The sequence below is a fragment of the Leptolyngbya sp. CCY15150 genome (assembly GCF_016888135.1).
Classification (GTDB): Bacteria; Cyanobacteriota; Cyanobacteriia; order RECH01; family RECH01; genus RECH01.
The window spans coordinates 1-115343 of record NZ_JACSWB010000141.1 but is presented as its reverse complement, the minus strand read 5'-3'; the positions used below and the strand labels follow the sequence as shown (position 1 = coordinate 115343).

102 protein-coding genes, 2 tRNA genes and 1 pseudogene (1 of these 105 running past the window's edge) are annotated in these 115343 nt (G+C 53.3%); 56 read left to right on the top strand and 49 right to left on the bottom strand.

The window, feature by feature from the left end:
- The 3 genes from JUJ53_RS04905 to JUJ53_RS04895 form a co-directional block, all read left to right on the top strand.
- A protein-coding gene (locus JUJ53_RS04905) for a nucleoside transporter C-terminal domain-containing protein (protein WP_204150864.1) crosses the window boundary here: on the top strand, positions 1-1086 show its 3' portion. Its footprint begins 354 nt before the window's first position; 1086 of the gene's 1440 nt are visible here — the last part of the coding sequence; its start codon lies beyond the left edge, outside the window; it ends in the stop codon at positions 1084-1086.
- 36 nt (positions 1087-1122) lie between these two features.
- The gene (locus JUJ53_RS04900) at positions 1123-1869 is read left to right on the top strand and encodes a hypothetical protein (protein WP_204150863.1); all 747 of its coding nucleotides are present in this window, start codon (positions 1123-1125) and stop codon (positions 1867-1869) included.
- Between the two features lie 314 nt (positions 1870-2183).
- Positions 2184-3371 (top strand): DUF3747 domain-containing protein, encoded by a 1188-nt coding sequence (locus JUJ53_RS04895; RefSeq protein ID WP_204150862.1) that lies wholly within the window; start codon positions 2184-2186, stop codon positions 3369-3371.
- Positions 3372-3799: 428 nt separating this feature from the next.
- Here JUJ53_RS04895 and JUJ53_RS04890 read toward each other — a convergent pair whose 3' ends face one another.
- Entirely contained in the window at positions 3800-4672 is an 873-nt protein-coding gene (locus tag JUJ53_RS04890) for a phosphatidate cytidylyltransferase (RefSeq protein ID WP_204150861.1), read from the bottom strand.
- A 411-nt stretch (positions 4673-5083) separates the two neighbouring features.
- Here JUJ53_RS04890 and JUJ53_RS04885 point away from each other — a divergent pair, with 411 nt between their 5' ends.
- Both JUJ53_RS04885 and JUJ53_RS04880 read left to right on the top strand, forming a co-directional pair.
- Positions 5084-5779 (top strand): response regulator transcription factor NblR, encoded by a 696-nt coding sequence (locus JUJ53_RS04885; RefSeq protein ID WP_204150860.1) that lies wholly within the window; start codon positions 5084-5086, stop codon positions 5777-5779.
- Positions 5780-6028: 249 nt separating this feature from the next.
- Positions 6029-6589 carry a DUF192 domain-containing protein gene (locus JUJ53_RS04880; RefSeq protein WP_239124779.1) on the top strand — a complete coding sequence of 187 codons (561 nt, stop codon included), beginning with the start codon at positions 6029-6031 and terminating at the stop codon, positions 6587-6589.
- Positions 6590-6595: 6 nt separating this feature from the next.
- On the opposite strand, the gene JUJ53_RS04875 is transcribed toward JUJ53_RS04880, so the two are convergent.
- Positions 6596-7171 (bottom strand): thioredoxin family protein, encoded by a 576-nt coding sequence (locus JUJ53_RS04875; RefSeq protein ID WP_204150859.1) that lies wholly within the window; start codon positions 7169-7171, stop codon positions 6596-6598.
- A gap of 127 nt (positions 7172-7298) precedes the next feature.
- Here JUJ53_RS04875 and JUJ53_RS04870 point away from each other — a divergent pair, with 127 nt between their 5' ends.
- Positions 7299-7721 (top strand): DUF1824 family protein, encoded by a 423-nt coding sequence (locus JUJ53_RS04870; protein ID WP_204150858.1) that lies wholly within the window; start codon positions 7299-7301, stop codon positions 7719-7721.
- A gap of 55 nt (positions 7722-7776) precedes the next feature.
- Here the strand turns inward: JUJ53_RS04870 and JUJ53_RS04865 are convergent, their stop codons facing one another.
- The 3 genes from JUJ53_RS04865 to JUJ53_RS04855 form a co-directional block, all read right to left on the bottom strand.
- Entirely contained in the window at positions 7777-8073 is a 297-nt protein-coding gene (locus tag JUJ53_RS04865) for a DUF3143 domain-containing protein (RefSeq protein WP_204150857.1), read from the bottom strand.
- 82 nt (positions 8074-8155) lie between these two features.
- Positions 8156-8779 carry a J domain-containing protein gene (locus JUJ53_RS04860; RefSeq protein ID WP_204150856.1) on the bottom strand — a complete coding sequence of 208 codons (624 nt, stop codon included), beginning with the start codon at positions 8777-8779 and terminating at the stop codon, positions 8156-8158.
- 150 nt (positions 8780-8929) lie between these two features.
- Complete coding sequence (locus JUJ53_RS04855) at positions 8930-9772, bottom strand: hypothetical protein (protein WP_204150855.1); 843 nt, start codon at positions 9770-9772, stop codon at positions 8930-8932.
- 309 nt (positions 9773-10081) lie between these two features.
- On the opposite strand from JUJ53_RS04855, the gene JUJ53_RS04850 reads away from it, so the two are divergent.
- The gene (locus tag JUJ53_RS04850) at positions 10082-11197 is read left to right on the top strand and encodes an FAD-dependent oxidoreductase (RefSeq protein ID WP_204150854.1); all 1116 of its coding nucleotides are present in this window, start codon (positions 10082-10084) and stop codon (positions 11195-11197) included.
- 156 nt (positions 11198-11353) lie between these two features.
- Here the strand turns inward: JUJ53_RS04850 and JUJ53_RS04845 are convergent, their stop codons facing one another.
- Entirely contained in the window at positions 11354-11542 is a 189-nt protein-coding gene (locus JUJ53_RS04845; protein WP_204150853.1) for a hypothetical protein, read from the bottom strand.
- 389 nt (positions 11543-11931) lie between these two features.
- Here JUJ53_RS04845 and JUJ53_RS04840 point away from each other — a divergent pair, with 389 nt between their 5' ends.
- On the top strand, positions 11932-12708 hold the full coding sequence (locus JUJ53_RS04840) for an MBL fold metallo-hydrolase (RefSeq protein WP_204150852.1): 777 nt from the start codon (positions 11932-11934) through the stop codon (positions 12706-12708).
- Here JUJ53_RS04840 and JUJ53_RS04835 read toward each other — a convergent pair.
- From JUJ53_RS04835 to JUJ53_RS04825, 3 genes are read right to left on the bottom strand one after another with little or no spacing between them, the layout of a single operon-like run.
- Entirely contained in the window at positions 12705-12875 is a 171-nt protein-coding gene (locus tag JUJ53_RS04835) for a type II toxin-antitoxin system HicB family antitoxin (protein WP_204150851.1), read from the bottom strand. The two genes, JUJ53_RS04840 and JUJ53_RS04835, sit on opposite strands and share 4 nt — an antisense overlap.
- 28 nt (positions 12876-12903) lie before the next feature.
- Positions 12904-14481 (bottom strand): tetratricopeptide repeat protein, encoded by a 1578-nt coding sequence (locus tag JUJ53_RS04830; RefSeq protein ID WP_204150850.1) that lies wholly within the window; start codon positions 14479-14481, stop codon positions 12904-12906.
- A complete protein-coding gene (locus JUJ53_RS04825) occupies positions 14478-15833 on the bottom strand; it encodes a P-loop NTPase fold protein (RefSeq protein ID WP_204150849.1) in 1356 nt (451 codons plus the stop codon). The genes JUJ53_RS04830 and JUJ53_RS04825 overlap by 4 nt, the downstream gene beginning before the upstream one ends.
- A gap of 249 nt (positions 15834-16082) precedes the next feature.
- On the opposite strand from JUJ53_RS04825, the gene csaB reads away from it, so the two are divergent.
- On the top strand, positions 16083-17120 hold the full coding sequence (csaB, locus tag JUJ53_RS04820; RefSeq protein WP_204150877.1) for a polysaccharide pyruvyl transferase CsaB: 1038 nt from the start codon (positions 16083-16085) through the stop codon (positions 17118-17120).
- Here the strand turns inward: csaB and JUJ53_RS04815 are convergent.
- Positions 17117-17905, bottom strand: coding sequence for an SAM-dependent chlorinase/fluorinase (locus JUJ53_RS04815; protein ID WP_204150848.1), 789 nt, complete (start codon positions 17903-17905; stop codon positions 17117-17119). The genes csaB and JUJ53_RS04815 overlap by 4 nt on opposite strands.
- Positions 17906-17950: 45 nt before the next feature.
- Here JUJ53_RS04815 and JUJ53_RS04810 point away from each other — a divergent pair, with 45 nt between their 5' ends.
- A complete protein-coding gene (locus JUJ53_RS04810) occupies positions 17951-19792 on the top strand; it encodes an ABC transporter ATP-binding protein (RefSeq protein ID WP_204150847.1) in 1842 nt (613 codons plus the stop codon).
- A gap of 95 nt (positions 19793-19887) precedes the next feature.
- On the opposite strand, the gene JUJ53_RS04805 is transcribed toward JUJ53_RS04810, so the two are convergent.
- Complete coding sequence (locus JUJ53_RS04805; protein WP_204150846.1) at positions 19888-20412, bottom strand: tetratricopeptide repeat protein; 525 nt, start codon at positions 20410-20412, stop codon at positions 19888-19890.
- 79 nt (positions 20413-20491) lie between these two features.
- Positions 20492-20962, bottom strand: a complete 471-nt coding sequence (locus tag JUJ53_RS04800; protein ID WP_204150845.1) for a DUF2141 domain-containing protein — start codon at positions 20960-20962, stop codon at positions 20492-20494.
- Positions 20963-21168: 206 nt separating this feature from the next.
- Between JUJ53_RS04800 and JUJ53_RS04795 the strand changes: the two genes are divergently transcribed.
- Positions 21169-21645: a phycobilisome protein gene (locus tag JUJ53_RS04795; RefSeq protein ID WP_204150844.1), complete on the top strand. Its 477-nt coding sequence runs from the start codon at positions 21169-21171 to the stop codon at positions 21643-21645.
- Between the two features lie 72 nt (positions 21646-21717).
- On the opposite strand, the gene JUJ53_RS04790 is transcribed toward JUJ53_RS04795, so the two are convergent.
- The gene (locus tag JUJ53_RS04790; RefSeq protein WP_204150843.1) at positions 21718-21867 is read right to left on the bottom strand and encodes a hypothetical protein; all 150 of its coding nucleotides are present in this window, start codon (positions 21865-21867) and stop codon (positions 21718-21720) included.
- A 532-nt stretch (positions 21868-22399) separates the two neighbouring features.
- Between JUJ53_RS04790 and JUJ53_RS04785 the strand changes: the two genes are divergently transcribed.
- From JUJ53_RS04785 to JUJ53_RS04765, 5 genes are all read left to right on the top strand, one after another.
- Positions 22400-23080 carry a V4R domain-containing protein gene (locus tag JUJ53_RS04785; protein WP_204150842.1) on the top strand — a complete coding sequence of 227 codons (681 nt, stop codon included), beginning with the start codon at positions 22400-22402 and terminating at the stop codon, positions 23078-23080.
- Positions 23081-23085: 5 nt separating this feature from the next.
- Positions 23086-23430: a hypothetical protein gene (locus JUJ53_RS04780; protein WP_204150841.1), complete on the top strand. Its 345-nt coding sequence runs from the start codon at positions 23086-23088 to the stop codon at positions 23428-23430.
- A gap of 69 nt (positions 23431-23499) precedes the next feature.
- Positions 23500-23973, top strand: coding sequence for a hypothetical protein (locus JUJ53_RS04775; RefSeq protein ID WP_204150840.1), 474 nt, complete (start codon positions 23500-23502; stop codon positions 23971-23973).
- Positions 23974-24087: 114 nt separating this feature from the next.
- A complete protein-coding gene (locus tag JUJ53_RS04770) occupies positions 24088-24744 on the top strand; it encodes a V4R domain-containing protein (RefSeq protein ID WP_204150839.1) in 657 nt (218 codons plus the stop codon).
- 32 nt (positions 24745-24776) lie between these two features.
- Positions 24777-26750: a serine/threonine-protein kinase gene (locus JUJ53_RS04765; RefSeq protein WP_204150838.1), complete on the top strand. Its 1974-nt coding sequence runs from the start codon at positions 24777-24779 to the stop codon at positions 26748-26750.
- A gap of 187 nt (positions 26751-26937) precedes the next feature.
- On the opposite strand, the gene JUJ53_RS25010 is transcribed toward JUJ53_RS04765, so the two are convergent.
- Complete coding sequence (locus JUJ53_RS25010) at positions 26938-27066, bottom strand: hypothetical protein (RefSeq protein WP_275415723.1); 129 nt, start codon at positions 27064-27066, stop codon at positions 26938-26940.
- 326 nt (positions 27067-27392) lie between these two features.
- Between JUJ53_RS25010 and JUJ53_RS04760 the strand changes: the two genes are divergently transcribed.
- From JUJ53_RS04760 to JUJ53_RS04750, 3 genes are all read left to right on the top strand, one after another.
- Positions 27393-28064, top strand: coding sequence for a transporter substrate-binding domain-containing protein (locus JUJ53_RS04760; protein ID WP_239124778.1), 672 nt, complete (start codon positions 27393-27395; stop codon positions 28062-28064).
- A gap of 265 nt (positions 28065-28329) precedes the next feature.
- Positions 28330-29067, top strand: a complete 738-nt coding sequence (locus JUJ53_RS04755) for an amino acid ABC transporter permease (protein WP_343327888.1) — start codon at positions 28330-28332, stop codon at positions 29065-29067.
- A complete protein-coding gene (locus JUJ53_RS04750; RefSeq protein WP_204150836.1) occupies positions 29060-29782 on the top strand; it encodes an amino acid ABC transporter ATP-binding protein in 723 nt (240 codons plus the stop codon). Before JUJ53_RS04755 ends, JUJ53_RS04750 begins: the two co-directional genes overlap by 8 nt.
- A gap of 580 nt (positions 29783-30362) precedes the next feature.
- Here JUJ53_RS04750 and JUJ53_RS04745 read toward each other — a convergent pair.
- Positions 30363-30710, bottom strand: a complete 348-nt coding sequence (locus JUJ53_RS04745; protein ID WP_204150835.1) for a hypothetical protein — start codon at positions 30708-30710, stop codon at positions 30363-30365.
- Between the two features lie 849 nt (positions 30711-31559).
- On the opposite strand from JUJ53_RS04745, the gene JUJ53_RS04740 reads away from it, so the two are divergent.
- From JUJ53_RS04740 to JUJ53_RS04700, 9 genes are all read left to right on the top strand, one after another.
- Entirely contained in the window at positions 31560-33032 is a 1473-nt protein-coding gene (locus tag JUJ53_RS04740) for a collagen-like protein (RefSeq protein ID WP_204150834.1), read from the top strand.
- 366 nt (positions 33033-33398) lie between these two features.
- Complete coding sequence (locus JUJ53_RS04735) at positions 33399-34151, top strand: hypothetical protein (protein ID WP_204150833.1); 753 nt, start codon at positions 33399-33401, stop codon at positions 34149-34151.
- A gap of 64 nt (positions 34152-34215) precedes the next feature.
- Positions 34216-34947 (top strand): hypothetical protein, encoded by a 732-nt coding sequence (locus JUJ53_RS04730; protein WP_204150832.1) that lies wholly within the window; start codon positions 34216-34218, stop codon positions 34945-34947.
- Positions 34947-35315 carry a hypothetical protein gene (locus tag JUJ53_RS04725; protein ID WP_204150831.1) on the top strand — a complete coding sequence of 123 codons (369 nt, stop codon included), beginning with the start codon at positions 34947-34949 and terminating at the stop codon, positions 35313-35315. The genes JUJ53_RS04730 and JUJ53_RS04725 overlap by 1 nt, the downstream gene beginning before the upstream one ends.
- Positions 35315-35818, top strand: a complete 504-nt coding sequence (locus tag JUJ53_RS04720; RefSeq protein ID WP_204150830.1) for a hypothetical protein — start codon at positions 35315-35317, stop codon at positions 35816-35818. The genes JUJ53_RS04725 and JUJ53_RS04720 overlap by 1 nt, the downstream gene beginning before the upstream one ends.
- The gene (locus tag JUJ53_RS04715; RefSeq protein WP_204150829.1) at positions 35815-36366 is read left to right on the top strand and encodes a hypothetical protein; all 552 of its coding nucleotides are present in this window, start codon (positions 35815-35817) and stop codon (positions 36364-36366) included. The genes JUJ53_RS04720 and JUJ53_RS04715 overlap by 4 nt, the downstream gene beginning before the upstream one ends.
- Positions 36363-37178 (top strand): collagen-like protein, encoded by an 816-nt coding sequence (locus JUJ53_RS04710; RefSeq protein WP_204150828.1) that lies wholly within the window; start codon positions 36363-36365, stop codon positions 37176-37178. The genes JUJ53_RS04715 and JUJ53_RS04710 overlap by 4 nt, the downstream gene beginning before the upstream one ends.
- On the top strand, positions 37179-37547 hold the full coding sequence (locus JUJ53_RS04705) for a hypothetical protein (RefSeq protein WP_204150827.1): 369 nt from the start codon (positions 37179-37181) through the stop codon (positions 37545-37547).
- Between the two features lie 2 nt (positions 37548-37549).
- Positions 37550-37846 carry a hypothetical protein gene (locus JUJ53_RS04700; RefSeq protein WP_204150826.1) on the top strand — a complete coding sequence of 99 codons (297 nt, stop codon included), beginning with the start codon at positions 37550-37552 and terminating at the stop codon, positions 37844-37846.
- Between the two features lie 764 nt (positions 37847-38610).
- Here JUJ53_RS04700 and JUJ53_RS04695 read toward each other — a convergent pair.
- From JUJ53_RS04695 to JUJ53_RS04680, 4 genes are all read right to left on the bottom strand, one after another.
- A complete protein-coding gene (locus JUJ53_RS04695) occupies positions 38611-38853 on the bottom strand; it encodes a hypothetical protein (protein WP_204150825.1) in 243 nt (80 codons plus the stop codon).
- Positions 38854-39051: 198 nt separating this feature from the next.
- Entirely contained in the window at positions 39052-39336 is a 285-nt protein-coding gene (locus tag JUJ53_RS04690) for a hypothetical protein (RefSeq protein ID WP_204150824.1), read from the bottom strand.
- 261 nt (positions 39337-39597) lie between these two features.
- Positions 39598-39900 (bottom strand): hypothetical protein, encoded by a 303-nt coding sequence (locus tag JUJ53_RS04685; protein WP_204150823.1) that lies wholly within the window; start codon positions 39898-39900, stop codon positions 39598-39600.
- Between the two features lie 169 nt (positions 39901-40069).
- Positions 40070-40297 (bottom strand): helix-turn-helix transcriptional regulator, encoded by a 228-nt coding sequence (locus tag JUJ53_RS04680; protein WP_204150822.1) that lies wholly within the window; start codon positions 40295-40297, stop codon positions 40070-40072.
- A 185-nt stretch (positions 40298-40482) separates the two neighbouring features.
- Between JUJ53_RS04680 and JUJ53_RS04675 the strand changes: the two genes are divergently transcribed.
- Both JUJ53_RS04675 and JUJ53_RS04670 read left to right on the top strand, forming a co-directional pair.
- On the top strand, positions 40483-42711 hold the full coding sequence (locus JUJ53_RS04675; RefSeq protein WP_204150821.1) for a bifunctional DNA primase/helicase: 2229 nt from the start codon (positions 40483-40485) through the stop codon (positions 42709-42711).
- A 235-nt stretch (positions 42712-42946) separates the two neighbouring features.
- Positions 42947-43591, top strand: coding sequence for a tyrosine-type recombinase/integrase (locus tag JUJ53_RS04670; protein ID WP_204150820.1), 645 nt, complete (start codon positions 42947-42949; stop codon positions 43589-43591).
- A 43-nt stretch (positions 43592-43634) separates the two neighbouring features.
- Here the strand turns inward: JUJ53_RS04670 and JUJ53_RS04665 are convergent.
- Positions 43635-43707 (bottom strand) — tRNA-Phe (locus JUJ53_RS04665).
- Positions 43708-43905: 198 nt separating this feature from the next.
- Complete coding sequence (locus tag JUJ53_RS04660; protein WP_239124777.1) at positions 43906-44355, bottom strand: PPC domain-containing protein; 450 nt, start codon at positions 44353-44355, stop codon at positions 43906-43908.
- A 506-nt stretch (positions 44356-44861) separates the two neighbouring features.
- Between JUJ53_RS04660 and JUJ53_RS04655 the strand changes: the two genes are divergently transcribed.
- Positions 44862-46673, top strand: a complete 1812-nt coding sequence (locus JUJ53_RS04655) for an iron uptake porin (RefSeq protein ID WP_204150819.1) — start codon at positions 44862-44864, stop codon at positions 46671-46673.
- A 105-nt stretch (positions 46674-46778) separates the two neighbouring features.
- Positions 46779-48266: an Asp-tRNA(Asn)/Glu-tRNA(Gln) amidotransferase subunit GatB gene (gene gatB, locus JUJ53_RS04650; protein WP_204150818.1), complete on the top strand. Its 1488-nt coding sequence runs from the start codon at positions 46779-46781 to the stop codon at positions 48264-48266.
- Between the two features lie 143 nt (positions 48267-48409).
- Here gatB and JUJ53_RS04645 read toward each other — a convergent pair whose 3' ends face one another.
- From JUJ53_RS04645 to JUJ53_RS04635, 3 genes are all read right to left on the bottom strand, one after another.
- The gene (locus JUJ53_RS04645; protein WP_239124776.1) at positions 48410-50005 is read right to left on the bottom strand and encodes an HlyD family efflux transporter periplasmic adaptor subunit; all 1596 of its coding nucleotides are present in this window, start codon (positions 50003-50005) and stop codon (positions 48410-48412) included.
- 85 nt (positions 50006-50090) lie between these two features.
- Complete coding sequence (locus tag JUJ53_RS04640) at positions 50091-53126, bottom strand: type I secretion system permease/ATPase (RefSeq protein ID WP_204150817.1); 3036 nt, start codon at positions 53124-53126, stop codon at positions 50091-50093.
- Positions 53123-53878 carry a peptidylprolyl isomerase gene (locus JUJ53_RS04635; protein WP_204150816.1) on the bottom strand — a complete coding sequence of 252 codons (756 nt, stop codon included), beginning with the start codon at positions 53876-53878 and terminating at the stop codon, positions 53123-53125. Before JUJ53_RS04635 ends, JUJ53_RS04640 begins: the two co-directional genes overlap by 4 nt.
- Before the next feature lie 576 nt (positions 53879-54454).
- Here JUJ53_RS04635 and JUJ53_RS04630 point away from each other — a divergent pair.
- Together JUJ53_RS04630 and JUJ53_RS04625 are read left to right on the top strand one after the other, a co-directional pair.
- Positions 54455-55909 carry an ATP-binding protein gene (locus JUJ53_RS04630; RefSeq protein ID WP_204150815.1) on the top strand — a complete coding sequence of 485 codons (1455 nt, stop codon included), beginning with the start codon at positions 54455-54457 and terminating at the stop codon, positions 55907-55909.
- Complete coding sequence (locus JUJ53_RS04625) at positions 55906-56583, top strand: response regulator transcription factor (protein WP_204150814.1); 678 nt, start codon at positions 55906-55908, stop codon at positions 56581-56583. Before JUJ53_RS04630 ends, JUJ53_RS04625 begins: the two co-directional genes overlap by 4 nt.
- Positions 56584-56744: 161 nt before the next feature.
- Here JUJ53_RS04625 and JUJ53_RS04620 read toward each other — a convergent pair whose 3' ends face one another.
- From JUJ53_RS04620 to acsF, 3 genes are all read right to left on the bottom strand, one after another.
- Complete coding sequence (locus tag JUJ53_RS04620) at positions 56745-57860, bottom strand: polysaccharide pyruvyl transferase family protein (protein WP_204150813.1); 1116 nt, start codon at positions 57858-57860, stop codon at positions 56745-56747.
- An 83-nt stretch (positions 57861-57943) separates the two neighbouring features.
- Complete coding sequence (locus JUJ53_RS04615) at positions 57944-58672, bottom strand: hypothetical protein (protein WP_239124775.1); 729 nt, start codon at positions 58670-58672, stop codon at positions 57944-57946.
- 132 nt (positions 58673-58804) lie between these two features.
- The gene (acsF, locus tag JUJ53_RS04610) at positions 58805-59881 is read right to left on the bottom strand and encodes a magnesium-protoporphyrin IX monomethyl ester (oxidative) cyclase (RefSeq protein WP_204150812.1); all 1077 of its coding nucleotides are present in this window, start codon (positions 59879-59881) and stop codon (positions 58805-58807) included.
- 250 nt (positions 59882-60131) lie between these two features.
- Between acsF and sixA the strand changes: the two genes are divergently transcribed.
- Together sixA and xth are read left to right on the top strand one after the other, a co-directional pair.
- Positions 60132-60620 (top strand): phosphohistidine phosphatase SixA, encoded by a 489-nt coding sequence (sixA, locus tag JUJ53_RS04605; protein WP_204150811.1) that lies wholly within the window; start codon positions 60132-60134, stop codon positions 60618-60620.
- Positions 60621-60659: 39 nt separating this feature from the next.
- The gene (gene xth, locus JUJ53_RS04600; protein WP_204150810.1) at positions 60660-61448 is read left to right on the top strand and encodes an exodeoxyribonuclease III; all 789 of its coding nucleotides are present in this window, start codon (positions 60660-60662) and stop codon (positions 61446-61448) included.
- Between the two features lie 244 nt (positions 61449-61692).
- On the opposite strand, the gene JUJ53_RS04595 is transcribed toward xth, so the two are convergent.
- Positions 61693-62505, bottom strand: a complete 813-nt coding sequence (locus tag JUJ53_RS04595) for a sulfite exporter TauE/SafE family protein (protein ID WP_204150809.1) — start codon at positions 62503-62505, stop codon at positions 61693-61695.
- On the bottom strand, positions 62502-63458 hold the full coding sequence (locus JUJ53_RS04590; protein WP_204150808.1) for an acetamidase/formamidase family protein: 957 nt from the start codon (positions 63456-63458) through the stop codon (positions 62502-62504). Before JUJ53_RS04590 ends, JUJ53_RS04595 begins: the two co-directional genes overlap by 4 nt.
- Before the next feature lie 459 nt (positions 63459-63917).
- Here JUJ53_RS04590 and JUJ53_RS04585 point away from each other — a divergent pair, with 459 nt between their 5' ends.
- Positions 63918-66131 (top strand): CHASE2 domain-containing protein, encoded by a 2214-nt coding sequence (locus tag JUJ53_RS04585; protein WP_204150807.1) that lies wholly within the window; start codon positions 63918-63920, stop codon positions 66129-66131.
- Between the two features lie 72 nt (positions 66132-66203).
- Here the strand turns inward: JUJ53_RS04585 and JUJ53_RS04580 are convergent, their stop codons facing one another.
- The gene (locus tag JUJ53_RS04580; protein ID WP_204150806.1) at positions 66204-68885 is read right to left on the bottom strand and encodes a tetratricopeptide repeat protein; all 2682 of its coding nucleotides are present in this window, start codon (positions 68883-68885) and stop codon (positions 66204-66206) included.
- A gap of 298 nt (positions 68886-69183) precedes the next feature.
- Positions 69184-70233, bottom strand: a complete 1050-nt coding sequence (locus JUJ53_RS04575) for a mannose-1-phosphate guanylyltransferase (RefSeq protein ID WP_204150805.1) — start codon at positions 70231-70233, stop codon at positions 69184-69186.
- Positions 70234-70638: 405 nt separating this feature from the next.
- On the opposite strand from JUJ53_RS04575, the gene JUJ53_RS04570 reads away from it, so the two are divergent.
- Together JUJ53_RS04570 and JUJ53_RS04565 are read left to right on the top strand one after the other, a co-directional pair.
- Complete coding sequence (locus JUJ53_RS04570) at positions 70639-72066, top strand: LCP family protein (RefSeq protein ID WP_343327887.1); 1428 nt, start codon at positions 70639-70641, stop codon at positions 72064-72066.
- A 462-nt stretch (positions 72067-72528) separates the two neighbouring features.
- The gene (locus tag JUJ53_RS04565; RefSeq protein ID WP_204150804.1) at positions 72529-73335 is read left to right on the top strand and encodes a TPM domain-containing protein; all 807 of its coding nucleotides are present in this window, start codon (positions 72529-72531) and stop codon (positions 73333-73335) included.
- Here the strand turns inward: JUJ53_RS04565 and JUJ53_RS04560 are convergent.
- Complete coding sequence (locus JUJ53_RS04560; RefSeq protein WP_204150803.1) at positions 73332-74870, bottom strand: hypothetical protein; 1539 nt, start codon at positions 74868-74870, stop codon at positions 73332-73334. The two genes, JUJ53_RS04565 and JUJ53_RS04560, sit on opposite strands and share 4 nt — an antisense overlap.
- Entirely contained in the window at positions 74867-79195 is a 4329-nt protein-coding gene (locus tag JUJ53_RS04555; RefSeq protein ID WP_204150802.1) for a hypothetical protein, read from the bottom strand. Before JUJ53_RS04555 ends, JUJ53_RS04560 begins: the two co-directional genes overlap by 4 nt.
- A 623-nt stretch (positions 79196-79818) precedes the next feature.
- On the opposite strand from JUJ53_RS04555, the gene JUJ53_RS04550 reads away from it, so the two are divergent.
- Positions 79819-80316, top strand: coding sequence for a peroxiredoxin (locus JUJ53_RS04550; RefSeq protein WP_239124782.1), 498 nt, complete (start codon positions 79819-79821; stop codon positions 80314-80316).
- A gap of 354 nt (positions 80317-80670) precedes the next feature.
- Here JUJ53_RS04550 and JUJ53_RS04545 read toward each other — a convergent pair whose 3' ends face one another.
- Positions 80671-80865 (bottom strand): DUF2949 domain-containing protein, encoded by a 195-nt coding sequence (locus tag JUJ53_RS04545; RefSeq protein WP_204150800.1) that lies wholly within the window; start codon positions 80863-80865, stop codon positions 80671-80673.
- Positions 80866-81426: 561 nt separating this feature from the next.
- Between JUJ53_RS04545 and JUJ53_RS04540 the strand changes: the two genes are divergently transcribed.
- From JUJ53_RS04540 to JUJ53_RS04530, 3 genes are all read left to right on the top strand, one after another.
- Entirely contained in the window at positions 81427-82518 is a 1092-nt protein-coding gene (locus JUJ53_RS04540) for a Gfo/Idh/MocA family oxidoreductase (protein ID WP_204150798.1), read from the top strand.
- A gap of 33 nt (positions 82519-82551) precedes the next feature.
- On the top strand, positions 82552-84123 hold the full coding sequence (larC, locus tag JUJ53_RS04535; protein WP_204150796.1) for a nickel pincer cofactor biosynthesis protein LarC: 1572 nt from the start codon (positions 82552-82554) through the stop codon (positions 84121-84123).
- A 398-nt stretch (positions 84124-84521) separates the two neighbouring features.
- A complete protein-coding gene (locus JUJ53_RS04530) occupies positions 84522-84713 on the top strand; it encodes a hypothetical protein (RefSeq protein ID WP_204150795.1) in 192 nt (63 codons plus the stop codon).
- 24 nt (positions 84714-84737) lie between these two features.
- On the opposite strand, the gene JUJ53_RS04525 is transcribed toward JUJ53_RS04530, so the two are convergent.
- Positions 84738-85511: an amino acid ABC transporter ATP-binding protein gene (locus JUJ53_RS04525; protein WP_343327886.1), complete on the bottom strand. Its 774-nt coding sequence runs from the start codon at positions 85509-85511 to the stop codon at positions 84738-84740.
- 323 nt (positions 85512-85834) lie between these two features.
- Between JUJ53_RS04525 and JUJ53_RS04520 the strand changes: the two genes are divergently transcribed.
- Positions 85835-86665, top strand: coding sequence for a basic amino acid ABC transporter substrate-binding protein (locus tag JUJ53_RS04520; protein WP_204150794.1), 831 nt, complete (start codon positions 85835-85837; stop codon positions 86663-86665).
- A gap of 185 nt (positions 86666-86850) precedes the next feature.
- Positions 86851-87555 (top strand): annotated as a pseudogene (locus JUJ53_RS04515) (amino acid ABC transporter permease); the annotation flags it as partial.
- Here JUJ53_RS04515 and JUJ53_RS04510 read toward each other — a convergent pair.
- Together JUJ53_RS04510 and JUJ53_RS04505 are read right to left on the bottom strand one after the other, a co-directional pair.
- Positions 87552-89390, bottom strand: coding sequence for an AAA family ATPase (locus tag JUJ53_RS04510; RefSeq protein WP_204150792.1), 1839 nt, complete (start codon positions 89388-89390; stop codon positions 87552-87554). The pseudogene JUJ53_RS04515 and the gene JUJ53_RS04510 sit on opposite strands and share 4 nt — an antisense overlap.
- 149 nt (positions 89391-89539) lie before the next feature.
- Positions 89540-90109, bottom strand: coding sequence for a pyridoxamine 5'-phosphate oxidase family protein (locus JUJ53_RS04505; RefSeq protein WP_204150791.1), 570 nt, complete (start codon positions 90107-90109; stop codon positions 89540-89542).
- A 453-nt stretch (positions 90110-90562) separates the two neighbouring features.
- On the opposite strand from JUJ53_RS04505, the gene JUJ53_RS25435 reads away from it, so the two are divergent.
- On the top strand, positions 90563-93259 hold the full coding sequence (locus tag JUJ53_RS25435) for a M48 family metalloprotease (RefSeq protein WP_204150790.1): 2697 nt from the start codon (positions 90563-90565) through the stop codon (positions 93257-93259).
- 72 nt (positions 93260-93331) lie between these two features.
- Here JUJ53_RS25435 and JUJ53_RS04495 read toward each other — a convergent pair whose 3' ends face one another.
- A complete protein-coding gene (locus JUJ53_RS04495; RefSeq protein WP_204150789.1) occupies positions 93332-93676 on the bottom strand; it encodes an NAD(P)H-quinone oxidoreductase subunit M in 345 nt (114 codons plus the stop codon).
- A gap of 138 nt (positions 93677-93814) precedes the next feature.
- Here JUJ53_RS04495 and JUJ53_RS04490 point away from each other — a divergent pair, with 138 nt between their 5' ends.
- Positions 93815-93982 (top strand): hypothetical protein, encoded by a 168-nt coding sequence (locus JUJ53_RS04490; protein WP_204150788.1) that lies wholly within the window; start codon positions 93815-93817, stop codon positions 93980-93982.
- Here JUJ53_RS04490 and JUJ53_RS04485 read toward each other — a convergent pair.
- The 3 genes from JUJ53_RS04485 to lipB all read right to left on the bottom strand — a co-directional run bounded on the left by JUJ53_RS04485 (position 93968) and on the right by lipB (position 97542).
- Positions 93968-95506, bottom strand: a complete 1539-nt coding sequence (locus JUJ53_RS04485) for a DUF3747 domain-containing protein (protein WP_204150787.1) — start codon at positions 95504-95506, stop codon at positions 93968-93970. The genes JUJ53_RS04490 and JUJ53_RS04485 overlap by 15 nt on opposite strands.
- 407 nt (positions 95507-95913) lie before the next feature.
- The gene (locus JUJ53_RS04480) at positions 95914-96270 is read right to left on the bottom strand and encodes a hypothetical protein (RefSeq protein ID WP_204150786.1); all 357 of its coding nucleotides are present in this window, start codon (positions 96268-96270) and stop codon (positions 95914-95916) included.
- 579 nt (positions 96271-96849) lie between these two features.
- Positions 96850-97542 (bottom strand): lipoyl(octanoyl) transferase LipB, encoded by a 693-nt coding sequence (gene lipB / locus JUJ53_RS04475; RefSeq protein ID WP_204150784.1) that lies wholly within the window; start codon positions 97540-97542, stop codon positions 96850-96852.
- 190 nt (positions 97543-97732) lie between these two features.
- Between lipB and raiA the strand changes: the two genes are divergently transcribed.
- Both raiA and JUJ53_RS04465 read left to right on the top strand, forming a co-directional pair.
- Positions 97733-98353, top strand: coding sequence for a ribosome-associated translation inhibitor RaiA (raiA, locus tag JUJ53_RS04470; RefSeq protein ID WP_204150783.1), 621 nt, complete (start codon positions 97733-97735; stop codon positions 98351-98353).
- Positions 98354-98478: 125 nt separating this feature from the next.
- Positions 98479-99150, top strand: coding sequence for a GvpL/GvpF family gas vesicle protein (locus tag JUJ53_RS04465; RefSeq protein WP_204150782.1), 672 nt, complete (start codon positions 98479-98481; stop codon positions 99148-99150).
- Between the two features lie 85 nt (positions 99151-99235).
- Here JUJ53_RS04465 and rnhA read toward each other — a convergent pair whose 3' ends face one another.
- On the bottom strand, positions 99236-100174 hold the full coding sequence (gene rnhA / locus JUJ53_RS04460; RefSeq protein WP_204150781.1) for a ribonuclease HI: 939 nt from the start codon (positions 100172-100174) through the stop codon (positions 99236-99238).
- A gap of 104 nt (positions 100175-100278) precedes the next feature.
- Between rnhA and JUJ53_RS04455 the strand changes: the two genes are divergently transcribed.
- Positions 100279-100352: transfer RNA gene (locus tag JUJ53_RS04455), tRNA-Val, on the top strand.
- Between the two features lie 510 nt (positions 100353-100862).
- Entirely contained in the window at positions 100863-102140 is a 1278-nt protein-coding gene (locus JUJ53_RS04450) for an OFA family MFS transporter (RefSeq protein WP_204150780.1), read from the top strand.
- 79 nt (positions 102141-102219) lie between these two features.
- Here JUJ53_RS04450 and JUJ53_RS04445 read toward each other — a convergent pair whose 3' ends face one another.
- The 3 genes from JUJ53_RS04445 to JUJ53_RS04435 form a co-directional block, all read right to left on the bottom strand.
- A complete protein-coding gene (locus JUJ53_RS04445; protein WP_204150779.1) occupies positions 102220-103914 on the bottom strand; it encodes a GH3 auxin-responsive promoter family protein in 1695 nt (564 codons plus the stop codon).
- A gap of 248 nt (positions 103915-104162) precedes the next feature.
- Positions 104163-105488 (bottom strand): cysteate synthase, encoded by a 1326-nt coding sequence (locus JUJ53_RS04440; RefSeq protein WP_204150778.1) that lies wholly within the window; start codon positions 105486-105488, stop codon positions 104163-104165.
- A gap of 259 nt (positions 105489-105747) precedes the next feature.
- Entirely contained in the window at positions 105748-105993 is a 246-nt protein-coding gene (locus JUJ53_RS04435) for a hypothetical protein (RefSeq protein WP_204150777.1), read from the bottom strand.
- A 60-nt stretch (positions 105994-106053) separates the two neighbouring features.
- Here JUJ53_RS04435 and JUJ53_RS04430 point away from each other — a divergent pair, with 60 nt between their 5' ends.
- On the top strand, positions 106054-106635 hold the full coding sequence (locus JUJ53_RS04430) for a DNA-3-methyladenine glycosylase I (RefSeq protein WP_204150776.1): 582 nt from the start codon (positions 106054-106056) through the stop codon (positions 106633-106635).
- Positions 106636-106656: 21 nt separating this feature from the next.
- Here the strand turns inward: JUJ53_RS04430 and JUJ53_RS04425 are convergent, their stop codons facing one another.
- The 3 genes from JUJ53_RS04425 to JUJ53_RS04415 form a co-directional block, all read right to left on the bottom strand.
- Complete coding sequence (locus tag JUJ53_RS04425) at positions 106657-107718, bottom strand: DMT family transporter (protein ID WP_204150775.1); 1062 nt, start codon at positions 107716-107718, stop codon at positions 106657-106659.
- Between the two features lie 421 nt (positions 107719-108139).
- Complete coding sequence (locus tag JUJ53_RS04420; protein ID WP_204150774.1) at positions 108140-108826, bottom strand: aspartate/glutamate racemase family protein; 687 nt, start codon at positions 108824-108826, stop codon at positions 108140-108142.
- Positions 108827-109031: 205 nt separating this feature from the next.
- Complete coding sequence (locus JUJ53_RS04415; RefSeq protein ID WP_204150773.1) at positions 109032-109733, bottom strand: GntR family transcriptional regulator; 702 nt, start codon at positions 109731-109733, stop codon at positions 109032-109034.
- A 366-nt stretch (positions 109734-110099) separates the two neighbouring features.
- Between JUJ53_RS04415 and JUJ53_RS04410 the strand changes: the two genes are divergently transcribed.
- The 4 genes from JUJ53_RS04410 to JUJ53_RS04395 all read left to right on the top strand — a co-directional run bounded on the left by JUJ53_RS04410 (position 110100) and on the right by JUJ53_RS04395 (position 114419).
- Positions 110100-111245: an ABC transporter ATP-binding protein gene (locus JUJ53_RS04410; protein ID WP_204150772.1), complete on the top strand. Its 1146-nt coding sequence runs from the start codon at positions 110100-110102 to the stop codon at positions 111243-111245.
- A gap of 71 nt (positions 111246-111316) precedes the next feature.
- Positions 111317-112411, top strand: coding sequence for an ABC transporter substrate-binding protein (locus tag JUJ53_RS04405; protein WP_204150771.1), 1095 nt, complete (start codon positions 111317-111319; stop codon positions 112409-112411).
- Positions 112412-112529: 118 nt separating this feature from the next.
- The gene (locus tag JUJ53_RS04400) at positions 112530-113378 is read left to right on the top strand and encodes an ABC transporter permease (protein WP_204150770.1); all 849 of its coding nucleotides are present in this window, start codon (positions 112530-112532) and stop codon (positions 113376-113378) included.
- 186 nt (positions 113379-113564) lie between these two features.
- Positions 113565-114419, top strand: a complete 855-nt coding sequence (locus JUJ53_RS04395) for an ABC transporter permease (RefSeq protein WP_204150769.1) — start codon at positions 113565-113567, stop codon at positions 114417-114419.
- 175 nt (positions 114420-114594) lie between these two features.
- Here JUJ53_RS04395 and JUJ53_RS04390 read toward each other — a convergent pair whose 3' ends face one another.
- Positions 114595-115095: a dual specificity protein phosphatase family protein gene (locus JUJ53_RS04390; protein WP_204150768.1), complete on the bottom strand. Its 501-nt coding sequence runs from the start codon at positions 115093-115095 to the stop codon at positions 114595-114597.
- Positions 115096-115343 lie beyond the last annotated feature (248 nt).

Sequence of the window (115343 nt, the reverse complement as noted above, 5' to 3'; positions counted from 1 at the left end):
CTTAGCCCAGATACCTTAAACCCAGGCTTCTCCTATGTGCTAGCCTTTCGAGCATTACCCCAGGTGATCTTTTTTGCGGCGCTGGTTGCTCTGCTCTATCGGCTCAATATCATTCAGCCCGTGGTGCGGGTGTTTGCCTGGGTGTTCAAACGCACCATGAACATTAGTGGCGCGGAGGCTTTAGCGGGAGCAGCCAATATTTTTGTCGGCATCGAATCAGCGATCGCCGTCAAGCCCTTCTTGCCGAAAATGACCCGCAGTGAACTCTGCGCCATTCTCACCAGTTGTTTTGGATCCATTGCTTCATCGGTCTTAGGACTCTATGCCGGATTTTTGCGGGGCAGCTTTCCCGACATTGCTGGGCATTTGGTCTCAGCCTCAATTTTGACCATTCCCGCCTGCTTTGTGATTTCCAAGCTGCTGGTGCCCGAAATAGGCGAACCCGAGACCATGGGGCATGTGCCTGATGATGTGACAGAAGGGAACCCGGAGAACCGGCCGTCCCCGGTGGATAGCTTGATCATTGGAGCCCTAGATGGGGTGAAGATGGCCGTGGGGATTGCAGCGGTTTTGATTGCTATTCTTGGCGTCATCGCGCTGTTTAACGCTCCCTTCAACCAAATCGCCGTGTGGATCGATGGCGCAGACGTTAACCCCCTGCTGTCCGAATTCCTGCAGCAGCCGTTGCGCAACCTGATGGCGATGCTCTTCCTGCCTCTCACCTTCTTAACGGGAGTGGCGCTAGATTGGCAAAACCTTTGGCTGGCATCCACTCTCATTGGGCAACGGCTCTTTGAAACCAACATTCCCCCCTACCTAGCCCTCAATGGATTATCCCAATCGGGAGCCATTAGCGATCGCTCCCTGTTAATTGTGAGCTACGTGCTCTGCGGGTTTGCCCACTTTGCGTCCTACGGCATCTTTGTGGGAGGTCTGTCGGCGCTGGTGCCAGAGCGGCGCTCCGAAATCTCTGCCCTAGGCTTCAAGGCTCTCTGGGGCGCGACTCTCGCCACCTTAATGACCGGCTGTGTTGCAGGGGTGTTCTTCGGTCTACTGGGCGAACCCACCAGTATCATTGGTCGCTAATCATCTCGTTCTGTCCTACTGCGTCATCTCTACCCTATGAAACGTACCCAATGGTTCATTGGTTTAATTGGTCTTACGGCTGCTGTGATGATTCTGCTGCAGGGACAGCCGTGGTATCTGCCCGTCTATGCCCAAGATCCAGCGCCTGCTACACCGGAGGCCGTCTCAGAAGAGGCACCGGCGGCTGAGGAAGTCCCAGAAGCGGCTGGCGAAGCTCCGGCACCGGTGGCTGAGGAGGGAGCGGCTGACGAATCTCCAGAAGCAGCGACTCCGGCAACAGCGGCTGAGGAACCTCCGGCTAGTCCTGAAGCCACCACCTCGCCAGCTCCTAGCTTGGCGTTAGCAGAAGAGGGTTATCAAGATCCAGGCCAGCGCTTTCAGGTGGGTCTCTTGGCAGACTATACCCAAACCATGCTGGCGGGGGTGCCCATTTTTGAATCCCCCGATCGCACCCTGGCCTACACGGTCGCCCTGCGTCCCCGTGCCGCTGATGTGAACTTGAATGCAGGAGCCCTATCTCAGGTGGCGATCGATACCTTCCGTACTGGGGAAGGGTTGCAGGTCGGTGCTTTTGAGCCAGTCACCGATGGAGCCCGCCTGCCCTGGACTGGAACGCTCACCATGGGCCGCAATACTCAGCCCATGCAGGGGGTGATGCTGGCGCGGCAGGTGCCAGGGCGGGTGTTGTTGCTGTTGATTGCGGCTACAGCGGAAGCGGCAGACCAGGTAGAGGCCGTTTATGCCACCCTTGAACCCACGCTGACAGCCCCAGACCCTGCCTGAGGAAGACCTGTAGGTCTACCCCACAGGTTCCATACCACAGGACAGATGGCCAACTGGCCCCCGATCGCCCCTTGGAGGAGATGATGCTCTCCCTGAGGGGCGATCGCTTGTTAGCCCTTTATCTGTAAGGGTTTGAGTGCTATGGGTCTAGAGCAATAACAGTTCTGACCAAGATGGCGATCTGGCCCAGTTGAAAAAGCCGACCGATCGCCCCCCCCAACCCCTAGGCAGCTAGATGATGATGAATTCATCGCAAGAGACACCAACGTTCTTGCCCATCCAAAGAATCTCGTCTATCTGTTAAGGAGTCATCTATGAAATCGTTCCTCCACCGCATCGCTGCCCTGACCGCTGCTGCTACTACCATCTCCGTGAGCGCGTTCTCAGCTATCCCAGCGATCGCCTCCAGCCCCTTCGGTCAGCAAGACGTTGATCAAAACAAATTTGTCGCCGTGGCATCCCCCATTGGCGGCGGCAGTTCTCACCAGCTTTTGATCCTCGAACAAGTCTCCAATTCCCGAAGCTGCTGGAATGAAGTGGGTAATGCTCCCGTTGAAATCGATCCCCTCTTGCTGAGCTTTGATTTCACCGGCATCTGCGGTCGCAGCACGGATAGTAATGGCTACTCCATTCGCATGAATGGTGAAGACCTAGGAACCCAGTACAGCCTACGGGTCACCCGCAAGGATGGCGAAATGGTTTTGGTAGGCGTTCCCTTCCGAGGTCAGGGTGAAACCCTGGAAATTGGTCGCTCCAACGGTGTCACCAATAACTTCGCCAAACTGAGCCTTGATGATGGCTGGCGGTTCACCAAGCGCACCTATGACGGACGCACCCTGGGTCATGTGTACCTCACCTATGATGATGGTGGCGCTGCGCCCGATCCCAATCCCGGTGGCGACTCTAGCTTCCGCGACATTGCCAACGATATCTATGCTCAGGAAATCAATACCGCTGTGTCCATGGGCTTCATTGCCGGATTCATGGAAGACAACACCTTCCGCCCCCAAGCCCAACTGACGCGGGAACAACTGGTCTCCATGGTGCTAGAGTCGCTGCAAACCTTGCCCGACGTGGAAATGGAACTGCCTACGGCTACCTCCCGTAACCCCTTCCCCGATGTGGCATCCTCTCGCTGGAGCGCAGCGAAGATCCAGTTTGCCCAACAAAGCGGCATCGTCACCGGCTATCAAGATGGCAACTTCCGCCCGACCCAAGCCGTGACCCGCGCAGAACTGATGGCGGTGCTCCGGCGCGCTGCAGAATATGCTCAGACCCTCCAAGGTCAGCCTACGACGTTGCCAGGTAATCAAGCGTCGTTCAACTTCACTGACATTAATGGCCATTGGGCCAACCCCCTGATTAGCCAAATGTCTACCTACTGCGGCGTTGCCTCGCCCTTGAACGAGCGGGGAAGCAACTTTGCACCGGATAGCGCTGCTCAACGGAACTATGCTGCTGCTGCTACTCTCCGGATGTTGGAGTGTTCGACTGAGCAATAGAGAAGTGGAGGGCGATCGCTCTCCCTAGATAGGATGGATGCTCTGTTAGTCCAGTTCTGTTAAGCCTGTTTCGCAGACGATTAGATTCTATGGATTTGGGGTTGGATGACTGGGTCGTCCAACCCCTTCTTCATGGTGGATAAGGGTTCTGTCTATAGAGTTTTCTACTCATAGAGTTTTCTACTCATAACGTCATCGAACTCAGGTTTGTATCAAGGATCGCTAAATGTTGCAGATCATCACGGATTATCAAGAAAGACGTTGTTATGAATAGTTCTTTATCGTGGATTGACTATGGTGTAGGTATCTTAGTTCAATACCGTCAGTCACCCTTTTATCAAGACTGGCTTATCAAAACGCCTGCCCAGGATGCGATCGCATCCTGGGTTTTTAAATGGCATAGGTTTAGACAAGCGAACGTCTTAGCCCTAGCGTGTATAGCCCAAGAGAGGTAGTAGCAGGGTGACAAAATGGTAGACCAAGGGGGCGGTGAACACATAGCTGTCGGTGCGATCCAAAATGCCGCCATGACCGGGAATGAGCTGCCCGGAGTCTTTGACCCCGGCATCGCGTTTCATCATGGATTCTGTCAGGTCGCCCATTAGGCTGGCTACGCCAATCAGAAGTCCTAGGGCAATTCCCGTGAGCCAAAACGCTGGAAACTCTAGGAGCCTTGCCCCAGCGATCGCCACGAGCATACTGCCGGTGATGCCAAACACAGCCCCCTCGACGGTCTTCTTGGGGCTGAGGTCGGAGAGCCGAGTTTTGCCATAGAGTTTGCCAAACACATAGGCCCCAATATCCGCTGCCCAGATGCAGGCAAAGGTAATCAGCGTCAGGGTTAGCCCTAGGGGGAGATCTTCCAGGGCCCAGCCGTTTTGCGGCCAATCTCCCCAGAGTGGCAAGCTGGCCGCGTTGCTTTCCAGCGATCGCAGTCGTACCCAATAACTGGGGAGATAGCCGCCATAAAATAAGCCCATGACCGACGTGGCAATGTCAGCGATCGTGGCAAATTTGGGTTGGAAGAGGAGATAAAAGCAAATCACGGTGCCTGCGACGGGCATGACAGCATCGGCTAGCTCTGAGGAAAAAGTAGCGACGACTAGCATGGTGAGGCTAGCAATCAATGTCGTTTTGGCAGCAGGCGCGATGCTTTTAGCCCGAGCGAGCTGGAAGTATTCTTGTAGACCGAGGTAAACAATGATGCCAAACCCAGCCGTGAAATACCATCCACCCAAAAAGATCATCCCAAGAGCCAGGATAATCGCAACAATTGCACTGAGGAGGCGGGCTATCGACATAGATATTACACAACGCGGCTCTGAAGGATGAGTGAACTAGGGTATACCAAAAGAGCCTTGGGCTGAAAGTTTTCGAGATCTGTGGGTGGCCAACCAAACCGACCTTGCGGGTGACAGAACGATATGGGCCCAGGCCATAGCTGGTGAAGCAAGAACTAAGCATTAAGGGTTCGCAGCACTCTCAGCTTCATCACCACGGTCGATCGATCCAAGAATCAGCTATCCTGATGGCACTGACCATCCTGATTGCACCAACCATCGTTAGAATGATGGCGGGTTATCAGTGTGGTGATCCATCGCAATGATAAAGTAAGACTCGCTGGAGACCTTCAGTTTCAGCAGCTTTTGTCTTTTTAGCGTAACGTAACCCTCTTAATAGTGGAGCTGCTCTACCGCGTGAGCGACATCGGGATGAACTTAACGATCGCTGATCAACCCCCTCGAATCCTACTGGTTGAGACAGATGATGTTCTGGCTCAGCAGATTGGCCTCGACCTCCAAGAAGCTGGCTATGAACCGGCGATCGCCCGTAATGCGATGGTCGGTCTTCAGCAGGTCAAAGAGTTTCAGCCAGCTTTGATTGTGGTGGATCGAATGCTCTCCAATGAATCGGGCATAGAACTTTGTGAGCAATTGCGGGCTTCCGGTAGCCGCATTCCCATTGTCTTGATGATGGTGCGCGAGTCGGTGGAAGATCGGGTGGCTTGCCTGGCTGCTGGAGCCGATGACTATTTCCTCAAACCCTACCGCGTGGATGATTTTCTGCGGCTCATCCGGTTCTACCTTCAGCCGGACACGCCCAATGCAGAGCAGCTACGCTTTGGGGATTTGATTTTGGATCTATCCACCCGTCAAGCTATTCGGGGCGATCGCACCATTGACTTGACGATGAAGGAATTTGAGCTGCTCAAGTTTCTCATGGAACATCCAAGGGATGTACTGACGCGGGAGCAAATCCTTGAAAATGTTTGGGGGTATGACTTCGTGGGTGAATCGAATGTCATTGAGGTGTATGTGCGCTACCTGCGCCTCAAGATTGAACATGATGGCGATAAGCGGCTGATTCAAACCGTGCGCGGGGTTGGGTATGTGCTGCGTGAAACCTAAGGTTCGCGTTAGCCGTCTGCTGAACTACACCTGTTCCCTCATGGTTGACCAAGGGTTGAGCATGGATGAAATAATGGGTCGCGTCTATCCCGGTGGATAGCGATCGAAATCCCGACACAAACAACTTGTCCAATTAGTGCGGGTGGAGTGTAGATCCAAGCGAATAGGGGAATGGAGCCAGTTTGGGCCACCGCGATCGCTTGAGATCTCAACCACTGCCTAGCGTTGATGTACTTAAAACTGCAAGCTATGGTTTACTCTGCTTCTGCGATCGCCCTCATGATCAGCCTCAGTATCATGAGCATGGGCTGTGCGGCTCCCTCGACGGCTGAGTCCACTCCTGCAAGCAAACCGCCCGTGACCGTTTCTTCTCCCGATACAGCACCGCCCTCTGAGACATCCCAGAGTCCTGAGCTTAACGACCAGGCCCAATCCTTGCCGATTACCGCCACGGCCCTGATTGCTGGGGAGGTGATTGAGCTGGAAGTGGCCCAAACTCCAGACCAGCAAGCCCTAGGTTTGATGTATCGCACCAGCCTGCCCGACGACCGGGGGATGCTGTTTCCCTTCGATCGCCCTCGGTTTACGCGGTTTTGGATGCGGAATGTTGAGATTTCCCTGGATATGATTTTCCTGGCTGGGGATGAGGTGGTGGCGATCGCCCAGGATGTGCCGCCCTGTCGAGAGGCCGTCTGCCCCACCTACGGCCCCGATACCCAAGTCACCCAGGTGATTGAGCTGCGCGGCGGCCGGGCGGAAGAGCTGGGTCTAGACGTGGGCGATCGCATCTCCATTACGCCCGTACCCTAAAACTATCTACGTGGGCGATACGACCTGACTGCCGTGGCTGCGGGGATCATCGTTGCTGGATGGTGCCACGGTGCGAGTTTCCACATCCGAAACACGACCCCGGCCTTGCAGGTAGGGCAAGGGGCCGCCTTCGATTAGCGCATCGAGATTCGCAGCCATCACCGGCCGCGGCTGTTCACCAATGGTGCTGGCGATCGCTTCCCCCTGAGGGTCGAGAAAGACAAAATGGGGAATGCCGTCCACTTGATAGTGCAGCATTTCCGGCAGCCATTTGGTATTGTCTACGTTCAGCATGACAAAGTTGAGGCGATCGCTGTAGGTCTGCTTGAGCGTTCCCATGTCGCCGGCCATGGCTTGGCACGAGGTACACCAGTTCGCGTAAAACTCCACCAGCGTTGGCTTGCCGTTGGTCAACGCCAGGTCTAGGGGAACCGATGCTTCGGCAAGGGCAGCCAGGGAGGTTCCCGTAGACTTGGTTTGAATACCTAAAAAGACCGAGACCGACAGCGCTACGGCGACGAGCACAACCACTAAGTTGCGCAGGCGGGTCATGGAGGTGGAGCTAGAATCCGAGTTGGTCATAGATTTTTATCGCTAATACGTTGAGCAGGGATGCTCTTGTTTTATTGTGAAGACAAGGCCGGGCTGAATCAAGGCAGCCGCACCCGGCACCATGCAAGCTGCTTGACCCAAGAGGAGAGCGATCGCTATGATCCAAACCAATTCTGAGAACCTATCCCTAGAGCAGGCTCAAGCCATGCTCCAGCAGTTTGACTACGATCGCTCTGACCCCGTCGCCAGCACGCCCCAACAGGTGCAGGCAGCCCTCAAGCAGGTGGCGCAGCACAGCGACTATCAAATCTTAGGTATCTGTGCCGACCATCTAGATCAGGGTAGGACAGCCCTCGTCGCCTACGCAACGGCCCTAGGCTATCCCGTTCAGCCCGATGGCTTAACGGCCATCGACGGCCCTGTCTACATCAAGTTCAATCCCAAAACTGGTCTGCTCTACAGCGATCGCTATGTTGGCGATCACCGGGGTGTACTCGTGTCCTGCCAATCTGCCTATGCGGAAGGACTGAACGAGATGTATGGGCATTTGCCGTTAGACCTATTTTCCGCGACGGCGTAGTCATCCCTAGAGATCCTGTCTTGGAAACTGTCCTTGGAGACTATCCTAGGACTGTCTAGGCATCTTGCTTGGATGTAGTCAGCGGATCGGAAAAGATCACCTCCTCCAAGTCTTGCCGGGTTAGGGAATATTTGAAGGAGCGCTGAATATCTTCTCCATCCTCGCTGGCGTTTAGATAGCGAACCACCAGGGAATCGACCTCCATGGTGATCTCGGCCTGCCAATCGGGCGTATGCAACGACCAGCAATGTAGGTTGGTGACATCTTGCTGACAGCCTTTGGAGGCAAGCCACTGCTCAATATCGGGTAATGGATGGTTATATAACGGTGTGTCTGTAGACGGTAATGTCATGGCATGACCTATCGCTAGGGTAAACGGCAAATCAGAGCTATCCCCGGCGCGGAGGGGAAGTGTATACAATTGTATCGAACTGTCACTCTCCCAACCCCGATCGCTCAGGCTGCAACCCTGCTGGCTGGGGCGACAGGTCAAATGCTGGGGGAGCTGTAGAGAGCGGATCGGTAGACGACGGTAGATTGGTAGACAGTGATGGAGCTGGGACGGTGAGGGTGGGTTGGGTCTGCACCACAGGCACCGGAGTTTGGAGGGTGACTTCTCCCCGAGTCAGGCCCACAGCGATCGCCAGCAGCACACAGCCAATAAAGGTCACCGTCAAAATCAACAGGGCAAACAGCTCCCCGGCAGAGAGGGGGCGATCGATGGGATCGAGGTAGGCAGACGACTTGCGGAAGGCGGCCGTTTCGGAGAGAGACGGCTGGGGACGCATCACGGATACCCGAGAATAGCCCATCTTCATGTCGTAGGTGAGGCGGCGATCGGGACTGCTTAGGGTGGCGTAGGCTTCGTTGAGGTCTTGAAACTTGGCCGTTGCGATCGCTGCCGGTAGGGTTGTTGTGTCTGGATGATAGAGCTTACTGAGATCTCGGTAGGCTTGGCGAATGGCTTGGGGGGAGGCCGACGGATCGGTGCCCAACAGTTGGTAGTAGTTGAGCGCAGTGGCGGGGGTAGATTGTTGGGCAGAATGACCAGTCGTCACAACCGTGTCTCTCTCACAGGATGATCTATGAAAACGTAACGGCTAAGTAACGGCTTAAACCCCTCAGCGTTAGCCGGCCTACTGAGCTATTCTAGCGATCGCTTAGCCGTCAAGAAACCCCCTAGGGTTGGTTTTGGGATCCGTCAGGGCTCAGGCGGTGCCAAAACAGTCGGCTCGGGTTAGGCGAATTTGGGCCAGGGTAAAGACGACGGGAATGATGCGTCCGTAGTTAGTGGCGATCGCCCGCCAGCCTAGATCGGCGAAGAACCAAGCCCACATGGCGGGGCCAAGCACGGCTAAGACGCTGCGCACCGCTGTGTAGCGAGCCGTGTTGAGGACAATGCCTCGGGTGGCGGTTTGCATGGCGGCGCGGGCCTGAATTTGGGTGGCGATCGCCACCCCACCTTTGGCGATCGCCTGCTGAGCAACTTGATAGGTGGCCATGTGGATGGCAATTTGGCGGGCTAGCTGCTGCAAGACCAGCGGACGCACTACGGCGCTGAGGGCAAGGGCACTGCTTCCCTTCAGCAGCACGCCCATGGGATTCTGCTGCAGGTTGGCAGGCAGGGGCTGAGCAAATTGTAGTTGGGAGAGCGATCGCTGCATCCGCTGATTGAGCTGGCGGCGTTCGTCAGCGTTCATGCTTTTGCAGGCCCGCTGCAGTAAATGGAGAAAAATTTCGGATTCTAGGTCGAGGGTGGAGAAATCTTGAGAGTAGGGAATTTTCAGGTATCGACAGACTTGGATGAGCACTTGCCGGTAGCTGACTTGGGCAGACTGACCACGAATCACCGTCACACCATCCGCTGCTAGGAAGCGAAAGCGTTCTTCTACGCTATCTAGCCAGGTCAAGCGATCTTGACTTTGCACATCGATGGGATCGGGCGCACAGAGATAGTCCAGCGGGTTAAGCTGACGGTGGAAAAGAACGTTGGTTAACCCCGAGAGTTCTTCATCCGTTGCTAATTCTAGAGCGGTTCTCAATTCATCCACGCAAGCATCCTCCAACCAGCAGTAAACCTACACCAACAAGCGGTCTTCCCGGTCTGCCTGGCCCATCCACGTCATGTGAGTCAGGATTACCAAGGACGAGGCGATCGCCCTAGGATTGTTTTCAGTCTACCAAGGTCGGCTCAAGTTCTGCCGATCTCCCAGGGGTCAAATGGGTCAAATCTAGTCATGTCTAAACGAAGGCTGGGTAACCTGTCCTGATCTGCTTGGGTGCCATGCCCGGCAGACAGCAGACGCACCGGTAAAAGACGCGGTAATCTAAACGTCAGTGCATTAAGCGATAGTGAGCGTATGGCAACGATTGGAGTGGTAGGCGCAGGAATAGCGGGTTTGGTATGTGCGCAGGCACTCCAGCAGTACGGGCATCAGGTTGTGGTTTATGAAAAGTCTCGCGGTGTGGGAGGACGCATGGCCACAAGGCGTCTGGCTAGCACCTGTGCTGACCACGGCGTTCGCTACCTGGAGCCAGAGGGGGAAGCCCTACGCTACCTCTTGGGAGTGCTCCATGATCACCATGTGGTGCGAGCTTGGCGGGGGGCGATCGCTCAAATGTTGTCGGATGGAAGCTGCCATTTTCTGGCTCCTAGCCGTCGTTATATCGCCCGAGAGGGTGTGAATGCGGTTGCCAAATGGCTGGCCGTGGGGCTAGATATTCGCCGCCAACATCGGGTGACCGCGATCGCCCCGGTGGCCAAGCAGGGCTGGCAGATCACGTTTGAAGACGAGCAACCTGACACTTGGGCCGATGCGCTAGTGCTAGCCATTCCCGCGCCTCAGGCGGTTGACTTGCTGACGCCGTTGACGCCCTTGGGGCTGCCTCTGCCCGTGTTGGATGCCGTGCGAGCGGTGGAGTTTTCCCCCTGCATCAGTGCGATCGCCACCTACAGCCATGAGCAGGGAGAATTTTTAGACTATTCCCAGGCTTGGCACGGCATTCAGTTTGATACCCACCCCGATCTAGCCTGGATTTCCTTTGAAACCAGTAAACGTCCAAGCCTGATACCGGATAAGGCTACCCCGCCGGTGTTTGTCTTTCAAAGCACAGCCGCCTTTGCCGACCAGTACCAAAACGCTCAGGATCTGCAGCCAGCAGGTATGATCCTCGTACAGCAGGCAGCTCAAGCGCTGTACGATTGGCTCGATCAGCCTGTGGATCTCTACGTCCATCGCTGGCGCTATGCCTTTGCTCAGCGACCCTACCCAGGCCCCTACATTGCCACCCAAACCCCGCTGCCGCTCCTCTGTAGTGGCGATTGGTGTGGAGGACAGCAGGTGGGAGGAGCGATCGCCTCGGGCCTGCAGGCGGCAACCTATTTCCAGCAAAAACTGGGAGATACGCCAGCGGCGCTCTCCTTTCATGAGTTGGTACAGGCACTGTGCGATCGCTCCTCAGCGGAATCCGCTTAGATAGGGTTCCAGAATGCGATGCAGCAGGCACGGCCCCTAAAAGCACAAATAGGGTGGGCATTGCCCACCCTACAAGACAGATCAGGTTGCCTGGAACGACTCACCCGATCGGTGTATAGACTTCATGAATCCGGAAGGGATCACGGCTCAGATCGTCTAGTTATTAGACGAACCTTCCGTTTCTTCCGACTCATCCGAGTTGCTCTCGTCATCTCCACCAGACGAACTGTTGTTGCCGTAGCGTCTATTGCGGCTAAAGCGACCGGATGAACGTTTGCGGAACTTACGGGCGTAGGCTTGGTTTCTAAGTGCTTTTTCTTTTTTCGGATTGCGGCGTTTGGCCATTCTAAACCTCGTGAAACAAGTGATCAGGGCGAGAGGAAGTCGCAACTTTTCTCGAAAACCGGGCAGGACGTGACCCCCACGGTTGGCAAATTGTGAGTCTTAGCCATCTTGGGCTAGCTGAAGTCTGAACCTTGCCTGGTGGACAATAGACCATGCCATGAGCACGACCGCACTCAACCGATCCATCACCACAAGACGTCACAAACTGAGGATCATACCATACATGCTGGGGCTAGTTGCGCTCCAGAAACGATGGATTTGGGGGTGTTCTCGGGCGATCGCCAAACAGCTAGCGTCTAGTCCCCCGGTCTACCAGTTTAGATCGCCTCGACCAACACAGCACGTAACAAGTGTTTACAATTAAGGAGTAGACCTATTGGCGAGTTCCCATGCATGTAACCTGGCTAGACAGCAACAGTTGGCTGATTGAACTTGGCGGCAAGCGCATTTTGCTAGACCCCTGGTTGGTGGGCGACTTGGTGTTTGGTGGCGCGACCTGGTTATTTCGCGGGACGCACCCCCAGCCGGTGCCGGTGCCAGAGGATGTCGATGTAATTTTGCTCTCCCAAGGGCTGGAAGACCATGCCCACCCTGCCACCCTAGCTCACCTCAATCACGATTGGCTGGTTGTGGGATCGCCGAATGCGGCTTCGGTGGTTCAGAAAATGGGCTACAGCCAAGTGGTGGCCTTGCCCCACGGCGAGACCTATTGTTTAGACGATCGCTTGGAGATTCGAGCGGTACCCGGATCGCCGATTGGCCCGACCCTGGTGGAAAATGGCTACATTCTGAAGGATCTACAAACGGGGCGATCGCTCTACTATGAGCCCCATGGATTCCACTCGGAGACGCTGAAAGACTTTGCGCCCGTAGATGTGGCGATTACGCCCATGATGAATTTGGAACTGCCGCTACTGGGGCCAATCATCAAGGGACGGGAGAGCGCTTTGCGGGCCGCGGAATGGCTGACGCCGCAAGTCATGCTGCCCACGGCGGCGGCGGGGCAGGTGCAGTATGAGGGCTTGCTGGTGTCGTTTTTGCGGGCGGTGGGCAATACGGATGAGGTGCGATCTGGGCTCCGCGATCGCCATCTGACCACCCAGGTGATCGAACCCCAACCGGGCGATCGCCTAGAACTTCAGCTCCAAACCCAGCCCACGGTTTAGCTCATGGGAGGGTGGCGATCGACCGATAAACAACCTTCGATCGCCTCATAGAGATTCTGCAAAAGCTCCTCAAATGTTTCTCCCTGAGTTGCACAACCCGGAATCGCTGGAACCTCTGCCCAAAATCCCCCTTCTTCTGCCGCGTGAACAACTACTTTGATTTTCATTAATCCTTGCGCCAATAGTGGGTGCTATTCATAGTTGACCTAAAACAATTTGGTTGTGTTCTGCAATGGCGGCTTTGCAATGTTCAACCATGTGGTTAAGCTTTAACGCTTCATAGATAACTAATGCCTGTTGATAGCTCTGCAATGCCTCATCATGCTGATCGAGCTGAACTAGCGCATTGCCCATGTTCAACAGTGAGGCTCCTTCACCGTGGCGATCGCCAATTTCGCGTGTAATTTCTAAGGACTGCTGATAAAAGTCGATCGCCTGCTGGTATTGCCCTAAGGACTGGTAGGCATTCCCCAGATTGCCTAACGAGTTAGCTTCACCGTTACGATCGCCAATTTCATGTGAGATCGCATAGTGTTGCTGATGGAAGTCGATCGCCTGCTGGTATTGCCCTAAGGACTGGTAGGCATTCCCCAGATTGCCTAACGAGTTAGCTTCACCGTGGCGATCGCCAATTTCATGTGAGATCGCATAGTGTTGCTGATGGAAGTCGATCGCCTGCTGGTATTGTCCTAAGGAATCGTAGGCAATCCCCAGATTGCCTAACGAACTAGCTTCACCGTGGCGATCGCCAATCTCGCGTTCAATCGCTAAGGACTGCTGCTGGAAGTTGATTGCCTGCTGGTATTGTCCTAAGGAATCGTAGGCAATCCCCAGATTGCACAACGAGGCAGCTTCGCCGTGGCGATCGCCAATCTCGCGTGCAAGTTCTAAGGACTGCTGATAGAAGGTGATTGCATCAATGAATCTGGATTGAGACTGCAAGAAACTTCCTAGACGGTTGAGGGCAGCCGCTTGAGCCGATTTGCGGTCGAACTGCTGATAGTGGTGAATTGCCGTTTGAAAGGCGGCGATCGCAGCGGTTTGCTCTTGCTCTAGGTTAGTGGCCGTTCCGCTTTCAACTCGATGGGCATAGACCCGCCCAAGTTGGTCGTACAGCGTTGCTAAATTGGGAGACGTTGGCGCGGTGGCTTCTAGCTGTTGAATTTCTGCTTGCAGTTCGTTGAGCGGCGGCAAAAAGTCGTTTGACTGGGGGGTGATCGAGCTAGTGGGTAGGGATGGCTGGGCAACGGTAGAGATGGCGGGTTCTGTTTCTGTAACAAATCGCAGAACAGCTTTGCGCCAGCTCCAAAAGTCGGGGGCGCGACGGCTCATGTCTTTGAGAATGCGATAGGTCACCCACAATACAATCGGATAGCGAAATTCCCGCAGGCCCTCGCGGGTCCACTGCAAGTAGCCAAAAAACTTATCGAGTTCGCTTTGTTTGTCCTCTGGCTTCAGCGTGATCCGCAGCAGTACTTCTGCTCCTGTAATCGTAAAAACGGCTTCCCCGCCCTGCTGAAGATAATCATGCTCATCTTTAAGCTTTGCCAGCGCTGCCCGCACGCTCGGCTCTTGCCCCAGCCTCACCCGATACGGTTGAATCTGGGCTTGCCGTGCTTCTGTTTCATACTGTTCGATGATTCGCTGCCGCAGTAACCAGTCATCACAGGCCACAATAATCGGAGCCAGCCGCCCCTGGCTGTTTTCAATCAGCGAAATCAGTGCTTCATAGGTTGCGGCATTCTGCTCCTGCGCATTAGCCGTGATGGTCATACCAGCACCCCTTCCTGCACTAGCAAATCAAACACGATCGGGTTGAGGTCGTACCATAAGGTCGCGTTGCGATATTCCAGCACATACAGTCCGTGCAACAAATCGAGAAACCGCTGGTTTTCTGCGTCCTGTGGCTTGAACTGTTCATAAATCAATTTCAGCAAATCAAAATCAACCTGTCCCAGGGGTTCTGCATAACCAATCTGCAAATCGGTCAACACAGTATCTAGCACCTGCTGGTCAATGATCACGGGCGGTTTGTCGAAGCGCGATCGCCGAATGCGTCCGCGAAGTTCCTGCATACACAGATCACAGCAGAGATCGACAATCCGAATCAGTTCGCGCAGCACACCGCCACTCTTCAAAATCATTTGCTGCTTCACATCCGGATCGATCAGTTCCGCAGGTAGGCGCTTGTCGAGCACTTCGGTAAACAGGGCAACACAGGCTGCGTCCGGGGTGCAATCCAAGTCTCTCACCACCGCTTTGCTAAAAAACTTCGCCACCCGCATGGTGTGAATCTGCTTCACATAGGCTTCGATACCTCGCTTCAGAGACACCTCTCGCAGTGTTGCGATCGGAATGGTGTAGAGAATTTGAAACCCTGGATCAAGTAAGGGCTGAATATTTTTGCTGAAGATGGATTCGGTGACGCTCAGATCAAGTTTATCTAAGTCATCAATGATCACTAAAACGCGCTTCTTGGTCGCATTGCTGATGTAGGTTTGAATCGCGTTAATTTGAGTGATCAAATCAGAAATCTTGCGGGCAAACTCGGTTGAGATCTCATCTCTCACCACCGAATTGACTTTCAGCGTTGATCGGATCGCCGCCAAAAACTCAGTAATCAGCGGAATGCCGCCTTTGACGCTGGCCTCTCCCCGGGCTTCAATCTCCGCCTCGACGGCTTGAGATTCTGTTTTTGTATGTTTGCCGAGCCAACCATACAGGTTCTTCTTGATGCCCGGTTTCAGCTTGACCTCGGCTTTTTCAGCCGCTTCCAGCATCTGAACCGCCATCGAAAACAGAATATTGACATGATCCACCGCCGATCGCTCGATCGTATCGGCAATCGAAAACATCACGACAAAGTAGCGCCCCGTATCGGTCAGGCGAAATCCCAGTTCCGCTAGCAGCGTTGATTTACCGCAGCCGCGATGTCCGGTAAAAATCAGCTTTTCATCAAGACCTGGAGCATCTTCGATCGCCTGCTCTAACTCGTCAATCAGCTTTGTTTGATAGTCCACACCTAGCCGCTTCAGCTTTTCTTGGGTTACCAACGGCTCAAGCTGAAGATCCTGACTGGCGGCGCGATATCGCTCAAGCTGCTGTTGAAGCTGTTCTAACGTCATAACGAGAACGCGGTGCTGCAAACCGCTGTAGGGCTGAGGATCGTGATGGTGTTAAATTCGTGTTCTCAAGTATAACAGTCGCTCCATGCTAGCCAATAGCACCCCTGCTGCAACGCTTGAATAAAACGTAAATAGAGGGCGATCGCCTAGACCTTCAGCTCCAACCCCAGCCCCCGCTCTAAGCGCAGGTCTGTGCCGTATGATGCTCTAGAGGTACGAGATCAGCGATCGCAGAGGCGGGGGCAATCCATGCGGGCAGTGCTATGTGGATATTATGGTCAGGGCAATGGGGGCGATGAGGCGCTGTTGGCGACGCTGCTGCAAATGCTGCCGTCCCACGTTCAGCCGCTGGTGCTATCGGGACAGCCTGAGGAGACCCAGAAGTGCTATGGCGTAGAAGCCTGCCCCCGGAAGTCTGCGCCAGCGGTGTGGTCGGCTCTGCGACGGTCGGATGTGTTCATCTGGGGTGGCGGCAGTCTGATGCAGGATGCCACCAGTGCGTTGAATCCCATTTACTACGGCGGCATCATGGGCATGGCCCAGCAGATGGGTTTGAAAACCGTGGCCTGGGCCCAGGGCGTGGGGCCCCTGAAGCGATCGCTCACCCAGGCGATCGCCCGTCGGTCGTTTCAGGGCTGTACGGCGGTCAGTGTGCGCGATCGCGCCTCGGCAGCGCTGCTAGAAGAATGGCGAGTACCCTGCACCCTCGCGCCGGATCCCGTTTGGGCCCTGGCCTCGAAACCGGTATCGGGCTTTTGGGATCTGCCGGCTCCGCGCATTGCCGTGGCCCTGCGCTCCCACCCCCAGCTCACGGATGCCCGACTTGCGGCCCTGACGCGGGCTCTGGTGATGCTGCAGCAGTCTACCCAAGCCCATGTGATGCTGATTCCCTTTCAACCGGTCAATGATCTAGCGATCGCCCAATCGATTCATAGGGCACTACCGGAAACCAGCACCATCCTCACCCTCAGCGATCCCCAGCAGTTGAAATGGGTATTTCAGGGGGTGGAGATGACCATCGCCATGCGCTACCACGCGTTGATTATGGCGGCGGCGGCGGAATGTCGCTGTTTTGCCCTCAGCTATGATCCCAAGGTGCAGCAGTTGATGGCGGAGGTGGCGATGCCGGGCTGGGATTTGGAACAAATTCCTGATGATGCGGGGGCGATCGCTCAAACCTGGATTGAACAGTATGCCAACGGCGATGCGCTGTCGGTGACCCAGGTGCAGGCGATGGTGGATCGGGCCTTGCTGCATCGGGATTTACTGCAGGCGGTGTTGAGCTAGGGGAGGTCGAGCCGTAGGGGACTGCCCCAGGTGAAGCCTAGGAGCTGTTGAGCATTGCCTTGATTGACGGCAAGCTCTACCCAGCCGTGACTGCCCACCAGCAGCAGCGGTTCTCCCATTGGCACATCGGTGTAGGTGTGAGCTCCAGGAATGTGGCGATCGCCCCAGATGCTGTGCCACTCACATCCGGCCACGGCGGCGGCGGGGATGGTGGTGATGCCGTTGCCAAAGTGGTCGATGGCCTGAATGCAGCCGGTGATGGTGTTGCCCGATCGCTGCCAGGTGGTTAAGGGCAAATCGACGAGGGAGTCGGGGGCGATCGCCTCGCCTACGGCCTGCAGCGGGACTCCCTGGGCCAGATGGGCCGCCACCGGGGCAAAGATATCGCGGCCGTGGAAGGTGGCGCTGGGGTTGGCATTACGCCAATACTGGGGTCGGTTGAGCACCACGGCTGCCTGGGGTCGCTTAGTCTGCAGTACGCCGCTGATCAGACCATTATCCGGGGCGACGAGGATGCCGTCATCCAGTTCCACAGCGATCGCCCGCCGCTGACTACCCACCCCCGGATCCACCACGGCCACATGCACGGTTCCCGGAGGAAAATAGGCGTAGGCGGTCATGAGTTGAAACCGGGCGGCGGCCACATTCTGGGGTGGGATCTGGTGGGTGAGGTCGATCACCGTGGCGGTGGGGGCAATCTGGGCAATCACGCCCTTCATCATCGCTCCATAGCTATCCGCTAGTCCAAAATCGGTCAGTAGGGTAATCACCCTAGGTGTGGTCATTCTGAAGCCCTCCTCACGTGCCCCCCAACCCGCTAGGCTGGAAAGATGAGACAGTTACAGCGTCGTTTATATCAACTCTGGCAGCCGTTCCGCCAGTCGTTTTCTACCTTTCACTATTGTGGGCGGGCGATCGCTCTCGTTTGGCAAACCCATCGCGGCCTCACCCTCATCTTTGCTATTTTGACCATCATCGCCGGCCTGCTGCCGGGGGCGATCGCCTATGTCGGCAAGCTGATTGTAGATGCGGTGGTGCAGGCGGCCCAAACGGGCGATGCAATCGGCAGCGATCGCTGGGTAGCGTTGCAATATTTGGGGGTGGAGGCGGTGCTGGTAGCGGTGCTGAGCGGCTGCCGTCAGGGGATCGCCCTCTGTCAATCGCTGCTGCGGGTACAGCTTGCCCAAACGGTGAATGTGCTAATTCTCCAAAAAGCTCTCACCCTCAGCCTCACCCAGTTTGAAGACTCGGAATTCTACGACAAAATGACCCGGGCCCGGCGAGAGGCGTCCAGTCGTCCCTTAAATATGGTGATGCGCGTCTTCGGCATCTTCCGCGACAGCCTGTCGATTCTCACCTTTTCGGGGCTGCTGCTGCAATTTTCCCTGGGAGCAGTCCTGGTGCTGATGCTAGCCTCGGTGCCGGCCTTCATGGCCGAAACCTATTTTGCAGACCAAACCTTTCGAGTCTTTCGCCGCCGTGCTCCAGAAACCCGCGAACAAACCTATCTAGAAACCTTGGTGGCTCGGGAAGATTATGCCAAAGAGGTGAAGCTCTATCAGCTAGGGGAGCTGTTTGTCGATCGCTATCGGCAAATTTTCGATCGCCTCTATCAGGAAGATCGGGATCTGACCATTCGCCGCAGTGTCTGGGGCTATGTGCTCAGCCTGCTCAGTAGCCTGGCGTTTTACGGGGCCTATCTGTGGATTGTTTTGGAAGCGATCGCTGGCCGTATTTCCCTCGGCGATCTGACCATGTATCTGGTTGTCTTCCGCCAGGGGCAAACCACCTTCGCCGGCATTTTAACCTCGGTGGGCGGCATGTATGAAGATTCCCTCTACCTCTCCACCCTCTACAGTTTTTTGGAAGAAGAAACTCCCGAAGAAGGCGGACAGGCTACCCAGGGGCCCATACCAGGGGATGGCATTCGGTTTGAACAGGTGTCCTTTGCCTATCCCGGCAGCCAAACTCTAGCGCTGACCGATATTTCCCTGCACCTGAAGCCAGGACAAAAGCTAGCGATTGTCGGGGAAAATGGCTCGGGCAAAACGACGCTGATTAAACTCCTCACCCGGCTCTATCAACCTAGCAGCGGCCGCATTGTGCTAGACGGCCTCGACCTGCGCGACTGGGACGTGGTTACCCTGCAGCAGCGCATTGGCGTGATTTTCCAAGACTTTGTTCCCTACCAGTTCACGGTAGGTGAAAACATTGGTGTGGGGGATGTGACCGCCATCCGCGATCGCGATCGCTGGCAAGAGGCCGCAGCCAAGGGCACGGCCCAAGCGTTTATCGACACCATGCCCGAAGGCTACGATACCAGGCTAGGGCGATGGTTTCGGGGCGGGCGAGAGCTGTCGGGTGGTCAATGGCAGAAAATTGCCTTGTCCCGAGCCTTTATGCGTCGCCAAGCCGATATCCTGGTGCTCGATGAACCAACCTCGGCCATGGATGCAGAAGCGGAGGTGAAAATTTTCGATCAGTTTCGGGCCGCCACCCAAAACCAGATCGCCATCCTCATTTCCCATCGCTTTTCCACGGTGCGCATGGCCGATCAGATCATCATTCTCAACCAGGGCAAATTAATTGAACAGGGCACCCATGATGAGCTGCTGGCCGCAGGCGGCCGCTATGCCCACCTATTTTCGCTGCAAGCGGCAGGCTATCGTTAGCTGGCAGGGCTCAAAATTGGCAACCACAACGGAATGAAACCCTTGATTCTTAAGGGTTCTAGTGATTGGCAGCATGACCGTTTGAGCCCTACCCGTTAGCTGTCATTATCCGGTGCATAGTATTGGATATAGTCCAGCCAACCTTGGGCATCCTTGGCTTCGGGGTTGATGCTCAGAGTTGCGTTGAAGTCTGCCATAGCTCCCTGAGTATCGCCTAGGTCATAGCGGGCTAGACCCCGGTTGTAATAGGCATCTTCATCTTGGGTATTCAGGGCGATCGCTTGACTGTAGTCGGCGATCGCATCTTCGGGATATCCCAAGTCATAGTGGGCTACGCCGCGATTGTAGTAGCTATCGCCATGGCGAGGATTAATTTGTAACGCCATGGTGTAGGCTTCGATGGCCGCCTGGAGCTCACCCCGCTCATAGGCAGCTAGCCCCTCCGCGTGATAACAATCTGCCCGTAAGACGGTATCGTCTACCAGCTCGCAGCCGCTAGGTTCCGATACCTCATCCTGGGGCATGGATTGGGCCATGGCTGGAGATATAGCCACCATGCTGCTGGCAGAGACGACAGCCATTGTTGCGATCGCACTTACCCAGCGAGATCGGATCAGCATCACCATAGAAGCTCCTCTCTATGCATAGACTATATGGACGATAGCAATAGACAATCCCAGTCCGTCTTTCTACCTTTGTCTAAGGATATTGCATTCTAATTTGCAGAGTCATGTTGCCCCCCAGCAGAAACATGGCCTCATCGTAGGAGGCTGGCCCCGTACGGGCGATCGCATTATTGGAAAACCCGTAGCCCTCCGTTGGCATCCCAAAGAGACCTCGGTTGAGCACCTCATCACCATTGGCGTCATGGTAAATTGCCATAGCATAGGTTCCCGCCGGCAGGGTTTCGATGGTAAGACTCATGTCCAAATCGGTGATGGGATCGCAGCCTTGGGCTACTGCATTACCATCCCCACTGGGAAACCCTTGGCTGCCGTTAAAGATTCTGTAGCAGACATTGCCTTGTTGGCTATTGAGCTGCTCAACTTGGACGGTGAGCTGACTGTTGAGGTTTAGTTGAGACTCTGCCTGGGCCAAGCCTGTCATGGATAAATGGCTTAGGCCAAGTACCACCCCTCCTCCCAGAATTCTATGTATCCAACGCTTCATAGGTTCGTCTCAACCGTCTGATTTTGCCCAATCATTCTAGTCCACATTGATTCCTATCTTCCTCATCCATGAGTCGTGTTTTTGTCCTTGACTCATGGGGAGAAGAATTTGTGCCCTAGACACAATCAGCAAAAATACGGAGTGAGGGCTGAGTCTAGACCGATTATCCTTAAAGAAAGTTAACAAATAGTTGTGGAGGCTATCCTATGCTCAGCCAGTTCAACCGTCTTGCCCTTGATAGCGACGGTCGCTACGCCAACGATTTAGAGCTGCGGTTTATTGAGGAGTATCTCCAGTCCTACCAAATGCGGATCAACATCTACAAAAAATTGCAGGACGCCGAACAAAAGATTGTGCAGCAGGTATACAACAAGCTGCGAGCCCAGGATCCTAGCTTGCTGATCAGTAAGCAGCAGGACATGACGGCCAAGTGGAAGCGAGACACCATCCGCGTCCTGCGTTACTCTGCGGTCACCGTCCTCACCGATGACACCGCCACCTTCCAAGAACGGCTTTTGCTCTGGTTCCAAACCATCATGCGCGCTTTTGGAGCCCAGCGCAGTTGTGAAATGACCTACACCGTGATGCAAGACGTGATCCAGCAACACTTCACCCCGGAAGAATATAGCTACATTGCCCCTGTACTCGACCTCAACCGCACCGCCCTCGGCACCGCTGCATAGCCAGTGAGCAGCATCTACCCATCAACCATCGTCGTTGTCTATTCCTAGCCCGCCCGTCGTCCCCTGGGCCTGTTAAACCATCCGTGGCGCTCCCGCTACACTGGAGCTAGTAGAATCTAGGGTCGGAGCCTGTAGCACCGTCGGCAAACCCAGACCTAGCATCCGGGCGATCGCCTCTGGCAAAACCTCTGTCAAAAGTCTTAAGATTAGCAAACTTTTCATCTAGGTTCGTTAGATCTGCTTAACCTAGGGAATATTGAAACTAGCGGAGCAATATAACAGGCTTAGTTGATAGGGCAAGGATTGTCGCCACCGCCGTTCTCTTCACGCTGACCCAAGTGCCACCCTGGATCCCTCTCGTTGAGATCCACCCTCAGGGCCTTGTGTCATCCTATGCTTAGGGCGCAAGCAGCAATCCCCATCTCAAATCAGTACCGGTTTGGTTATTGCTCGTCATCCTTGGGGTTGAACACAGCCCTAGAGGTTAGTGCTGTCTGATGAACGACTCATACCAATTTATGTCTGAGGTCATGATTTGAGCCCCATCATCCTGATTGAGCCTATAAAGCGCCGTTTATTACAGTACCGTCAATCAGCCGTCTAGCATCGAGTCTGTAGGCTAGACCCCCAATCTTAGGTTAGTCATCCACCATTTCATCCCTCTAGTTCACCCATCCATACGCTTGCCTCGCTAGCGAGATCATCATAGCGACTCGGTAGATATCCTCATAACAGCCTCACTCAGATAGACACCATGGTAACCGCAAACAACCAGCACACCCTCAAATCAAAGCAACCGAAAAAGCATAACCACTACGGGTTTCGCGATTTCTTTCAGTTTGATCCTGAGCAAGGCACCATCACAGACTGGAACGGAAGCTGTAATCTGCTAACCAGTGAAGACTTTATCATTGGGCTCATTGAAGGGCTTGAGGAGGAAGTGGGTGATGCCTCTGCCGCCACCATGTACACCATCGGTTGCGAATGGGGACAGCGCGATGCCTTTTTCTTTGAGAAGTGGTTCTCTGAAGAATTTGAGCGCAATACCCGTCAAGCCAATCTCCTCTTTTTGCTCGAAACTTGGTGGTGGCCCTTTACCTCCCAAGGTTGGGGTCGCTGGGAAGTAGACATGGGCGATCGCAAACAGGGATTTATGTTTATCAACCTGTTTGACTCCGCCGTTGCTCGTACATTAGGAGATGTGGGTAAACCTGTCTGCCACATCTACGCCGGTCTCTTTGCCGGTTTCTTTACCGAGATGGTGAAAAAGCAACTGAGCTGCATCGAAATTCAGTGCTACTCCATGGGTGAAACCTACTGCAAATTTCTGCTCGGCGGACAAGACCGCATCGACGCGGCATCCTTCTGGTTGAATGAAGGAGCCACCGCTCGGGATATTGAAAAGCGGCTGCGTTCAGGGGAAAGACTAGGATGACTTCAATGACCTTAGTGCAACGGAATGGAGCGGCAAAAGGGATGCAAGCATCGTCTTGGCTGCAACAGTCAGTTCAACAGTTTTTCCAAGACGTGAACTGGGACGGTCGGGTGCTCGCTCCGCCCCCCGTTGAAGACGATATCGGTGATATGACGTCGCTGTTTCCGGCAGATGCTCCGACGGTGAGTAGTAGCTTTAGTTTCACCATGACCGTCAGCAACTACTTCGCTGCCATTCCCTGGGATGGAGTGCCCATGATTGCTGCGCCCATTTTGACCGATACCCCCACAGAAGCTGCTGCCCCTGAGGAAAAGAGCGTCACCTTGGATGACTTTTTCAGCAGCTTTTAGGTGGCATACGGGACGTCTGCCACGCTTGTTTGACTTAAACCCATGTATCAGGCTTGATGAGGTGTTAATATGCATCCCGATATTGAAGCGTTGTTTGATGACGCAGAGAGCCGTTATCTGAAGATTGAAGAACTCGGTATTCTGAATCAGTACGTCGATTCCCTACCTGAGCGGCTAGAAGCCTATCGACAACTTCGCAACCGTGAAGTTGACATTATGCAGCCGATTGCCGATGAATTAGAGGCAGCGATGCCAACGATGTCTCAGGACAATTTAGAGCGCAGTCTCAAGAACGCTATCCTCTTGCTGCGCTATTGCGCCATGGCTATGCTGCTCAATGACGAGACCTTTGTGCGCAATCGCCTGCTCAACTGGGTTGAAAAAGCAGCTCAGGCCTATAACACTCGGCCCATCGATAATCTTCTGTATCCTATGCTAGAGCGTAAGCTGGAGCAGGTTTTGACGGCACAGCAGATGGGCTTTCTCAAGCCGCCGTTGACGCTGGCCAAGAATGCGTTGCTCAATCCAGCATCGGTGTCGTAAGCGTGACATGAGCCGGTCTTGTGACATGAGCTGGTTCGCTGAGCGATCGCTAGTCCTCATGCCCTCTGTCTTATTCGTTCGACTGTTCCCTCGCCCTCTTCTTCCTATCGACCCATGATTTCCATCACCGATTTGCTCACCGATAACCGCATCCCTGGCAACTATTTTGCAAGTGATGCCTACGTTCAGGGCGATCTTGAGCTGGGGCTCCTCGAAAATCGTCGGGGAGAACGCCTGCTGGCCCTGCCGGAAATGTTGCTTCAAGGAATTTATGCCGGACTCGAAAAAGAAACCGGACAGGCTAGCCGTCTGGTACTTTATAATTGCGGTCGGTGGTGGGGTAAAAATTTCTACGCGCGCTTCTGTGAAGAGCTAACGGATTATTACCAAACGCCTATGGCAGATATGCCTATGGTGGAGTTTATCCAATGTCTCGAACAATGTTGGGTGACCCATGGGTGGGGGCGTATTAAGATCGACCATAGCTATCAAGACCGAGGCTTTTTGGTGGTGACGATTACGAATTCTCCGTTCACCAAGCAAGCACCCAAAGGCGATCAGCCGGTCGGATTTTTGGAGGCTGGGGCGCTATGCTCGTTCTTTAGCCAACTGACAGGTCGGGAGCTGCACTGTGTTCAAACCACCTGTGAGTCAATGGGTGCAGATAGCAATCGTTTTGTGTTGGGTCTACCTAAACGGCTAGAACCGGCTGAAACCATGGTTACAAACTTAGATCACGATGCCATCATGCAGCAGCTCTGCCAATTGTGATCTACGTATCGACATAGGACTCGTCCGTTATTGTGGCAAACCAACCGGGAACTGAGCTGAAACGCTCGAAGTATCGCCTCCTAGGTTTAGTTGGACAGGGGCAGTTTGGCCGTGTGTTCTGTGCGGCACATCGCAAGACTGGACGGCTAGTTGCCCTCAAGAACTTAGAGCAGCAGCGGTTCCCAACCCATAAGTTTTTGCGTGAACTGCGGTTCTTGCTCAGTTTGCAGCACGATAATATCGTCACCTGCCAAGCGCTAGAGCATACGGCTACGGGACGGTATGTGGTGATGGACTACTGCGAGGGCGGTACGATGCGGGGGGTGATGAATGATGATTATCGCCTCAATTTGCTGGAGGGCTTGTCCTTAATCAACGATGTGTTAGCTGGCTTAGAACATGCTCATCTGCGGGGCATTGTTCACTGCGATATTAAGCCTGAAAATATTTTGCTGAACCTGCGTATGGGCGGTTGGCGAGCGCGGATTTCTGACTTCGGCATCTCAAAGCTCAGTCAGGAACTGCGCTCAGATGAGGAAACGGGCAATACCGGCTCTCCTGCCTATATGGCTCCTGAGCGATTTTACGGCCAGTATTCGGCTTCATCGGATCTCTATTCGGTGGGGGTGATGCTGTATGAATTGCTCACAGGCGATCGCCCCTTTCAAGGCACGCCATCAGAACTCATGTCGGCCCACCTCAATACGCCGCTACAGATTCCTGATTCGGTGCCAGCCGCCTGTCGGCCTATTTTAGCCACGTCTCTGCAAAAGCTAGCGGCGCGACGGTTCCGCACGGCTGGGGAAATGCGCCAGGCGCTCCAAGAGGCGATCGCCCTGCTTCAAGACGAAGCGGTGCGCACGACAGCGGTTGAGCCACTGCTACAGTTTGTCGGCGAGACCTCCGTGAGCGGCTTTAGCTATGAGCAAGCAATGCTACTCAAGGCTCCTGTTTATTGCTTAGACCATGATGCCGAAGTGCCCATCGATCGGCAGCTTGTGGCACTGCCATCCCAGCGAATTTGTCAACAAGCGGGGCAAGCCGTGAAATGGACGGTGGTGGCAGCCCATGCACCCCAATCATCAGAAGAGTGGCTAGATTGGCGTGAGCTACAGATGTCTGAGATGCCTCGCCAGCTATGGTTACGACCCCAGGGATGTTTTGTGGCGACTGAGCGATCGCTGTCCTTGTTACCGATCTTAGATATATCTTCGGGTCACGAGCCCCAAATTCAACCGATCCTGCCGATGGATCAACCCTTTTGGGCTGATGTGGAGCCGGGGGGACGATGGCTAGCGATCGCTACCAATGCCACCTATCGCCTGCAGCAGTCTGACTCAGCTTCAGCTTCGCCGCTATCATCAGATAAGTTAGAAAGGGCGGATATTAACTGCGCTACGGAGAGTACCTTGCAGTTTGTGCGATCGCCCTTGTCAGGTGACTTAAGCTTACCTAGTCAGCCCATTCGCTTATTTAAGCCGGGACGTTGCTATAACGTACAACAACTGATTGCTCTAGATTCTCGCCATGTAGCTGTGGTTGCCCAGCGAGAAGCGGAATCGGACATCAGCACAACGCCCAAAGGTACATTAATCGAGATATTTAACCGGCGAGGGAATGTCCTAGGATCATTGGCCGTTCCAGTTTTAATGGGGCAAGCCATCAAAACACCCACCCCTTACCGACTGCTGGCACGAGATGCCTACAATCCCTATGCGCTACTCATGCTGGATCTCAAACCCTACCGCATTAATCGCATTGGCGTAGAAATTCAGCCTTACCTCTTGGCGGCTACCACGTGGGGCTATGTGGTGGTGGATCAAGAGGGTCAAATTCTGTTGATGAATGGGTTTGGCGATCGCATTGAGCGGATTAATGGGCCGAAGTCTCCAACGGCGATCGCGATGCCCAACCCTCACACGCTACTGCTCGCCACGTGGAATCAAAGCCATGGCAGTCTCTATCGGGTGAATCTCAAACAGTTGGATATTGATCTATTGTTTTGAGACCGGCTTGCTCAAGGCTCGTGCCATGGATAGCATCGAGCGCCACAAAACCGTGCGTTACGGCTGCACCCAATAGCACTCTGCAATCCTGAAACTCCATGCGACACATTTTGCAAGATCGAAGCAAAGCCAACGTTATCATCCGGATGAGCGCATGGTCATAGGATGACGGCTACTCTCCTTGATACTAGAAACGGGCGATCGCCTTAGGAACCTGAATTGCCTGCTGTCGAAGTGAGAGTCCCTTAAAACCCAACATACAGCATTTCTTGCTTTGGTGAGATACAGGTTCACGGCTGAAACGCTTATTTTTCAAGGGTTAGGTGTACCTCACTAACCTCGGAACCGCTGTATCTTAAAAAAAAATAAGTATGTATTTGAAGTCACAAAAAAAACCTTCGAACTTTGAGATGGTCTAAGAGCTAATATGGTCAAGTAGCTGGTTGAGCGTTGACTTTATCCAGCTAGATAGTATTCAGCCAGTCAGTCTTGATGTATGTGGCATCTAATCTCTAGTAAGTTATGAAACACCTTAGATTTCTATTCACGATTATAGTCACTGCTGTTTTCAGCATCTTTATTACGGTCGCTTGTACACCGTCTGACACTCCTACTGGAGAGGGCCCGGCTGAAACCTTAGTTATGGCAACCTCTGCCGATTATCCTCCCTACGAATTTATTCGTACTGATAGCGGTAGTGAAGAGATCGTCGGGTTCGATATTGATATTGCCAACGCCATTACTAGCAAACTGGGGTATGGCTTGGAGATCAACAACATGGATTTCAGCGGTCTTATTCCAGCACTCCAAGCTGGGCGAGCGGACTTTGTGATGGCGGGCATGACCCCCACCGAGGAACGTAAGCAAAACGTTGATTTTTCTGATATCTATTTTGAGGCGCAAAACACCATTGTTGCTTCTAGTGGTAGCAACTTGACCACGCTTGAAAGCCTCAATGGCAAGACCGTGGGTGTTCAGCTAGGAACCATCCAAGAGCAAGCCGCTAAAGATATCGAAGGAATTACCGTTAAACCCCTAAATCGGATTAACGAAATTATCCAAGAACTAAAGGCTGGTCGGATTGATGCAGCCATTGTTGAAGACACTGTGGCAAAGGGTTATGTAGATGCTAATTCTGATTTGGAATTTAATGTAATTCCTAATGAAGGAGAAGCTGGATCTGCGATCGCGTTTCCTAAAGATTCTCCTCTGCTAGAGCAAATTAATCCTGTCTTGAGAGACATGCTGAGTAGTGGTGAAATTGAGGAACTAGCCCGCAAATGGTTTGAACAAGATGTATCGGATCCAGGCTAGTCTCTAGGCTGGCAATTCGATGAAGGAAAGCCAGTCGGTGTTGCTGAATAGCAGTATGATTCTGCACTATGTTGAATAGAGTTTCAGGGCTTTTAGCTAGAAGTTCATACTCTAATTCAGCAACGCCAGCCAGTCTAAGACTGGCTTTCCACTGTTTAGAGCCATAGAAAACCCTAGCTTGAGGTGGATGATGATCAAGAGAAGGTTTCCCTTGGCGCTTCTTTGATACCATACTTCTCCTTTTTCACTGTTTTGATGTTCATGTGTGCGTCAGGAATCAATGGAAACATATTTGTTTGGCTTGTCGGGACTACTGGGATTGCTTGGAATTCAGGGACAAGGCTTAGTTTTAGATTTCAGTAAGATTTCCGATAGTTTTCCTTACATCTTGTGGGGAATTCCTGTCACCCTTGCTTTTAGCGTCACCTCTGCTCTCATTGGATTTACCTGGGGTACTGTTTTATCCATTTTCAAAATTACAAATCTTAAGCCCCTGAAATGGTTTGCCGATGCCTATACGTCTGTTTTTAGAGGCACACCATTAATTTTGCAACTAGCCATTATTTATTTCGCAACGCCACAGCTTACGGGCTTTACTCCTTCAGGTTTTCAGGCTGGGGTTGCCACCTTTGCTCTAAACTCTGCTGCCTATAGCTCTGAAACTATTCGGGGTGGCATTATGGCTGTTGACAAAGGGCAACGGGAAGCTGCGATGACTTTAGGAGTTGCATACCCGGTGATGATGTGGGATATTATCCTGCCCCAAGCTTTCAAAAATATTTTGCCTGCCCTTGTGAATGAAATGATTGCCTTACTTAAGGATTCTGCCCTTGTTTCCACGGTGGGTGCGTTAGATCTGATGCGTCGTGGTCAAGTAGTTGCCGCAGAAAAGTTTATTTACTTTGAGCCTTTGATTTTTGTGGCCATCATTTATTACTTGATGGTAATTGCTTTAACGTCGGTAGCGAAAAATCTTGAAACAAGGATGCGGAAAAGTGATTAGAACTGAAGCATTGTGCAAGTCCTTTGGGGGGTTACAAGTTCTAAAAGAAATTTCTACGGAAATTCGAAAAGGGGAGGTTGTTGCAATTCTTGGCCCTTCAGGATGCGGAAAATCCACTTTTTTACGATGTCTTAACTTGTTAGAGACCCCTACAAAGGGGCGAGTCTACATTAATGATGTAGAAGTTACAAATCCCAAGATTGACATCAATAAAGTGCGACAAAATATGGGGATGGTATTTCAGCACTTTAATTTATTTCCCCACATGACGGTGCTGCAAAACGTCACCTATGGCCCCATTAAGGTAAAAAAAATGACTAAGGGGTTGGCTGAAGAGTTAGGGATGGAAAAACTTACGCTGGTAGGATTGGCCGAAAAGGCTAATGTCTTTCCATCGCGCCTCTCTGGAGGGCAAAAACAGCGGGTGGCGATCGCCCGCTCTCTTGCCATGAAGCCCGAAGTAATGTTATTTGATGAACCCACCTCTGCCCTTGATCCTGAAATGGTAAAGGAGGTGTTGGATGTGATCAAATCCCTAGCTAAAACTGGGATTACGATGGCCGTTGTGACCCATGAAATGGGTTTTGCTCGAGAAGTTGCCGATAGAATCATGTTCTTAGATGCAGGTGTAGTGGCCGAAGATGCGCCCCCGGACATTTTCTTTTCGTCACCGAAGAGCGCGCGCGCTTGCCAATTCCTAGAAAAAGTATTGTGATTTTTCGTGGGATGAGTTACCCCAAAATCCTATTTTGAACATCTCTTTCAACATAAGAGGGAAGCCTAATTCTTTAATCTTGTGGTATCTATCAGGAGCACAAAGAGTTGGGCTTTTTACGTTGTTGCATCTTCTCAATAATAGTGCTGCTGAATCAGAGAATGAAACTCTAGCTAGAGGATCTGAAACTTCACGCAACATGTTGCGGAATCATACTGCTATTCAGCAATGCCTAATAATTTGTACGTTGGCAACGGGAAATGAGACCTTGATCCAACTCATCCACGGCGACCCCTTTCACACCGGCACACCCTAGAGGCTGGAGTTCCCCATAAAATGATGGCAGGGAGGAACGTTCGGATATTTCGGGTATAGAGCATGGGTGCATCCAGTTTTGCACGCTAGCCTCCATGCCCCAGATCCTTCTCTCCAAAAGGGCTAGGGGGAGCCGGATGCAAAAGTCGAGCACTGAAGGACAAGATTCCTGTAACCTTTAGCTTCAGAAGCTTTCACTTGACTTAAGTTGAATGCCAGGAGGCGGACTTGAACCGCCGACACGAGGATTTTCAGAAAAGATAAATTAAAAGGGAACTCTTGTGCCTATCTGCATCTCTTCAGGTGTGGATTTGGCGTGGTCTGCAAAGATTGGAGCATCACAAATCCACAGCTTTCTTTCAACACGACACTCTGGATAATTAAAATTTGCTGTCATCTCTCCAGGGCATTGATCATCTGGCATTACTTTCGCATACCGTCCGGTGACCGATTCAAATGCATGAACACAAACAAATTGAGCATTGTAGTCATCCGTGGCAAAAAAAGACCAATGAATCAAGATTAGGCGACTAGATGTTAACCAGTTCCATCCTGCTGCACCTAAAACAATGATTATGATTGAGCAAGCGCCAATTATTAGTTGTTTGTTCACTAGCCTTCTTCTATGAATTATTGCTCTAATGGTAGACCTGGAAGACCCAGGGAAGGAATAGACGGACGGGGGTTAGTCCGGGTCAATAGAGCAGAATACCTTAATGCTGGAAGGCTATCACAAGAATGGTCACGGTTTCTTGAAAACCCGATACAGGAAAATGTTCCGAGTATCCCATTAAATCGCAGGGATGGTTCATGGAACTTAGAGCTTTCTGCTGACATAGGAGATGCTGCTAATTTATCAGACATCTATTACGGCGATATTCGCACCTTCTGCGAGAGCAATCCTACCAACCCAGACCTTGCCGGGGTTCCTGAATCCGAGTGGGAATGGGCGATCGCCTCAACAGTTAGACGGTGGAACCAGTATTGTGAATGCCGTCCAGATATCCCTTCAGATCGCGAACAACAATGCGAGTATTACGAAGCTCTTCAACTGCCAAACGGAGCTAACGGACAATGTCCCCAGTGGTATCAAGTCAACACCATTTGGAAGGTCAAGCGGTATGTTCAAGATGCCGCCGTTGAGGGAGGGTGGCGATACACCTACGATATTGATGATGCCAGTACATACCTTCTACGAGGGCCTATTAGCGTTCCGATCGGCCCAACAAGTCAATATTCTTCAAATCCTAGAGTTGAGGGATTCGTAATTTTATCCCCTGCATCCTTTGATGATGGGGCAGAGCTTCGTCATCGATTTGTCACATCCAGCTATGTCAACTTTGAATCTACTGGGACGATTGCCTATGAATTCTATCCACGATGGCCTGGCCCTGGCTTTCAAGTGACATCAATTACTCCTTTAGGAACAAGGCTTTTTGGAAGGGATTCACAAGGCAACCCGTTGTATGATCCGGCTTTTGTGTTAGATGAAAACTGCTGTAATACTGAGCCACCGCCACCGCCGCCGCCACCACCGCCATTCCCAGATCCAGAGCTAATACTAGAATTTGAATGTATCGAAGGATGCGATGATGACGACGTGATTATAGTCATTCAAGGTCAACCAGGCCCGCCTGGGCCACCTGGCCCGCCGGGGGAAGATGGAGATGATGGGCTGATTGGCGACCAGGGACCGCAGGGCGATCCGGGGCCGCCTGGTCTAGCAGGCCCGATCGGGCCACAGGGCGAACAGGGGCCACGCGGTCTAAAAGGCGACCAAGGGGAGAAGGGCGACCAAGGGGAAAAAGGCGAGCCAGGCGATTGCCCAGTTATCACCGTTGACTATGAATCCTTCCCGATCGAAGACGGTGAAGAGCCATCAGTCACGGTTGAAGAGCGGGGTCTCTGTCAGTATGGATTTACGTTTCGCTTACCAAAGGGGTTGAGCATGGTAACCGTTAGCGGAGAGATTACCGTCTGTGATTCCACAGGAGCCCTGCAAACCTTCCCCTATGCAGGAGATAACTTTGAGGGGATCTTCTCCTTTGCTGCAGCCCAATCATCAGCCCTTAGGGAATTAAGCGGCTCAATTTGCCCTCCCCTGTCTGGGATAATGCCTCGCCCAAGCTGCTTTGAAGATGAGGGTGAGGTTGATGATTTCTTCACAGAGGTTGTGATCGCCGTTGTAGACACAATCATCGATCTAATCATCGTGAACCTAGTTGGAGCTGGGCCCATTGCAGCCTTTATCATCGATCAGCTAAGCAATTACCTGGTTGGATACCTTCGCACCATCTTTAGACGGTTCCTAGATGATTTCGTAGCACCAGACCCTATTGAGTATGAAGGCATTGGTATACGTGTTCTACAGCGCCAGATAGAAATCCTCAATCAGAACGTTGTAGACCTTGCCACACTGGTTTGCCCTAGTGCTCCAGTCCCCCAGGTGCAAGAAATATGTATCCCAATGTTGCCGTCAGAGCAGTTTGATGAGATGGCGATCGAGACCCAACTTGTGGTTTGGTTTGGGGAAAATTACCCAAAACCGCAGGGTAGCCGCTGGGCAATTCACATCCCATCGCCCATTAATGGGCTGAATTGGTGCGCAAACTTTGATGATTGGACTCGCTCCGTCTTGGATCGAAGCTCTACCAACCGCTGGTCAGGGCGAGTGCTTTGGGAAGGCTCACGGCTATGGACTGGGGGATACTTTGCAAGCGAGGCGGATGCAGAGGCATTCTGCGCCAAAGTCGCGACCCTGAGCACCCTAAGCCCCAAGTCAATCCGTATCAGCCAAAAACGCAGGCTAGACGGGCCCGGACAAATCAACGCCCGCCAAGTGAGGGCAGTGCGAGCCGTCGTGAGTCGGTTCAACGATCAGACCCAACGCCCCGAGGCGATCGCCTGCTATGGGCCACCCTCGGACGGGTGCTAATAGTCGCGAAACTCTTCAGGGACGGCAGGATTCCACGCCACGTAGTATCGTCCCTTGAATTTCTTGGCCACGATCAGCCGCCGCCTTAGCAAGCGAGCGACCTGATTTCTGGTGCGAAAGTTCTCCGCCAGCCATCTAGAGAGTGGTATGAGTTCGATTGAGCCATCCGGAGTGCAGCCCTCGCAGAACCTCGTTGACCTGAGATGGGGGGTTGGCATGAAAAAGATGTCGTAACGTTGTTACGACACTATCTTAGTTCTTTCATGAAAGCCTTGAAGTGCCAGGATTTAGAGGAAGTTGACGAGACGGGAACACCCCAGATGATGGAGTTCTCGCAGCCCCAACCCCTCAACCCTGGAGACAACCATGATTTCATTCGAGCAATTTAATGCAGCCGGTACAGCCACCGATGCAGGCCTGTTCATCCCAGTCGCAGACTTGCCCGGTGTGGATGCAGCAGAACTAGATGGCACCACCGCAGGCAGCGATAAGGCAGTCCTAGCCCTGCTCAACGTTTTTTACAACACCCTCAGCCCAACTGCGTTTGACAAACTGGGTATCTCGGTTGCCAAGCCCAACCCCACGGGGCAGGGTAGCGACCTGATCGCCCAGAACTACAGCATGGTGGTGGACTACCTGGTAGACCATGAAGCCCAGGCGATCGAGATGATTCCTGTGCCCACGGTGGGCACACAAGATGGCGTAGGGGCGATCGCCCTGGCTGATCTGTTTCCGACCGCCGCCGCCGTCGCCGCCGCTGGAGTGACAGCAGCAGGCATCGTGATTCCTAACGATGAGCTAGCTGGCTACGGAGCACCTCTAGCCGCCAGCATTCCCGCCGATGCCCGAGGCTACCTAGGGAGTCTCTACCATTACATCGTGGGTGAAGCTGTTGTGCGATCGGCTGAGACTGCCAGCGCGATCACCGCCAAGACTCGCGGCGCTGCTACTGGCTTCACGCCACCGCCCGCCTGGACGCAAGCCACCAACCCTGTATCTGGCATTGCCGCCGCAGACCTCATCAAGCGTTCTTTCTTCAGAACCACGCTCTCGATCACCGTGCAGCTCTTGCTTGACCAAGAGACGCAGACCTTCGACGTGAACAGCGTTACCAGCTAATCCAATCAATCCGAGGGCTCATCCCCATGAGTCCTCGCAGTAAACCTCTCAGGAGAACTAATCAATGGTTGCTATTCTCGTAGGCAACATCCCTGTATACCAGAGCGATCTGGGTGTTGATGTTGAAAATCTTCGGTTCAAAATCCGAGACGATAAGCTAGAAATCTCTGGCTACGCTGCGGCTGAAGGGGTTGTTTGTAGTGGCGCAGCTAGCTTGTTTAAGCACCGTTATCTTCAAGCGGAGTACCCAGACAGATCTGTCATCCGATACCCTGCCGGAACCATTCTGGATATCCCCACTGTGGCACAGGATGCCATCAACGACGGCGCGGTGTGTGTGCATCTAGAAGGCGAGGAATGGACATTTATTCCACCTAGCTTCATGCCAGGTAACCCAGAGCCCAACTACGTTGAATACCCAGTTGATGCAGGCGTTGCTCAGGTTGAAACTGGCGTGACCAACTACACCTCCGACCTGCTCGGAGGCATCAGAGTTAAGTACAAGGTTGAACTTTTCCCGAACCAGATTCTGGCCGCGGTCAAGCAATGTTTAACTGACCCTGAGATTGGAACCTTCCCCTGTACCGCAGGTTCTCAAATCAAGCCCCGTCACCTGACGATTCGCGCTCGACGTATCGGTAACCGGCAAATCGCCCGTAAAACCCTTCCCGCTGAAGCTGGAGGTGATGACATCCTGCTCTGTGCCGCGCAGTTGCTTGCCACTGGATATTGCGTTAGCTATAAAGGCGAGAGCGCTCGCAACCTTCAAGTTCTACTGAACATCACCGCTGGTTAATGGCTAATTACACTCTGGAATACATCACTGATTTTGGATTTGTGATGTGTTCCCGGCTCACCACGCTGAATGTGATTGAGAATGAGCGGGGAGTGCCCGGCTCACAGGCGATGGATGAATTCTTTCTCCCCGATATTTTCTTAGGGGCGATCGTGGATTCTGTGGGGTGTGACTTCCCCATCGGCAGCCCCAGGGGCGCAAGAGTTTACTACCAGCCCAATGCCTATTACTTCATCCCCTGCCCCTGGTCTGCAGCTCAACCAGAATTCAATACATTCTTTGAGCAACTGCGGGCATTCCCAATCTTTGAAGTGACCCTTCAGGGTGAGCGTATCAACAACTTCTATACCGATAGCTTGACCGCCTAATGCCCGCCTACCTTCGTCGCTACCAGGATCTCAAGTTTCTTTATTCCCGTGATGAGGGAACTGAGATTCTGCTTAGGCAACGGGTTTACCGTAGCCAAGATGGAGCCATTGAAACGCCCATCACCTCGCTATTTCAGGCACGGGTGCAGGTGACAGCCGACACTGTCCCACCTCGCACCTTCACCCCTCGCTATGTGCGGGCCTGCTTTGAAAATACGCGAAACCAGAGCGGTGAGAGCCGCTTAACCGCCTTCATCCCTTACCGTCCCGGTGACCCAAACTTACGGGCGCACGTCCAAGAGATCCTTCAGTTCGATAACGTCCTGTCTGGCGACTATCAGGGCGAGACCGACAACGTTGAGGAACTCCAGACCAAATTCCTTGAAGGGCTAGCCGAAATCATGAGAGATGCCATTGCTGAGGCGATAGGCGGACTTAGCGATGAACTTAGGGGTGTTGTGCTCGATATCCTACTCAATCTAATTTTGGGGGCGATTTTGTGACCATCACGCAGATATTCGACGGGCTCACCCTAGCCGGATTGCCAACGGCTAGTGATGAGTTCGTAAACGCTGACTTCCTAGTTTTCGCTACGCCCACCCTGGGAGTGGATGAGGGCTATGAAATCAGCTTGGCGATCAAGGTAGTGTTGCCCGCGCTGGGTGAACGCACCTTGTATGAGGCGATCGCCGATACGAAGGACGCTATCCGGATTCCCTCCGAGTTAGGGCAGACCGGATTGACCCTTAAGGCATACCTTGCCACGCCCTATCAGGTTGCGATGCAGATGTATGTGATCAACGAGTCGGACAACTCATCCAGCGCTGAATACGTGGAGCAGTTCGTAGCCGCTGACCTGACCGCCAACATGATCACCATCGTTCACGGCCTGGGTAAAAACTTTCCCATCGTCCAGCTCTACGACGGTGAAGCCAAGCTGACTGACCGGGCAACGATCAGCAGCCCGACTGAGAATACAGTCCTGCTCGACTTCACCCCAATCCTGGACTCTCCCCCCATTACTGGAACCTACACAGTGAGGATCGCATGAGCCCCAAACACACTGATGTCTTGTTTACCGGTCAGATTCGCGCCGAACGATACGGACGCTTTGTGAATCTGTATTTTCCCTATCCCGAGGTTGCCGACCTCTATTTCACGTTTCCAAGGAACTATCCCCCAGCTCAGCGACTGATGGCGATAGAACCCAATGGCACGTTTTACTACGTTGACCCTGCCACCATTGAGGGAGAGCCGGGCCCGCAGGGTGAGCAAGGGGAGGTTGGCCCACAGGGGCCCGCTGGCCCACAAGGCGACCCAGGCCCGCAAGGTATCCAGGGCATTCAGGGGATACAAGGGATTCAGGGTGAAACTGGGCCGCCCGGTGAATACACCTGGCTGACTGACCTTGAGTCTGTCGGAGACGCGCCTACGGCATGGCGGACGGTTGACAGACAGGGTGTTTATGCACGAACCAATGCGGAGTTTGACGGCCCCGGCGATCCGCCAAGCCTTGAATATGTGCCGCTGGGCGGTGGCAGCGATGGGGTGTCCGTGGGAAACGTGGAAATCCTCATGGACACCATTACGCTCACCTATTCCAGCGATGCTGCACTAACGGGCACCTGGACGTTTGACTTTTCCAGTACAACGAGATCCTTTGGCTTTCTCTTCAACCCCAGAGTTTTTCATGAACTAGTGGACTTGAACCTTTCGATCAACAATCGAAATCTATCAATCTTGAGAAGAACAACTCTCAGCCCAAATGCTGTGACGTATGTTCTGAACTCTGATGACAACTCAAACTTTGGAACTGGAGACACTGCAACCCTTGATGTATTCGCGGTAGGAAGGGCACTTTAAATGGAACAGCTCGAAATCAGAAAATACGATCGCTTCAAGTTTTCCTTAAGCTACCAGTCGATACCAGACTTCATTTTGCGGCTCAACTTCGAGCCCATTATTGAAGAATTCAACCTGACTGGGGACTACACCCTGTTACACTGGCAAGCCAAGCCACGTCAGCTCAGACGCTGGGGCGCATTTTGCCACCAACAAGGCATCACTCAATATCATGCTTTCGATCGCTTCACGTCTGTAAGCTCTCAACAGAAGGGTTTTCAGTTAGATGAATCTGAAACTATTTTCGTCCCAACAGCCGTGATTTACTACCCTGGGTGTACCTGCTCGATTGATGAAGGAACAGGAATCATTCGACCCATTGGAGGATAGCGATGGAGTTACTAAGCTACGCTTCAATCCTGATGGGACTGGTGGCCACCATCAGTGGGGCGATCGCTTGGTATCGCTCCACGGTGCGTAAACAGTACGCATCGGAACGCGACTTTAACCACATCCGCAGCTCGATCGCCCAGTTGGCCCAGGGCATTGCAGACCAGGACAAGTTCACTGAAGAGCACCTTAGCCGCCTGAGCAATCGCATCGACACCATGAACAGCACCATGACTGAGATTAAGGTGTATCTCATGGCTAAAATGGGAGACAACACCATCGGACGGGGTAAGCGGTGAGTTGCTTCACACGCAATTAACCAAGCCTCAAACACTGATTATTGCGTTCTCCACCATCGCAATAAGAGGGGGTATCTTCGCAAGAAGGCACCCCCTCTTTCTTCATTTAGTCCAAACCTAGTCCAGGCATAAAATAACCCCGGGCAATGCCCGGGGTTTAACCTTGAATATTGGGTCTCATGAAGACCTCTAGGCTCAGTATACCTGATGGAAAGGGTGTCACCGTGGCTGTCACCTGTCACCGGGTGTCACTTGGGCGGTGACAGGGGGGTGTCACCGGGTGTCACTCAGGTGGTGACAGGGTTTGAGCCTCGCTGTCACCGGGTGTCACCACATCCACATTCCCAGGTAAAATCAGGACAAATGAGCGGGTGACAGGGTGACAGTGAAATCATCAGGAATCCCCTACGAAGTTCACAGCGAAATACCATGAAATTCCTGTGAATTCACGATGACACCATGGGGTTAAGACCCTCTTTCTTTGACGTCGCTGTCCTCTATGATTTGGTCACAGGTCTTTAGACTATCGGACAAGCTATTAACGACGGCCTCCATCATCCATGCCAGGGCTTCTTGGCTGATTTCGCGATCTTCGCTCTTGTGTAAAGAATCCTTGAGCACGTCTCTAGAGATTTTGACCCGGTCTAGATAGAACCAAAGGTCTTGAATGCAGCTCTCAAGGGTGTTAATTCGGTCAACAGTTCGGCTTAGCGTCTCGACGGCCTGGGTGGCTGGGTTGTCTACTCGTTTGAAACTTACGACCATTACTGTTCACCCCCAGCTTGCAGACGAGTGATTAAACCTGCTAGGGGGAGACATGCCACAACAGATGTTTTTGCAATCTCTAGCACCACCTCAGGGGAAGGATTCTTATTCCCTGTGACTCGGTAGTATTGCAAAAGGGCGATTTGCGTGACTTCGTCGGCGAGTTCTTCAACGACAACACGATCGACATCCCCGATAAAATTCTTGCCGGGGATTGTTGATGAGTCTGAAATTTCAGTCATGATGGATATACTCCTTGTGAGTGCCTCAGGGGAGACACGTGGATAGTGTCCCTGAGGCTTTTAATTGGAAACAGAAAACCCCAGCCAATGTTGACCGGGGGTGAACCTCTAGAGTTGAGTCGAAAAGCTTAAATTTGTCCCTTTGCCTTGAGATATCGGAGACGAGCTTGAATCGGTGCTGGGCTTTTCAATCCAGCCCTACGTAACATCTCCTGTCTGACATTTATACAGAGCTTCCACACCCCTAGCTTGTTCATCAAACTGTTCAGGGTCTTCTTCAAACCATCGATTAGCATCTTTGTGCTCCTGCTCACTATAGTCGTCATTATAGACGCCATAGGTAGGGGTGTTTTCATCATCGGTAACGGACTGTTCAGTGGGAATCATGTTGAATTGATCAACGGCGACACGAGCAGCGCGATCGCCCCAGTCGTCATCAGACATCTTGTCCTCACCGAAGAATCCTTTCCAACCTTTAGCCATAATTGGGTATCTCCTTAATTCATTGGGAGTAGAACCGGGGTGTTACTTGGCAGTGCCCCCGGTTTTCTTATGAGAAAGCCCCCGGCGAGTGAGCAGGTGCCGGGGGTGAGAGGGATGCGACTGTAGAGCGTCGCCCTCCTGGAGCCATCCTTTTGTTCCGTCTTTTCGGAGAGTGCTGTTATTCCAGGATTGACGAAGGGGCACTAATCCTCGTTGGCTCTTTGTAAATTGGTGAAGCGCCCCAGGAGGGGAGCTGTGTTTTTACCAGCCGACAGAACGACGAATCGCTTCAAGCTCTGGCGGAGACTGGTAGGTTGCTTTGGCAACCCGTAGTAGCTCATCGATGTCCTGCTGGGGAGTCGTCCTGGGCTTGGCGGTGGGCTGTTCTAGGGCAACGGAAATAATCCGTAACGCCTGGTCGCGGGTTAGGTGACCAGCCTTGTAAGCATCTAGGGCATCTTGTGCCACATCAGGTGCTGTATGGCATCCTGCTGCGTTCAAAAAACCCATAAGTGCTTCTGGATTAGCCATAGCTTGAGCCAGAAACTGTGAGCCAGCGGACACGAGTAGTGCTTAGAGGTTCATGAGGTATCTCCAAATTTTCAAGGTTCGTGGGGCGTTTGTTCCCCCATGAGATCAATGTACCGTAAAGTGTTTTACGCGTCAATTAATTTACGGTACATTGCAAAAAAAAGAGGGGGATAGGTATACTCCCCCTTGTCCAGTGATGATGTTATGCCGGGCCAAACGTATCTGGAAGCTCATTTAGCTCACATTCCAGAACCTTGCACAGTGCCTTGACCTGTTTGATCGTTAGCCTAGGCTCGGCTCGCCCCTTCTCCCAATTCCGAATAGTGTGATCGGTAACCCCAAGAGCCTTAGCCAAGTCCTCCTGGGTCAATTCTTTTTGCTGTCTAAGTAAGACCAAGCTAGACCTCCGTACTCCTTCATTTTCACTCATTCTACCGTAAACCACTTTACCCGTAAATCAGCTTACGGTAAGGTAGTCTTAACCGTAATCAGATTTACGGCTTGACTCGACTTCAACGCAGGGTGACGGCCATCACCCTGCGATTACTAAATCGTCAGGCTTGATGGCTTGGCAAGCAAGGATCATTTGATCCAAAAAGAATGAGAGAGGAAAGCATGTTCGACATTCGAGACCACGTCCAGTTCACGAGCACAGGACGGGCCCACTGTCCCCACTGCGACCAGGAGCAGGCTAAAGGGCGAGCGCTCAGTATCGACCCAGACAGTGGAGCCTACAAATGCTTTCGGGGTTGCACCACCGAGCAAATCAGAGCAGCGATCGGAATACCGAAGGCGAAACAGACCCCCGCCAATCTCACGGGCAAGCGCTCAGCATTGTCCAGCCGGGAAACGGTGGAGCGGGCCACAAAGGAGTTGCTGGCTAGCAAGTTGCCCCTAGATTGGCTGAAAGATCGCACCATCTTCGAGGAAAATATCGAGCGGCACCAGTTAGGGCTGTATCGCGCCAAGGTGGGCAAGAAGACGGTGGAAGCGATCGGGATACCGTTCCCTGCCGGCGACGGCTTCTACGTCAAGAAAAGACTGGCACCATGGGCAGACCTTCTCTCAGCAGACCCCGAGTATTCACCATGGAAGCAATGGGGCATCCCTCCGCTCACCTGGTTTACACGGAAACCCAAGCAGGCCAGGCAAACGTGGCTATGTGAAGGGGAATGGGACGCCATCGTCCTAGCCGATGAATTAGACCACAAGAAAGACACCGAGACGGCGGTCGCCTGCTTCAACTGTGGTGCTGGATCGGTGCCACCACAGGCAGAGCTAGACAAACTGATCGGCAACGTGACGGTGTTCTATGACCTAGACAAAGCAGGCAAAGATGGAGCGGAGAAGGTAGCCAGGGCACTAGGAGACCGTGCAGCGATCGCGATAGTTCCATCGAACGAGGATGCCCCAAAAGGCTGGGACGTATCAGATGCACTGCTCAACGAGTTTCCCCTTGCTGACTTTAGAGCAGCGGCAGCGGCAGCCACGCAGCCACCACCACAAAAGCAGAGCAACAATCCACTACGCGATCGCCTGCTAACCAATGACGAGTTAATCGACACCGCCCCTGAATATACAGAATGGTTGGTTCCCGACATCCTGACCCAGAATGAACTGTTCCTGTTAGCTGCTGGGGCCCGAACAGGCAAGACCCTGTTAGCCATGACCCTGGCCCACGCCGTCGCAACCGGCAGCGAGTTTCTCAGCCGTCCCACCACACAAGGCACTGTCCTGTTCGTTGAGATTGAAGACAGCCCAGGCAAAATCCGAGAGCGACAGCAGGCCCAAGGGTGGGAACGGGGGCTCCCCATCGTTTGGCTACCCAAGTTCAAGCTATCGGAGCTACCACACCTAGCGGAGATCGCAGCAGAGATAGACGACCTGCGTTTAATCGTAATTGATACCTTGAGCCGGGTTAAGGACTCAAACGTCAACGAATCGTCAGCGGAGATGAGCGCCGTATTGGATCCGCTGCAAGACCTAGCCATCTCCCTAGACTGCTGTGTGGTGCTCGTCCACCACACAGGCAAGGTCAACGCCGAAACGGCCGACAAGGTAGACCTATTTGACACAATCCGAGGCAGCAGCGCCATCCGAGCCGTCTGTAGAGGAAGCATGGTTCTGGCCGCATCCGACAGGAGTTATCGGCTGGTTTGTGAAAATGGCTGGGGCAAGCATGACCTCAAGGTAGTTTTGGATGCCAAAACCCTCGAATGGAAGTTGATTGGAAAATGGTCACCGGTTCAAAACATGACGCAGAAAGACCAAATTGTTGACTATCTAAAACTAAGTGGAGAAGCATCAATTGAACAGCTTTACGAAGCGACAGGAATTGACAAGAAGTCGCTCTACACACAGCTTTCGAGACTTCAGACGTCAGACAATGCAGGCGATCGCGTCATCAAACGCGGCTCACGGCGTAAGTATACATACTCACTTGCTATATTCAACACTAGTCAACAGTTGAATAGCGTGTTGAATAGCTCAAACGAAGATGTGAAAAGCGATACAGGCTATAGTCAACAAAATAATTTTTTACTAGGGGGTGACGAAAAAGTACTTTCTGAATTAGATGCTTCTGACGAAAAACTAAATTCTGTTGACTATAACCCTGAAGACCATACAGAGCAAGGGTTTCGCCTATTCAACAACTATTCAACACTATTCAACACCGGTGACGTTGTTGAATTACAAGCTGGGCCGCATCACGGCAAAACAGGACGGATTATAGAAGTGAGTGAGCTAGCGGCCAGCATCCAACTTGAGGGCTGGGCCATACCAGAGGTGCTGAGTTTGTCTAACTTGAAGTTGCTACAACGTGGTGAAGAAAAGAGCGGTTGACCTGTATCGGCTGTCTTACGTGTGGGAGAAATACGCAGACTTCAAGCGTCCCCAGCTCGCACCCAGCACCTATCTGAGGGATTACGCCAAGTTTGGGAAACGACTAATCGTGCTCCGCAAAGTGTCACCCCGCCTAGAAACGGCGATCGCCGTCCGGGACTGGCTTATGGAGCACTACTCAGCAGAGACAGCCCGTAGAACCTTAGTCCAGTTGAACGCATGTTGTAGGTGGGCCATGGAAAGTGACCTTATGATCCGCAATCCCTTCGAGGGGCTGCAGAAGCAAATCAGACTACCCAAGCACTCGGAGAAGGCGTGGGCCGCCTTCTCCATCAAAGAGCGGGACGTGATTATCAGAGAGTTTGAACTCACCCATCCGTTCTATGAACCTTGGGTAAAGTTCCTCTTCTGGACAGGGTGCAGGCCTGAAGAGGCCGCCGCGTTGCGATGGGAACACATCTCCATCGACTGCTCAGAAATCCTGTTCGCCGTCGCCCACCCCAGCGACATGGCCGAGGCTCAATCCACCAAGAACCGCAAGATTACGCGGTTCCCCTGCAACCCCCGGTTAATCAACCTGCTGACGGAGCAACGCCAGGGCGCAGCGCGGGACGAGCTGGTGTTCAAAAGCAGAACCGGCACGCGGTTCAACTACACCAATTTTCAAACAAGGTACTGGAGACCCACCGTTGAAGATTTGGTGAAGCGGGGTCTAGTTGCCTTCTATCTATCTCAATATCATGCTAGACACACGTGGATTACCGAAGCGCTGAATCATCTTAGTGTTGCGGATGTCAGCTATCTCGCTAGGGTCTCCACCAAAGTCTTGTATGAGCATTATGCGGGGCGATCGCGCCACATCGTCATCCCTGAATTCTGACTAGTACAGGGGATCTGAAACCAAAATGCAGAGGCTGAAACAATGCCAGGAGGCGGACTTGAACCGCCGACACGAGGATTTTCAGTCCTCTGCTCTACCGACTGAGCTATCCCGGCTTATAAGTTCGGATAGGCGTAAGCTGCACCGAAATTTGCGCTTGTTTTTTAGCGCTTCATTAAGCTAGCAGACTGACTGGATCCTTGGCAAGCAATTTAACAAACTTTTTTTGAAACCTGAGGAACCTGACTGAAGGCGATCGCCCTTCCAAGTCACTGGGCAAGGCTGAATACCCCTGCCCGGTGCTTGCAGGTAGGCTAGTCTACTGGCCGGAGCCTGGTCACTTTCAGTTGAAATGAGCCAGAGCCTTGACCAGCATAGGGCCGCACCCGCAACACATAGGTGCCACCCTGGACAATCCGGGCAAAGAGAAGCGAATTGGTGGTGCCGTCGGGGCCATCATCATTTTCGCCAAAGGTCGATCCATCCGGCGAAATGAGCGTGATGATCGTGTCAAAGTCATCAGAGATCAGGTCAATCACAATGTGATCGCCTGATTCAAACGTAATGGTGTAATCGCGTGCAAACCCTCCAAAGCCAGTGGGAATGTCGCTGTCACTCAAGACATCGGTGAGTTCAGTGCCACTCTCAATGGGCATGGGACTATAGATTGTTTGACGCTGGGCTTGGGCGGGTTTTGCCATACCGGTTAGCCCAAGGGCAATGAGCATGACTGGAACCCACGATTGCAATACGGTTTTAGACATGGTGCTTAATCTTAAAATCTTGCTTCTCAGGACTCCGACGTCCCCAGGGTGATCGACGGGTTCGCCAGGGGGCAGGCGGTTGAATTCCATAGACAGCCCTGACGTACATCGCAGGTGGATGGGGTCGAGAGGTTGTTTGGGATATCTGGTTCCAGGGAGACAGGCTGGAGCCGCCATTGGACTGGCTTTATGCCGACCCAATGTCAATCGTGTTCATTATGCATCATTTTTGAAGGGTGTTCCGTGATGGGGGCGATCGCCCTCCTGCATGAGGGTTGCTGGAGCAGGAAACAAGAGATTTCCATCACTTATGGCAATAACCATGTAAGATTTCCTTGCATTCCTACCAGACTGGGTGCGTTGGCAAAAACTATTCGCTATAACTTAATGGTGATCAACCCTGGGACAGGTGTGAGGAAAACATGGTTCGTAATCTTATCTTGAACATTCTGCTAGCTGTGCCGGCAACAAGCCTCCTTTGGTTCACAGCATGGCCAACCATCGCTATGGCATCAGATGCATCGCAGGGAGGCGATCGCACAGCTTCTTGGTTGTCTGATGACCTTCCTGCATCTGATGACCTCTCTGCGATAGAGAGTACGCCCGATCTGCTGATTTCCCAGCAGGCTCCACCTGCTCCTCAGGAGGTTGTCACACCCAGTGCAACGCCAACCCAGTTAATTCCAACCTCAGATCCAGCGATTAATTCGCACTACAACGGGTTTGTGGTCATTCCCAACGGCACCCCTGCGGAGCTGATTCCAGCAGACAGCCCCGCCAGCAGCGATCGCTCCACGGCATTCCCTGCACCTCAGCCTGCTCCCTTTGCCCCCAGTCCTACGGCTAGTCCGCTTGCTCCTAGTCCCACGGCCAGCGATCGCGCCCCATTGCCAGAATCTCGTCCTACGGCGACCGTTCCAGTTGTCCCTGTGGACACAGGGGAAGGTTCGATGTCCCAGGTGACCTCTGTGACCCAGCTCTCCGACGTAGCTCCCACAGATTGGGCCTACCAAGCGCTGGCGTCCTTGGTAGAACGGTATGGCTGTATCGCAGGCTATCCCGATGGCACCTTCCGGGGCAATCAACCCCTGTCTCGCTATGAATTTGCTGCTGGGCTCAATGCCTGTCTCGATCGCATTAGCAGTCTTATTTCTGGAGGAGGCGTCGGTTCCACCGACCTGCTCACCCTAGAGCGCCTGCAGGAAGAGTACGCTGCAGAATTAGCCACCCTACGCGGACGGGTGGATGCATTGGAAGCACGGACGGCAGAACTAGAAGCCAACCAGTTTTCCACCACCACTAAACTGAATGGCAACGTCATCTTTGCGACGGCTGCTGTGCTGGATGAAGACTCCCAATTCAGTAACCAAGCGACCTTTGGCTACCGGGTGCGCATGAACTTCGATTCTAGCTTCACGGGCAGCGATCGCCTGCGTATTCGGCTCCAAGCTCGTGATTTTCGCGATTTTGAAGGAGATACGATTGGCTTCTCCTTCGGTGGCGCATCTGGCGATAATGATATTGAACTAGACAGCCTGTTTTATGACTTTCCGGTCACCAGTCGAATTGATGCCCGCATTGGAGCCAATGGCTTAGCTGTCGATGATCTAGTCTCTAGTACTATTAGTCCCCTAGATAGCTCCACTGATGGTAGCCTATCTGCCTTTGGCTCTCCGCCGCAATACAATCTGGCAGCGCCAGGCAATGCAGGGGGCGGTGCCATTGTTCAGGTCACCAATAATCTCAGCTTAGATTTGGGCTACACAGCCAGCAATGCTTCCAACCCTGAGCCGTCCAATGGATTATTCAACGGTGACTTTGGCATGATTGCCCAGCTCACCTTTCTCTCCTCACGTTTTGATGGAGCGCTCACCTACGTGCGAGGCTACAGCACCTCTGGCTTTGCCACGGATGATCCCGAAACCGCTAATACCTACGGTGCGCAGATTAACTATCGCCTCAGCGACGCCATTGAGCTTGGGGGTGGAGCTGCCTACATTGACAGCGGTACCAGCACCAGTGACCTCGATATTTGGAGCTATCAACTGACCTTGGCCTTTCCCGATCTATTTGGTAGCGGCAATCTAGGTGGCATCTTGGTGGGGGTGCCGCCTCGCATTGCCGATGCCAGTGTTAATAATCAGCGTATCCCGGCTTTGATCGAAGATGCATCCTTAGTTGTGGAAGGCTTCTATCGTTATCAGCTCAACAACAATGTGTCGATCACGCCCGGTCTCATCTGGGTTGCGGATCCTGGTAACGATAACTCGGTCAGCGATAGCATCATTGGTACCATTCGTACTGTCTTTAGCTTCTAGGCGATCGCCGTCCGAATGCTCCAAGACCTCGATACAATAGGACTACAGGTCGTACAGCTCAACCTTGTCCTGACCTCATTCATCGAACCCACGATACCCACGCCTATGACTACTGCTGCACCCGCGAAGACCCAGTATGAAGCGGTAATTGGTTTAGAAACCCATTGCCAACTCAGCACCGCCACCAAAATTTTCTCCAATAGCTCCACGGCTTTTGGGGCACCGCCCAACACCCACATCGATCCCATCTGCATGGGAATGCCGGGGGTGTTGCCAGTGCTGAACGAGAAAGTGTTGGAATATGCGGTGAAAGCTGGGTTAGCGCTCAATTGCCAAATTGCCCCCTACAGCAAGTTTGACCGCAAGCAGTATTTCTATCCTGACCTACCCAAGAACTACCAAATCTCCCAATATGACCTGCCCATTGCCGAACATGGCTGGCTGGAAATTGAATTGGTAGACAAGAAAGCCGGTACCTCGACGCGCAAGCGCATTGGCATCACCCGTCTGCATATGGAAGAAGATGCGGGCAAGCTGGTTCATGCGGGCAGCGATCGCCTTTCCGGATCCACCCATTCCCTGGTGGACTACAACCGCGCCGGTATTCCGCTGATTGAAATTGTGTCGGAGCCGGATCTGCGATCGGGGCAAGAGGCGGCAGAATATGCCCAAGAGCTACGTCGCATTGTCCGCTACTTGGGGGTCAGCGATGGCAACATGCAGGAAGGATCGCTGCGCTGTGACGTGAACATTTCTGTGCGTCCTGTGGGTCGGGCGGAGTTTGGCACGAAGGTGGAGATCAAAAATATGAACTCCTTCAGCGCCATCCAAAAAGCGATCGACTACGAAATTGAACGGCAAACTGCAGCGATCGAAGCCGGGGAACCGATTTATCAAGAAACGCGCCTCTGGGAAGAGGGCTCTCAGCGCACCATTAGTATGCGCCTGAAGGAAGGCTCTAGCGACTACCGCTATTTCCCGGAGCCGGATCTTGGCCCCATTGAGGTATCGTCGGAGCAGCTCGAAGGCTGGCGCGGTGAACTGCCGGAACTGCCTGCCCAAAAGCGCCATCGCTATGAGACAGACTTAGGTCTATCCGCCTACGATACCGGCGTTCTCACCGACGATCGCTCCATTGCTGAATATTTTGAAGCAGCGATCGCCGCCGGAGCCAACGCCAAACTAGCCGCCAACTGGATTACCCAAGACATTGGCGCGTACCTGAACAATGAGAAGAAAACTATCCGTGAGCTGGCGCTGACGCCGGAAAGCTTGGCTGAGCTGATTGACCTGATCGAAGCGGGCACCATTAGCAACAAAATCGGCAAAGACTTGTTACCCGAGCTGCTCACCCAGGGCGGTTCGGCTAAGGCCTTAGTTGAACAAAAGGGCCTGGTGCAAATCTCCGATGAAGGCGAATTGGCCGCGGTGATTGACCAAGTGCTGGCAGACAATCCCGATGAGCTAGCCAAGTACCGGGCGGGCAAAACCAAACTGCAAGGCTTCTTTGTCGGTCAGGTGATGAAGAAAACCAACGGTCGCGCTGATCCAAAGCTCACCAATAAGCTCCTGAAGCCGAAATTGGACGCCTAGGTTCCATCTTCTCCCGTCGGGAGTGCAGGAGGATCTCAAGATGTCGCTTAAGATCCTCCCAGTCTTTCTAACATTAAGGGACAACAGCCATTGACCTCACGTGCCACGGTCACATGTCGCATGAGTTCGACGGATCCTTTCCCCTACCGTGAAGTGGTTACGCTTTCTACCTTGCGGACAAACAGATCCGTGAAAATACTTAACACGGTGCGACTGCGGGTGCGGATGTTAGCGCTCACCGACATCCCTGACTGCAGAGGTACGCCATTACCTCGGATGATGAGCTCCTGTTGATCAAGCCGCACGGTGGCGGGGAAGGAGTAAAACTGACGAATTTGATCCGGCGGCAGGGCATCGGAGCCAATCCACACCACCTCGCCCTTGATGTCGCCAAACTCGCTAAACGGGAAGGAATCCACCCGCACGTCTACATCCATGCCGGTAGATACAAAGCCGATATCCCGGTTGGTGATAAAGACCCGCGCCAGCAGTTCATCGCTAGGCACCAGCTTCAGCACCGGCTCGACCGTATTGCCCACCACACCTTGTGGTTGAGCCTGGAGGTCGAACACAATGCCATCAATGGGAGCGCGAATTTCTTGATATTGCAGGTTCAGCTCTGTTTGGCTGAGCTGGCTTTCGATCTCCGAAATGCGCTTTTCATTTTCTACGATCGCTTTATTAAGCTGACTGTTGATCTCCGAAATGCGTTTATCGTTCTCGGCGATCCGGTTCAGAATATCGGTGTTGGAAATGGCGACAGCATTCTGAAACTGCTCCTGGCCTTGGGCGATCGCAAACTGGAGCCGCTCCTGCTCAATTTCTAAACGATCGACTTCCGCTTGGCTATTATCGACATCTTGAACTTGGCGGGTATATTGCAGCCGTGCGATTCCCCCTTCTTCAAACAATGGGGTAATGTCATTCAAAATAGTCTCATTGGTTCTGAGGTTAGAACGGGCGGCCTGCAGTTGAATATTAGACTCCTGAAGCTGGCGCTCTAGTTGAGCCACCTCCAGTTGAGAGGCCGAGATACGGCTGCTGGCTTCGGCTTGTAGGGCCTGTAGGCGGAAGGCTTGGGCTGGGGAGAAAGTCGCTCCATCCGTTGAGCCTGTGAGCAACGATCCATAGAGCTGGTTTTCGGCGATCAGCGTTGAGCGGCTCTCCGTTAGGGATAGAACCTCAGGAGAAAGGTCGAGATCCAACACATCCTCGGAATCCAGGGGTAGATTACCCAACTGGGCCCGGTAGAAGCGATTTTCCTGCTCTAGGGATGTTTTCACCTCTTGCAACGATTCCAACTGGGCATTAGATGCGCGGGTATCAAGACGCATGAGCACATCGCCCTGCTGAACGCGATCGCCATCTTCCACCAAGATTTCTTGAACGACGCCATTCACCGGAGCCTGTACGTCTTGTACAGCCCCTTGGGGCTCTAGTTTTCCGGTGGCGGGGACGGCTTCTTCAACCCGAGCAAAGGCTGCCCAGAGCACCGTAAAGGTGGTGACGCCGACGATGCCCCAGATGATCGCATGGGACCAGCGGGCGGTTTGCTGCAGAATCACCGGCTGATCGAAGTCATCTTCTGTGCGGATAGCACGACTGCCGCCGTTGTTGCCATGGTTGTCATTGCCTGCGTCATGGTCGGGCGGCGGTTGACTGCCGTTAGGGGATGGATTGCCGTTGCTAGCCATAAGGGCCGCGAGGCGCTGATTGTGTCCGTTTGCAGATTGAGTCATGGGTCAGTCCTATAAGAGCACTAGGATCGCGGTGAAACGGGCAAGGGAGAAGCAATGTTGACGGTTGAATTGACGGCTGGGAAGGCTAGAGCTGCGCTTCCTGTTGTTGATAGAGGCAGTAGTAGCGACCGCGCAGGGCCATGAGTTCTTCATGGGTGCCAATTTCCACAATGGAACCCTTATCCATCATCAAAATGATGTCAGCATTGCGGATGGTGCTGAGCCGGTGGGTAATGAAAAACACGGTGCGATCGCGGAAGACTTGGGCGAGATTGAGGCAGACCTGACGCTCCGAGTCATAGTCAAGGGCGCTGGTGGCTTCATCCAAAATCAAAAGGCGAGGGCGTTGGAGGATGGTACGGGCGATCGCCACCCGTTGCCGTTGCCCACCCGACAGGGCCGAGCCTCGTTCTCCCACCCGCGTGTTATAGCCATTGGGCAATCCCATGATGAACTCATGGGCAGCAGCGGCCTTGGCAGCGTCAATAATTTCTTCGGCTGTCGCTTCAGGATTGGTCAGGGCAATATTTTCCTGCACCGTACCGTCAAACAGCAGGGTTTCTTGGGGCACAATCCCCACCTGTCGCCGTAGGGAATACAGCTCGACTTTGCCAATGTCGTAGCCGTCGATCATGATCCGCCCAGACTCTAGTTCATAAAGCCGTGGCAGCAGTTTCATCATGGTGCTCTTCCCAGAGCCGCTCAGACCCACAATGCCCACAAAGGAGCCGGGCTGAAATTCCACGCTGACATTTTTCAGTTGAGGCGGGCCTTCTTTCGTAAATCGGAAGGTGACTTCATCGTAGGTGACCCGCCCCTCAATTTGCGGCATGGGAATGTTGAGGCGATCCAGTTCATCGGCTTCGGGATTGGTGTCTAAAATATCGCTGAGCCGCTCAATGGACAGGCCAATTTCTTGGAAACTTTGCCAAAGCTGAGCCAAGCGCAGAAGTGGCCCCGTCACATATCCGGAAATAATCCGGAAGGCGATCAACTGCCCTAGGGTGAGCTGGCCCTGCAGCACCAGGTATGCACCAACCCAGAGCACCAACAGTCCAGAGAGCTGGTTGAGGAAATGGCTGGCCGAGCCTGCGGTGGTTGAGGTGAGCACGGTCTTAAACCCAGCACTCACGTAGCGGGCATAGCGCTGCTGCCATTGCCAGCGGGCCCGCAGCTCCATATTCTGAGCCTTCACGGTTTGAATCCCCGACATCACCTCCACCAGGTAGGACTGGGTTTCGGCGTTGCGTTCAGCCTTGACCCGAAGCTGCCGACGAATCAGCGGTGAGGCGATGACGGCTAGGCCTACAAACAGCGGAATAATCGCCAAGGCCACCAGGGTGAGCAACCAGCTATAGATGAACATCACCACGATGTAGATGACCGAAAAGAGGGCATCTAAGACCACGGTGAGCGCCGTTCCCGTGAGAAACTGGCGAATATTTTCTAGCTCGTTGATGCGGGTGGAGAGCTCTCCCACAGGGCGGCGATCGAAATAGCGCAGCGGTAGACGCAGCAAGTGATCAATAATTTCGGAGCCCAGGGAGAGGTCAATGCGGTTCGTCGTGTCAACAAACAGGTAGGTACGTAAACTGCTGAGCAGAGCCTCAAACACCGCCAGTACGACCAGAAAGATCCCCAAGACTTGCAGGGTATCGGAGCTGTTTTGCACAATTACCTTATCGATGATCACCTGGATCATTAACGGATTGGCAAGGGCAAAAAGCTGGACGAAGAAGGAGGCAATGAACACCTCCGTTAAGACCCGGCGGTAGCGATAGATGGAGGGCAAAAACCACTGCAACCCAAACCGCTGTTGAGGCGTTTGCTGGGTTTTCTTCAGTAGCAGCACCTCGCCTCGGTCGGCGGGCTGTCCACCGTCGGCAACCGTGCCCCAACTGCGAGCCAAGTCGCTGGGTTTTCGCCGCAGCAGCCCCTTTGCCGGATTGGCAATGACCAGTTCCTTCTCGTTGGCTTCATAGATGAGGCAAAGCGCCCCTTCCCACTCAATTAGGGCCGGCGCTTCAATGCGACCAATGGAGGTAAGAGGCACAGACACCAGTTGGGCATTGAGCCCCATAAACTCGGCTACGGAGCCCGCTAGGTCAAGGCTGAGTCCACCCGTGCGCTGGATCTGATCGTTGAGAACACGATGAACAATATCTCGCCGAAAGGGAATCTGCAAATGGCGGCTGAGCATCTGGAAGCAGGCCATGGCTCCATCTAGGGAACCCTTGCCGCGAATGAAGGGGTAGGACTGGCGACCGGTTTGTTCATCAGTTTCTCGGCTGGACAGATTCTGGGCTGCTACCGGATGGGCGGGTGCATAGGGTAGGTCGATGGTGGTACCCGATACATCATCAAAGGCTGTTTGGGTGGCTGCCGGAGGCGGGCTTGCAGGATTGGGCTGAATCGTGGCTTGGGTCAGCAGGTCGGATGGAAAGCCTACGAGCCGAGCATCGAAGGAGCCGGTAACGTTAATTGAGGCGTTGGCGGTGGGGTTGATGCGGCTGCCGACGGGATAGGTGGAAATGGCACCGCCGCCGCTGACAAACCAGATGCGATCGCGCTCTAGCTGACTAGCTGGGGTGATGCCTGGCGGCAGGTTATAGACAACAGCCTCGGGCTCGGCCTTAAAGGTGAGTTCTTTCAGGTCAGCATTGCCAATGGCTTGACGATGAATTTCGGCCCCGATTAAATCAAAGGCTTCTAGGATCGAGCAGCGGGAGCGGAACCCCTCTGCAAAGGCTGGTTCTCCCGCTAGCAGTCCCAGAAATTCATTGGCAGGCAAGGTCAGGCAAATGGTTTCCACGGAAGCGATCGCTGTTTCACAGGGTAAACCGCGCACCAAGCTCACCCAGCCTAAGACCTGACCAGCCGGCACCATTTCTAGGGTAACCGGGCGATCGGTGCGGGGATCATAGGCCAGTAGCCGCGCCTGCCCTTGATAGATTATCGACAACTGGGCCGGCATGGTATCGCGCACCACAATCGGCTGCCCCATGCGATAGCGCAGAAGCTGAGCCATATTAGCAATGCGACTCAACACGGTATCAGGCAGGCGATCGAAGGGCGGAATAGCCGCTAAGAATTCCTTAATGGATGATTTGGTATAGGTCATGGGGCTACTGAGACCGTTGGAGGATGCTGAATGGCGTGTAAATCGACTTGGGCAAGCTGTTCATTGAGCCAGGTTTGGAAGCATTCATGCAGCAGGCGCGATCGCATAGCGTCATCGAGCTGGGCTGGCATAAACCGCTCTAGGCGCACTAGCACGACCCATTCTCCTACTTGCGTTGGAGGGGCCAGGTCTCCCGGCTGGCTGCTGGCTAGAATTTGGGCTAGGACAGGGTGGGGAACGCTCAGCTCTACAGGGCCGATCAGCCCATCGGTTTGAGCCTCCACCCCCTGGGAATAGTCCCGAGCTAGCTCAGACAGCGGTTGCTCTCCTTCAGAAATTCGAAAATAAAGCTCGCGGGCAATTCCCGGATCTTTTACCCGAATCAGAGAGTATATCACCTTATCCAGACTGCTTTTGCGCTGTAGAAAGTAGGACTCTAGCTTGCCGCCCCAGGTTTCTTGCTTAAACTTTTCAATCCGGAGTTCTCGGGTGGCTAGGGCCTCAAGCTGCTCTGGCGTCATGCCATATTGATTGAGCCAAGCTTGCCGAGCAGCCTCCTCTTCAAGTTGGTTCTGCGTATAAAATTGTTGACAGGCTGCAGCCTTTTCATCTTCTGTACAGACAATTTGAGCGATCGCATCATCTACTAAGATCGCTTGGACGAGGTTAGGGAGCATTTGATACCCTGCCAAACACGATAGCAGTTGCTCCGGATGAATCGATCGATTGGCGATCTTAAACTCTACCGTCATTGATGTGTATCGCTCCACGTGATGCCGTTAAGAACTCCATGATTTAGTTCCCATGGTTAAGATCTCATCTGAGCTTTAAGATACCCAAAACTGAGACCCGTTTCTCGCCCTTTGCAAAAATGTACCTCAATCTTGAGGGATAACTGGCCCCTATGGAACAAACCTTCAGGTAATCTTTATTAGGCTTTTGAACAGTCAACATTGCTAGAAACGGTATTGCTCAGGAAAAATTCATCTGGCCATTAGACTTCCCCTCTAGAGTGAAGAATAAGCGCGATCGCCCCTAGGAGCATTCTGCTCGATTAAAGAGCTGACCTGGAATCCGCGGATGATCTTTGCACAGGTGATCTTTGCACAGCTCATAGCACATTGTTTCCAGGCCATCGCGGATTACCCTGTTGGGTGGTGTACTAGCACCACAACCCTTGAGATAGTTCGTCACCATAGCTTCCTGGAAGGTTCATGGTAGCTGTGGTCAGGGTCAGGGCAATCTCGTGGGGCAGGATGATGGCGATCGCTCCTTAGTGCTGTTGTACTTCACTGGCCCCTTTGTCCGATATGTTAGCGTTGATGATCATGAAGTCCGTTCGCCAGCTTGTGACAACCACTCTGCAACCGATTTGGTCAGCCTTGAACCCCAAATCGCTTCAGTTCCGCTTGACCATTGGCGTTACCTTGGTCTCGCTTTGTGGTGTCGGCAGCATTGCCATCTGGACGGCTTGGAAAACCCAGCGCTTGCTCATAGATAGCCACAAGCAATTGACGATTGAGGTCATCTCTCGCCTCCCTCAAGACGTGGAGCTGTATGCCGAGATGATGCCTTTGGAGTTGGCTATCCAACGGTCGATTGATAATCGCAGCTTGCCAGGATTGATGATTGTCCTGGATCGTCCATCGGGCATGATGACCCCCACCACTGCCGATGACCTTTTCCTCCAGCGAGCCCAGGCTTTGGTGCAGCGAGGCGACCAACTCACCCGCCTTGACTCCGCTATTCAACGGGTGGGCGATCGCGCCCTCGTCCTTTGTCGCGGCCCGCTCAGGGTGGACGGCAATAGCTTAGGCACTCTTTACGTTGCCCAAGATATCACCGAAGAACAAGCGATGTTCATTGCCATTATTCGCAGCCTTTCGTTGGTGAGTTTACTGGTGATGATTGTGATGGCGGTAGCGCTGGCGGTTTACGTGCGGCGATCGCTCCTGCCGCTGAAGCAAGTAGGACAGCTCACCCGCAATGTTTGCCCCGACACCATCGGCACCCTCAAGCTGCATCTCCATGCGGCCCCGACGGAGGTGAACGAACTGGCGGAAACCTGTGATGATATGCTCCAACGGCTGGCGACCACTTGGGATCAACAGCGCCAGTTTGTCAACGATGTTTCCCATGAACTCCGCACGCCCCTCACCATTGTTTCCGGCTATCTACAGAGCACCCTGCGCCGCAGCGCTACCCTGACTGAGCCCCAGCGAGAAGCCTTAGAAATTGCTGCTTCTGAAGCTAATCGCACGATTCATTTACTCGAAGAACTGCTGGAGCTAGCCCGCGCTGATTCTGGCAATTTTCACTATCATCTAGAAACCATCTCCGTGAATGAACTGCTTGCTGAACTTTGTAGCATGGTGCAAGGGGCAGGCGATCGCACCTTGAAAATTGAGGCTCCGTTGGATATCTGGGTCGAGGGCGATCGTCAACGGCTGAAGCAGGTGTTGATGAACCTGATTGACAATGCCCTGAATTATTCTGCCTCCCATCAGCCGGTGATCATCCGTGTAGAGCAGCACCAGGGGCAGGTGGCGATCGCCGTTCAAGACTTCGGTTGTGGCATTCCCCTTCAGCATCAGTCTCGAATTTTCGATCGCTTCTATCGTGTCGATGAAGCCCGTGCCCGCTCCACTGGGGGCTGTGGCCTAGGGCTATCGTTGGTGAAAACCCTCGTGGATGGCATGGGCGGCCGGGTCAGCCTTGCCTCCAAGCCCCACGAAGGCAGCACCTTTACTGTTACCCTACCCTTGGCATCCTCAACACTATGAACCCCCATATCCTTGTTGTCGAAGACGAAACGAAATTAGCCCGCTTTATTGAACTGGAGCTGGGCTATGAAGGCTATGACATCACCGTCGCTAACGATGGTCTGGCAGGGCTAACGGCGGCCCGCGATATCAATCCAGATCTGATTATTTTAGATTGGCTGATGCCGGGACTCACTGGACTAGAGCTATGTCGGCGGCTGCGGGCCACGGGCTCAAAAACTCCGGTCATTTTGTTGACCGCCAAGGATGACATTAGCGATCGCGTCGCAGGACTCGATGCGGGAGCCGATGATTATGTAACCAAACCCTTTAGCATCGAAGAACTGTTAGCCCGAGTGCGGGCCCATCTCCGTCGCAGCCAAGATGATGATGATGCCGACGTGCTGCACTTTGATGATTTATCTCTTAATCGAAAAACCCGTGAGGTCTTTCGCGGCAAGCGGCTGATTGAACTCACGGCTAAGGAATTTGATCTGTTGGAATATCTGATCAGTAATCCTCGCCAGGTGATTACCCGCGATCGCATTCTTGAAAAAGTCTGGGGCTACGACTTTATGGGCGATTCTAATATTATTGAGGTCTATATTCGCTACCTACGCCTGAAGCTGGAAGCGGAGCAGGAGAAGCGGCTGATTCAAACCGTGCGCGGGGTGGGTTACGTGCTGCGGGAGTAAAAGGAGAGCGATCGCCCTTGGGTGTAATGTAGATAGTTATTTGATAGCTAAGATATTCATCAAGTCTATGGAATCTATGGAAGGAGCTGCCTAATCGACCAATCACTAATCTGTGGATCACTAATCTGTAGATCAAAAGGGCGGCTTCCTGACCTAAATCATCATCTCATACGGGCTTTGATCGCATGGAAGAAATCTTCCAACTCCCGTGAACCATGATCTAGAAGGTTGTCAGAGGCGAATTTGAGATCGGGTGACAACCGTAAAACTCGATTGAGTAAGGACTGTAACGCTTGATCAATATCCAACTCCTTGAGTTGGTGAATATAGAGCAGTAAATCTGGCGGATGATCCCACAAAGCTTCGACTAAAGCATCACATTTAATATCGTAGCTCAGAAAGGCAAAGGGAACCCGGTTTGCTAGGCAAAAAATACCAGCGTGCCCCTTGGTCACCAGAGCAATGCGGCAGGAGGCAAAGGCTTGGCTCGTTTCCTCAAACGTGGTGGGATTGACAATGTCAAAGTCGTGCTGGAAATGGTCGCGCAACCGTTCCGCATCGACCCGCTCGGTTTCAGAATGGCAGATCCATTTCAGGGGCTTAGTTTGATTTTGAGCATCACTGCGAAACCGGAGGGTGGTAATTAGGGTGCGGGCAATGTACATCAATTCATCATGGTAATGCTGACAGGCCGCATGGCGAAACGGTAGGTTCAGACCAATTTCATGGGTTAGCTCTACTTGGTGCTGCAAACGTCCTGCCAAAAATACGGTGGGGCATCCGGTGAGAAATACCTTATGGGCATCCCGCTGCAGCAAGCGTCTGGCTACAAACCACGATCGCACATCCCGTACTGAGACCGCCGTGGCCGCCTTCAGGGCAGCCGTGAGATGATTGGGTTCATAGGGCGACAGTAAGGAAAACCGAGTAGGATAGTTGTTGTGTTCATGGAGATTAACAACTCCAAACCCGAATAAGACCAGCGGAATGGTTAGCTTACCCCAGCTTTCTATCTGGGAAAAAATTCGTGGTAGCAGATGCAGCGGATGCAGATAGCCGCCTGCTCCAATAATCACCAGATCATAGGTTTGATTGATGCGATCGAGTTGACTATCTAGAGTAGTTTTTTGATCGACTAACGCCCTGATGTCAACCAGATCTACCGTTAGATGCAGTTGATGCTCCGCAAATAACGGAATCATCGCATCCATGCCCAAGCGATCGCCTAAGTTATCGTAGCTGGGTAAGCAAATATGTAGCGCTGAATAGTTGGGCATAGCGACAATCTAGGTAATCAAAAGATCAGGTAAAAAATTAGACAACGCAATTAGGCTCAAGACTTCAACCCACTGATATAGTCCTAAAACATCCATTCCAGACCGATGCCCACACGCCGATCGCTCTGTCTAGCCCGCTGCCACTGTAGATCGGTCGAGATGCGAAGATCAGACGTAACGGCATAGCCTGCCGATAGGGTGGTGAGGCTCACCTCTTGGCTGCCACCCGGATTCACCCAGGTTTGGCTGAGGGCAAGATCGGCGGCACCGGTGCGCGATAGAGCCAGTAAGACGCGCAGACCGACGTGGGGGCCATGGCGGCGATCGCCCTCCCGTTCCACCGATCGATAACCCACCACCGGCGCAACATTCACATAGCTACCCAGAGGACGCAGGTAATAGCGTAGGTCTAGCCCATAGGCTTGGCGATCGCCCTCAAAACTGCCTTGGTAGTCGGCGCTGAGGGTGAGCCCCCGAGGCTGAATCAAAACATCTTCGACGCCTAGATAGAAGCCGCTGGCGTCGGGATCTGAAAGCCATTGTGCATAGCCAACCCGCAGGCGCGGCCGAAAGCTGGGATCATGGCGAATATCCTCGGCTAGGTCGGGCACCTCATCTAGCCAGCGCTGCAGGACAGGACTTTCCTCTAGGATGATCGGATCTAAATCCAGATCTTCGGCACTATCAAGAGATCCCTGGGCGATCGCCCTCCCAGATAGTAGACCGCTAAGCCCGACAAAACCCAGCAGCCATGCTGTCCATAACCAAGGTTGCCATTTGCGCATCGCGCCATTGAGCATAGAGATCTCCATTGTGGTCGGCTCATACCAAGTCTTACGATCCGGGAAACCCGCGAGCGATCGCCCTCCAGACCATAAAAAAGCGGCTCTGAATTAACCAGAACCGCTATTACGTTAGAGGCACTAGGGCACTACATCAAGCTATTAACGCACCGCTGGCTGCACTTCATCAATGCGCAGAGGCTTCATGAAGTAGAGGCGCACTAGCTGCCATGTGGTAGAGGCATAGAAGGGCAGCTTTTGGAAAAACTGCAAAACCTTAGGTGTCTTCGATGCTACGATCGCCGACAGTTTTTCGTTATTGCGAGTACATTGATCCAAGGCTGCAAAGAACTCAGGATGATCCACATTGAGGATCACCGGGAACACCCGCCCTGCGGTCTCGTTGGTCTTACGAATCACGTGGATGTCATACTCCCTTGCATCCAAGCCGAGGGACGCATAGAAGCCCGACCGCTGAATGTCGTTGAGGAACATCGTCGCGAACACAGACAAGAGGAAGAAACGGCACCACAACCGCGCTTTCCAGTCGTTGAGGATGCTGGGCTGAGCGCGCATCACGGCATCAAAGAAGTCACCATGACGGTTTTCATCCTGACACCAGTTCTCAAAGAACCGGAAAATGGGGTAGATGCGATCTTCGGGATGCGACTCTAGATGGCGATAAATGGTGATGTAGCGCCAGTAGCCGATCTTCTCAGAGAGATAGGTCGCATAGAAGATGAACTTGGGCTTGAAGAAGGTATATTTGCGATGCTGGGTAAGGAAACCTAGGTCGAGGGACAGGTTAAAGTCTGACATGGCTTTGTTGAGGAAGCCAGCATGACGAGCCTCGTCCCGAGACATGAGCTCAAACCCTTCTGCCAAGACAGGATTCTTGCCCTTGAGCTTGCGGGATAGTTCTTTGTAGAGCAAGAACCCAGAAAACTCAGCCGTGCAGGAGCGCTCTAGAAACTCCACAAACATTTGACGAGTTTCGCCGTCAATGTGCTCCCAAGACTGCTCAAATTCGTCGTCGCGCACAAAGTGGTGACGGTTATAGTCGGCGCGGAACTCGGCAATGATGGCTTGCAGCTCGTCTTCATTGACGGAGATGTCCATCGCTGCCATCTCATCAAAATCTGTCGTGTAAAAACGGGGTGTCAGGATGGTTTCTTTGGCTGGAGCCTTGACCCCCGGGCGAATTTCTTGAAATTCTGGCTTTTTCAGAGAATCTACCATGAACCCTCAAATACAGTTGCTTATGAACAAATTTGCCAAGACGCGGGCTGCGATCGCATCAATTCTGAGACAATATTGACGCAGAATGAACGATCCCTCTGGAATGCATCGGATTTGCACTCAGCCAAAACAAGCGTGAACGCCTCAGATTATATGCATTACAGTCTACCAAGCCTGGCCCCTGAGGGCATACCCCTTTCCGTTAAGAGTTGTTGCAAAATGTCGGTTTTCCAACCCACAGGTTAAGTCCATGCCCCATATCCTTTATTTCATTCGTCATGGGATCGCCGCCGATCGCTCCCTCTATGCCCAGGATAGCGATCGCCCCCTAAGCGAGGCAGGCAACCAAAAAACGGAAAACATTGCCCAGCGCCTAGTTTCCCTAGGGGTCACCGTGGATCGCATTCTCACCAGTCCCTTGCTGCGGGCAAGGCAAACGGCGGAAATTCTCAAAGCGGCCGGCATGAGCGATCGCCTCGAAGTCTTGCCCTTTCTCTCCCCCGGCGGCCGCATTCAAGATGCCTTAGTTTGGCTAGAGCATTGTCCGGCCCAATCCTTGGCGCTGGTGGGCCATGAGCCAGATTTGGGTGAATGGGTTGAGAGCCTGGTCTGGGGTGAGCCCAAGCAGAGTTTGGTGGTCAAAAAAGCTAGCATCATGGGCATCCAGCTCCCCGACGGCGGCGACCCCATTGGGCAAAGTCAACTTTTTTGGCTCGCGCCCCCTCGCTTCCTGCTCTAATGGAAGGCGCACGGGTTTATTGTCAACGCTGAAACTCTGATGAAAATTGCCACTTGGAACGTTAACTCCATTCGCTCTCGCCTCGACCACGTCACCCAATGGCTGCAGGCTAATTCTGTCGATGTGCTGTGTCTCCAGGAAACCAAGGTGGTGGATGCCGATTTTCCGCGATCGCCCTTAGAAGATCTGGGCTATCACCTCTATATTTCAGGACAAAAGTCCTATAACGGCGTAGCCATGCTTAGCCGATCGCCCTTAGAGGATGTGCAGATTGGCTTTGCGGCAGTGCTGGGAGACGGCGTGGCGGCGATGGATGAGCAAAAACGGGTGATCAGCGGCGTGGCTGAGGGCATCCGCATTGTGAATCTCTATGTGCCCAACGGATCAGCGATCGGTAGCGATAAGTATGACTATAAGCTGCGCTGGTTAGCCGTTTTGCAGGATTACCTCAGGGCCTATTTAGCAGGCCAGAATCCTGATGCCCTCAGCGTTTGCGGCGATTTCAATATCGCCCTAGAGGACAAAGACATTCATGACCCCAGCAAGCGCGAGACCCACATTATGTCCTCGGACGTGGAGCGAGCCGCCCTGCAATCTGTGCTAGACCTAGGGCTCAGCGATGCCTTCCGCCACCTCACCGACGAAGGTGGTCACTTTAGCTGGTGGGACTACCGCACCGCCGCCTTCCGCCGCAATCGCGGGTGGCGCATCGATCACCATTACCTATCCCCCAGCTTGCTGAAGCGGGTCAAAAGCTGCGTGATCGACGTGGAGCCCCGCAAGCTGGAAAAACCTAGCGACCATGCACCGGTGATTGTGGAACTCTAGTATCGCAAGACAGAAGAACGAAGACAGAAAAACGAAAAGGAATCCAGGACACACAAGGGTTTCCGTCTTCGTCAGTAGGCGGGTTACTTCCGCCCCAGAGTACTAGTCTGGCATTCTGCCTGCGCCCTAGCGGTAGCCACGTTCAGACCCAGGATCCTGTTGAGGGGAAGATCGATTGGTTTAGGCTTGTCCCATTTTCCATGATTCGATCCGATCGGGATGAATAGGGAAGGGCGATCGCCCCCTAGGTTTGGGGATTGGCGGCTTGCCAGAAAATATAGAGGGCTAGCACAAACAGCATGGAACGAAACAGCAGACTCACCACCTGCTCGGGAAGTTTAGGCAAGATACGGGTGCTGACTTGAACGCCCAACAGGCCACCCAGTCCCAAAATCAACCCCGGCAGCCATAGAACATTGCCCTGAATGGCGTGACCGGCGGTGGACGATAGGGCTGTCATCACAATCACGCCCAAACTGGTTTGAATGGCCAGTTTAATCGGCTCCTTAAGCAACAGGATTTGCAGCGGCACCATGATCACGCCGCCGCCGATGCCAAAAATGCCGGCCATGAATCCGGCCAGACCGCCAGTGATCACGCGGGAGGTGACCGGCGACCAGGTGGATTTCTCTACTTCAGGCAGGGAGCGATCGCCCTCCTCTAGTCCTTCTAGGCGCTTCGCTCGCAAAACAATTTGTTTGCGAACCTCCACCAAAAAGACATTGACCATGAGGAAGATGCCGAAGGCAATCAGCAAAATTTTCCCTGGCAGCGCCCCTGCCACCAGCACCCCTAATTGCGCGGTGATCAGGGCTGGGATCCCCAAAAACATCACCCGCGATAGATCCAGATACCCCATGCGCCAGTTTTGCCAACTGCCAGATAGAGAGGTGATCACGATCGCCCAACTGCTGGTGGCCACCGCCTGCACCGGGATGTAGCCCAACGCGACGAGAATGGGAACCAAAATAGTGCCGCCGCCGATGCCTAGGAACCCGGCCAAAATACCCGACAGCAGCCCACCGGCCGCTAGTCCAAAAAGATCCATTGAGGTCATAGCTGTTCCTGGGGCAAGATAGATTTGGGCAAGAGACCGTGAACGCCTTTGTGGGGCTGGTTCACAACTTGGGTGATATGGAAATGGGCGGCGAGACTGCATAGAACGTAGGCATCTTCTGCCGCCAGACCCCAGCGCTGTTCTAAAAGAGCAATCATCCGCTGCAGGGCTTGCTCAAACGCGGCATCGAGGGTTTCGGCGAAGCCCATGGTAATCCAATGGGTGGGGGTTTCACCAAGGGGTGCATCCAGGGACATGCGTTTATGGAGGATCACCGTGATGGTGCCGTTCATGGAGGTTTCGATCGCCGTCACGTTCACTTCTCCATCACCCTGGGCCGAGTGACCATCGCCAATGGATAGACGAGCTTCGGGCAAAAAGACCGGCAGAAAGAGACTGGAGCCAGCCTGTAGGTGACGGTTGTCGATATTACCGCCGTAGATGCCCGGCGGGACAGAGTTGCGGGTCACTTCATCTGTGGCGACGCCCAAGATACCGAAGAAGGGGGTGAGGGGAATCTGGATGTTCGGCAAAAAGTCCGCTACGTTGTTCTCTAAATCCAGGGGAATGAAGCGCAGAGCTGGTTGGTCAAACCGCTTGGGCAAGGCTCCCCAGCCGGGCCGGATGACGTTAAACCCCATGGGAACTCGGGGGGCGATCGCCTCCAGCCGCACCTCTAGCACATCTCCCGGCTCCGCTCCCCGCACATGGATTGGCCCCGTTAGCAAATGGGGCCCGGGGCCCACCTTACGAGACTCGGGCAGGCGATGGTAAATGTCTAGGAGTTCGGGGGTGAGAAAGGCGGGGGGCGCTTGGGGACAAACCGCAAATCCCGTGAGCGTTTCAACATGAATGCGATCGCCCGACTCAACGGTCAGGGCAGCGGGCAACTGCGACGAAAATCCACCGAGGTGAACCGTGTCACAAGTTGCCTTCAAAACGTGGTCGGCCATGCCTTCACTCCTCCAGTCATCCAAACCTAGTCACGTCAACCCAGTCACTCAAAAAGCAGGTCTCGGGAACGCACCTGCTTGAGTTCACATATATATCACTATCCTGACGGTTCTGACTGTTCACAAAGGGCGATCGCTCATTCCACTCGGCAACTTATCACAACCCCAAGGCGTCTATATCTCAGCCCTAGGGCGTCTACATCTCAGCCGTCGATAAAACCGTCATCAGCCTATCGAGAAGCTTGTCAACCCAGGCATCTACACAACATTCGTAGGGTTCACAAGACCCGTGAAATTACGGATCACTGGCCTGTCGTTATTTATCGCTAAAACTGGGTATGTTGAGAGATAGAAACATGACGTCAAACAATTCTTAGACTAGACGGGCGCGATCGCTCCAAAGGCCTGGTCTATCGTCTGCCACAGGAGGGTAGGATTCTGTCATCGCCACAGTCTCGAATGAGTATTAAAAGCTGGGTCACCAAGGCTCAGCGGCTAAAACGCGGCTTCTGGGGCAATCGTCGGGTCTGGTTGACAGCGTTTGGCACCACGGGCGTCGTCGTTTTACTGCGTATGCTTGGCCTGCTGCGGATGGCAGAACTATCCGCTTACGACCAACTGTTTCGCCTGCGTCCTCCCGAACCCCAAGACGATCGGATTGTGATTGTCACGGTCGATGATAGCGACATCAATGCCCTAGGCAGTTGGCCGATCACCGATGGCGATATGGCGGAGTTGATTGAACGCCTGTCGGCCTATGAGCCTCGGTTAATCGGGCTTGATATCTACCGAGACTTGCCGGTGGATCCGGGGCATGATCGCCTCCTCGATGTTTTTCAATCCACCCCCAACCTCATCGGCATTGAGAAACTACCGGATGCCTATAGCACTGGCGTTCGTGCGCCCAGCATCCTGCAGAATGCTGACCAAATAGGGTTTAATAACATTCTCACCGATGGTGATGGGCGGGTGCGGCGATCGCTCCTGTATTGGTGGATGGATGACCCGGATGGTAACCGGCGTTTTGTCACCAGCTTTTCCCTGCTTTTAGCGCAACGGTATCTAGAGACTGAGGACATTCGTCCCAGCACGTCGTCCTCAGGATATCTGCAGTTGGGAGATGCAGAATTTAGCGCCCTGCAGCCCAATGATGGTGGCTATGTGCGGGTTGATACCCGAGGCTATCAAATTATGGCCAACTTTCGGGGCCCAGCCGATGGATTTCAGCAGGTGCCCCTGATGGACGTTTTGGAAGGACGGGCTGATCCAGAGCAGTTTCGCGATCGCTTAGTGTTAATTGGTTCCACAGCCAATAGCCTGCAGGATTTTGTGCTAACGCCCCACAGCACCGATGGCAGCAGCGCTGTGCGCATGTCTGGTGTGGAACTGCAAGCCAATTTTATTAGCCAGATTCTGAGCGCGTCTTTGAACCAACGACCGCTGATAACCAGTTGGTCTGAGCCCGTGGAGTGGCTGTGGATCCTAGGTTGGGCTCTAGTCGGCAGCACCATTGCCTGGGTATTGCGATCGCCCACCTGGTCGCTGATCGTCATCGCGACCGGCGCTGTTGGCTTAACGGGCATTTGCTACCTAGCGCTGATCTATGGCTGGTGGCTGCCCTGGGTACCGCCGTTGCTCACCTTAGTCGGCTCATCCGTGGCCATCACCAGCTACTTTGCCCATTTGGAAGAAGAGCTGCAAAAATCGAAGGAATTTTTGAACTCGATTATCAACACCATTCCCGATCCGATCTTTGTGAAAGACAATCGCCATCGCTGGATTGTGCTGAACGAAGCCTATGCCAGTTTCGTCGGCCAGCCTGTAGAAACCCTCCTAGAAAAGTCAGAGCGGGATATCCTATCCCAGGAGCAGGCGGATCTCTTTCGTCAGCAGGATGAGCAAACCTTGACGACCGGCATTGGCAACGAAACGGAAGAAGAGTTCACCAATGTCCATGGGCAGACCTACTATATTGCCACCAAGCGATCGCTGCATCGAGATTCGGCGGGCAATGTCTTTCTTGTCGGCGTGATCCACGACGTCACCCAGCGCAAACGGATTGAGGAAGAACTGCGCCGCACTGCTGCGGAACTGGTGCAATCCAATGCAGAACTGCGCCAAGCAGGGGATAGCCTGCGCCGCATGGCCTACCACGACACCCTCACCGGCTTGCCCAACCGTAAACTCTTGGAAGAACGGTTGACGGAGGCGTTGGAGATTGCCCGCATCAACGAACGACTCACAGCGGTGCTGTTCCTCGATCTGGATGGCTTTAAGACCATCAACGACACCCACGGTCACCGCTTGGGTGATCTGCTGCTGAAAGCCGTGGCCAGTCGCCTCACTCGTTGCCTACGCGGTAGCGACACCGTGGCGCGATTGGGCGGGGATGAATTTGTGGTGCTGCTGCCAGCCATTCCAGGGCGCGACAGTATTGAAACAGTAGCCGACAAAATTATTAAAAACCTTGCCCAACCCTTTGCCCTGGAAGGAATCCCGCTGCAGGTCACAACCAGTTTAGGGATTGGCATCTATCCGACGGATAGCGAAACGCCGGATGATCTGCTCATCAAGGCCGATGCGGCCATGTATCAAGCCAAGGAAGAGGGCAAAAACCGCTATACCTTTTTCCAGGATCAAGATCCCAATAACCTTCGGGCAACTAGGTCTTGACCTGAATCGTGACCTGGGAGATCACCCGCATCCTCAGGGGGCTATGCTCTTGACTGGGCTCAAAGCTGTTGATCAAGACAGCAGAGCCTGAAACTGCTCCTGACCTTGGAGATTAGCGAAATTAGGATCCGCCCCGACGTCATCGCGATAGGTGGGGGCGATCGCGATCGCTGATTGCAGGGAGGCGATCGCTGCCTCTACTTCACCCTGCAAGGCGTGGCCCGCTGCTTTGTTGTAGTGGGCGCTGGCATGGTCAGGCTTGAGGGCTAGGGCTTGCTCAAAGCTGGCGATCGCTTCTCCATAGCGCTGTAGTTGCAGGAGGGCGGCGCCGCGCTTATCCAAAGCTTTGGCCGACTTGGGATTGTGGTCTAGGGCCTGGTCAAAGCTGGCGATCGCATCCTCATAGCGCTGCAGCATTTCCAAGGCCATGCCGCGATTCAGCCAAGCGACGGCATCATCCGGACGGCACTGCACCGCTCGATCAAAGGCATCGAAGGCATCCTCATGGCGCTGTAGGCTACCAAGGGCAACGCCACGATTCACCCAGGCTTCGTGGTAGTCGGGTTTGATGTCTAACGCCTTATCAAAGGAAGCGATCGCGTCGTCGAGCTGCTTGAGGCGCATCAGGGTAATGCCGCGATTCAGCCAGGCTTTATGATCGGCGGGCTGCAGTTCTAGGGCTTGGTTAAAGGCGGCCAGGGCTCCTTCAAAACGGCGCATATCTTTGAGCACCAGACCCCGCTGATACCAGAGGGCTCCGTTGCTGGAATCGAGGTTAATGGCTTTATCAAAACAGGCGATCGCGTCGTCAAAGCGGCTAAGTTCTTGGAGGGCAATCCCCCGCTGATACCAGATGGTAGGATTTTGGGGCTGCAGGTCGAGGGCTTGCTCAAACTGAGCGATCGCTTCTCGATAGCGTCCCTCTGCCATCAACGCCTGCCCCTGGGTAAGATAATCATCAGGTCGTAGGAAAAGCTGCGGTTGGTTGGAGCGCAGAACGTCCAGTTGGTTAGTTAGATCCGTCAGTTGCTGATCAATCTGTTGGGCAAAGTCTTTGACGATGGTTTCGGGGGAAACGGTAGACAGATCGCGGAGAATCTGATCTTTTTGGGACTGCGCTTGACTATTCAGGGTCTGGAGTTGGGTAGACAGATCTTGAGCGATCGCCTGCACGGAGCGGAGAGCCGTGGCTTTTTCAGTTTCCACGTCGGATTCTAGATCTGCTAGCTTGGCGGTAAACCGCGCTTCTAATTGCTCAATCGTTTGCCGTAGATTGCTACGCTGGGTTTGACTATCGGCCTTGAGGTCATCCATATGCGATCGCAATTCGGCCACGAGACCATCCAGGGCATTGAAGGCCTGCCCTCGGCGAGTATCTGTGGCGGCCCGTAGATCGCTGAGTAAGCTTGAAGATTCTGTGGCTAGGCGATCCAGTTGCTTGATGATCGTATCTTTTTGGCTTTGCAGATCGGCATCCAGACGGGTGAACTGGGATGTGACCTCTGTCGCCATTTGCTCCATGCGCTGTAGCGCCGTCTCTTTTTGGGCCAGAACATCGGCCTGCAGTCGTTCAAACTGACTGGCAAAGCTCGATTCCCGTTGTTTGAGGCTTCCCAAAATCGAGTCGGACTGCTGACGAATGTTGCTAGAGAGGGTGTCGAACTGAGCGCGAAATTCACCTGTAGCCGTTTCAAGCTGGGTGACCACCAAATCTCGCCGGCTCTGCACCTCCGCCTGCACCCCAGAAAACTGAGCAACAAAATCGGCTTCTTGTTTACGCAGCCCTTGCAAAACCGCCGTTTTTTGGTTTTGTACCTCCGACTGAATGCCGTTGAACTGGGATAGAAATTCTGCCGCCTGCTGTTTGAGATTGGCAATAATACTCGTCTGCTCTGCCTGGGCCCGACCCACCAAGCTAGAAATCTGATCGGTAAATCCAGACTCCACCTGACTGAGATTGTCGATCATCAAGTTCGCCTGCCGCTGGATCTGAGCTTCCGTGCGTTCGCGCACCATATCCAACTGCGGCACAAAATCTTGCTCTAGGTGGGTGAGGCGATCGATTACCTGCTTTTGGTGCTGACCAGCCTGTTTATGTAGCTCTTGCAGGCGGGTGGCGAAGGCCTGCTCGGCTTGGTCTAGGCTGCTGTGGGACTGGGCTTGGTCGTCGGCGATCGCCTTCTGTACGTCGGCCAACTGGGTCGATAGTTCCACCTCATAGGAGCGGGTTTGTTTCTCAAAATGTTCTAGATGTTCATCCAGCTCATCCAGGGCCTTTTCCTTGAGCCGACCCACCTCCGTACTCAGCCGCTGTAGCTCCTCCCGCCGCTGCTTGACTTCTCGCTGGAAGCCAATGACGCCCTCGTCCAGCTCCTCGGATAGGGCTTCCGTTTCCTTGAGGAGCGATCGCAATTCCTTATGGGCGGCGGCAATCCGATCTTCCAAATCCGTCAGATCATTGAGGTGATCCTTCACCAAAATGGTCACCTCGCGCACCACCGATCGCCGCAAAAGCCATAGGCCGATAATCGCCGACCCTAGCAGTAGTGCCAGCACAATCAACATGGCGTTGAACAGCGTGGTGGTGCGATCGATATCGGCTAAGCGTTGATCCAGATCGGTGGGTTGCTCAGCGGTTTGGGCGATCGCGCCAGACTGGGTCTGAGGGAGCACCGTCGCGGTTACCGACAACAGCAAGGCCAGCGCCAAGCTGGGCAATAAACCGGGAGTTTGGGATCGGTCTGGACGCTTCATCAACATTATCCTTGTCGGTCAAAGAGCGGGGCGGCTAGCAAGCCGGAGGGATTCATGCTTTATTGTGCTACGAAATGGCCCAGAGCATCCCCAGGGGCGATCGCCTCATCCCCTGCTCTAGTGTACTCTGCTGCTCCTCCGGCGATGGTATCCAAGGCGGAGATCCTCCGATCCATGAATGTCGCTCAGCCTAGGATCTGGCTAGGATCTGGACTCCACGGCAGAGGTTTCTCCACGACAGCGTCAAGGTGCAGCTCTTTCCCAGCCAGATCCTCCGTCAGCGGAGCTGCCGTTCCCCTTAAAGATGATGATGCCAATCTTGCCGATCCTGAATCAGCTTTAAGACCTGCTTAATCTCCTGGGTGCGGTGCTTGTTGACAATTAGCGTCACGTGGCCGTCTCGCACCACCACCGTATCGTCTAAACCAATGGTGACGATCAGTTCATCATCATCACTGGCATAAAACACACAGCCCTGGCTATCTTGCCCCACATGCTGCCCCACTTCCACATTGGCCGCCTCGGTTTTCAGCAGCCGCTCTAGGGCATTCCAGTCTCCCAGGTCATCCCAGCCAAAATCTGCCGGAATCACACAGGCCCGCTGGGTTTTTTCCATCAAGGCATAGTCGATACTCTTTTTAGGAATTTGGGGATAGATCGATGGGCCAAACTGGCTTAGCGGTTCCATAATGTCTGGCGCGTGGTGGCGCAGCTCTGCCAAGGTCACCCCGGCTTGGAAAATGAACATGCCGCTATTCCAGCTAAAGCGACCGCTGGCTAGAAACTCCTCTGCCGTTTCCCGATCGGGTTTTTCGGTGAAGCGATCGACGCTGTAGGCCGTGAGCCCGTTCAAGGTGCTGAGGGTATCGCCCTGCTCAATGTATCCATAGCCAGTGGAAGCATAGGTGGGACTAATGCCTAGGGTGGCGATCGCCCCGTGGTCTTGCGCCACCTGAGCAGCGGTTTTCAGCGTGGTTTGAAAGGCAGCCTGATCGCCAATCCAATGGTCAGCGGGGAAAAATCCAACGATCGCATCCTCCCCATGGCGTTTGGCAATTTCCAAGGTAGCCCAGGCTACCGCCGGAGCCGTATCCCGTCCCTCCACCTCTACCAGCAAATTTGTCTCCGGTAGATCGGGGAGCTGGTGACGCACTCCGTCGGCTAAATGGGCCGCTGTAATCACCCATAGTCCATCCCAGCCATCGGTCAGCGGCAACAAGCGCTCAGCGGTGGACTGGAGAAGGCTGAGACCACTGCCATCTAAACTGAGAAACTGCTTGGGACGCTGCCGCCGACTCAGGGGCCAAAAGCGCTCACCTTTTCCGCCAGCCAAAATCACGGGTATCATCAGTTGATTTGCCTCAACATAGGACTTGAATACAGCAGACTGATCCGCCTAACGCAGATCGACAGGCAGGTGCATGGGGAGGGAATACTAGGTGCTGAAACCAGAGTTCACGGATCCCTGCTCCCCATGGTTGAAGAGTGACATGAATCCTCTCGCTAACCCATAGCCGTTATAACTCAGCCATCTAGCTAGGTGCTGCATCTGAGGGGAGCGATCGATGAATTCTCGCAAAATCTAAGCGAAATCTAAACCAGATCGTACAACGTTAGACACCGGTAACCAAAACTGTCGGATATAATCGCGGAGAGCGATCGCACACAAAACTATACATTGCTCTTGACTAGGGGTCTACCTATGGGTGCGTGTGTGATACCAAACCAGTGTGAGATAAGTGTGAGGGATGGAGTGAATCAAGAATCTAATGAGTTTCCGAAACGAGCACCTGAAAAGGCAACAGCGGTGGGCGATCGCCCAGCTACGGGGCCAGCTACGGTTAGTCTGTCTGCGAGTCTCCCCGACGCTGCAACGGGGCGGGTGGGTATGAGGATGAGTCAATGGATTCAGCGATCGCTTGTCTTAGCAACGGCAGTTGGCACGTCCGCGGTCTTGGGAGCTACGGTAGCTTTGTTTACGCCGGCTTCGGTGAACTTGATTCCTGACCAGCCTCTGCAAGATTTTTCCGTACTCGATCTATGGCGTAAGGGTGTACATTATCCGATCACGCGTCCCATTAACATTCTGGTGATGGGGGTGGATGAGCCGTTGGATGAGGGGGCGGGCAATCCCATGGACGGACGCAGCGATACGATGCTGTTGGTGCGTTTAGAGCCAGAATCGCAAACGATCAATGTTCTATCCATTCCTCGCGACACTCAGGTCGATATTCCCTTTCAAGGGGTAACCAAGGTCAACCACGCTAACGCCATGGGTGGCGCACGTATGGCTGCCGATGTGGTCAGCGCCAATCTGAATGACATCGAGATTGATCGCTACGTGCGCGTCAATACCGAAGCCTTTCGTCAACTGGTAGACCTTGTGGGCGGGGTTGAGGTGTTTGTGCCCTACGATATGCAATACACCGACCAAACCCAAGGGCTTGAGATTGACCTACAGCAAGGGCAACAGGTGCTGAACGGCGACCAAGCCGAACAATTTGTCCGCTTCCGCAACGATGGCTATGGCGATATTGGCCGGGTACAGCGCCAGCAGCAGCTCATCCGTGCCCTACGCGATCGCCTCACAAGCCCTAGCTTTTTGCCCCAAGTACCTCAGGCAGTCGATCTGCTGCAGAGCTACATTGACACCAATCTGACGGTGGAGGAAATGTTAGCCCTTGTAGACTTTGGCTTAGACTTGACGTCAGAAGATTTTCGGATGGTCATGCTGCCAGGGCGGTTTAGTTCACCGGATGAGTTCATCGCCAGCTATTGGCTCATGGACATCAACGGTCGCGATCAGGTTTTAGCTGACTATTTCGATGTGCGTGCGTCGGGCTTAGCCAGTCGTTTTGATCGTCAGTCGGTTCAAGATTTGCGCATTGCTGTCCAAAATGCCTCCGGTGAACCCCAAATTGCGACCCAAGTTCTGAACTATCTCTATGACCAAGGGTTTGACCATGTCTACGTGGTGCAAGACTGGCCCTCACCCCAGTCCCAAACGCAGATTATTGTGCAGCGGGGGGACTATAGCGGAGCTACGTCGCTAGAAACCGTGTTAGGCGTAGGGACGGTAGTAGCAGCATCAACGGGCGATCTTGAGTCTGACCTGACGATTCGGGTTGGCGAAGATTGGCTTGACCATGTCCCAGAAGAGCCTCTTGAAAACTGGCGCTAGCAGACACCTCGTTTGAAGATGCGTTCGACGGAGATGATCCACCGCTGCGTTCATCTTGAGCTGGTGGAAGGATGAGATATGGGCTGGGCTAGTTCAGCCTGAACATGTCGGTCATTGCCCAAAGAGCAGGGGTTTCTGGCTTTCTAACGTCATCGAACTCACGTTCTTTCGAGAATTGACGCACCCCTCGAAGGAACTTTAGTATTAGAATCAGGTAAACAAGTGTAAAGATCCGGGTTGACGACGGTTCATGTTACCGAGGTGACGACGCCCGTCTCCTGATGCGCGAAGATGGCTTGGGCGTAGAGAGCAGGTTTTCTAATCTGCGATCGCCCATGGACAACTCAACAGCGTTGATCTTGCTCGGTACATTGTTTGCTAGTCCGGTCACGGCTGGGCCGATCTCGTTCCTTTGGTTTGAGGCTGGCCCTGTTTTCGCACCTTTTTGCTTTAAAAATACCCATGATTCATGCTGCCTTCCGCCCGATTGGTGTTCTCTGCGCCACCGTTGTTCTCATTCTTTGTAGCTGGGCGATCGCTCCAACAGCCCATGCCTATGAAAATCCTGATTTGTTGCCAGAGGCTCCCACCAACGTCATTGACCTAGCGGATTCACTGGCTAGTGTTCAACAAGACGAACTTGATCAAGCCCTATCGGCCTTTGAGTCAGAAACGGGATGGAAGCTGCGGGTGTTGACGCAGTTTGATCGCACCCCCGGTCGATCGGTCAAAGATTTTTGGGGTTTAGATCAACGCAGTGTGCTGCTGGTGGCGGATCCTCGGGGCGGAAACTTGCTGAACTTTAGCGTCGGCGATGATCTGTATGACCTGCTGCCCCGCACCTTTTGGATTGAGCTACAAACCCGCTACGGCAATCAGTTTTTTGTGCGAGACAATGGCGAAGATCGTTCCATCATCTCGGCGCTAGAATCCATTCAGGTCTGCCTACGACGAGGTGGTTGTCAGGTGGTGCCAGGGCTACCTAGGGAGCAGTGGATTTTGACTCTGATTACCTCTATTCTTGGCGGGGTGGTTCTCGGTTTTGCAGCCCAGCCTCGACAGGAAGGGCAGCCCTTTGCATGGCAGTGGGCGCTCATTTTTTCGCCGCTCTGGGGCATTCTGTTCATCGCCTTCGGTCTGGGGCCCGTGGTAACCCGTACGCCTGACTGGCTGCCGGTTTTACGAAACGTGGCAGGATTTACCCTTGGAGCCTTGGTGGCCTACCTAGCGCCTCTCCTCGGGAAAACATCTCCTACGTCGGAAACCTAAGTCTGGGTCTCTAGGGAAGGTGATGGGGATAGCAACACAATCCCCATGCCGTAGACGATGGGGCTAGGGCGATCGCATCCCTGGGGAGAAGCGAGGGCGGGCATGACGCGAGGGGGGGCAATGCGAGCCACCTCCACTTGGGCATGGGGAAACTTTTCTTGGAGCCAGCGGGCGATCGCCCCATGGTGATACAGCAAGCCGCCGCAGATCACCTGCTCGATGGCTTGGGGGGGCATGGCCAGCTCTTCCAGCAAGCGCACGACCACAGGATCAAGATTGTGCAGGTAGGGCCAAAGAATGTGATGCTCCAAGGTTTGACGCGTCATCAACCCGGCGTAGCTGCCCACCTGAAGCTGCAGGACTGGATGGTCGCTGAGCGATCGCAAGATGCGCTGGGCAAGCTGCTGCAGCGATCGCCCTAGAGCCGTGGTATCTAGGTGAGTTTGCCAGACCTGGCGTTGGCTGGCGTCTACCTGGCCTAGTCTGGGCAGGGCATCAAGGTCATAGGTTAGGCAGGCCGCTAGACCGTCCTGAGCGATCGCTTCTTGATCCCTAGGGGAGAGGAACGCCGTCAGCAAGGGCGGGCGGGCAGCATCGAGGTCGGGGCCATAGGGCGCAACGGCAATATTGGCGGAGGTCGTCAGACTATCCAGCAGCAGGTGAATCACATCTTGCTGAATGGCCTGATCCCCATAGGGATAGGCCTGAACCTGGATGACTTGGTCATGCTGCAAGGCAATCAGTTCCGTCGCGATCGCCCCGGTAGAACAAACCACACTAAAGGATGACGTCGATGCTGTCACCGGCGGATTGGCAGGCTCGATAAACCAGCGCTGGGCCGCGAGGAGGGCGCTGCCATCGTTGATCACGCCAATGGACTGACGAGACGGCACGAGTTTAGCCTGGAGGATGGCCTCACAGAGCGATCGCTCATAGGTTTCATCCACCGTGAGCGGGCTGCTGACTAGAACGCCACCTAACTGCCTCAGCACCGTCTGCACTACCCCCGAGGTCAATCCTTCTGCCCCACATTGAACCGTGGCTGGTGAGAGCAGATCGCCGCGAAAACCGCTGAGGGTGGCCAGCACAATGCTGCAGGCCGCCTGTAGATCGCGCTCCTTAAGGTGCTCGGCGGGATTCAGGACATGGGCTTTCAGATGGCGCAGCAACATGCGCTGGTGCTGATTGCCTTCAGCAGGGTGCGGGTTACCAGCCGTGGCTGGATTGAGATCGGCGAGTTCATCGGCTTTGGCACCTACCGCCAGTGGGGTGATCTGTGGCTCGGTGGAGCGATCGCTGGCTGGGGACAATGCCGGGGTCGTCATCGATAAATAGACCGAGGTGGGCAGCCCAAAGGACTTGGAGGCTCCCGCCTGGGCGGAAACGCTAAACCAGTAGATAGGGTGCAGGGTGCGGGTTTGGCGATTGACGAGCATCGCCGAGAGTTGGGTGCTACCCAAGTCGATGGCTAGAAACCAGGGGGAATCATGGTCTAGGGGAGAGCGATCGCCCATCCAGGTAATAGCTTGCCTCATGGGCTTTTTTTTTCCGGCGTCTCGGGGACGTCTTCCGCGCCAAAGAAATCATCGAGGTCATCGATGGTGTATTGAGGTGATGTCTCAAGATTCGCAGACAGATCGTCCGACAGATCATCGGCAGACAGATCAGCCGACCGCTCTGGGCTATCACCCAGATCATCAGGGATATCGCCAAATAAGTCATCCAGAGAAGTCTCTGCATTCGACAATGGAGACGATTCAGCCGCTTCCCCAAAGCCATCCTCGGTATCTGCAGACATGTCTCCAAATAAGTCATCCAGAGAGGTCTCCGCCTCAGGTGGTTGCGGCACCGGCTCTTGATCCTCTTCGGCAAAAGCATCGGCGAAGTCATTGAGGGTAGAGTCGGCTACCTCGTCATCGAAATCGCCAAATAAGCTATCCATCGACTCGGGGTTCTCATCGAGAATGCTGGCATCCCCGAACATACTGTCTAAGTCATCGTTGAACGGCTCATCCTGATCATCATCCCAGGTAGGTGGGTTGGGGCGATCGCTTGTCGGAGCCACATCCATCGAGGTGTCCTCCAAGTCATCAGTAAACCAGCCCTCTAAGGTTTCGCTCGTTTCAGGTTCACCCGTTTCAGGAAACAGGGCGGCGCTATCCTCGGCTGCTGCCGGCATCTCTGATGGCCTGTCTAGGGCATCGGCAGACGGTGTTTCTCCATCTAAGACCCGCTCCAGCAGGGTATCGAGGGTAAACTCATCGCCAAGGTCAAGGGGCGGCGCAGAGGTTTCGGGTTCGGAAAACAGCTCAGCTAGGGTTTCTTCCACCGGTTCCGGTGGGGGAGGCGCGGATGTTTCGTGAGGCTCAGGGATGAACGAAGTATCCTGCACCGTTTCGAAGACATCGTCTAGGTTCTCGGGCGTTTCATCCAGATTTTCGGGCGTTTCGTCCTCTAGCGTTTCGTCCTCGGGTGTTTCTTCCAGCAGCGTTTCGATGAGGGCATCCTCGTCGAGGGCTGCAGGCAGATCGGGCGCGTCTTCATCAAATAAAAACCAATCCCCTAAGGTGGGTTCAGGATCAACGACGGGGGCAGCGATCGCCTCTTCTTCCACAACGTCTGAGGTATCGCTACTGAGAAGTAAACCCTCGATGGTATCGGCATCAGCATCGTTCCAAGCCGCTTCTGCGGAATCATCGGCAGGCACAGGATCATCACTGTTCAGCAGTAACGCTTCGATGTTATGGGTATCGTCATCTATCCAAGCTGTTTCTGCAGCCGGAAGGGTTTCTTGGTCAACCGATGGCTGATCAACAGGAGATGCTGGCGCTGGAGCCGGCTCATCGGGCAGCAGCAGATCATCCACATCCACGGTCTGGACTTGGGCATCATCGGCATCAAACAGGGCTTCAGCATCGTCAGAGAGCTGGTCTTCTGTGTCAAAGGTGTCAAAAATTCCACCCTCACCGTCGTCAAAACTTGCCCCAAAGAGAGCGGCGTCATCGTCTTCAAACGCCAGCTCACTGGTATCGGGAAAATGAGGTTCGTGATCAGCGATCGCCCCTTCTGAACGGCCAGCATCCGTGGCTGCTTCATCTGTGACGTCATCCGTGACGTCATCCGTGAATGCATCGGTCTCCCAACCGCCGAACACATCAGCCGATCGATCTGCATCGGCAGGAGAATCATCTTGGTCAGGAGAATGATCCTGCTCAACGGACGAAAGATAGTCTTCGGCGTCTTCCCAGTCATTGCCGATAGCATCAAGGGTTAGACCCTCTGCGGCATCCTCAGACGCTTCCGGAGACGCTGCCGGTGCCTCAAGCTCCGAGGGGGTTTCTCGTAAAGCGGCCCAGACATCAGCAAGATTATCCAAGGGACGAACGTCGTCGTCTGGCTGGTCATCCATGGCTGCCGGTTGATGCTCATCTGCCGCCAGGTCTTCGTCACCGAATTCATCTAGACCGAATTCATCTAGACTGCTTTGGTCTGCCTCCAGATCATAGTTAAGCGCATCCCCCATATCTGCTGCGAAGTCTAGACCGGACATGGCGTCTTCGTCGGGCATCTCTGGGCGAGCCTGATCAACCGCGTCTGGAACCGTTTCCGTGACCTCCTCATCCAGACGAGCATCCGGCATGTTGGGATCAGCGAGCCCTAGCTCATCCATCCATGGCGCTGCTGCTCCATCCCAGCGCTCTAAGGTCGCACTCAGCTCAGTATTGGGATCAATGGGAAATGGCGAGTCTGGATTTTCAAGGCTTGATAAATCGTTTTCCAGTTGATTGAGGGTCGTGTCGTCAATGTGAATCAGCTCACTGGGGGCGATATCGAACTCCTCACCGCCCAGCAGGTCTTCGTCGGGGGAGGCGGGCATGTAGCGATCGTCGTCGCCTGAAAGCGCTTGGCTGGTATCCAGGAAGGCCGGCAGTTCGCTGGGTTCAATCAGATCTGTGAGTCGAGTAATCATGTGCTCGGGATCAACCAGAGGGGTATCACTCCAGTCGCTGTCTTGAGCATCATCCTCTAGGGCCAAGTCGCGCTCTGTGATCGGAGCATCGGAGTCGAGGAAGCCCAAACGCTCCTCTTCGTCACCATCCAAGGCGATCGCTGCTTGGCTATTGTCGTAGTCTGAAAACAGCGGTTCATTGTCTGGGAAGAGATCTTGGAGAGCCTGGGTGGATAGTCCAGACAGCGATTCATCACGGTTTAGGTCTAGGTCTGAATCACTGGCCTCCCTACCTTCTAGGTCAGTATCTTCTAGGTCAGCTTGCTCGCCGGTCTCGGTTGCCCGTTGCTCAGCCGGGTCAGACAATCCACCAAATAGGTCGTCATTGAGGACTTCATCTTCCTCAAGACCAAAGCGGTACGGGCGAAGGTTAGACACGTCATTGACATCTGTGGCATCACCACCCAGGTCTTCTGGGGCCTCGGCCGTAAAATCATCCGCCAGGCTAGGCGATCGCTCCGTGAGAGAGCCGTCTTCATCTTCGCCAAATAAACTTTGATAAAAATCATCGGCGTACAGGGTTTCCGGTGTGTCGATCGCGACATCGTCGGTGTCGGCAGCGATCGCTTCCGGTGTAGGCACGCCCTCGGTCGAAACCTGAGGCGTGGGTTCATCCTCATCCATGTGCTCCAACCAATCTAGGGCCGACTCTAGATTATCGAGATTCGAGGCGATCGCTGGACTGGGGGTTTCTCGGGCTGCCCGAGCGGCTTCAAACTCTTCCCTGGTTTGAATAATCGTCTTTTCGTCGTCATCCTCGGGCGTATAAAGAGGATGGCGCTCGCTGATTTGGAAGATGGTGATGTCGTCGTCTGAATCGCCAACTAAGTCCGTCAGCGAAAAGGGTGTTTTGGCTGGAGGCTCTGGCTTGGCGGGAGCGTCTTCGCTAGTTCCCCCGTTCAGCTCGTTCAGCAGACGATCAATCTGTTCATCCGATAGATTGTCTAACGTAGGATCTCCCGTCGCCGGTGGTTCAGCAGGGCGAGGTTGTAGGTTAGCTGGTGCATCAGGCGATCGCCACCGTTCTGCTTCTAGGGACGATTGCAGGTAGGACGAGGCCTCACGACCCAGTTGCTGCGCTAGACGATTCACTAGCCCCGCAAACATCGACTCACCCTGCTGTCCTAAGCTATGCATTTTCTCCAGCCCTTGGGACAGAGAGTCTTCATAGCTCTGGATATTGGACTGCAAGGATTCGAAGATCACTTGAAGCGTAGCGTCGAGCTTCAGCAAAAGCTGATCGGAACGGGCCTGGGTTTGTTGAATCCGGGCCAATCGCTGGCTGGGAGACAAGGGCATGAGATCGGCTGCGGGCAACGCGGCAGCTTCAGGAGAACCGGGAAGCGATCGCTCCTCCTGCTCATACTGGGAAAGGGTTTGGGCAATTTGCTCAGATAGAGTTTCCTGGAGACGATTCATCAACGCCTTCAGAAAACTATCGATCATGGATGTTTGATCCGCCGCCGGCAGACCCATTTGCTGGCGCTGGCCTTGGAGTTGCTGCACATCTTGCACCAAGGCGTCGCGCTCGCGGTTGAGCCGATCGATATCGGCCCGCAGGGGCTGCAGCATGTTGGTGCGCAAGTAACTCATTTCTTGCAGAAACGCCTGCAGGACATGCTGGGCAGATTCCTCAGTTAGCGCAGGGGATGGCTGAGACGAGTGTGCGGCAGGAGGTTCAGCCAACATTTGCTGCTGAAGCGCTAGCAACGACCGACGGGTTTGCTCTAGCACGTTGCGCTGCTCGGCTGCCTCCGCCGACATCACCCACGGCAAGCGAGGACTTGCCTTACTTAGCACGCCATCAATTTCGCGGATTAGGGCTTGAATTTGGTCGGGTTGAGAAGTCACAGTAGAATCCCAGACTTAACGCAAAACAGTGCAAAATGCTGAACCTGATGTTTAGATGTCATGACAGATGCCGAGCCTACTAGAGAAGAATACATCTCTATATAACCAGAGTCATCACCCAAACCCCGTACTGAGGCTGATTAGAGCGACTGCTTGGGTCAGCCATAGGCTGAGTCAGAGGAAGGCACGTCACACTCTATCTTTAGGTTTCCCACAAACCATCCTTCGTTTCCGCATGGTTTGAACGAAGCATCAGAAATTGGTAGACAGGTATCGGTAGAAAGCTAATCTATGCTACTGACATTCTTCTATTTTCAACAATGATTTGCGTCGCAACCATGAATCTTTAGGTTCAGCTTAACGGTTCTGGTAGGTTCCTGGTCTGACCTAGGGCGTGGTGCCCAACAGCCACAGCATGAGATGGAGCGAGCTGTTGAGGATTCTTAACTGGGACAGGGTTCAGTACCGTTGATGACCGAAGGGCGATCGCTCTCCTTCCAGTTTTAGCTATTAACTGTAAACTTATATAAAGTTTATGTTACAAAACTATGGTTGTGACTCAGATACTCCCTTCTCGTCGCCGGCTGCTGGGCTATGTGCTTAGTAGTTTACTTGCCTTCGGTATGTTCCTAGGCGGAATGCCCGCAGCATTTGCCCTGGGTGGCCCCCAGCCGACGTTGAATGCCCCAGCCCCAGACTTCACCCTACCGAGCAATACGGGCGATGGTGAGATATCCCTAGCCGACTACCGAGGGCAGTGGGTGGTGGCCTATTTTTATCCCCAAGACTTCACACCGGGCTGCACCCTGGAAGCCAAGCGGTTTCAGCAAGACTTGCCCAAGTATTTAGATCGTCATACTCAAATTTTGGGCATCAGCGTGGATGATGTAACGTCCCACGCAGAATTTTGTGACTCGGAAGGGCTGACCTTTCCCCTGCTGGCTGATACGACTGGGGCGGTGAGTAAAGCCTATGGTTCTTGGCTGAGCGGTGTTTCCCTGCGGCATACCTATGTGATTGATCCCGAGGGTATCCTACGCGATCGCTTCCTAGGCGTGCGTCCTGCTATTCACAGCGTTGAAGTGTTGGCTCGCTTAGATGAATTGCAGGCTGTGGACTAACGCCGTCCTTGGACATACTGGGGGAATGCTGACAGACAAGACTATCCCACGTAACATCAAAGCCCCTCGACCGTCCTGGAAGAGGGGCTTTATCATGAAAGTTCTCGTGCTTTGTCCGTTCACCAGATTGACACCACCGTTGCTTGACGGTCACTGTTGCTCGACGGTCACTGTTGCTCGACGGTCACTGTTGCTCGACGGTCACTGTTGCTTGATGGTCACCTACTCAGGCAGCAGAACTCAGCCCCCTAGTACTCTGAGGCGGAAGTAACCCGCCTATTGACGAAGACGGAAACCCTTGTATGTCCTGGATTCCTTTTCGTTTTTCTGTCTTCGTTCTTCTGTCTTGCGATCCTAGGCCGTTTCCATCCAGTCAAAAATCTTATCAAGCTGTTCCAGGGTAATCAGTCCGTACTGCCACAGCACCATGGGCAACGGATCGGTTTTTTGAATATGGTGGCGCAGGGCGACGGCAATGGAGTCTTCAGGAATGGCCAAGTCGTCTTGCAAAAAGTTGATTAAATGAGCTTGTCGTTCAGTAATGTTCATGAACCAGCAGTTGATCTTCTAATGTGAGTTAATCTAACAGATTTATTAACGTTTGTAACAGCTTCTCAGAATTTGTTACGCCGAATTATACGAGGTCGCTGTCGCTTTTGGATATAGATTGGCTTGAAAAGCGCCATAGCCAAAAGAGATCAGGCAATCGAATCGCAGCAATCATGAAAAAAACTTGGGCACTGCCCGTTGATCCTTACGAATCCTTAGGCGTTCATTGTGACAGGTTTTGGGAAAATCGGATCACTCCTGAGAATTATTCATACAGGTAGAGATGGAGATGTCCTCGATGGAGGTTGGGGATTAGGAGCTGATGCTGCTTGCGATCTTGCCCTCTCTCCAAAACTCTGCGTCTCTTCCACTGTCTAGGAAACCTCATCGTGAGTAGATCTGAGTTGGGGGGATATGACAGTTTTACGGCTGGAACCTGAACGGGAACTGAGCGGGAACTGGGAATTTCGGGATAGTTGGGACGGACGTTTCACCTTGACGGACGCGGCGCAATATCAGAGGATGCGATCGCTTGACCGTAGATGAGGAAGATGAGACGCCATGGCACAGACAGAACTTGGCATTGGCATTATTGGCACGGGCTTTGGGCAGAAAATCCATATTCCAGGCTTTCAAGCACACCATCGCACCAACGTGGCGGCGGTGTACCATCGCGATCGCGCTAAGGCGGAGGCGATCGCTGCTCGGCATGGCATTCCCCATGTGTTTACCTCGGTGGACGAGCTGGTGCAATGCCCGGCGGTGGATGGGGTGAGTCTTTCAACGCCGCCGTTTTTGCACGCGGAGATGGGCCAGGCGGTGCTACGGGCGGGCAAGCATCTTTTATTAGAGAAGCCTACGGCGCTTTCGGTCGATGAGGCACGACACCTGTTGGCGCTGTCCCAGCAAACCGGGGCGATCGCTGCCCTAGATTTTGAATTTCGCTTTGTGCCGGCCTGGCAACGGTTAGCAGAACTGTTGGCCGAGGGCGTGGTGGGTCAGAAGCGGTTCATTGCGATAGACTGGCTGGTGTCTGGACGGGGTGATCCCAATCGTCCTTGGAACTGGTATGCCCAAAAGGATCTAGGCGGCGGCGCTCTGGGGGCGATCGGTTCCCATGTGTTTGACTATCTATCATGGCTGTTTGGCCCGGCAACGCGGCTTTGTGGTCAACTCAGTACAGCGATCGCCACCCGCCCTGACCCGGTGAGCGGTGAGCCAAAGCCTGTTGATGCTGACGATACCTGCCGCATCATGCTGGATCTGGCGGACGGGACGCCCTGTCAGATTGCCCTCAGCGCTGTGACCTACCAGGGGCGGGGCCATTGGCTGGAAATCTATGGCGATCGCGGCACCCTGGTCTTAGGTAGTGACAACCAAAGCGACTATGTTCACGGCTTTAAGCTATGGCTGAGTGAAAATGGTGGCCCATTGACCGAGGTAGAAATTCCCGATCGCCTGCAGTTTCCCCAGACCTACGATGATGGCCGCTTGGCTCCCTTCATCCGTGTGGTCGATCACTGGGTGCAGTGTATTGATCACGGCAAACCGGCGGCTCCGTCGCTGCAGGAAGGTGTATATTCTCAGCTATTGATGGATTTGACCCATGCCTCCCATCAAGCAGGAGCTTGGGTCGATGTGCCATCGTCATAGAGGTGAGTAGTCTCAAAACCTAGGACTCAGTGCATGGCAAAGGTGGCGTATCTCGATTGCCCGACAGGACTGTCGGGCGATATGTGTTTAGGAGCATTGGTGGATGCGGGGGTGCCGCTGCAGTATTTGGTTGAGCAGTTGCAGCGTTTGGGCATCGGTGATGAATTTCAACTGCGGGCAGAGGAGGCGAATCACAATGGCCAGCGGGCGACGAAGGTGCAGGTTGATCTCCTCAAGCCCCCCATCTCTGCCCATGATCATGATCGCCCTCCCAACCACACCCATGATGCTGACCACGCTCACGATCATCCTCACACCCATGATCACGATCATGCTCACGATCATGCTCACACCCATGATGCTGACCCTACCCACGACCACGGCACCCGCCGCCTGCTAGAGATTGAGCAGATGATTCAGGCAGCGCAGTTGCCCAATCGCCCTACGCAGTGGAGTTTGGCAATTTTCCGGCAGTTAGCCCAGGCCGAGGGAGCCGTGCATGGCATTCCACCGGAGCAGGTGCAGTTCCATGAAGTGGGGGCAACGGATGCAATAGTGGATATTGTCGGTACTTGTTTGGGGCTAGATTGGCTGAAAATTGATCAGCTTTATTGCTCAGCGTTGCCCACCGGCGGCGGGACGGTTTGGGCGGCCCATGGTCGCATTCCTATTCCTGCTCCGGCGGTGCTCAAGCTTTGGGAACTGCGCCACGTGCCGATTTACCACAATGGCATCGATCGGGAAATGGTCACCCCCACAGGAGCCGCGATCGCCACGACCTTGTCCCTCCAATTTGGCCCGCCACCACCGATGGTTTTGCAGCGCGTGGGGCTTGGAGCCGGAGGGCGATCGCTATCTATCCCTAATATTTTACGGCTATGGCTTGGAGAAACCCCGGAGGAACAGACGACAGTAGCGCCTCACGTTCATACTGTCCCCACGCGATCGCCCGAGGCTGCATCCCTTGGCAGCCCTCACCCTAAATCCCTCTCCCAAGAAGGGAGAGGGACTTTGAATCCGACTTCCCCATCTTGGGGGCTGGGGGATGATGGACAGGCCTGCCAACGTGAGATGCGCCTATCGCCCGATTCCTATCCTCATCCAGTCTCCAATCCAGTTCCCGATCTATCCACCGAATCCTTACCTGGTGGATCTCTGGAGGCGATCGCTGTTCTTGAAACTCAGATTGATGACCTCAACCCCCAAGCGATTGGCTATGTATTTGATGCTCTATTTGCTGCAGGGGCGCTGGATGTGTTTACCCAAGCGATCGGCATGAAAAAGTCTCGTCCTGGTATATTGCTGACGGTGATCTGTAAAAGCTATCGCTTGGAGGACTGCGAGACAATCTTATTTCGAGAAACCACAACGCTAGGCATACGGCGATCGCTCTGCCAGCGACGGGCCCTAGCGCGGGAGTTTCATCAGGTGACGTTGGATGGTCATCTGGTGCATATTAAGGTAGCGCGGGATGAACAGGGTCAAATCCTCAATGCTCAGCCAGAGTATGAGGATTGTGTGGCCGTAGCCCAAGCCACAACTCAGCCTTGGCATCAGGTGCATCAAGCAGCGATCGCTGTCTGGCATAACCGTCAACAGCTGTAAACCCAGCAACGTTGACATACTTCCATTGTCTTAGATTTATTCTATGACCATCCTATAAAAACTCTGTAATATCTATGGTTTCACTAGCATCTGACTTGATCTGGCATCTGAACCCATCGTTTTACCTTGCAAATTCAGGTATTCCTTTATTCACTCAGAGCATTACATATCAAGTTCTGCTCCTAATCCCTATCGTGGCGATCGAAGCTTATGTTCACAGAAAGTACCTAAAGCTCAGTATTCCGCTCGCCCTATACATATCCTTTACGGGTAATTTTATCTCTACCCTGGGTGGAGGGATTGCACTACTGGTGGCGACGGCCTTTCTCAGTCAACTACTTTTTCAGTGGGTGATGTTGATCCCTACGAGCGTATTTTTCCTGTTGCCTTTGGAGATTATGGTAACCCTCATCCCCATGTTTTTCCTCTCCGTAGCCATCGAGTCATGGCTAGGGCGGTGGAGACTGAAAACGCTGGATCGGCGCAAGGTAAATCAGTCTTTTTGGGTCGCTAATGCCTTTACCTATTCCATGCTGGAGGTGGTAGCGATCGCTCAACTGATTCAGGGCTATCTCAAAGGCTTAGGTTAGCTAGGGGCGATGGGCAAACCCATGCTAAACCGCTGCAAAACTCATGCGGCTGAGGAAGGTCTGTAGGCGATCGCTTTGGGGATTGGTCAATACTTCCCGCGCTGATCCTTCTTCTTCGATATAGCCCTTGTTGAGGAAAATGACGCGATCGGCGACCTCGCGGGCAAATTGCATTTCGTGGGTGACAATCACCATGGTCATCCCTTCTTCCGCCAGTTGTTTCATCACCAGCAGCACCTCTCCCACTAGCTCTGGATCGAGAGCGCTGGTCGGTTCGTCAAAGAGCATCACTTGGGGCTTCATGCAGAGGGCCCGAGCGATCGCCACCCGTTGCTTTTGTCCACCAGAAAGCTGATCGGGATAAGCACTGGCTTTTTCTGCTAAGCCAACTTTCTCCAGGAAAAAATAAGCTGTTTGCTTGCTTTCAGACTTAGACTGACCCAACACTTTCTGAGGCGCTAGGGTTAGGTTATCTAAAACGCTTTTGTGGGGAAAGAGGTTAAATTGCTGAAACACCATGCCGACGTTGGTGCGCAGGCGGCGTAGTTCTTGGTTGGGCAGAGTGGGGGATGAAATATCTATGCCGTTGACGATTAACCGACCACCGTTGATAGCCTCTAGGCGGTTAATGCAGCGCAGCAAGGTACTTTTACCACAGCCTGAGGAGCCGATAATAGCTACCACTTCACCCAGTGCAATCTGGCTGCTAATGCCGTTTAAAACTTGTAAGTCACCGTACCGTTTTTTGACATCTTCGAAGAGTACAGCAGGCATTTGGCGATCGCTAACCTTAACCATGGCACACAGGGTTTGTCTACATTAAGTGATTATCGCTGCACTATACTTGCTGCTTCATCCCTGAAAACCTTAAGACAATCAGGATTTTTAGCATGGCTACAGTCCCAGCATTGTAGCAGTTCTACCATACTTAGTCCCATGACATCGCCGTATTGGCTACGAACTGGTTTCAACAAACCCTGTACAATAATCCGATTAATGATCGGATAGTTGACCCTGCTTTTATGCCAGGATCAGGTGCATCGTTAGTTGCGTACACATCACAGAACGCCTTCTGGGAATGCTGTTCTCGTGAAAAAAATGTATAGAAGTGAATGTTGACTATGGTTCGAGTGACACGATTTAGATTTTTACGTCAGTTTTTGCTGGGCTTGGTTTGTGTCGTGATGATCGCCGCCTGTGGGGGCGGTGGTGGTGACACGGGTGCCCCCGCAGATGATGCAGCCGGTGGCGGCAGCGATCTCTTAGTGGTGGCGACCGAGCCAGCGTTTCCGCCCTTTGAGTTTCAAGCTGAGGACGGTAGTCTAGTCGGCTTTGATATTGATCTGATGAATGCCATTGGTGAGGCGGCCGGCTTCGAGGTGGAGTTTCAAAGTCTCCCCTTTGATGGCATTATCCCTGCTCTACAGTCCAACACGGTGGATGCAGCTATCAGCGGCATGACCATTACCGCTGCTCGTCTGGAAACGGTAGATTTCTCCAGACCCTATATTGCGGCTGGGTTGGCGATCGCTGTTCAAGAGAGCAACACGGATATTAATTCCATTGATGATCTCGAAGGCAAGCGGATTGCTGTTCAGATCGGCACCACGGGGGCGGAGACGGCTAACGGCATTCCCGATGCCCAAGTGAGCACCTTTGACTCAGCTCCTTTGGCCCTGCAAGAGTTGTCGAATGGCAATGCTGATGCAGTGATTAATGACGCACCGGTGACCCTAGATGCGATCGCCAGCGGCAATATTCCTGGTCTGAAGGTGATTGGCGAACTGGTGACGGAAGAGTATTACGGTATTGCTCTTCCTAAGGGGTCGCCCAACCTAGAGCGGGTCAACTCTGGCATGGCCACCATTCTTGAGAACGGTACCTATGCGGAGATTTTCCAAACCTGGTTTGGGGCAGAGCCGCCGGAGCTGCCGGAAGAGGCTCCGTTGTAAAACCGTTCTAAATTCGGTTGGTTTGGATTGAGACTGAAGGGGAAAGGTCGAGGCTCGAATCATCTTCAGATTCAAAGACCCATTACGTTTCTGGACATGGGCTCCTAGAGCTTCGACTCCCTTCTACTTACGACACTCATTTTGCTACAACTCCGCCGTTATAAACACTATTCAACACCATGAGACTAGACGTTATTCTAGAGGCCCTTCCCAACCTCTTGGTTGGAGCCGGGATTACCGTTCAACTGACGGCGATCGCTATCTTTTTGGGCTTGATTGGAGGGTCGTTGATGGGGATTGCTCGCCTATCTCCCATTCCAGCGGTGCGGATCATCACTCGCATTTACGTAGATTTCTTCAGAGGAACGCCGCTCTTGGTGCAAATCTTCGTGGTCTACTTTGGCGTACCGTCGCTCATTCAAAGCATGGGTTCCCAATTTAGCTTTAGCCGACCAGCAGCGGCTATTTTGGCGCTGAGTTTGAATGCAACGGCCTATATTGCTGAAATTGTCCGGTCGGGCATTCAGTCTATTGAGCTAGGGCAACGGGAAGCGTCGGAATCTCTCGGTCTGAGTCCTGTGCAAACCATGGGCTATATCATCTTTCCCCAAGCGTTCCGCCGGATCATTCCGCCCTTGGGCAATGAATTTATTACTTTGCTCAAAGATACGAGCTTGGTAGCTATCATCGGCTATGAAGAACTGTTCCGTCGAGGACAGTTGGTTGTAGCGACGAATTATCGTTCCTTTGAGATTTTTGGCACGGTTGCTTTGGTGTATTTGGTGATGGTAGTTGTACTGTCGCAGGGCTTTAGCTGGCTGGAAAATAGCCTGAATCCAGCCAATCGCGGCAAACGTACAAAGTCCACATCGGTGGTGGAAGAAGTCTAGAGCGATCGCTTCTGGAGTTCGAGGGCCAGATGAGCCCGCTCAAAGTCAGCGGTGATAATCGATACCAGGGTAGGATCATCAAGCTGCAGGGCTCGGTAGCGGCGGATGGCTTCTAGGGCAGCTTGGTTGCTTAGCAGGGCTAGGTCTGCGCCGTTCCAATCGGCTGTGCAGGCGGCCCACTGGGCTAGATCGACGTCTTGCAGCGGGCGATCGCTGTTGTGAACCTGCAGGATGGCTAGACGACTGTTGGCATCGGGTAAGTCAATCTTCAGTTGCAGATCTAAGCGTCCAGCGCGCATCAGGGCTGGATCTAAGGCATCAGGGCGATTGGTTGCCCCCACCAACAGCACATTGGGGCAGCCTTGTAGTCCATCCAGTTCGGTCAGAAGTTGCCCCACAACGCGATCGCTGACGCCGGAATCACCGTTAAATTTACCTCGCGCTGGAGCTAGGGTGTCCAGTTCGTCCACGAAGATGACGCAGGGCGCTGCTTGGCGAGCTTTGGTAAAGAGTTCTCGCACCGCTTGTTCTGCTGCCCCCACCCAGCGGCTGAGTAATTCCGGGCCATTCACGGCAATGAAGTTAGCGCGGGCCTGGGAGGCGATCGCCTTGGCCAAAAGCGTTTTCCCGGTTCCTGGTGGCCCCCAGAGCAAAATTCCTCGGGGCGCAGTTGCCTTGGTGCGGGCATAGAGTTCGGGATAGAGCAGGGCTCCCTCAACAGACTCCTGCAGCCGCTGCTTCACCTCCTGCAAGCCACCAATGTCATCCCAGGTTGTATTCGGGGATTCTACTTCCACCGACCGCAAAACGGCAGGACGAATCTCGCGGAGCGCCTGCAGGAAGTCGTCGTGGGTGATGGTCATGGTGTCGGGAATGGGAGCGCTCAAGGTGGGTACCTGTCGCCGCAGGGCGGAGTAGGCGGCTTTCTGGCAGAGAGCTTTTAGATCGGCACCGACCATGCCTACCCCGAGGTCAGCGATCGCCCCTAGATCTACCGATGCATCCAACGGCATAGCGCGGGTGAGGATGGTGAGGATGTCTAACCGACCATCCCGATCCGGCACCCGGAACTGCACCTCGCGATCGAAGCGGCCAGGACGACGCAGGGCGGGATCGAGGTGATCTGGGCGATTGGTTGCTGCCAGGATGATCACGCCTTCGGTTTTAGCAAAGCCATCCATGAGCCCCAAAAGCTGGGCCACGAGACGCTTTTCCACTTCTCCTTCCACCTTGGCGCGATCGGGCGCGAGGCTGTCGATTTCATCAATGAACACCAAACAAGGAGCCGATCGCGCCGCTTTTTCAAAGATGCTGCGCAGACGAGCTTCAGCCTCGCCGTAATATTTGCCCATCACTTCGGGGCCAATAATCGCGATGTAGTTGACGCCTAGCTCATCGGCGATCGCTCTTGCGGTTAAGGTCTTCCCGGTTCCCGGCGGCCCAACCAGGAGGACACCCCGAGTTGGCTCTAGGCCTAGCTTCTTCAATAAGTCGGGACGCTTCAGGGGAATTTCGATCAGCTCCCGCAATTCCCGCAGCACCTCACCCAGACCGCCCACATCTTGCAGGGATGCGTCGGGCAGATCAGGACTCTCCGAATCATCTCCGGGTGGCGGCGTCACCAAAACGCGATCGCCTTCATCCTCGCCCCCGCTGGAGGGGGTGCGAATGCGACTGGTGCCGATATCGTTCGGCATATTGCCCTGGCGAGGAATGCTGCTCATCGAACGGGAGTTGATGCGGATATCCGTCTTGAGTTCGCCCTTTTCGGCCTTTTCCTCTAAGGTCTTTGCCAATTCCAGCAGTTGCTCGAAGCCTTTGAAGAGATCGTTCATGCTATTGCTCTGCTCGGTGCGTCCAGTATAGCGAGTGAAAAGATGGAGTGTCCTAGGGAATCGCCATAGCAGCGCTGTAGACCAGCCGGGCGGTTCTTTGCATCCATACCAGTCTTAGAATGCCCCATCCGGATCGCAATCCATCGAGGCTAGGGAGAGTCGGAGGGCGATCGCCCAGCCAGGGGCGTGGGTAATCCATCAATGCTGACCCGATTTTTTTGCTGTTGATAGGCCTCCAAGCCCTCAACGCCCTTTTTAGCAGACCACTGCACCAGGGAATCTCGCTGTCCGTCATAGCTAAGGAGCGGTACGCCTTGCCCACAGGAGGTTTGGATGCGATCGAGATCGACCGTAATAATCTGTCGCATACCTGGAATTTCAGGGAACAGCGATCGCTTGGCATCCCAATCGGGGGTGCCAGGCAACAGGGTTTGCCCGGTTCCATAGAGGCGTAGGATCATCGGCGCTCCCTGAAAGGCGCAAAACATAATTGTGATCCGTCCGTTTTCTTGAAGATGGGCCGAGGTTTCATTGCCGCTGCCGGTGAGGTCGAGATAGGCAACGCGGGTGGGTGACAGAATGCGAAAGCTATCTAGCCCTTTGGGAGAAAGATTAATATGTCCGCTATCAGATAAGGGGGCAGTAGCCACGAAAAACAGCGACTGTTGCTGAATAAAGTTCTGGAGATTCTGGGTAATCTGATCAAATACTTTGGCCATGAGTCCTGAGTCCGTCGATGGTTGTACAGGTCAAAGGAGGCACTACCCTTGGTGGATCAATGCTGCCATCATCCTATCTCGATTCAGGATATTGACAATTTCGTAACATTCGCGAGGTAGGGATCTAGACCATGGGCTAAGGTCTAGGCGCACGTCATTTGCGAGAGCTACCAGGCGATCGCCCCATTGTCACGGTTCCAACCCTGGTGATGGACAAAGCGTTTTGCGTGGGCTGGGTTGAGTAACGGGAAACCCAAAACCAGCTTAGATTCCGTTGGCTGACGCTAATGCTACCCCAACCTGCAAGAGCGTCAGGATCCCAGGAGCTTGTTCATCCATCAGCGACTCATTTACATCTATTTATACAGATTATACCGATCTACCCATAGTCAGAGTTCCAGGTCAGAGTTCTAGGTCAGAGTTCCAGGGGACGTCCCCTCTAGGAGGTTAGTTGTGTCAAAACGTTCACAGCGATCGCGCTGTTCATCGCGTCACGGTTGGCTGGGCATCGCCTTGATCGCCATCGCCTTAGCATGGTGCTTGGGCAGTTGGGGCAGTCGTAGCCTCGCCCAAGATTGGGAGGGTGACGAAGGGTATGACTATGATGCACCCTATGCCTATTTATCCGTGAATAGCACCGATTTAGAGTCGGTTTCTCTATATCTCGCGGTGAATCTGCCCCTATCAGACGCTGATCAAGACGCCTTGGGGGCAGAAGAGCAGGCGATCGCTGACCAACTTCCCCAACGGCTCGATTGTGCTGCTTCTGATGTCACGGTGGACGCGTGGGACGGCTGGTCAACGATCACAGTCAATTGTCAGCGTCCCACTAGCCCTCTTAGTTCCTGGCAATCGATCATCACCCTGAATCTCTCTGCCCTTGAAGAACCGCTGCGGGCCTTGGAGATCACTACGCTGCAGGTGGGGGTGTATGGAACGATTGGCCAGCTCGTGATGACGCCAGCCTTGGGCGATCGCCTTGGATATGCTGGCTCTACGGCATACAACACCGTCTTAGATCTCTCGGACTTACCCGAAACGCTAACGCTACAAATAGGCTACCGGACATCCGCTATTGTCCTGCAGGCTGGTCTAGGGATCGCTCTCATCTTGCTACCCCTTGGGCTCATCCTCTGGATGCGACACCATGCCTTGCAGGTTGCGCCCGATCGGGCGGCTACGACGTGGTTTAGCTATCAATATTGGCTGGGATTGCTGAGTTCTGCCGTTTGGATCGGTTGGCTGGTGCTATTGCTGAGTTTCGATACGCTGACGATAGTTAGTTTAATCGGCGATCGCTGGGCATGGTTATCGTCGGTTTGGGGCACCAATTTGATGTTGATTGCTCCACCCCTACTGGTGAATGTCCTCAGCTATGCTCTGTCCTATCCTGTCTTTCGGAACATCGGGCAGCAGGACTGGAGCCGGTTTGAACTCATTCAGCAAAGTCTTCTAGGCCAGATCCAGATTCTTCTACCCCTGATGTTTTTGATAGCGGGCATACGAGACTTGTTTGCCGGTGCCTTTCAGCTAGGGGTGGTGTGGATGATCCTGGCTGTGGTCAGTCGATTGGTGCTGATGCAGTGGTTGATGAAGTCTCAAGACCTGACGGTGCAGTCTCTGACCATGGGAGATCTACGCGATCGCATTTTTGACTTGGCAAAACCTACCGGCGTGAAGCTCAACCAAGTTTATATCCTGCCTAGGGGACGTAACAAGATGGTCAATGCTTTTGCGCTGCAGGGCGGCCAGGTGATGTTTACCCAGTCATTGCTGGAGCAGCTCACCAAGGATGAGGTGGATGCCGTCGTGGCCCATGAACTGTCCCACTTGCAGTATGGTCACCACCAGTCGCTCCAGGGATCCTGGCTCTGGGCAGCCATGGGCTGTGGTTTGATCACGTTTATGATGTCCACGCTGGTGCTACCGGGTTTTCCCTGGCTGCCGGTCACCGTTGTGGTCTCACTGCTCACCTATTACCTCACCTCCCGCCGATATGAGCATCAGGCGGATGTGCAGGCCGTGTTGCTCACGGGCAATCCTAAGGCGATGATCACCGCCTTGGTTAAACTAGCGCAGTTCAACCAAATGCCGCTGGAATGGGGCAAACGACAGGAGCTTTTGCTCACCCATCCCTCCATGCGGCGACGGGCCGAAGCGATCGCCTCCCGCTACGACGTTTCGCCCGAACATCTGGATGAATGGCTAGCAGAATCGGATGAATCGCCAGACACCTACTCCCTGCCCACGGCGGTGACCGATGCCGTGCCGATCTTCTCCACGGCCTTTAAGCAACGGGTGATCACTCGCCTATCCCTTTCGTTGCTGCTGGCTCTCACCCTAACGCCGACCCTGGCCGCCGTTCTGATCAACACTTGGCAACTCACCGGCGGTCTTGCCTGGCTGGGCATGATCTTGGGGGCGATCGCCACCGTTGGCGTCATGCTGGCGGTGCTCAACTGGATACCGCTTCTGGGGTATCGCAACCTAGAGCAGCAGCTAGGAGAACGACTGCAGAACCAAGGATTGCCGATCGATGCCTGGGGTGGTCGCTTTGTGGGCCTATCTCCCGGCGCAAATCCTCGCATCTATGAGGGATTCTATAACTGGGATCTGGGCTTTGTCTGGTGGGTGGGCGATCGCCTCTACTATGCCGGAGAGCAAACCCGCTTTTGCCTACAAGCCAATCAGATTACCCAAATCCAGCGCCGTCCAGGTATCCAGGGCTGGTGGCGATCGCCCACGGTAGGTCTCTATTGGCAAGACGGAGAGCAGGCAGGAGTATTCACCCTCGTGCCCACATCCGTGCGATCGCTGCGACAGATCCCCCCAGCCGTCCGCCAATTTCAGCGCGATCTAGAGGCTTGGCAAAGTCAGCCTACCCCATCTCCCCTACCGGAGGAGTTAGGTTCATGGACAATCCCGCAAATAGGTGAAGTAACCAGTCAAAAGCTTGCCGAGGCTCTTACGGTCAATCAAGTCCTTAGCTCTTTTGTCACCCTAAGCGTCACTGCATTGGGGCTGTCTGTTCTCACCCAGCTCCCCTTTGGATGGAACCAGGTAGGGGCTTGGTATGTGGTTGGCACAGCGCTCCTAGGGTCAATCGTGCAACTCTTTCCCCTGTTACGCCAGCGCCGCGCCTCCTCCTAGGTAGGATTTCTGCAGGAGCATCACCCTTGGGCTCCATACTCCCAGATGCTGCGTGACCGACAGGCGATCGCTCTAATGGGCAGCCTTGTCCACCACTTGGGGTAGACCCAGGCTATAGTTCCGGGCGCGGCTTTGCAGATTGTAGGAAATGTCGCCGGCTTGGAGGAGCGATCGCACAAAATGTTCTAGATCCGAACCAATGCGTCGCAGGTTGTAGTCGGTTAAATCTTGACCTTCGCTGGCGTCTACCAATGCCTGAAACTTTTCCTGAACGGCTTGGATCGCGGCATCTGTCCAGTTCAATTCGTTATCAGGATCAATATCCAGGGTTAATGTATCGGCACTAGGATTGAGGTCTTTGCCATCAACCGTGGCGCTAAAAATACGGATATGGCGAGTCGTGGATTTCAGTAGCATAGGGCTGATGTCTAGACAGGGTGTTCATCGGGGCCGGGTTGACGGACTCTTGCCTGGCGATCGCCTACGGGAATGAATGCTCGTGCAGCTCCCAGAGGAAGGTCGATCAACCCACCAGAATCTCTTTTCATCTTAGCGGTGAACGGTCTCCCAGGGCGATCGCCTTGGGCAGAATGGAGCAAAAACCCTGATCCTGGGCCCATCCCAGAGCGATCGTTCCCTGAGCGCAGTCGTTGGCGTAGCCGCCCCAAAGGGGCTAGGGAACGATCGCTTCAGCATACTGGTAGCTTCCTAAAGCTGCTCTAAAATTCCCCGAGCGATCGCTTCAGCAATCCGGGTTTGAAAGGCACTATCCCCTAGGCGAGGTGCATCTTCAGAACCGGTGACAAACCCCACTTCCACTAACACCGACGGCATGGTGGTTTGGGTAAGCACATAGAACCGGGCTTGCTTCACGCCGCGATCGCGCATTCCCGTGGCGGAAATCAGGTTGGACTGAATCGATTGGGCTAGCGATCGCCCACTGGAATAGTAGAAGGTCTCGATGCCGTTGACATCAGGACGACTCATGCTCAAGGCATTGGCATGAATACTGACAAAGAGATCCGCATTGGCCCGCTCGGCGCTGGCGACACGGGGGGCTAAGTCCAGTTCGCGATCGTCGCTGCGGGTCATTTGGGTTTGCACACCCTGCTGCTCTAAGAGGCTGGCCACCTGCAGCGAAATGGGCAGCACCACATCTTTTTCCTGTAAACCGCTAATGCCCACAGCTCCTGGATCACGACCGCCATGCCCCGGATCAATCACCACCAGCGATCGCGATGTGGGCACTGGCAAGGGTGTCGTGGGGGTAGGGGTGGGCGTCGGTTGCGGGGTGGGGCGTGGGGTCACTTGGCTTAGATCGATGCTGGAGCGTACTAAGCGAGCGCTGAGGTTATTTTGAATGAGCTGCTGCTGTAGAGAAGCGGCCCGATCGCGCTCCCGGAAAATACCCGCCTGCATGACGCTGTAGCCATCCACCACGGTGCGAAACGAATCGGGGGCGAGTTGCTGGAGACGGGTCTGCTCTGCCGGCGTGGCCACCGATACTAAGACTTGGTAGCTGCGGGTGCTGGTGAGCGATGCTTCGGGCAGGGTTGCTAGATTGCCGGGAACTGTCACCGTCGTGCCGGGAGTGGGACTGGGAGACGGGGTCGATGGTGTGGAGGTTTGGGGCGGTGTGGGTAGGGTAGGACGGGTGGCGGTGGATGTCCGTCCTCCAGCTTCCGCAATTAAAACATCGAGATTGCGATCGTGGGTGATATAGATATGCCCGAGGGCTTGACCGTTATAGGTGCGCCTTGTCAGTCGCCAGCCAGAATTGAGTTGAATTTCCGCAAATTCATTCGTGACGCCGTTTGTCCGCCCAATTTCTAGGGAAGGGGAAGTGCGATCTTGGTTGGGCACTGCCATTAACACTAGGTCATTACCTTGGCGCGTTACTTGCAGGCCATAGCGCCAGCCCAGATCTTCATTGCCCACCCGCACGGAATAGCCATTGCTGTCTGTGCTGCGACCACAAATGCCGCTGAAGTCAAAATCCAGCAGCAGAGGCGTTACCAACGTGGGTGAACTGGACTGGGTTGACCAGCAATCGCGGCGATCGCTGATTTGCTCCAGAATTAACAATTGGTGTCTGCTTCCACCCGCAAACGGGGCCGCAACGGTCACAAATCGATCGGCGTTTACCTCCTGCTGGGTAAATGTTGCAGCGATCGCAGGTCGTCCAGTTGATGCCAATAATCCCAATCCCAATGCACCTGCAAGATGCAGCCATCGTTTCACGCTCATAGGTCTCTTGATTCCATCTGCGAAAGGCTTAAGTGTGAAGAAACCGTGGCGTGGTCATCAGTCCGTTACGTTGCTCAATCTAAGGAACGAAGTCTATCGGCTGACACCACACCACGTGTTTTAACCGCAAGGTGTAGCTCTCACTCACACGCTTATATCGCCTGAGACGGTGGGGGTTTCCGAGAGTTTCACCTCCTAGACCGGCTTTTCAACTGGCACATCTTCTACGCTGGAAAGGGAATCAAGAGACGGATGAAGCTAGCAGCTCCCCATGCTAATTGACACCCAACCCAAGACTCCGGTGTGGAAACAGCACCTAGAGCATGAGATTGAGTGTCAATTAAAGGTTAGTTAAGACGAGGGCGATCCCTTTAGCAGGGGAATGGCTAGCCTCTAGCAGGCGCTAGCTAGATGATTTGACCAGATTGAGACACGAGGATCTCATGGACAGAGGACATGGTGTGGGGAAGCCGAGCTCGTCCACGAACGGTAATCTCGTATTGACGCTGTCTGTACTGATTGCTGGAGACCGAGTATTCAGGATTCGTGACCCAGGTAGCGCGCACAAGACCCAGACGTTCCAGCTTGATGAGAGAGGCATACACCGTAGCGATATTTTCAGATAAATATTGCTCTAGCGCTACGGGAGACTCACTAGCACAGTCTAGGGTCTTGAGAACAGAGATTTCTAGAGGCGTCAGGGCTCGGTGGCGATCGCTCAATGCAGACACCCATGATTGAATAGACGTAATTGCCGTTTTCATGCGACCTCTTCAGTTAATATAAAATGCTTGCAGAGATAAAAGCGTAATAGAGAAGTATTACTGTGCTTACTATCTCACGCGTCCTAAGACCATTGCTTCAGTGGCATTTCGGAAGTTTTGGGTTCACTCGTTAAGCTTCTTCCCTGATCATACGTGTGAATCAGGAGAGAGGCTTATTCTTCTCGCAAAGAAACTGCAAAGCTTTCATGAATTCTTGGTTTGACGAATGTTCCGCATATTTACGAGATAAGCTAAAGCTATCGCCCGCACCTCCTGGTAAATATGCTGATGTTTCTGAATTGCAAGATGATTGGCGCTAGCGAACCGTGAGCGAGACGCTCACCCTTCATTCACCATCAAGGTAGTGGGAGCATCTTGCTCCCACTCCGATGTCATGCATGCGGCAACGCCAAGATCCTGGAATGGAGAATCCAGGTGGCTCAGCATCTTCCTGTGGCATTCTAGGGAGCGATCGTTCTCCTTAGACCTCGCCATCAGAGCATATCAGCGCTATCAAACCTCGCGTGGCACCCCGGATAGTGGCAAAGACGAGGGTGGGTCGATCTAGGTTCCCAACCGTCAAGCGGGCGGCAGGGGCACGGGCAACAGCGGCAGGGTATCTGTGGGCCATAGCTCGACATGAAAGATCTGGCTGAAGGCTTGCTTCACCTGCTGTTCGACCAAGCTGTACTGAATATCCGGTAGCCATTCTGCCAAACTGCCCACGGGTCTATCCGTAATTCCACAGGGGACAATGTGCTGAAAACCATGAAGATCGGGGCAAATATTCAAAGCAAAGCCATGCATAGTAATCCAGCGGCTCACTTTAATACCAATGGCGGCTACTTTTCGTCCTTCCACCCAAACCCCCGTCAACCCTTCTATACGATGACCCTCAAGTCCTAGGGGAGCGATCGCTTGGATGATCACCTCTTCTAGCTGCCGCAGATACCAATGTAAATCGGGGGTGTGGTGCTGCAGATTGAGGATGGGGTAGCCCACCAGTTGCCCAGGACAGTGGTAGGTGACCTCGCCGCCGCGCTCGATGCGCACGAGGGGCACGCCCTGCTGCTGCAGCTCAGCTTTGACAAACTCCATGGAGGCTCCCTGGCCTAGGGTGTAGACCGGTGGATGCTGGAGCAGCAGCAGCACATCATGATGATCAGGGTGCTGGCGACGATCTGCCACGAGCGATCGCTGCCATTGCCAGGCCACGTCGTAAGGAACTAGACCAGGAGAATAGAGCCAACAAGGACGGGACAGCGATCGCATACACTCAACTCACAAAACAGTGGACAGACTGCGACGAAAAGCAAGGGTAAACTACACATATTTCATCGCAAATGGAGAGAAATTAGTCAAGAATTGTCACAGGTTGCAAAAGATTTTTAACCCTGCTGTTGTCCAGAATACAAAGTGTTAGGGTGAACATATAACCCAAATTCTCGCGGGAGGAAGCTTTATGAAGCTTGTTATCCAGGGCAAAAATATCGATATCACTGATGCAATTCGTGAGTACGTACATCAGAAGATTGAGAAAGCCGTCAGCCACTTTCAGAGCTATACCACCGAGGTAGATGTTCACTTATCAGTGGCGCGCAACCCCCGGATAAATCCTAAGCAAACCGCAGAGGTGACAATCTATGCAAATGGTACCGTTGTTCGCGCTGAAGAGAGCAGTGAAAACCTCTACGCCAGCATTGACCTCGTAGCCAATAAAATTGCTCGTCAGCTCCGCAAGTATAAGGAGAAAATCCAGCACAAGACTCGTACTCCCGTCAAAGCGGCTGAGGTGTTGCCAGAAATTACCGTATCGGATGAACTCTTGGCAAATCGAGATGTTCAGCTACCGGAGGAAGTTGTGCGAACGAAATATTTCGCCATGCCGCCGATGACGGTGCATGATGCCCTCGAACAACTTCAGCTTGTTGACCACGACTTTTATATGTTCCGCAATGCCGACACCGATGAAATTAACGTCATCTATGAACGCAACCACGGTGGATATGGGTTGTTGCAGCCCCGCAACAACAATGGTCACGTTACAGGCAAACTGGCAGAACTGGCCCATCAATCTCCGTAGGTGAGGTGATTGCCCAGCACGTTAGGTGACAACGATCTACAACACCTAGAATAAACTGTAGCTTTGGGGTGCCTTGCATCCCAAAGTTTTTTTATTGCTTAAGGAGCCGTTTAAGGAGCCTACTTATGTATGTTTATGCATTTCTCAAGACTCCCACCACGGCCTTGGAGTTGCCGGAAGGATTAGCCAACTCTCTGCAGCTCGTGGAACAGGGGGCTTTATCGGCGGTTGTTGAGAGTCAGCTTGATCCAGACACTATTCGCGCTGGGGATGAACGCTTTCAACTCCAGGCGATTTTGTCCCACGATCGCGTCTTGCAGGATCTGTTTCAGCAGGCAGATGTGTTGCCAGTGCCTTTTGGGACTTTTTTAGTATCGTTAGATGCCCTCACACAACACCTTGCGGCCCATCAAGAGGTTTATGTTGCCAAGCTACAGCAGGTGATCCACAAGGCAGAATATACCCTCAAAGCCCAGCTTCAGCCCTTGGTTTTAGAGGAGTTGCCGGAGTCAGCCAAGGGGAAAGATTACTTCCTGGCAAAAAAACGTCGCTATCAACAGCAGGAAACCTATCGCAACCAGCAGCAGGCGCAACTGGCGGGTCTGTTAGAAGCGATCGCTCAACTTGGCTGCCCCTATCACCACAGTGAACCCAAAGACGGTGTAGAACGCATCCACATCTTGGGCGATCGCGATGATCATGGTTATCTCCAGCAGCAGGTTGAGCAATGGCAGATCGATTGCCCACTCTGGGAGCTATCTCTGGGAGCAGCTCTGCCTCCTTACCATTTTGTGTGATCTATGAATGTCACCGATTGGCGTGACGGATTGATGTGATGGATTGATGTGATCGATTGATGTGGACTGGGGGGCGATCGCTGACTTAATCAACCCGCTCTAGCTGCCAGAGAATTTGGTTGCCCTCGCGCCGCACCCGCGACACCACCCAGTTTCGCCACACCCAGTTGTCACCTCGGCTGGTGACCGCACTGGCATTGACATCCATCAAGTCGGCCAATTCAGCGCTGGTAATCAGATAGCCTTGCTTGGCAATTTCGTCTGCCATATGCAACGTTTCCACCGTGTTTTGGAGTTGGACGACTCGTAGTTCACGCGGGAGATTTTCAGATGGGTCGTTGTATGCTGCTGAGGAAGAGTCTGCCATGGTGCGCTCAGGTGGAAAGGATTGAGCAATTGTGCTACTGGATTGTATCGTTTCTTCTCGCTCTACGGCAGTGTTTTGGGCCTCAATTCTGTCATCATTCAACAATTTGTGAACTTTTTTAAGGGTTTTGTCAGGTTTTGTAGGGGTTTTCGGCTCAGCCGTGGTCATCAATCGATCATCTTGGGTCATCTGGGGCGATCGCCCCAGGGAAAAGGCTCGGGCAATCACGTCACAGCGCTCATTGCCTTCGTTGCCGCTGTGGCCACGCACCACTTCCCAGCGTAGCGGGCGGGTGAGCTGTTGATTGACCTGTTGGTGTAGCTCATCTAGGGTTTCCCATAGGTCTTGGTTGACCACGGGTTTGCCGGTGGAGGTTTTCCAACTCTTGTTTTTCCATCCCTTAATCCAAGCGGTAATGCCCTTTTTCACATACTCACTATCGGTGTAGAGGGTGACGGTGTCGGTTTGCCCTGAAGATAGTAATAAATCTAGCGCCGCGATCGCCCCTTGGATTTCCATGCGGTTGTTGGTGGTGTGGGCGGCGGCACCACCCAGCTCATGGACGCCGCCACCGACGAGGTAAGCGATCGCGGCCCATCCGCCCGGCCCTGGATTTCCGGAGCAGGCTCCATCGGTATAGAGAGATTCAATGACCATGCGTTTATGTGTTGTTGGCTGTGGGTCATCCTACCGCAGCTTTTGCAAATTTGACGGGGGGCGTTGATATTCCTGGCATGATATGTAATAATTCAAATCTTGACGGACGCATAGCTCAGTTGGTTAGAGCACCACGTTGACATCGTGGGGGTCACTGGTTCGAGTCCAGTTGTGTCCATAGAAACGAGCGGCATTGCTGAATGATGTGAAATCGGAACGTGAGCAAGATACTCACACTCCCAACTCATTCCCTATCAAGGTAGCTCACGGTTTCCTAGCGTAAATCACAGATCGATTCAGCAACGCCCGATCTAACAACGCCAAACAAGTTATGTAGATGAGTCACGCCTCGATCGCTCCATCTTGTGGTCATCGGTGGCTGGAATAGTGGGATCGGCGGGTTATCCACAGCTAGATGTATGGCGCTGCTATCAACGCATTTTACACATCAATAAGGCTTTCTGCTGAGCGAGCTTATTGGCTTTTCTATGCAGTACCTAGAAAGATATGCAGGAGCGATCGCCTATGCTCTACAGCGTGAGATTTCTATGATTATTTTATAGTTCTAGCTTTACTATCTGAGTATATTGATAGATGGCATTCTTGCAATGAGTTAAGTTGTAACAATGGCTTCATCAGCAAGATAAGAACCCTGCCAAATTGACTCCATAGTCCCATACAAGCAGCCATGGATAGTACCACCTACCGGTCAAACCACCGGACAGAGCTCACCCTATTCGGTCGTCCTGCCCAGCAGGGGCGATGGTTTCTGATTCCCCTAGGAATGATGATTTTACTGTGTCTAGGGACAGTTTACTCGTGGAGCATTTTCAGGAAACCCCTAGAGAATGAACTTGGCCTCACTGCCACCCAAAGCCTCCTGCCCTACACCGTGGCGCTTCTCTGCTATGCCATCACCATGCCCATCGCCGGGTTTTACATTCCTAAACTTGGAACCCGCTGGATGACTGCTCTAGGCGGTGTTGTGATGGGTGTTGGTTATATGCTCTCTAGCTTTACGACCAGCATTACGGCCATGGTCTTTACCTATGGCGTGATTGCAGGGGTTGGGGTGGGGATTGCCTATGGTGTACCTATGGTGGTGATGGCCCGCTGGTTTTCCGATCGCAAGGGGCTGGCCGTGGGGTTAACCATTGTGGGTTTTGGCCTATCTCCTTTGGTCACGGCTCCCCTCGCCAAAAGCCTCATGGATAGCTATGCCGTGCGGCCGACCCTGTTTGCCCTAGGGCTTGGCTTTATGCTAATTATTGTGGCGATCGCCACCACGATGAAACTACCGCCCCAAGCCTGGCAACCCACCACCGCTACTGCTGCCACGACAGTTAAACCAGCGCCGCTCAAGTATCCCAAAACCATGCTCAAAAGCTCATCTTTTTATGGGCTGTGGCTATGCTACATTATCGGCACGTTTGTGGGACTTAGCGCCATTGGTATTTCTAGTCCAGTGGGCGAAGAAATTATCCAGGTTGAGCCAGGAATTGCAGCCGCTAGCGTATCTTTATTTGCTCTGTTTAATGGCGTGAGTCGTCCGTTGTTTGGGTGGTTGTGCGATCGCTTTCAGCCTCGTCATATCGCGATCGCCTCCTATACGCTGATCTTAGTTGCCTGTATTTTGATGGTCAATGCAGAACAAGGGCAAGTGGTGACTTATCTGGTTGCTTTCTCGCTGTTCTGGTTTTGCCTGGGCGGCTGGCTGGCTCTTGCGCCTACCACCACCCTGAGTCTGTTTAACCCCGATGACTATGCCCAAAACTACGGTATTGTCTTCACGGCCTACGGTATTGGCGCTCTGCTGGGTACGTTGGTGGCAGGACAACTGCGAGACTGGTTAGGCAGCTATACCTATGTGTTTTATCCGATGGGAGCCTTGGCAATTGTGGGGATAGGACTAGCCCATGTCATGCTCAAACGAGATAGGCAGATAGATTCAGATCAGGTAAGCTAGTTTGCCTGACTTCGATGTCGCTCGCCACCCGCATTGTTACAGAAACCTGAGCATATCTGCCAACGGACAGGATGCCCCGTCAGAGTTGAGGAAGGCGATCGCCTGCGAGTCTAGCTTCGTGCTGAACGGACAGCCCATCCAGAAAATTGCGGTCTTCTGTGACATGGGGAAACTTGAGCTGCGATTCGGCAATGCCCTGCTGCACCATGCGCTGGCGCAGATGTTCAAAACTGCCGGGTTCTAAAATTCGCAGTCGCGGCAGCGGAATTTGGTCGCGCCGCTTGATGGCGTAGAAAGCGCTGACATCTTTTAGGGTGTCATCAAACCGCTGTAGAAATGTTTCTGGATCAGGGAGCACGGCACCGGGTGCCAATTCAATATTGACCAAATAGTGGGACGGAATGCAGTCTTTAGACAGCGTGATACAAAAGTTTTCCAGGGCTAACTGAAAGGTTTTTTGTAAAATCTGCATCACCTGGATGACCTGAAACTCCGTGGTTTTCTCCGTGGATGATGACATGACTCCCCCACGGCGATGACGAAAGATGATGGTGGGAGCTTGACCGACAAAGCCAGCAATTTCAACCACGTCTCCCAAGTCATAACGATAAAACCCGGCATAGTTGGTCAACACAATGCGGTAGCGATCGCCCACTGTCACGTCCCAGGGCAGCACCGTTTTGGGGTTATCAACCTCCCATTGGTCTTCGGGGATAAATTCATAAAAGCCGCTTTCGATCGACAGGATTGCTGCATCCGTATTAAAGTCTTGATGCACGCCCATGGTGCCTTCGGCACAGGCATAGACACCACCAAAGATTGGCATATCGCCAAAGTATTCGGGGAATCGCTCAAAATAGAAATTTGACGTGCCGCCCCGTGCGGTGATCATAAATGAGAGGTCAGGCCAGGCCAGGTGCGGAGTCAGACGTCCGTGCTGGCTGATCTGGTGTCGCAGTTGAGCCGCTCGCGCCGGAACCGCTGAGCATTGCCGCTCAAATTTGGCGCGCAACTCGGGTTCAAGCTTCAGCCCCTGGGCAATTTTGCCCGTTTCTAAATCTTGAATCATCTCCTCGGCGTGGCGCTCTAGGTAATTGCACATTTGCAAGGCCGACACTGGAAATGTGGCGCTAATGATGCGAAGCGATGCATTCCGCAGGGCAAACAGCAAACACATGTAGGTGCGCGCGGCAGTGTCAGAAATTTGAAATACCTCAAACGGATAGGTAAACACCTGGCGTAGGAGGGGGTTGGTTAACCGCAAGTCGCTGGTGCTGACGGGAGCATAGGGAATGCCGCTCGGAGTGTGCCCCAGGGCGTTGCTCGACAGCGGAAATAGCATCTTGCCCAAGGGTCGCCCATTGCGGAGAGCGGCATCGGCTGCAAACCCGATGGACGTACGACTAGCGTTTGCTAAGGCTTGGCGCGATCGCTGGGTGACTGGAATCAGCTTTTTTTCACCGGTTGAGCCGCTACTAATATTGAAATAAATCAGTGGGTCAGCCGTCAGCACATTCGGCTCTCCCATGGACATGCGCTGAGTGTAGGGTCTAAAACCGCTGTAGGACTGCACCGGTAGCCGTTCTTGAAACTGATCAATCGTCTGGATATCTGCCAGCCCGTGTTCTTGACCAAATGCAGTGGATTGGTGTCGGTGTAGCAGCGATCGCAAAAACTGCTCTTGAACGCTCGGTGCCTCTTCAACCTGGCGCAGAAACTTTATCTTTGAACGCCGCATCACAGCAGCTAATCCCTTAAACAACAAACGTTCCATGGTTTGTATCTCGTGTAATAAATCTTGTGTGAAGGGCAAGTGTTGAACCATTCATGCCAAGTCATCTAGGAATCTGGAGTTGCTTCCCAGATAAAAATCTAGTTCTAGGCTTGGATAAAGGTTAGATATTGGTAAATGATAGATATTCAGTGAATAAAACATCGGTGAATGAACGTTTTTTTATCAGATCATCGTTTAACACGTCGCTATGCATCACTTATGTGGACAAGTAACGCATTCCCGTCTCGTTATAGCGGGGCCACAACATGGCAAAACTTGCCCATGCGATCTGCCACCAGATCTGGCCGAATTTCATCAGGCAAGAACGATCGCCAGGGACGCAGGTAATGCATGGGATGTTCTCGCTGCATCTGCTGGGTGCCGCCACTGGTAATATTCAGCAAAATGCAGTCATCTCGCTTGACGGTGCCCATCTCAACGGCTTGGAGCAGGGCCGCAGTCGCGACGCCGGATGCCGGACAGATATCAATACCTTCTAATTCTTCAAATAAACATCGAGCCCGATCCGATTGGGCGTTGGTGATGCTATACATCTTGCCCTGGGTATCACTGAGCGCATCATAAACACCCCCGATCAGCCCATAGGCCGGATGGCGATTGGTCAGCACATGCGCCGAGACCTGCTGAATTTGCTCGCGGGCGACGAGCTCATGGGTGGAGGGTAGCTCTCGCAGCCCCGCATTCCAGGCATCGACCATGGGAGTAAACGGAGCATTTTGGGCGAGATGCAGCTTCATTTTGTGGTCGCCAAAGCGGCCATCGGCCAGAAATCGTAGATTGGCTTCCCAAGCTGAGATGCCCCCCGTACCTGACCCGACCGCTTGAAAGTAATGATCGGGAATCTGACCGATCGACACAACCGCATCCAACACCGTTGTTCCCATGCCATCTCGACGTGCCACATTGGCCGCTCCCCCTTCTGGAAAAAAATCGTCCATCTGGCTGATGATCTTACCAAGGGCGATCGCATCTGAATAGTCGCCTTTGCCGCCCACGACAATCAGTTTGACATTGGGATGAAAGGGCTGGGAAGACCAGATGGCCGATAAGCTGCTTTCAGGAATCACTAGACAAAGCGGCATCTCTAATTGAGAACACACATTGGCAAAGGCTCGACCTGTATTGCCAGCCGAGGCGATCACCAGCGTTTGCGAATGGTTCGACGGCACTCGCCCCAAGACTGATGGGGCTTCTAGCTCCTTAAACGAACAGGTCAACAGGTTTGCATTGCGCTCTTGCCAATAGCCGTTAAAGCTGATAAATAGTCGTTCTAGCCCCAGATAGTTTGCTAAGACATGGCTAGCATAGGTGATCGGTTTTCCAGAGAGGTTGAGACAGGTTTCAACGGGCAGCCAGTCAATAAACTGAAAGATGCCAGGCAGATGAGATTTGACCTGCAGCGTTTGATTTGCGTAAACCGCACGCAGAAGTGATGGCTCATGGTTGGCATCACAGTGGAGGCGAAACGGATCCGCTGCATAGGTGGCTTCACACTTCAAACAGCGCAGCATATAGGCTGGCTGACCAACTGACTGATTATGAATCTCAGACATAAGATCTTAGACAAAACATGAGTTCGACAAAGATTAGAGTGCAAGAGCACAGGTTGAGAGCTACGCTCAAAGTCTTGAATTCTAAGCACCTCAGCCATGTCATTCAGTCTAGCGTGCCTCGACCTCACCCAGATCTTCTGTGATATGGACGATGTTTATCGCGAGTTTGAGCCGCACGGTGAGCGATCGCTCCCTTCTCACGTTTTCCCCAAGGCCATGCTCAATACCGCCAAAGTTTGGGCAGCAGCGGTATGCAATATTACATCGGTTGTTGGCAGAGAGAGCGATCGCTGGCGTAGGACAGCGACGTAAACCTGTCGATGGCCAGGTGATCGGAGTGATAGTGCCCGTGACTCGTGATGATCATGCTCACGGTTATGCTCACCGTGGCCGTGGTTATGGTCGCAGTGGCTGTGGTCGTGGGGCCCACATGAGCATCGTCAGCGCTCTCACCGCCAAAGTACTTGCCCGACTCAACTAGCCCCACGCTGAGAATCAGCGGCATCTATTAATTTCGCACCAAAAACTAGTACAATTGAATTACTTTGGTTCTCGAAAACAGCCTATGTCTTCTGCTTCAGACTTGCATCCGCGCTGCGGTTGGGTTCACGACGACCCGGTCGAGGTGGCCTACCATGACAAGGAATGGGGGGTGCCGCTGCACTGCGATCGCAAGCATTTTGAGTTCATCCTTCTTGACGGCTTTCAGGCGGGGCTGAGCTGGATCACCATTCTGCGCAAGCGAGAAAATTTCCGCACCGCCTTTGACAACTTTGACCCCGAGGTCGTAGCCCATTACGGCGAGGCCAAGCAACAGGAACTCTTGCAGAATGCAGGTATTGTCCGCAATCGCCTCAAGGTTGCTGCCGCCGCCCGCAACGCCCAGGCTTTTCTGAAGATCCAGAAGACCTACGGCAGCTTCGATCGCTACATCTGGCAGTTTGTTGAGGGTGAAACCGTGCAGAATACCTGGGCAAAGATGGACGAAGTTCCCGCCCGCACCCCCGCCTCAGACGCGATGAGTAAAGACCTAAAGCAGCGCGGTTTTACGTTTGTGGGTTCCACCATCTGCTACGCCTACATGCAGGCGGCGGGCATGGTCAATGACCACACCATCGACTGCTTTCGCCATCGGGAATTAGGCTAAGTGCCATGGCACACGATCGCTCTACTCCTTTGCCGCTGAGATGGCTTGACCTGAAATAGCTAGATAAATGCCGATCAGCACTATCACAAAAGCAATGCTATTCACCCAACCCAGATGCTGTCCAAACAGCACCGCAGCCAACAATGACGACATGACTGGAATTGCTAGCATTAATACAGATACCAGGCTAGAGGAAAATGACTTGAGGCTGTAAGTCAGCAGACCATGCCCTACAACCTGAGAAATTAAAGCTAGAGCGACGACTGCCAGTGAGCAGGTTGCGTTGCTGGGAAACAAACGATCAGAACTCAGGTAGGCAAACGGGAGCAGAAAGGCGGCTCCAATGAATGACAAACCCGCCATGGTCGCAGCGGTTGAATAATGTATCCGTAAGCGCTCGACACAAAGCAGCGTGATGGCTAGAAAGATCGCGGCTAGAAGGGCTGCGGCATCGCCGGTGAGCTGTGCATCTGCCAGGTGTAAATCTTGGATGCCGATCGTGATTACCCCGGCGATCGCCACTGCCAAACCAATCACAAAGCGACGATTGAACTGTTGCCCCAGCAGCAACCAGGCTCCCAGAGTCGTGAACAGCGGCATCAGGTTATTGAGCAACGTCGAGTTGGCTACCGTTGTCTGAGTTAACGACCAGGCGGCGCATCCCAGCGACCCGGCGAAACTACAGCCAGCTAATACGAAGATCCCCATAATTCGCCAACGATTTGGATGCTGATCCGCAAGAGGCTCGGTTGATCGATTCTTGTTCCGTTGGGAAGGCCAGGATTGCCATAGAGCAAAAACAATTCCGGCGATCAGAAGCCGATTAAACGCGATCGCGCCCGGACTCATCGATCGCTCAGCAATCACGACCAAAATGGACGCGCAGGCAATACTTACCAATGCGATCGCCAGACCTAATCCCGCCCAATAGGGGCGCAGCTTTTTCAGACCCACCAGCCAGCTATTCTCAACCCTAAAGGGCTGATTGTCCATCACTATGTCAACAGGTTTTCTTTCCTCAACGTGGGCCAGCAACCCTTGGTACGCCAAACGACGAAGAGAGTAAACCGGCGAAAGAAACATAAGCAAATCTCCTGACGTGTAAATAATCGGACATTTAATCGGTAGCAAGATATAAGAAATGTGGAACGCATAAATTGTATACAATCAATGTATACTAAATTTACATACAGAACAAAGCGGTTTTGTTGCCAATCCATGACGGGTTGAGCATGACCGATGCCACGCTGGCTAATGCGAGGGGGAGGGTTTACTCGCACTCAAACAGTCTGCCAGATTAACCTGTGGCGGTAGTGCTGTATGAATGCATGACATCGGAATGTGAGCAAGATACTCAAAAACCTTTTTAGACAGGCGTTTCGATGATTCAAGCAATGAATGCCTCAAACCTCTGTTGAATAAGGGTTTGAGGCATTCATTCTTCTTGAAAAAAAACAACACTATCGTGCATCTGGCAAGATCTGAACCCAATGACACGGGTTCCTTATTCCACCGATTGATAAAGACCAGAGCGGCTCGTCGTATAGCCACAAGCGGCCAAAGATTCAGCCAGTTTTGTCGCACAAGCAATACTGTCTAACACTGGTACGTCTAACATCGCCGCAACTTGGCGAGCCATACCTGCCACGGGGCCACCGCCTAGAATCAACACATCAGCTCCATCTTGAGTCAGAGCTTGCTTACCAGCGTCCACACAAGCGTCGAAAGCCTGACTCGGATCTGCCAGAATAGCGCTGTAGCTAACATCCGCAATACGCACGGAAGCTAAGCGTGAGTGGAGCCCATAGCTACGGGCTAAATCGACCATGTTGATAGCATTGTGCCGACCAAAGCTGATCACGCTGTATCGACCGCCTAGCGTATGAGCCATCAGCATGGCCGCTTCCGTGAGCCCGACAATAGGAATAGTAAGCGTCTGACGCGCCGCCTTCAGCCCCGGATCGCCAAAGCATCCGATGATAGCGGCATCGTGCCCAGGAGCATTTTGTTGGAGTGCAAGCACCGTTTGCACAGCAGCTTCAGCAAATTCAAGATGGGAACGGATGACCGCAGCTCCGGAGGCCGTAACACCAGTAATGGTGGTATGCGGGGAAGCAACAGTGTTGGCCGTTTCAACCATCCGCTCAGTGACCGCTGTCGTTGAATTGCTGTTGACCAGAAGTAGTCGCATAAATGTTCACGCCGCAAAGGGACTTCAAACTCAGGAGTTATGTTCTAGTGAAACAGTCTGTTCAATACTCGTAACCCGGTTTAGCATCACACCGATTATGAGGTGGACTGTAGGCACTATCGACGGGCGCAATTCCTATGACTACCAATCGTTTTGAGCGCTGGCTAACTGGGTTTTATCAGGCAAACCAGTCAAATAGGATCAACTATAGTGAAGGTTGACGCGTGGCTAACCGTTCGGCCAAGCTGAGTCGCGGTTCTAATGCCGCAAAGGTATTGAGAGCGGCTTCAATCCCATCGAGGTGCTTGTGGCTAACAGCAACAGCCTGCTCCACATCTCCCGCTTCAATACAATTCAAAATTTGACTATGCTCATCCTCGGTACACAACGGCATATTCCTCACATCGTAGAAATATGCCAGCGATGTAAGGGGAATCAAGTCTTGTAAAAAGCGTCCCAAGTAACCATTCTGGCTAAGGGCTGCTAACTCGATATGGAACTGCATCGATAACCGGGTGAGCCGTGGATAGTCGTTTTGCTTACAGGCCTTCCGCTCTTGGGCAATCAGTTCACGTAACGCCTGCACCTGGTTGGGGAGGATGGAGCTAGTGATTTCTTGAATAATCGTACCTTCAACTAATCGCCAGGCCGCATAAATTTGCTGCGCCTCTTCAAGACTAATTCGGGCGACAAAAGCTCCCCGATTCGGCTCTTGCCTCACCAAGCCTTCACCAGCCAAACGCAATAACACTTGACGGATGATGGTGCGACTCACGCCAAAGTGCTCCGCCAATAGGGTCTCGCCCAGCTTCGTGTCGGGAAGCAGTTGTCGCTCGCAGATCGCGTTCCGCACTTCTGTGTAGACCGCATCTTCATTGAATCGATTGGAAGAAGGAACAGGAAGCATAACTAGCCATCGAAAAATGAGCAAGAGTGCATACATAAATTGTATACAAAGCTCTACGATTATGCACGATTATTCCAATTCATTCCGGCTCATTCCGACGACAGATGCCGATCGAAAGCCGGTATGACGCCCCCAACAACTGCTTTGTGCAAACGTATTGAAATACACAAAATCATCAACAAAGATTGTATACAATTTTTGTGTTCCGGAATTGCATACCAAGTCGATTAAGTATTCTTTGTCTGATTAGCAGTACTAGCAGCTACCGAATGTGTCGATTCAATCGCATTAGCATGGGCAAAATTTATCTCGTTGCCAATTAGGGCCAGTGCTAGAGATTGTTCTTAACTTTTACGAGGTTGACGTATGGATATCGTAGAGCAAGTTGTCCCAACTCACGGGCATCCCTCATCTCAGTCCTTGACCGACTTGTCTGGCCATAGCTTACGCATTGAGAACATCACCCATCGTTATGGGGACATGATCGCTCTGCGAGATATTTGTCTTGATATCACCCCAGGTGAATTTATTTCGCTATTAGGGCCTAGCGGATGTGGTAAAACAACACTTTTGCGAGTCATTGCCGGATTTTTGAAGCAGTCATCGGGTCATATTTTGATTGATGGGCAGCAGGTCGATGCCTTTTCGACAAGCCAGCGTGGCGTCGGAATTGTGTTTCAAAACTACGCCTTGTTTCCCCACAAAACCGTTTGGGATAACGTCGCTTATGGTCTCAGAGCCCAAGGTGCTTCCCGTGGTCGTGTTGCTAACAAAGTGGGCGAAATGTTGGATCTAGTGCAGCTCGGCCACTTGGCTAAGCGTTACCCAGCAGAACTATCGGGGGGACAGCAACAGCGTGTCGCGATCGCCCGCGCCTTAGCAGTCGAGCCCAAGCTGATGCTGCTTGACGAACCCTTTAGTGCCCTGGATAAGAATTTACGGCTCGATATGCAGATTGAGATTCGCCGCTTATTCAATGCACAAGGAATCACGGCCATTTTAGTGACCCATGATCAAGAAGAAGCCATGAGTATGTCAGATCGCATTGCGGTGCTTTCCAATGGAGAAGTCCATCAGTTTGATTCTCCAAGCCAAATTTACGATCATCCGGCCACGCCTTTTGTCAGTTCTTTTGTGGGTAACTGTAACCATTTGTCTGGACAGATCATTGGTCGAGAAGCAGGGACATGTGTCGTGGAAGTTCCCGGTGGGGGACGTCTGAGAGCTGCCCATGATGAAGCGCTGGCTCCTGGAACGCAAACTCGTTTAGCGGTTCGTCCTGAGAACTTGCAAGTGCAGACCAGTGCCAGACCTTATTGTATTCCTGGTACGGTCGAGATTTGTATTCCGCTGGGGTCACTCATGACCTATGAAGTCAGCATTGCACCCGGGTTAGAAATCAAAGTCTCCCAACAGCGGATTGCTGGCTCGCGCCTGCTTCAACCGGGAGAAAAAGTTTACCTCGAACCGGTTTCTCCGGCAGCTTGTGTCTTATTTCCGGCTGCGGTATAAGCACTACAGCTTCTGTATTTTTGACAACTTATTGATCTTTTCGAATTATTTCACCTATTGAGGAGTTTCTCATGTCTTATCGGTCTCTTGGCAAGGTTAGCCGGCGCTCTGTTTTAGGAGCAGGGCTGTTTGTGGGTACAAGCATGTTACTCAAAGCCTGTGGTGCTTCCACAAGCGAGAGTGTGGGAGGCGCTAGCGGCGGCGAGCTGATTGCGACGACCTTTGCAGGTAGTTGGGAACAGTTTTATCGAGACGTATTGGTGCCGGCCTTTAGTGAAGCCTCAGGCGGTACGGCCAGCTTGGTACCAATGGTGTCATTAGAGCAAGTGGCTAAGCTCACAGCTTCTCCGCAAAATCCCTCGTTTGATGTGGTGCTCCTAGATGAAGGCCCCTTCAATGCTGCTGATAAGGAACTGTTTGAAAAAATTCCAGTTGATCTCATTGAGAACTACGACCAGGTGCATCCTGATTTGCAAAGCTCTGATGGTTGGGGGCCAACCACGGGCTTGCAGGTTATTGGCCTAGCTTACAATCCTTCTACCGTATCTTCTCCGCCCACGTCTTGGAACGATCTTTTGGATTCCAAGTATCAGGGTAAGGTCTCTATGCAGGGAATGCAGACGACACAAGGCACCTCGGTTATGGTGCAGTTGGCCAAGATGAACGGCGGTAGCGAAACGGATATTGAGCCCGCTTTCACGGCATTGAGAGATAAACTCAAGCCCAATCTCAACGGGATTGCGGCAAATTCTGGAGCCCTAGCGACGCTATTTCAGCAAGGCGAAGTCGATCTGGCCCCCCACGATTTGAACAATGTGATTAGCCTGCAAGCCAAAGGAATTGATATTGAATGGGTAGCGCCTCAAGAAGGGGCGATCGCCCTGCGCCCGGCTCAGCAGATCGTAAAAAATACTGCTGCCAGCATTGAGCTCGCCGCTGCTTTCATCAATGCCGCCCTCAGCGAAGAAGTTCAAACCGCCATGGCATCTGAACCCTATTATTTCTTGCCATCGAATAAGAATGTGGCGCTATCGGGCCTCTTAGCAGAAAAATTTGGTGCCTCAATGGATGAGGTGCTTAGCCAACTCGTGTTCTTAAACTGGTCTGAAATCAATCCTCGACGCACCGAATGGATCGAGCGATTTGATCAGGAAATCCAAGCATAGGTTCACAGTCAGTCAAGCCGGTCGGGATATGCTCGGCACCATTCACCTTGTCGGTGTTGCCCCGCGCTGGATTGACTCGCGATCGCCCCCTCAGACCCTCAGACAAGGATGATTTGCCGTGAATGTTTCTAATTTTTTCCGTCCTCAGCGGGGGCAGTTAGCGTTGCCCCTAGCGATATTCCTCCATGCATTTTACGTGGCTCCTCTTATTGTTCTGATTACCACCAGCTTTCAAGGAGCCAATGGATTAGGCCTCTCGCTAGGCCATTATCTGGAGTTTTTTCGCGATTCTGGTTATGTCCAGGTCTTGGTAGACACCTTTTTCCTCGGGCTACAAGTGACGATCGCTTGTTTAGTGTTCGGATATCCAGTAGCTTATTTCTACACCTATTCACCTGCCAAATGGAAAGGGATTCTAACTTTCCTGATTATGCTGCCACTTCTGACCAGTGCCGTAGTTCGGACATTTGGCTGGGTCGTTATCTTAGGGCGTCAGGGATTAATTAATGGGGCACTTATGGGGCTGGGCATAATCGATGAACCCATAAAGCTCCTTTTTACCCATCAGGGCGTCGTTATGGCGATGACACAAATTTGGTTGCCCATGATGGTGCTGCCCATTGTGGCTTCAATGTCCCAGATTGATCCGCACTTAACGTCTGCTTCTAAAAGTTTGGGCGGTGGCTTATGGCGCACTTTTTGGGAAGTAACCTTTCCGCTGACGCTCCCCGGCTTGATTTCGGGCTGCCTGTTGGTATTTGCCCTGACGGTTAGCTCCTTTGTCACCCCTTCTATCATTGGGGGCGGGCAGCTCATGTACATGCCTACGCTGATTTATCAGCAGGGCGTGGTTTTACTGAATAAGCCATTTGCGGCAGCAGTTTCCGCGATTTTGCTAGCCATGGTGCTACTCGTTGTGTTTGGCTTCAGTTCTTTTGGACGGCGAACTCAGCGGTATGTCAAGTAAGATACAATCCGGTCGAATGTTCATAGCTAGGACATCCTACAGTTGATTCCCCCGCTGCGCTGCCCCTTTAATGAGGGAGTTACAGATGTCTGGATACTACCCAAGCCTTGAATACATTCTTAACCGGATTTGATATGACGAGGCGATCGCCTTATTCAACCGATCAGATTTATCAGGAGACGACCCATGGCAGTTTCAACCTCTCGCTCAAATCGATCTATCCGCAGTAATTTGACCTGGCTGGATCAGCTTTCCTTCCGGCTGATCATGGGGGGACTTGCCATCTTCAGCTTAATTGTTTTAACAGTGCCGACGCTAATTGTTCTGTTAGCATCCTTGAGTTCTGCTCAAACACTCCAATTTCCTCCGCCCGGCTTATCCTTCCAGTGGTACATTTCACTCCTGACGTTTACGGAAGTGAAAGCTGCTGCTTGGACAAGCCTTCAAGTGGCAACCATGACGGCGATTATCTGCATTGTATTGGGTATTTGCGCTTCTTTAGCTATGGCCAGGAGTCGCGCCCGTTGGGTCACTGCCATGGATGCCCTCGTCATGTCGCCTTTAGCGCTGCCTGGCGTGGCTGTAGGACTGGGTATTTTGACCTTTTTTAGCCTAACGGGAGTTCGCCTATCGATCGCGACCCTTGTGATCGGGCATGTGGTGATTTGTACGCCCTATGTGGTTCGCAACATTCTCGCTAGCTTGACTCAACTCGGATCGATTCTGCAAGAAGCCTCGGTGGCACTGGGGGCCAGTCCTCAGTATACGTTTTGGCAAGTCACGTTGCCCTTGATCAAACAAGGTGTCCTGATTGGCGCATTCATGGCGTTTTTGACGTCTTTCGATAACATCACCGTATCGCTGTTTCTCTCGGATGCGCGGACTGAAGTACTGCCTATTCGGATGTGGTCGATGATTGAAAATGACCTCGACGTTCGAGCAGCGGCGATTTCTGGAGTTCTAATTGTCATTACCGCAGTGCTGATGATCATTATGGAACGGGTTTCTGGGCTATCAAAAGTGCTGATTGGCGATCGCTAACTGTAGCGGCTCACAAACAAAACGATGTTGGGGTCAGATAATGTGCGAATAAGACGGCATTGCTAAATCGATAGATGATTTGCCCTCATCCTCAACCCTTCTCCCTAGGGAGAAGGGAGCTAGAACTTCTGTTCCCTCAACACTAGACAATCTGATTCAGATTAGCTTACAGCAATTATTTCCCAGCTTCCCAGTTCAGAATGTAGCGTTCTTGTTCTTGGGTCTCAGGCGATCGCCTTCTGCGTGACTTGGGGCACTGTTTCCAGAGTTCATGGAGTTGGTCGAGGGCGACTGGGCCGGCATGGCCGTGGCGTGCTAGCCAACAGCCCACAATCACGCCTGTGCGTCCTACTCCACCCCAGCAATGGAGATATACCAGTTCTCCTCGGTCGATGGCGTGGTCGATGGTGTCTAGAATATCTTGGGTTATCTGGGGAGAGGAGGGTACGGATACATCCTGAATGGGGAAGCGATAGTGGGTGGCGGTGCCTAGCCACTGGGCATAGGGCAAGAGTCCTTCATCGGCTTCGGTTAGGTCAATAAAGGTGGTGACGCCGCTGTCTAGCAGCCTGCCCAGCTTGTCGCGGGAGGTTTGGTCGTCTTTGTCTCTGGGATATTCACCGGCTAGGAATGCTCCTGAGACAATCCAGTAACAGTTTTGGATGGGTTGATTCATAGCCGTTATTGTAGTCTAGGCTGGTTGGACTGAGGGAGAGGATCATGCTCTGATGTTGAGTCAATGGCCTGCCTCTAGTGGCTAGGATTCAGGACTACCAGATAGTACGTAGATCCCAGTATTGTCTTGAGGGCATCACGATGGATGAGCAGCGATCGCCCCCTAGGATGCCTGCTGTTGCTGCAAGTCAGCCATCCACCGTGGGGTGCCAAACATGCCTGCCAACAATCCTGTCACGCTGAAATCGG

What these genes read in the sequence shown, in the direction of transcription:
- JUJ53_RS04900 (WP_204150863.1), top strand. Translation starts at nt 1,123, where the DNA reads ATGAAACGTACCCAATGGTTCATTGGTTTAATTGGTCTTACGGCTGCT.
- JUJ53_RS04895 (WP_204150862.1), top strand. Translation starts at nt 2,184, where the DNA reads ATGAAATCGTTCCTCCACCGCATCGCTGCCCTGACCGCTGCTGCTACT.
- JUJ53_RS04890 (WP_204150861.1), bottom strand. Translation starts at nt 4,672, where the DNA reads ATGTCGATAGCCCGCCTCCTCAGTGCAATTGTTGCGATTATCCTGGCT.
- JUJ53_RS04885 (WP_204150860.1), top strand. Translation starts at nt 5,084, where the DNA reads ATGAACTTAACGATCGCTGATCAACCCCCTCGAATCCTACTGGTTGAG.
- JUJ53_RS04880 (WP_239124779.1), top strand. Translation starts at nt 6,029, where the DNA reads ATGGTTTACTCTGCTTCTGCGATCGCCCTCATGATCAGCCTCAGTATC.
- JUJ53_RS04875 (WP_204150859.1), bottom strand. Translation starts at nt 7,171, where the DNA reads ATGACCAACTCGGATTCTAGCTCCACCTCCATGACCCGCCTGCGCAAC.
- JUJ53_RS04870 (WP_204150858.1), top strand. Translation starts at nt 7,299, where the DNA reads ATGATCCAAACCAATTCTGAGAACCTATCCCTAGAGCAGGCTCAAGCC.
- JUJ53_RS04865 (WP_204150857.1), bottom strand. Translation starts at nt 8,073, where the DNA reads ATGACATTACCGTCTACAGACACACCGTTATATAACCATCCATTACCC.
- JUJ53_RS04850 (WP_204150854.1), top strand. Translation starts at nt 10,082, where the DNA reads ATGGCAACGATTGGAGTGGTAGGCGCAGGAATAGCGGGTTTGGTATGT.
- JUJ53_RS04845 (WP_204150853.1), bottom strand. Translation starts at nt 11,542, where the DNA reads ATGGCCAAACGCCGCAATCCGAAAAAAGAAAAAGCACTTAGAAACCAA.
- JUJ53_RS04840 (WP_204150852.1), top strand. Translation starts at nt 11,932, where the DNA reads ATGCATGTAACCTGGCTAGACAGCAACAGTTGGCTGATTGAACTTGGC.
- JUJ53_RS04835 (WP_204150851.1), bottom strand. Translation starts at nt 12,875, where the DNA reads ATGAAAATCAAAGTAGTTGTTCACGCGGCAGAAGAAGGGGGATTTTGG.
- JUJ53_RS04830 (WP_204150850.1), bottom strand. Translation starts at nt 14,481, where the DNA reads ATGACCATCACGGCTAATGCGCAGGAGCAGAATGCCGCAACCTATGAA.
- JUJ53_RS04825 (WP_204150849.1), bottom strand. Translation starts at nt 15,833, where the DNA reads ATGACGTTAGAACAGCTTCAACAGCAGCTTGAGCGATATCGCGCCGCC.
- csaB (WP_204150877.1), top strand. Translation starts at nt 16,083, where the DNA reads ATGCGGGCAGTGCTATGTGGATATTATGGTCAGGGCAATGGGGGCGAT.
- JUJ53_RS04815 (WP_204150848.1), bottom strand. Translation starts at nt 17,905, where the DNA reads ATGACCACACCTAGGGTGATTACCCTACTGACCGATTTTGGACTAGCG.
- JUJ53_RS04810 (WP_204150847.1), top strand. Translation starts at nt 17,951, where the DNA reads ATGAGACAGTTACAGCGTCGTTTATATCAACTCTGGCAGCCGTTCCGC.
- JUJ53_RS04805 (WP_204150846.1), bottom strand. Translation starts at nt 20,412, where the DNA reads ATGCTGATCCGATCTCGCTGGGTAAGTGCGATCGCAACAATGGCTGTC.
- JUJ53_RS04800 (WP_204150845.1), bottom strand. Translation starts at nt 20,962, where the DNA reads ATGAAGCGTTGGATACATAGAATTCTGGGAGGAGGGGTGGTACTTGGC.
- JUJ53_RS04795 (WP_204150844.1), top strand. Translation starts at nt 21,169, where the DNA reads ATGCTCAGCCAGTTCAACCGTCTTGCCCTTGATAGCGACGGTCGCTAC.
- JUJ53_RS04790 (WP_204150843.1), bottom strand. Translation starts at nt 21,867, where the DNA reads ATGAAAAGTTTGCTAATCTTAAGACTTTTGACAGAGGTTTTGCCAGAG.
- JUJ53_RS04785 (WP_204150842.1), top strand. Translation starts at nt 22,400, where the DNA reads ATGGTAACCGCAAACAACCAGCACACCCTCAAATCAAAGCAACCGAAA.
- JUJ53_RS04780 (WP_204150841.1), top strand. Translation starts at nt 23,086, where the DNA reads ATGACCTTAGTGCAACGGAATGGAGCGGCAAAAGGGATGCAAGCATCG.
- JUJ53_RS04775 (WP_204150840.1), top strand. Translation starts at nt 23,500, where the DNA reads ATGCATCCCGATATTGAAGCGTTGTTTGATGACGCAGAGAGCCGTTAT.
- JUJ53_RS04770 (WP_204150839.1), top strand. Translation starts at nt 24,088, where the DNA reads ATGATTTCCATCACCGATTTGCTCACCGATAACCGCATCCCTGGCAAC.
- JUJ53_RS04760 (WP_239124778.1), top strand. Translation starts at nt 27,393, where the DNA reads ATGGCAACCTCTGCCGATTATCCTCCCTACGAATTTATTCGTACTGAT.
- JUJ53_RS04735 (WP_204150833.1), top strand. Translation starts at nt 33,399, where the DNA reads ATGATTTCATTCGAGCAATTTAATGCAGCCGGTACAGCCACCGATGCA.
- JUJ53_RS04730 (WP_204150832.1), top strand. Translation starts at nt 34,216, where the DNA reads ATGGTTGCTATTCTCGTAGGCAACATCCCTGTATACCAGAGCGATCTG.
- JUJ53_RS04725 (WP_204150831.1), top strand. Translation starts at nt 34,947, where the DNA reads ATGGCTAATTACACTCTGGAATACATCACTGATTTTGGATTTGTGATG.
- JUJ53_RS04720 (WP_204150830.1), top strand. Translation starts at nt 35,315, where the DNA reads ATGCCCGCCTACCTTCGTCGCTACCAGGATCTCAAGTTTCTTTATTCC.
- JUJ53_RS04710 (WP_204150828.1), top strand. Translation starts at nt 36,363, where the DNA reads ATGAGCCCCAAACACACTGATGTCTTGTTTACCGGTCAGATTCGCGCC.
- JUJ53_RS04705 (WP_204150827.1), top strand. Translation starts at nt 37,179, where the DNA reads ATGGAACAGCTCGAAATCAGAAAATACGATCGCTTCAAGTTTTCCTTA.
- JUJ53_RS04700 (WP_204150826.1), top strand. Translation starts at nt 37,550, where the DNA reads ATGGAGTTACTAAGCTACGCTTCAATCCTGATGGGACTGGTGGCCACC.
- JUJ53_RS04695 (WP_204150825.1), bottom strand. Translation starts at nt 38,853, where the DNA reads ATGACTGAAATTTCAGACTCATCAACAATCCCCGGCAAGAATTTTATC.
- JUJ53_RS04690 (WP_204150824.1), bottom strand. Translation starts at nt 39,336, where the DNA reads ATGGCTAAAGGTTGGAAAGGATTCTTCGGTGAGGACAAGATGTCTGAT.
- JUJ53_RS04680 (WP_204150822.1), bottom strand. Translation starts at nt 40,297, where the DNA reads ATGAGTGAAAATGAAGGAGTACGGAGGTCTAGCTTGGTCTTACTTAGA.
- JUJ53_RS04675 (WP_204150821.1), top strand. Translation starts at nt 40,483, where the DNA reads ATGTTCGACATTCGAGACCACGTCCAGTTCACGAGCACAGGACGGGCC.
- JUJ53_RS04670 (WP_204150820.1), top strand. Translation starts at nt 42,947, where the DNA reads ATGGAAAGTGACCTTATGATCCGCAATCCCTTCGAGGGGCTGCAGAAG.
- JUJ53_RS04660 (WP_239124777.1), bottom strand. Translation starts at nt 44,355, where the DNA reads ATGTCTAAAACCGTATTGCAATCGTGGGTTCCAGTCATGCTCATTGCC.
- JUJ53_RS04655 (WP_204150819.1), top strand. Translation starts at nt 44,862, where the DNA reads ATGGCATCAGATGCATCGCAGGGAGGCGATCGCACAGCTTCTTGGTTG.
- gatB (WP_204150818.1), top strand. Translation starts at nt 46,779, where the DNA reads ATGACTACTGCTGCACCCGCGAAGACCCAGTATGAAGCGGTAATTGGT.
- JUJ53_RS04645 (WP_239124776.1), bottom strand. Translation starts at nt 50,005, where the DNA reads ATGACTCAATCTGCAAACGGACACAATCAGCGCCTCGCGGCCCTTATG.
- JUJ53_RS04640 (WP_204150817.1), bottom strand. Translation starts at nt 53,126, where the DNA reads ATGACCTATACCAAATCATCCATTAAGGAATTCTTAGCGGCTATTCCG.
- JUJ53_RS04635 (WP_204150816.1), bottom strand. Translation starts at nt 53,878, where the DNA reads ATGACGGTAGAGTTTAAGATCGCCAATCGATCGATTCATCCGGAGCAA.
- JUJ53_RS04630 (WP_204150815.1), top strand. Translation starts at nt 54,455, where the DNA reads ATGAAGTCCGTTCGCCAGCTTGTGACAACCACTCTGCAACCGATTTGG.
- JUJ53_RS04625 (WP_204150814.1), top strand. Translation starts at nt 55,906, where the DNA reads ATGAACCCCCATATCCTTGTTGTCGAAGACGAAACGAAATTAGCCCGC.
- JUJ53_RS04620 (WP_204150813.1), bottom strand. Translation starts at nt 57,860, where the DNA reads ATGCCCAACTATTCAGCGCTACATATTTGCTTACCCAGCTACGATAAC.
- JUJ53_RS04615 (WP_239124775.1), bottom strand. Translation starts at nt 58,672, where the DNA reads ATGGAGATCTCTATGCTCAATGGCGCGATGCGCAAATGGCAACCTTGG.
- acsF (WP_204150812.1), bottom strand. Translation starts at nt 59,881, where the DNA reads ATGGTAGATTCTCTGAAAAAGCCAGAATTTCAAGAAATTCGCCCGGGG.
- sixA (WP_204150811.1), top strand. Translation starts at nt 60,132, where the DNA reads ATGCCCCATATCCTTTATTTCATTCGTCATGGGATCGCCGCCGATCGC.
- xth (WP_204150810.1), top strand. Translation starts at nt 60,660, where the DNA reads ATGAAAATTGCCACTTGGAACGTTAACTCCATTCGCTCTCGCCTCGAC.
- JUJ53_RS04595 (WP_204150809.1), bottom strand. Translation starts at nt 62,505, where the DNA reads ATGACCTCAATGGATCTTTTTGGACTAGCGGCCGGTGGGCTGCTGTCG.
- JUJ53_RS04590 (WP_204150808.1), bottom strand. Translation starts at nt 63,458, where the DNA reads ATGGCCGACCACGTTTTGAAGGCAACTTGTGACACGGTTCACCTCGGT.
- JUJ53_RS04585 (WP_204150807.1), top strand. Translation starts at nt 63,918, where the DNA reads ATGAGTATTAAAAGCTGGGTCACCAAGGCTCAGCGGCTAAAACGCGGC.
- JUJ53_RS04580 (WP_204150806.1), bottom strand. Translation starts at nt 68,885, where the DNA reads ATGAAGCGTCCAGACCGATCCCAAACTCCCGGTTTATTGCCCAGCTTG.
- JUJ53_RS04575 (WP_204150805.1), bottom strand. Translation starts at nt 70,233, where the DNA reads ATGATACCCGTGATTTTGGCTGGCGGAAAAGGTGAGCGCTTTTGGCCC.
- JUJ53_RS04565 (WP_204150804.1), top strand. Translation starts at nt 72,529, where the DNA reads ATGATTCATGCTGCCTTCCGCCCGATTGGTGTTCTCTGCGCCACCGTT.
- JUJ53_RS04560 (WP_204150803.1), bottom strand. Translation starts at nt 74,870, where the DNA reads ATGAGGCAAGCTATTACCTGGATGGGCGATCGCTCTCCCCTAGACCAT.
- JUJ53_RS04550 (WP_239124782.1), top strand. Translation starts at nt 79,819, where the DNA reads ATGTTCCTAGGCGGAATGCCCGCAGCATTTGCCCTGGGTGGCCCCCAG.
- JUJ53_RS04545 (WP_204150800.1), bottom strand. Translation starts at nt 80,865, where the DNA reads ATGAACATTACTGAACGACAAGCTCATTTAATCAACTTTTTGCAAGAC.
- JUJ53_RS04540 (WP_204150798.1), top strand. Translation starts at nt 81,427, where the DNA reads ATGGCACAGACAGAACTTGGCATTGGCATTATTGGCACGGGCTTTGGG.
- larC (WP_204150796.1), top strand. Translation starts at nt 82,552, where the DNA reads ATGGCAAAGGTGGCGTATCTCGATTGCCCGACAGGACTGTCGGGCGAT.
- JUJ53_RS04530 (WP_204150795.1), top strand. Translation starts at nt 84,522, where the DNA reads ATGGTAACCCTCATCCCCATGTTTTTCCTCTCCGTAGCCATCGAGTCA.
- JUJ53_RS04525 (WP_343327886.1), bottom strand. Translation starts at nt 85,511, where the DNA reads ATGGTTAAGGTTAGCGATCGCCAAATGCCTGCTGTACTCTTCGAAGAT.
- JUJ53_RS04520 (WP_204150794.1), top strand. Translation starts at nt 85,835, where the DNA reads ATGGTTCGAGTGACACGATTTAGATTTTTACGTCAGTTTTTGCTGGGC.
- JUJ53_RS04510 (WP_204150792.1), bottom strand. Translation starts at nt 89,390, where the DNA reads ATGAACGATCTCTTCAAAGGCTTCGAGCAACTGCTGGAATTGGCAAAG.
- JUJ53_RS04505 (WP_204150791.1), bottom strand. Translation starts at nt 90,109, where the DNA reads ATGGCCAAAGTATTTGATCAGATTACCCAGAATCTCCAGAACTTTATT.
- JUJ53_RS04495 (WP_204150789.1), bottom strand. Translation starts at nt 93,676, where the DNA reads ATGCTACTGAAATCCACGACTCGCCATATCCGTATTTTTAGCGCCACG.
- JUJ53_RS04485 (WP_204150787.1), bottom strand. Translation starts at nt 95,506, where the DNA reads ATGAGCGTGAAACGATGGCTGCATCTTGCAGGTGCATTGGGATTGGGA.
- JUJ53_RS04480 (WP_204150786.1), bottom strand. Translation starts at nt 96,270, where the DNA reads ATGAAAACGGCAATTACGTCTATTCAATCATGGGTGTCTGCATTGAGC.
- lipB (WP_204150784.1), bottom strand. Translation starts at nt 97,542, where the DNA reads ATGCGATCGCTGTCCCGTCCTTGTTGGCTCTATTCTCCTGGTCTAGTT.
- raiA (WP_204150783.1), top strand. Translation starts at nt 97,733, where the DNA reads ATGAAGCTTGTTATCCAGGGCAAAAATATCGATATCACTGATGCAATT.
- JUJ53_RS04465 (WP_204150782.1), top strand. Translation starts at nt 98,479, where the DNA reads ATGTATGTTTATGCATTTCTCAAGACTCCCACCACGGCCTTGGAGTTG.
- rnhA (WP_204150781.1), bottom strand. Translation starts at nt 100,174, where the DNA reads ATGGTCATTGAATCTCTCTATACCGATGGAGCCTGCTCCGGAAATCCA.
- JUJ53_RS04450 (WP_204150780.1), top strand. Translation starts at nt 100,863, where the DNA reads ATGGATAGTACCACCTACCGGTCAAACCACCGGACAGAGCTCACCCTA.
- JUJ53_RS04445 (WP_204150779.1), bottom strand. Translation starts at nt 103,914, where the DNA reads ATGGAACGTTTGTTGTTTAAGGGATTAGCTGCTGTGATGCGGCGTTCA.
- JUJ53_RS04440 (WP_204150778.1), bottom strand. Translation starts at nt 105,488, where the DNA reads ATGTCTGAGATTCATAATCAGTCAGTTGGTCAGCCAGCCTATATGCTG.
- JUJ53_RS04435 (WP_204150777.1), bottom strand. Translation starts at nt 105,993, where the DNA reads ATGCCGCTGATTCTCAGCGTGGGGCTAGTTGAGTCGGGCAAGTACTTT.
- JUJ53_RS04430 (WP_204150776.1), top strand. Translation starts at nt 106,054, where the DNA reads ATGTCTTCTGCTTCAGACTTGCATCCGCGCTGCGGTTGGGTTCACGAC.
- JUJ53_RS04425 (WP_204150775.1), bottom strand. Translation starts at nt 107,718, where the DNA reads ATGTTTCTTTCGCCGGTTTACTCTCTTCGTCGTTTGGCGTACCAAGGG.
- JUJ53_RS04420 (WP_204150774.1), bottom strand. Translation starts at nt 108,826, where the DNA reads ATGCGACTACTTCTGGTCAACAGCAATTCAACGACAGCGGTCACTGAG.
- JUJ53_RS04415 (WP_204150773.1), bottom strand. Translation starts at nt 109,733, where the DNA reads ATGCTTCCTGTTCCTTCTTCCAATCGATTCAATGAAGATGCGGTCTAC.
- JUJ53_RS04410 (WP_204150772.1), top strand. Translation starts at nt 110,100, where the DNA reads ATGGATATCGTAGAGCAAGTTGTCCCAACTCACGGGCATCCCTCATCT.
- JUJ53_RS04405 (WP_204150771.1), top strand. Translation starts at nt 111,317, where the DNA reads ATGTCTTATCGGTCTCTTGGCAAGGTTAGCCGGCGCTCTGTTTTAGGA.
- JUJ53_RS04395 (WP_204150769.1), top strand. Translation starts at nt 113,565, where the DNA reads ATGGCAGTTTCAACCTCTCGCTCAAATCGATCTATCCGCAGTAATTTG.
- JUJ53_RS04390 (WP_204150768.1), bottom strand. Translation starts at nt 115,095, where the DNA reads ATGAATCAACCCATCCAAAACTGTTACTGGATTGTCTCAGGAGCATTC.